Below are 113,774 nucleotides of genomic sequence, written 5' to 3' on the forward strand. Positions count from 1 at the left end.
AGAACGGCGGGACCCCGGCGCCGGGGAACCGGGACTGCTGCACGATCCGCCAGCTGCCGTAGCCGGTGTCGCGGCCGTGGTCGAACGGCGAGTTCACCGACAGCGCCAGCAGCGCGGGCAGCCACGGCCGCAGGTGGTTGACCACGGCGACGGCCGTCTCCCGGTCGGGCACGCCGACGTGGACGTGACAGCCGCAGGCCTCGTAGTCCGCGACCATGCCGCGGTAGAGGTCGTCGATCCGGCCGAACCGGCCGTCGTTGTCGCCGAGCGTCGCCGGTCCGGAGAGGACGGACGTGCCGGCCGCGGCGATCACCGTGTCGTGCAGCACCGCGGCCTCGTGCAGCAGGTGCCTGCCGCGCACGAGCTGCGTGCGAAGTCCTTGTGCGTCAAGGCAGATCCCGCTCGCGGCCTCGACCTGGGTGGCCCGCAGCTCGCGGTGCAGGGCGGCGCCGTCGGGCAGCGGGCGATGGCCGTCGAGCACGCGGGACGCGCGGGGAACGGTCGCGCCCGTGGCCGGGTCGAGCAGGAGGAACTCCTCCTCGACGCCGATGGTCAGTCCGGCACCGGGGGCAGCGCCTTGGTCGCCGGGCCCTGGATCACCGAGCCGTCCGTGCCGAACCGCGAACCGTGACATGGGCAGTCCCAGGTTTTCTCGGCGTTGTTGAAGGCGACCAGACAGCCCAGGTGGGTGCAGCGGGCGCTGACGCTGCGCAGGTTGCCGTCAGCGGCGCGGTAGGAGGCGACGAGCTGGGTGCCGCGCCGGGTGACCTTGCCCTCGCCGACGCTCGGCACGTCGCCCGGCGCCACCGCCGCCCGCAGGTGGTCGCCCACCAGGTGCAGGGTCACCTGGCTGTTGTTCTCGGCCAGCTTCAGCGAGGACCGCAGGTCGAACCGGTTCGGGTCGTACAGCCCGGCGTACGGGCTGCCCTCGCCCCGGATCTCCTTGTCCAGCAACAGGCCCGCCGCGGTGCCGCCGGTCATCCCCCACTGCCCGAACCCCGTGGCGACCCACAGGTGCCGGGTACCGGGGTGGTAGCGGCCGACGTACGGCACGGAGTCCAAAGTGGACATGTCGTGTGCGGACCAGCGATGGGTCACCTTGGTGACCCCGAAGTCGGCCGCGCCGGCCGCGAGCTTGCGGTAACGGGCCTCGACGTCGACGTGCTCACCGGTGCGGTAGTGCTCGCCACCGACGATCACCAGCCCGTCGTGGCCACGCACCGAGCGGTGGGTGTCCGCGTCCAGGTACATCCCGGGCGGCGCCTTGCCCTCGCCTGCCACCACGAGATCGCGCGTCGGTTCGAGCCGCGCGAAGAAGAGGCCGCGGTCGAGGACCGGGTAGTGCGTGGCGATCACGACGTCGGCGGCCCTGACCGTGCCGCCCCGCACGTGCACCGTCGGTGTCGGCCGCTCGTCGACGCGCTCCACCCCGGCCTGCTCGATGATGACGCCGCCGAGCCCTTCGAACGCCGCCGCCAGGCCCAGCAACCACTTGCGAGGGTGGAACTGCGCCTGCCCGGTGACCCGGACGGCCCCCTCGACGGGGAACGGCAGCTCGACGTCCTGCACGAAGCTCGCGGGCAGGCCGGCTTCCGCCGCCGCGTCGGCTTCGCTCTTCAGCTTGCCGAACTGGCCGCTCCTGGTCGTGTAGACGAAGCTGTCCTGCCGGGAGAAGTCGCAGTCGAGGTGCAGCCGCGCGGAGGTGCCCGCGATCCATTCGAGCGCTTCGAGCTGGCTCTGCGCGTACTGGCGGGCGGCGTCGGCGCCCTTGCGCGACTGGAGGGTGTCGTACTTGAGCGCGTGCTGGGCGCTGATCTTCGCGGTCGTGTGTCCCGAAACCCCGCTCGCGACCTCGGCAGCCTCGACCACGAGCACCGAGCGGCCCGCGTCGGCGAGCGCGTAGGCGCTCGTCAGGCCCGCGATCCCGGCGCCGACGACCACGACGTCGACGTCGGCGGGCAACGGCCGGTTGGCCCGCTCGGGCGCCGGTGCGGTGTCCACCCAGAGGGACAAGGGTGCGGGCAGCTGCATGGCACGGGAGTGCCCGTCCCAGGCCGGCCGAAACCTAGCGCCGGCTACCGGTGATGACGAGCCACGCGTCGCTGCGGCGGCCCGGTTCGTACACCGAGTCCAGCCGTTTCGCGGTGATGCCGGTGAGGCCGTTGTCGAGGGCCGCGGCCAGCACGTCGGCACCGCCGCCCGTGTAGTGCTGCGGCACCCGCCAGCTCTCCCCCTCCAGCCCGAGCTTGCGCAGCCGACGGCGACGGCGCGTGTACGGCTGGTCGAGCTGCGACCTGCCGTCCAGGTGCAGGACGTCGAACGGCAGGTACAGCACCGGGGTTCCGGCCAGCAGCCGCTTGACCTGCCTGGGCTCGGCCTGCGCCCGCCGCCGCAGCGCCGCCTGGCTCGGCTTGCCGCCCTCCAGCGCGATCAGCTCGCCGTCGAGCAGGACCTCGGTCGAGCCGAGCTGCTCGCCGAGCCCCCTCAGCTCCGGGTACAGCGGGGTGATCTCGTCGCCGTCGCCATCGCGGATGTCGACGCGGCCACCCTCCACCCGCACCTGCGCGCGTTCCCCCGCCCAGCGGAACTCGTAGCCCCAAACGTCGTCATCCTCGGGGAGATTTCCCTTACGGGGCAACATCGGCTGCACGAACCGGGGCAGCTCGGCGAAATCCTTGCGCTGCGGCGGGTCGAGCCGCCGCACGATCCAGTCCCGCTTCTCCTGCTCGGAACGGCGGTTCACGAACAGGTACCGGCCCCGCACGCGTGAGCCGTGCAACACGACCTCGACCTTGTGCTCACCCCAGTGCAGCGTCTCGTAGCGGCCACGGTCCCAGATCTTCATCAGCCCGCCGCCGTACTCACCGGCCGGGATCTCCCCCTCGAAAGTGGCGTACTCCAGCGGGTGGTCCTCCGTGTGCACGGCGAGCCTGGTGGTGTCCGGCAGCGGCGGCAATCCCTTCGGGACGGCCCAGGACACGAGCACGCCCGCACGCTCGAAACGCACGTCCCAGTGCAGGCGGCGGGCGTGGTGCTCCTGGATGACGAACGCGTCGTCGTCACCGCGCGGGAGCACGTCCTCGGCGGGCACCGGCTCCGGGGTCCGCTTCGGATCCCGCTTCCGCCGGTACTCGCTCAGATCGGCCACGAGAAGCACCCTACCGAAAACGCGAAGTGTTTATCTCTTCCGCGTCCAGGGGACCTGAAGGGGCGTGAGTGCAGAGGAGTATGCGGTGGAGACAAAGGACATTTTCGTCCTGGGGCTGGACGAAGCGAACCTGAGAACGTTGCGGCGGGTACCGGGAGCCGAGGGATATCGGTTCCACCCGCTGCTCACGGTCGCCGATATCCAGGAAGGAGAGATCCCGATCGCCGACCTGATCGAGAAGGCCAAGCGCGAGCTCGAAGACTTCGGCGGCGAGATCGACGCGATCGTCGGTTACTGGGACTTCCCGGTCACCTCGATGGTGCCGGTCCTGTGCCGCCGCTACGGCCTGCCGAGCCCGAACCTCGAGGGCGTGATCAAGGCCGAGCACAAGTACTGGAGCAGGCTGGAGCAGGCGAAGGTCATCGACAACTACCCGAAGTTCGCCCTCGTCGACCTCGACGGCGAGGCGGAGCCGCCGGCCGGGATGAACTTCCCGATGTGGCTCAAGCCGGTGAAGTCGTTCTCCTCGGAGCTGGCCTACCAGGCGAAGAACGAGCAGGAGTTCGCCGAGGCCGTGGCCAAGATCCGCGACGGCATCGGCCGGGTCGGCAAGCCGTTCCAGTACGTGCTCGACCACGCGCCGGAGCTGGACATGCCGCCCGAGGTGGCGGACGCGGGCGCGCTGGCGTGCCTCGCCGAGGAGTCGCTGACCGGGGAACAGGCCGCGACGGAGGGCTTCGTGTACGACGGCGAGGTCACCGTGAACGGGGTGCTGGACTCGATCAACTACCCGGACAGCTCGTCGTTCCTGCGGCACCAGCTTCCTTCGCAGCTGCCGGAACCGGTGGTGCGGAAGATGGTCGACGTGTCGAAGAAGGTCATCGAGCGGCTGGGCCTCGACAACTCCACGTTCTCCATCGAGTTCTTCGCCCGCCCGGACACCGGCGAGGTGAACGTGCTGGAGATCAACGCGCGGCACTCGCAGTCGCACGCGGAGATGTTCGAGTACGTCGACGGCGTCCCGAACCACCACTGCATGGTGCAGCTGGGCCTTGGCAAGAGGCCGGAGATGCCGCACGGGCAGGGCAAGTACAAGATCGGCTCGAAGTGGTACCACCGCCGGTTCACCGACGGCATCGTGCGGCGGCTGCCGACCGAGGCCGAGATCGACCAGCTGCAGCGCGAGATCCCCGGCGTTACGGTTGATCTCGTGCCCGCCGAGGGCCAGCGACTGTCCGAGATGGACGCGCAGGACAGCTACAGTTACGAGCTCGCCTTCGTCTACGTCGGCGCCGACAGCGAAGAGGAGATGAAGGAGAAGTACCAGCGCACCATCGACGCGCTGCACTTCGAGTTCGACGAGGTTTGAAGGTGACGTGGTTTGCGTGGTGGTGCGGGTAGCGGTGCAACCTGCGTGAATCCGCCGCTTCGAGACTACGAAGGAGGAATGGCCTATGCGCGCGGTCAGCTCCCTGCCGTACGAGATCACCGAGGACGAGCACGTCTGGATCACGGTCTCCGACGGCACCCGGCTCTCCGCGCGGATCTGGCGACCGCTCTGTTCCGACGACCAGCCGGTCCCCGGGATCCTCGAGTACATCCCCTACCGCAAGCGCGACCTGACCGCGGGCCGCGACTCGATCCACCACCCCTACCTCGCCGGGCACGGCTACGCCTGCGTCCGGGTCGACATCCGGGGCACCGGCGAGTCGGAGGGCGTGCTGGTCGACGAGTACCTGGAACAGGAGCAGCGTGACGCCGAGGACGTGCTGGAGTGGATCGCGGACCAGCCGTGGTGCGACGGCAAGACCGGGATGATGGGCATCTCCTGGGGCGGGTTCAACTCGCTGCAGGTCGCCGCGCGCAAGCCGCCGAGCCTGCGTGCGATCGTCATCTCCTCGTTCACCGACGACCGGTACTCCGACGACTTCCACTACATGGGCGGCTGCATGCTGTCGGACAACCTCGGCGAGGCGGGCACGATGTTCGCCTACAGCACGCTCCCGCCCGACCCGGCGCTCGTCGGCGACCGGTGGCGCGACATGTGGCAGGAGCGGATCGAGGCGTCCGGGCCGTGGGTCGACGAGTGGCTGCGCCACCAGCGCCGGGACGACTACTGGCGGCACGCGTCGGTGTGTGAGAACTACCACGACGTCCGGGTCCCGGTGCTCGCCTCCAGCGGCTGGGCGGACGGCTACTCCAACGCCGTCATGCGGCTGCTGGGCGGCCTGGACGTGCCGCGCAAGGGGCTGATCGGGCCGTGGTCGCACAAGTACCCGCACCTGGGCGAGCCGGGCCCGGCGATCGGCTACCTGCAGGAGGTCGTGCGCTGGTGGGACCACTGGCTCAAGGACGCCGACAACGACGTCATGGCCGGGCCGATGCTGCTGACCTGGATGCAGGACAGCGTGCCGCCGTCCACCTCGTACGAGGACCGGCCCGGCCGGTGGGTCGGCGAGCCGGCCTGGCCGTCGCCGCACGTCAAGCCGTCCACGCACTGCCTGGCCCCGCACCGGATCGCCCGGCCCGGCGAGGAGATCCCGAACGAAGGGCTCAGCGTCGAGTCACCGCTGTCGGTCGGCCAGTTCGCCGGGAAGTGGGCCTCCTACAACGCCCCGCCGGACCTGCCCTACGACCAGCGTGAGGAGGACGGCGGCTCGCTGGTGTTCGACACCGACGAGCTCACCGAGACGTGCGAGATCCTGGGCGCGCCCGTGGTGCGGCTGGAGGTGTGCGCGGACAAGCCGGTCGCGATGGTCGCCGCGCGGCTGTCGGACGTCGCGCCGGACGGGCGCGCGACCCGGGTGACCTATGGCCTGCTCAACCTCACCCACCGCGACGGCCACGACAACCCGCAGCCGCTGGAACCGGGGAAGCGGTACCAGGTCGAGCTCACCCTCAACGGGGTCGCGCAGTCGTTCCCGCCCGGGCACCGGATCCGGCTGTCGCTGTCGACCTCGTACTGGCCACTGGCCTGGCCGCCGCCGGAGGCCGCGCGGCTGACCGTGTTCACCGGCGCCAGCACACTGACCCTGCCGGTCCGGCCGGTCGGCGAGGCGGACGAGGTGGGCCCGCACGTGTTCGGCGAGCCCGAGGGGTCGCCGCCCATCTCGACCACCCAGGTGCAGCCGGGGGCGCAGCGCTGGCAGGTGACGCGTGACCTGGTCTCCTACGAGCAGTCGCTGGAGATCCTCAAGGACTCCGGCACCGAACGGTTCGACGACATCGACCTGGAGGTGTCGCGGCGGGCTTACGAGTGCTACACCTCGGTGGCCGACGACTTCGCGTCCCCGGCGGGCAAGACCGACTGGTCACTGACGTTCCGCCGAGGGGACTGGGAGGCGCGCACGGACACGCGGATCCTGCTGACGTGCACGGCGAAGGAGTTCGTGCTGCACGCGCAGCTGGACGCCTACGAGGGGCCGCACCGGGCGTTTTCGCGGAACTGGCGGCACACCTTCCCCCGTGACCAGGTGTGATCCCGGAGCAGTCCGGGTAGCCCTGCGAGCGTGAAGCCGAGCCTGCATGCCAGGACCATGATCGCCGCGATGCGCGTGACGCGGCGCAAGCAGACGTTCGCCGACGTCGCGAAGCTGCACTGGAGTCTCGAACCGAGGCAGCAGCCCGCGGACGCGGAGCCACCCGACTCGGTCCGGGAACAGGTGCTGGTCACCAAGCAGGAGATCGGCGATCGGCCGGTGTACACGCTGCGGCCGCGGCGGGGGTACTCGTCGCGGCACGTGCTGTACTTCCACGGCGGCGCCTACGTGCACCAGATCCAGAAGGACCACTGGTCCTTCCTGGCGCGGCTGGTCACGGAGACGGGCTGCACCGCGACCGCGCCCCTGTACCCGCTCGCGCCCACCAACCGCTATGACGACACCATCGCCGTGGTCAAGGCCGTCTACAAGGAGAAGCTCAGCGGCCTGCACAGCGACGACCAGATCCTGATGGGCGACTCCGCCGGCGGCGGGCTCGCGCTGGTGCTCGCGCAGTCGCTACGGGACGAGGGCAGCCCGCAACCGAAGGAGATCGTGCTGCTCTCGCCGTGGCTCGACATCACCATGAGCGACCCGGCGCAGCACGAGTACGACAAGCACGACCCGTACCTGGGCATTCCCGGCCTGCTGGAGGCGGGGCGGCTGTACGCGGGGGCGCTGGACCCGGCCGATCCCCTGGTCAGCCCGCTCACCGGTGATCTCACCGGGCTCGGGTCGCTGAGCGTGTTTATCGGCACCCGTGACGTCCTGCTGTCCGACGCCCGGCGCTTCCGGGCGAAGGCGGCCGCAGCGGGCGTTCCGGTGGAGTACTGGGAGTACGAGGACATGTTCCACGCCTGGATGATCGCGAGCCTCCCGGAGGCGAAGAAGGCTTCGGCGCGAATCGCGGACCTGATCGTCCGGGGAGGACGCAGGTGACTGTACCCACCGCTTCCCGGCTCGACACCCTGAAGGTCGCCGCGACCGTGCTGGGCCCGACGCTCGCGGGTGGCGTCATCAAGCGCCGTCCGAAGATGATGGGGCTGCTGGAGAAGATGCAGGCCGACACGAATGCCGTGCGGCTGATGCAGGACCTGCGGTCGCGTTACCGGGCGCCGCTGGTGGAACTGGCGGTGCCAGGGCGGTCGTTCGCGCTGGTGCTCTCGGCCGACGAGGTCGGGCGCGTGCTGGCGGAGTCGCCGGAGCCGTTCAGCCCGGCGAACCTGGAGAAGCGGGCGGCGCTGGAGAAGTTCCAGCCACACGGCGTGCTGATCTCGAAGGGGGGCGAGCGGGCGCGGCGCCGGGCGTTCAACGAAAAGGCGCTGGAGACGCCCCAGCCGCTGCACCACCTGACGCCGGTGGTGCAGGCGAAGATCCAGGAGGAGGTGGCCGCGCTGCCGGCCGCCGGGACACTGGACTGGGAGCAGTTCGCGGCGGTGTGGTGGCGCATCGTGCGGCGCGTGGTACTGGGCGACGGCGCGCGTGACGACAACACGACGACCGAGCTGCTGGACCGGTTGCGGCGGTCGTCGAACTGGGCTTACCTCACGCCGCGGCACAGCGGACTGCAGGAGCGGGTGCTGGCCCGGTTGCGGGGGCACCTGACGCGGGCCGAGGCGGGCAGCCTGGCCGAGGTGATCGCGCAGACGCCGCAGAGCGACGACGATGATCCGGCGAGCCAGGTGGGACACTGGCTGTTCGCCTTCGATGCGGCGGCCATGGTGAGCTTCCGGGCGCTGGCACTGCTGGCCACACATCCGCAGGCGCGGGAGCAGGCGCTCGCGGAGACGCCGCCGGACCTGCCCCACCTGCGGGCGAGCGTCCTCGACACGGTGCGCCTGTGGCCGACGACCCCGGCGATCCTGCGTGATATCACGAAGGAGATCGACGACCTGCCTGCCGGCACCGGGCTGCTGGTGTACACCCCCTTCTTCCATCGCGACGACCAGAACCTGCCATACGCGCACAGTTTCGTGCCGGAGATCTGGCTTGACGGGCGGGCACAGCAGAACCCGGCGCTGGTCCCGTTCAGCGCCGGCCCGGGCGAGTGCCCGGCACGGAACCTGGTGCTGATGGTGACGAGCGTGTTGCTGGCGGCGCTGCTGGAGAAGCGCGACTTCCTGTTGACCTCGGGGCAGAAGCTCGGGCCGGCGCACGCACTGCCGTCTACTTTGGACAACTTCGGCCTGACCTTCTCGGTACGACCACGCCGTTAGGCGCAGCCACCACCCGCCCATGGCGACCCGGCAACGGCCAGCCCCCCGCGAAGGCGAACCCGGCAACGGCAGCCAGGACTGGCCGCGCCCGGCCGCCCCCTCACGCCGCTACTCCCCCCACCACAACCGCAGGGCGTTCTCGCTCGCCACTGCCTCCCGCACCGACGGAGGCAAACCGCCGAGGAGGCGCTCCAGCGGTTTCATCCGCTGCGCCCAGTTCTCCGGCCGCCCGACCAGATCCGTGCCCAGCACGAAGCGGTCCGGGTGGCGGGTGATCAGTTCCGTCCACTCCGGCCGGGGCGAACCGTCGCCGCTGAGGACGAGGTCCAGCAGCTGCCACGACACGTCCGCGTGCAGCCGCGGGTGGCGCTCCAGCAGGTCGGCCAGCACCTCGTGCTGCCGCCGCGGCTCAACCCGCCGGGAAACGCCAGCGTGGCACCAGACGACCGTCGTCCCGGAGTGCCGCGAAAGCATCCGGTCGAGCTGCCCGACGTACTCGTGCTCGCCCGGCCGGCCGGGGGAGCTGCTGTCGTGGTGCACCGCGATCGGGCACTCCTGCCCGGCGGCGAACTCGAACACCGAGTCCAGCGCGGGATGCGCCGCCGACGGGTTCTCGCCGTGCGTGAGGTTCGTGAGGTCGTCGTGCCGCAGCATGACCTCGCCGATGCCGCGCCAGCAGTCGTGCCGCGACCAGACCAGCTCGATCTGGTCCATCGCCACTTGGTCGGTCGGGTCGAACCCGCACAGGGTCGCCGCGAACCGGCCCGCGGGCAGCTGGGCTGCCAGGCTCGCGACCAGCTCGTCGGTCAGCGAGAAGTAGTAGCACGGCGAGTTGCCGTCGAGGTAGTAGTGCGGCCGCCGCGGCTCGTTCGAGGGCCACTTCTTCTTCATGGGCAGCCCGAAGATCACCGCCCGGTCGACCCCGGCCGCCGTCATCCCGCGGACCAGCCCATCCGCGTCGGCCGGCTGCTGCAGGAAGTCGACCACGTGCACATGCGTATCGACGAACACAAGTCACAGCATGGCAGGCGCGGCCTTCAGATCGGCGACCAACGCGGCATACGCACTGTCGCGATCGGGCGCGCGCAGCACCGAGGACGGGTGCACCGTGGACAGTATCTGCTCCGGATGCCCGCCGAACTCCTCGGGGGCCTCGACCAAAGTGCCCCGGTGCTCGGTGACCTTGAACGAGGGCCCCATGAGCGCCGAGGCCGCGGTCGCCCCCAGCAGCACCACCAGCCGGGGCCGCACGGCGTTCAGCTCGGCCACGAGCCATGGACGGCACGCCACGATCTCGCCACGCGAGGGCTTCTTGTGGATGCGCTGCTTGCCGCGCTCGGAGCGGGTGAACTTGAAGTGCTTGACGGCGTTGGTCACGTAGACCTCGCCGCGGTCGATACCCGCCTCCACGAGCGCCCGGTCGAGCAGTTTGCCCGCCGGCCCGACGAAGGGCTCGCCCTCGCGGTCCTCGCGGTCGCCCGGCTGCTCCCCCAGCATCAGTACCTTGGCCCGCTTCGGCCCACCGCCGAACACGGTCTGCGTCGCGTCCTGGTAGAGGTCGCAGCCGCGGCACGAGCGGGACGCCTCCCGCAGCCGGGACAGCTCGGTGCTGTCCGGCACGAACTCGGAGGCGTCCCGCTTGACCCTTGTCCCCGCCATGACGTCAGCTCGGCCGCTGGACGTCACCACGCCACGAGCCGGTCTCGCCGCCTCGGTGCTCGATGAACTCCTTGAACCGGCGCATGTCGTTCTTGACCCGGCGGTCGAGCACGCCCAGCTTGTCGCCGACGTTCTCGGCGAAGCCCTCGGGGTCTATGTCCATCTGCGCGGTCACCCGCGTGGTCGAGTCGTTCAGCCGGTGGAAGGTGATGACACCGGCGTGGTTCGGCCCGCTGTCCGAGCGCCAGGCGACCCGCTCGTCGGGGTGCTGCTCGGTGATGGTCGCGTCGAACTCGCGGGTGGCGCCACCTACCTTGGTGACCCAGTGCAGGTGGGTGTCGTCGAGCTGGCGGATCTGCTCGACGCCCTCCATGAACTGCGGGAACGACTCGAACTGGGTCCACTGGTTGTACGCGGTGGTCACCGGGACGTCGACGTCGACGGTTTCGGTGATCGTGCTCATGTGCTGGCTCCCTTCTCGACTCCCCTTTCGGGTACCTCGTCGGGGCGCGTCTACACGTCGCCGGCGGGTCTGGCGAGTCTCGCGAGCATGGCGTCCAGGTGGGCGCGGGCGCGTTCGGGCTGGTCGTCGGGGTTCTGGACGACCGCGACGAGCCGGTCGGCGAGCTCGCGCAGCTTGATGTTGGCCCGCTGCGAGGTGTTGATGAGCAGGTCGAACGCCGCCGCCGAGCCGCAGCCGTAGGCGAACATGATCATGCCCTTCGCCTGCTCGATCGTGGCGCGGGACGCCATCGCCCGCTGCAGGCCCGCCGCCTCCCCCGCCAGCTCGGAGAGGTGCTCGGCCTCGCGCAGCCGGGCACTGGTGAGGTCGACGTAGTAGCCGTGGACGGCGGTCGGCACTTCGTTCTCGGTGTCGGCGTTTCCGACCACGACCACCGCGCGGGTGCCCTCGTCGGCGGCCGCGATCCGCTGCTGGCTGCCGAACGCCTCACCGCTGCGGCGGACCGCCTCGAAGAGCTCGACCAGGGCCGGGTGGTCCTTGGGGTGCCCGTGCTTGGCCAGCAGCTCCAGGCTCGGGGTGACCGAGCCTGGCTGATAGCCGTACATGAGGTAGATCTCCGAGGACCAGGACCAGGTGTCGGTGCGGAGGTCCCAGTGGTACATCCCGACCTGGTCGGCGCTCTGGCCTCCGGGCAGCGCGGACAGCGGATCCGGCTTGGTGGGCATGGGGAAGCGGCTCCTGTGCAAAAGCTCTGACTACACGGGTGCCACGCTGCTGGACAGTCCCAGGAAGCCAGATCATAGCCGGGAGATCGTCAGGCCCTGCCGCCCGTTCACCGGAAATCCACCCGTCCGCGCCGCGTCACGCCGAAGGCTGCAGCAGCACCTTGATCACGCCGTCCCGCTTCTGCTGGAACATCCGGTAGGCCTCGGGCGCGTCCTCGAGCGGCAGCCGGTGCGTGGCGAGGTCCTGCACGCCGAGCGGGTCGGCCTCGTCGCTGACCAGCGGCAGCACGTCGTCGAGCCAGTGCCGGACGTTCGCCTGGCCCATCCGCAGCTGGATCTGCTTGTCGAACAGGTCCATCATCGGCAGCGGGTCGATCATGCCGCCGTAGACGCCGGACAGCGAGATCGTGCCGCCGCGGCGGACCGTACGAATGGCCTGGTAGAGGACGCTGAGGCGGTCCAGACCAGCGGTCTCGGTCACCTTCGCCGCCAGCGGCTGGGGCAGCAGGTTCACCATCTGGTGCGCGAGCTTGCCGACGGGGGCGCCGTGCGCCTCCATCCCGACGGCGTCGATCACGGAGTCGGCGCCGCGCCCGGAGGTCAGCTCGGCGACCGCGCCGGAGATGTCCTTGTGCTCGCGCAGGTCGAAGGTCGTGACGCCGTAGCGCGCGGCCAGCGTCAGCCGCTCCGGCACCAGGTCGACGCCGATCACCTGGCCGGCGCCGCGCTGCCGGGCGATCCGGCAGGACATCTGCCCGATCGGGCCGAGCCCGAACACCACGACGCTCCCGCCGGGCGGGATCGCCGCGTACTCGACGGCCTGCCACGCGGTCGGCACCACGTCGGAGAGGTAGACGAACCGCTCGTCCGGCGCCCCCTCGGGCACCTTGATCGGGCCGTACTGGGCCTGCGGGACGCGCAGGTACTCGGCCTGGCCGCCCGGGACCTGGCCGTAGAGCTTGGTGTAGCCGAACAGCGCGCCGCCCTTGCCGTGCTCGGTGACCTGGGTGGTCTCGCACTGCGACTGCAGCCCCGAGGTGCACATGTAGCAGTGGCCGCAGGAGATGTTGAACGGCACGACCACGCGGTCGCCGGGCTTGAGGTCGCCCGCCTCGGGGCCGACCTCCTCGACGATGCCCATCGGCTCGTGCCCGAGGATGTCGCCCTCGTCGAGAAAGGCGCCGAGTACCTCGTACAAGTGCAGGTCCGAGCCGCAAATGCCGGTGGAGGTGACACGCACGATCGCATCGGTGGGCTCTTCGATCTTCGGATCGGGCACTGTGTCCACGCGGACATCTCGTTTCCCGTGCCAGGCAACCGCCTTCATCCCTTGTCCCTTCCCGTGTCGCGCTGCGTCACGGGAGGGGGTAACCGGGGCCGGGCCGGGCAAACCTACTCGTCGAGCCAGCCGTGCTCGTGGACCAGCTCGAGGACCGTCTTGCGCACGCGCAGCACCTGCTCGGCGGTGAGCGTCGGGGCGCCGGTCAGCAGGGCTTCGGTGAGCTCCTCGCGGAAGTCCAGGCCGGACGGCAGGTAGTCCTCGTCGATGGCGGGTCTGGCGTCGCGCACGATCCGCACGTTGGACGCCTTGGGCCCGCGCTCCCCATCCTCCACTGTGAACTCGACGATCGCGCCCGGCGCGATCAGCCGCTTGTCCACGTCGAGGTCGTTGACGTGCACGAAGACGTCTTCGCCACCGCTTTCCGGAGCCACGAAACCGTAGCCGCGCATCTCGTCGAACCGGACGACCTTACCCGTGACCACCAGTACTCCGCATCGAATCGAGGGCCGGGAACCGGCCCCACGCGATATCGCGCCAACGTACCGCTTTCCCCGCTCCGGGCACAACGGCGGTGTGAAGCGGTGGTCGCGCGGGTACGCCGGAAGCATGAAGCTGCTCTACAAGCCACTGAGCCTGATCATCAGCGCGCTCGGCGGGGTGCTCGCCGGCGCCGTGTTCAAGCAGTCGTGGAAGGCCATCAGCGGTGACGACGAGGCGCCGAAGGCGACCGCGACCGACCGGAAGATCCGCGACGTGCTGCTCGCGGCGGCCTTGCAGGGGGCCATTTTCGGCCTGGTGAAGGCGGCGGTGGACCGCGGCAGCGCGCAGGCGTTCGAGAAGGCGACGGGCGAGAAGCTCGAGGACTGACGCGGGCTACGGCACCGGTGGCAGGTGCGCGGCGTCGGGGAACATGGTCAGCGCCCGCAGGGCGGTGCCGAGTTCCGCGATGTCCGCCGGATCGGTGAGCGAACGGCCCAGCTCGTCGGTGATCCGCTTCAGCCGGTGCCGCACCGTGTTGGGATGGCAGTAGACGCGCTCGGCGATGAGCTTCGTCGAGCCGCGGCAGTCGAACCACGCGCGCAAGGTCATCAGCAGCACGTTGCGGTCCTCGCCCGGCAGCTCGAGGACCGGCCGCAGCACCTGATGAGCCAGCTGCGCGGCCGCCTCCGGGTCACTGGCGACGAGCCCGGCCAGCGGCGACTCGGTGAACTGGACGATGCCCGAGGTGCCCGGCATGAGACTCGACAGCGCCACCCGGGCGAGGTGCAGGGCGCGGGCGGTGTTGCCCAGCCCGGTGAACACCGGGCTCACCCCGATGCGCCCGGTGGCGTTTTCCTTCAGCAGCCCCATGACCGCGTCGGCCGCGTTACGCTCGCGCAGTGACACGACGCCGACCCGCAGCTCCGGGGTGAGCCGCCACGCGGAGGCGTACAGTCGCTCGCGGAGCAGGTTCTCCATACCCGGCAACGGTTCCTGACCCAGGCCCGGCGTCTCCGCGGCGACCACAAGGTAGGTTCCGTCGAGCGACAGGTCGAGCATCCGGGCGATGTCCCACAGGGTGCCCTCGGTCGCGGTGCCGCCGGCGAAGAGGGCTTCCACGAGCGCGAGCCGCTTCTCGTGCCGGGTGCGGGTGATCTCCGCGAGCGTCGTGCGATAGGCCTCGGTCAGAGTCTCGGTGTAGTCGTCGATGAGTGTCCACAGCGCACGGGTCGCCGCGATCAGCCCGGCGGTGTCGTCGTCGGACCCGGTCAGCTCGACGAACTGTTGCCACACCTCCGTGAAGCCGATGCGGAACGCGCGCAGCAACTCCGGCAGCGGTGCGCCCTGGTGGGCCCGCTCCTGCCCGGTGGCCGCGGCCTGTGAGAGGTCGGGCGTGCCGGGTTCCTCCAAGGCACGCAACAGGAAGCGGAGGTTCGCGTCGCAGGAGGACCACAGCTTCTCGTGCGACACGAAGCGCGCGTCCGCGTAGACCGGCATCTCCGCGATGATGTGCGCGAAGGTGTCCTCCGTCATCTCCGGCAGTCTCGCCCGCGCGGCTGCCGCAAGCCGGGCGACCGCCGGCTCCGCACCCGTGTATCGCATGCGTCATCCCGTTCGCTTCCGGGCCTCCCCGTCGAGCCCCTCGGAGGAGGAATCTAACCCGAAAACGCAGGTGTTGGCGCACTCACCACGAAGGCCTCCGCAACCGCGGAGGGACGTGGAAAGTTTCGCCGCAGATGCTGCGGTTTTGGTTTTTGGTCAGGAGCAGGCGACGTTCGGTGACCGAGGCCCCACCACCCACCCACGCCGAACCCACAACGCCCAGCCACCCACCACGGCGCCCCGGCAACGGCCAGCCACCCCGCGAAGGCGAACCCGGCAACGGCAGCCGAGAATGCCCGCGCCCAGCCCGCTCCCTAACCCCGATCCCCGCGTCCTTCAGCGGTCGGCACGCCGGGTCAAGGCATCTTTCCCGCCTTGACGCGGTGGGCAGACCGTTGAACACTCCGCGATCGGGGTGGGACGGGCGTTCACCAAACGTCCGGCGCGCAGCGCAGCCTTAAAGATCAAGAGAGTCCTCGCCGGACGGGCAGGCTCAAAGATGAGCCAGGAAAAGCCCCCTACGTCACCTTCTCGACGTGGTCGAGTGGGATGACCACCCATCTCTGGGGTTGGGCAAGCCCACCCCCGCCTGCTACATCTTCGCTTCCGCCGTCTTGATCGCCTCACGGATCCGGAAGTAGGTTCCGCAGCGGCAGATGTTGCGGATGTCGTCGAAGTCGGCGTCGGTCAGTTCCCTGCCCTCCGCCTTGGCCGCCTTGACCTTCGCGACCGCCGCCATGATCTGACCCGGCTGACAGTAACCGCACTGGGCGACGTCGTGGTCGAGCCACGCCTCCTGCATCGGGTGCAGGGTACCGGTCTGCTCGTCGGCCAGACCCTCGATCGTCGTGATCTCGTCGGTGGCCTTGATGTCCGACACAGGCACCGAGCACGGGTTGAACGCCTTGCCGTTGATGTGGCTCGTGCAGGCCTTGCACACGTTGAGACCACAACCGTACTTCGGCCCGGTCACGCCGAGCAGGTCCCGCAGCACCCACAGCAGCCGGACGTTGTCCTCGGTGTCGACGGTGACCTGTTTGCCGTTGAGCTGAAAACTGTGTTGAGGCACGGGGGTTCCTTAGGAGACGTAGGAAAGGCCGTCGACGGGCGAGTCCGGAATGGACGGAACACGCGGCAGTGGCTCGAAGCTCAGCGTGCCGTGGTTGATCGGGAAGCTGGTCGGCATCTTCCCGACCGCCCGGCCGTAGGCGCAGGCGACGGCGGCCAGCGACGCCGCCACGCCCAGCTCGCCCGCGCCACCCGGGTCGCCGTTCGCGGGCATCACGAACACCTGGGTGTCCGGCGGGGTGTTCCACTGTCGCGTGTAGAAGAAGTTGTCCCAGCTGCCTTCCAGCGGCAAACCCTTGTCGATGTGCAGGCTCTCGGTCAGCGCGAGGCCGATGCCGTCGTTGAGGCAGCCCAGCATCTGCGCCTCGAGCCCGCGCGGGTTGATCGGCAGCCCGGCGTCCACCGCCGCTACCGCCTTCGTCACGCGCGGCCCGGTGACGCCGTCGCGCACCTTGCGGTTGACGGTCGACGGCCGGCAGTCGATCTCGACCAGCACCGCACAGCAGCTCTTGTACTCGGCGTGGAAACCGATGCCCTGCGCCATGCCCGCGGGCATCTTGCGGCCCCACTGCCCGGCCTGCGCGACCTTGTCCAGCACCGCCCGGTAACGGTCGTTCTTGAAGAAGGAACGCCGGAACGCCAGCGGATCCTGCCCCATCTTCGCGGCCAGCTGGTCGACGATCAGCTCGCGCGCGCACACCACGTTCGGCGAGTAGACGTTGCGCATGCTGCCGGTGTGGAACTTGAGCGGCACCTCGTTGAGCAGCTGCGTGGTGACGCCGAAGTCGTAGGGCATCGCCTGGGACAGCTCGAACACCGTCTGCGAGAAGCCGATGTCGCCGACCGGCAGCTTCGCCGCCACAGCGGTGAGGATCTCGCCGAGACCGTGCCCGAAGTCGGTGGTGACACTGGTGTGCCGCTGCTCGTAGCTGACGACGTTGCCCAGCGCGTAGTTCACCCGCACCCGCGACAACGACATCGGGTGCGCGCGGCCGTGGCGGAAGTCGTCGGTGCGGTGCCACATGAGCTTGACCGGCTTGCCGATCTTCTTCGAGAACTCGGCGGCCTCCAGCGCCGCGTCGCCGAAGAGCTTGCGGCCGAACGAACCGCCGCCCTGCATCACGTGCACCTTGACCGCGGTGACCGGCATGCCGAGCATGGTCGCGATCTGTTCCTGGGTGGTGATCGGCGACTTGAGCCCGGCCCAGACCTCCGCACTGCCGGGCCGCACGTCGGCGACCGCGCAGTTGGTCTCCAGCGCGCTGTTCGAGGCGAAGGCGAAGGTGAACTCCGCGTCGACCGAGCTGGTCAGCACCGGCGGCACGGCCATCGGCAGCGTCGCGGCCTTCAGCTTCTTCAGCACGGTCGCGTCCGACTCCCCGTCGACACTGCCCGCGCCCCAGGCGACCTCGAGCGCGCGCACGGCGTCCATGCAGTGCGTCATGGTCTTCCCGCGCACCGCCACGCCGCTGGAGATCACGGCGACGTCGGTGATCCCGGGCATGGCCTTGACCTGGGCGAGGTTCTGCACCGACTTGACCGTGCCGTTGATCGTCGGCGGCCGGCACACCATGGCGGGCAGCGCGTTCGGGATCTGCAGGTCCATCGTGAACTGCTTCTTGCCGGTGACGGCGTCGTGCGCGTCGATCCGGTTCTGCGGGGTGCCGACGATCTTGAACGAGCCCGCGGCCTTCGGCTCCGCGGTGACCTGCTCGGTGCGGCTGCTCGCGGCGGCCTCGGCGAGCGAGCCGTACGAGGCGGTCTTGCCGGTCTTCGAGCTGATGACCCCGTCGCGGACGCTCAGGCTCGACGCGGACACCCCCCACTGGGCGGCCGCGGTGGCCAGCAGCCGGGCCCGCGCGATCGCCGAGGCGGTGCGCACCGGGTGGTACATCGAGCGCACCGAGTTCGAGCCACCGGTGAGCTGGTTGAACACCAGCTCCGGCCGGGCGTCGGCGAGGCTCACGTGGACCTTGCTCAACGGCATGTCCAGCTCCTCGGCGATCAGCATCGCGATCGTCGTGGTGATGCCCTGGCCCACCTCCGCACGCGGCAGCGCGAAGGACACCGTGTCGTCGCGGTTGAGCTGCAGCGCGATCAGGTTCGAGGTGGGCGAGGCGGCCAGCGTCAGCGCGTCGCCGAGGTCGAGCAGGTCGGCGGGCTCGGGCAGCGACGGGATGGCGGCGGACGCGGTCTCCGGGCTCGCCAGGTCCATCCCGATCCGCGCGGCCACCGCGAGGGTCGGGGCGGCCAGGAGGTAACCGAGGAACTTACGACGTTCGAGACCGGGTAGCGGCGATCGGCGTTGATCTGCCATCGACTGTCCTCTCGACAGAGGTGGGACCGGGTGGAGGCCGGCCGAGAGCACGCACGGTCACCGCGCGTCCTCGGGCTATGACCGCCGTCACGATAGAAACAGCTTGCCCGAGGGGTCAACGGCGCGTAGCCGCTCGGGTGAAGTTCTGTGACGAGATGACAGTGACGTGCCACAAAACTGTTACGCCGACACACCCGAACGTTGTACAAAGCTACGCCGATCGGCCCACGAAAAGGGCCCGGCGCGATGCGCCGGGCCCTTCCGAACGGGAGTCAGCTCGCGCCGTGCATGAGCACGCCGCGGATGTTCTTGCCGTCGCGCAGGTCCTGGTAGCCCTCGTTCACCTGCTCCAGCGTGTAACGACGGGTGACCAGCTCGTCGAGCTTGATCGCGCCCGCCTGGTACAGCCGCAGCAGCCGCACGATGTCGTACTGCGGGTTGGCCGAGCCGAACAGGGTGCCCTTGATGGTCTTCTCGAACAGCGTCATGACGCCGCCGGAGACGTGCACGGTGAGCTTCTCGGGGTTGGCCAGCCCGGTGATGACGACGGTGCCGCCCTTGCCGATCGTGTTGAAGGCCGAGGTCACGACCTCCTCCTCGACCGTGCCGACCGTGATCAGCGCCTGGTCGGCCATCTGGCCCCAGGTCAGCTCGCTGATCTTGGCCATCGCCTCGTCGGCGGTGGCGAACGCGTGCGTGGCACCGAGCTTCAGCGCCGTCTCGCGCTTGAACTCCACGGGGTCCACCACGACGACGTTGAGCGCGCCCGCGTGCGCCGCGCCCTGGACGGCGTTGATGCCGATCCCGCCGATGCCATAGACGACCACGGTGTCACCGGCACGCACGCCGCCGGCGTAGTTGGCTGTGCCCCAGCCGGTGGGCACGCCGCAGCCGACGAGCACGGCGGTCTCCAGCGGCAGCCATTCGTCGACCTTGACGACCGAGTGCTGGGAGATCGTGGCGCGCTCGGAGAACGTGCCGAGCATGCACATGCCGCCGTAGTCGGTGCCGCCGCGGTGGAAGCGGAACGTGCCGTCGGGCAGGCCGCCGTCGAGGATGGTGGCGCCCATGTCGCACAGGTTGGAGCGGCCGGTCGCGCAGTAGCGGCAGGTCCCGCAGTTGGGGATGAAGCTGCAGACCACGTGGTCGCCGGGCTTGACCTTGGTGACGCCGGGGCCGACGTCCTCGATCACGCCGGCGCCCTCGTGGCCGCCGACGATGGGGAACCTCGGCACCAGGTCGTTGTCGATCAGGTGCAGGTCCGAGTGGCACAGCCCGGCGGCCGTGTACTTGATCAGGACCTCACCCTCGCGAGGGCCGTCGAGCTCGAGCTCCTCGATCTCGAACGGCTTGTGCGGATCGTGCAGGACAGCGGCTTTCGTCTTCACGACGCGTTTCACCTCTTTGTGACGTGGGTCGCAGGCGCGGACGGCTTCATCATGACATCCGAGGCAAGCGTCCCGACAGCGTTAAGTAGACTTCCAACCCAGCGGAGCAAGGTTTCCCGGCCTTCCTCCGCGCTCGCGCCGGCCGGATCGCCGAGCACGCCGTTGGGGCTGACCGCGCGCACACCTCCTTCCCGTAGCGGGCCGATCAGTTCCGGCAAGGGCGTGGTGTTCCCGGCTTGGAGCCGGTCGAGCCGCACCGCGGCGGGCCGCAGGGCGAGCATCACGGACGTCTCGGTCCGCCCGGCGTGGCTGTCGTCGCTCGGCCCGCCGGGGCACCAGGCGCACACGTTCCTTCCCTCGTAACGAAGTTTCGCCACCGCACGGCGCAACGGCCCGGCGTTCCCGCCGTGTGCGCAGACGAGAACCACCCCGGCGAAACCATCAGCCGAGCGCACCAGCTCGACGAGGACCTGTTCCGTCGCTTCCTGCCCGATCGAGAGCGTGCCGGGAAAACCGGCGTGCTCACCGCTGGACCCGTAGGGCAGGGCGGGTGCGACCAGGACGTCCTCCCGCTGCCGCGCGAGCCGTTCGCACAGCGCCACCGCGATCTCGGTGTCGACGGTGAACGGCAGGTGGGGGCCGTGCTGCTCGGTGGCGCCCAGCGGCACCGCGAGCAGTCGCGGGGCGAGCTCGGTCCAGGTCGTGTCCTTCATTTTTTCCCTGGCCAGTTCGACAGATCCGGCACCAATGGCGCGACAGTACGTTCCTTCGCGCAGCCACGCCAGACCCCGGCGCCGTAGCTAAGATCGTCCGCGGTTCGGGCGAGCAACCACCGCACCGGGTCGAGCCCGGGCCGCACCCGCGCCCACTCCCGGAGGTGCCGCGACAACGCGAGCACGAGGACCAGCCGTCCGCGGCGGGTGGTGGCCAGCAAGGGCAACGCCACCGGCCCCCAGGTTCGGGTGAGCGCGTCCGCGAAGTACCGCCCGGCCCCGAGATGGCCCCGCACCGCGATCGCCAGGGCGTCCTTCGCCGGGACGCCCAGCGGTGCGAGCTTGCGCGGCAGCAACGCGGCCGTGCCGAGTGCGACAGCCACGCCGAGACCCGGCCGCCGCGCGGCCGCGAGCCCCCATGCCAGGGCCGTCCAGCCCGAGACCCGAAGGGGCGCCATCACCTTGCGCCCGTGCCTGCGGGCCAGCGGCGCGGCTGACGAGCCGTAGTCGAACCGTTGTCTCGCCCAGGCACGCCATGTCTTCCGGGGGGCGTGCAGCACTTCCGAATTCGGCTCGTACCGGACGCGGCCACGCAGCCGCCACACGAAGTCGACGTCCTCGCCGAAGCGCAGCGTCTCGTCGAAGCCGCCGGCGTCGCGTGCCGCCGCGGTGCGGACGACCAGTGCGGCGGTCGGCACATAGGTCACGCGCCCGTCCTGGCGGACCTGCGCCGGGGCATCGCCGAGGTCCAGCGCGGAACGGGCCCGCTCGTACACCTCGAGTGCGGAACGGCCTGGCACGCTGTGGATCCGCGGCGCGACGGCCACCGTCGACGGGTCCTCGAAATGCGGCAGGAGCGCGTCGAGCCAGCCCGGCTGGGGTTCGGTGTCCGCGTCGAGGAACGCGGTCAGTTCCGTGCTGACGTGCCGGAGCCCGGTGTTGCGTGCGGCGGCGGGGCCACGGGCGACCGGATGTCGTTCCGCGGCACCGGAAACCGGCCTGCGGGAGCCGTCGTCGATCACGATGTCGCATCGCGGCAGGGCTTGCGGGTCCCGCGCGGGCACGACGACGGTCACGTCCGCGCGTGTCAGACCGGCCTGCCCGTACCGGGGATGCGCGATACCCGCGTCGACGAGCTTGTCCGCGAGCGCGCGGTGCGCGGGCGTGTCCGCGACCTCCGCACCGTCGCGCCACTCCAGCACCAGGCGCGCACCGGTCTTCGACAGCCGCAGGACCCGCAGTGGCGCGCCGCCGATCAGCACCTGGCCGAGGACGCGCGTCCCCGGGTCGATGCCGAGCCACAGCTTCACGCGGTGAACCCTCCGTCGGCGTGCACCACCGTGCCGGTGATGGCGGAGGACTGCTCGCCGCACAGCCAGCAGACCGCGGCGGCCACCTCCTCGGGCTCCAGGAGCCGTTCGGCGAGCTGGTGCTGCGAGAACTCCTCGACGTCGCCGAGGCCGTAGAGGTCCGCGGTGGCGTCGAGCATCGCCGTGCGCGTCGAGCCCGGTGAGACGGCCGTGGCGGTCACCCCGGTGCCCCGCAGGTCGGTTGCCAGGCCCCGGATCAGGCCGACGACCGAGTGCTTCGCCGCGTTGTAGCCCGCGAGATGCCACAGCCCCTTGTGCCCGGCGGCGGAAGCGAGCGCGACGAACCGGCCAGAGCGTGGCTCCGGCCGCCGCAGCAACGCGGGCACTGCGGCGCGGGCGAGGTTGAAGACCCCGCGCACGCCGATGTCGAACAACGCGTCCCACTCGGCGTTCGTGGTCTCCCACAACGGCTTCCCGCCCGCCATCACCGCGGCGGCGGCGACCACCGCGTCCAGGCCGCCGAACTCGCTTTCCGCCCGCGCCACGGCCTCGGTCAGCGCCTCCTGCTCGCGGACATCGCCGACGACGCCGAGCACGCGGCCGGGCCACCGGTTCGCCAGGGCGGACAGTTCTTCCTTGCTTCCCAACGGGTAGCACAGACCTGGCAGGTCCGCGCAGAGGTCGACGGCGACGACCTGCCAGCCCTCGCCCGCGAGCTGGTCCACCACGGCCGCCCCGATCCCGCGGGCGGCCCCGGTCACCAGCGCCACGCGGCTCATGGCGCGTACCCGTGCCGGCGCAGGTAGTCGAGCAGCTCGCGCGCGGCATCCTCGGGCGTCGCCGGCCGCAGGACCTTCGGCGGGGTGCGCTCCACCAGCGCACCCGTGAGGGCGAGCATCCGCTGATGTGGCTCGGACCCGGGCGGCGGCGGCAGCGCCCGCGCCCGCGGCCGGTAGGGCTTGGCCGTCCCCGCCCGCAGGTAACGCATCGAACCGGCACGGGCGACCGGGATCTCGGCGGTTCGCGCGGCGATGGTCGCGGGCAGCGGCGCCCGCCGCAGCACGGTGTCGGCCGGCTCGACCGAGCACACCGCAGGCAGCCCGAAGGTCAGCCGTTCCCGGCGCCCGCCGTCGAGGCGGCGCACCGCGTGCAGCGCGCCGTCGGCGGCGGTCAGCTCGATGAGGCCGAGCGCCTGGCACGCGCCGAGGCGCTGGGCCAGGAAGGCCGGGGTGCTGCCGGTCCCGCGGTCGGCGGAGTGGTCCCCGCACACGACGACGTCCGGCCGGTCCTGCAGGCCGTCCAGCAGCAGCCGTGCGGTCTCGCTGCCGTCCTCGGCGACCGTCGCGGCCGGGCCCTCGACGCGCAGCGCGTCGTGCGCGCCGGCCGCGAGCGCCTCCCGCAGCATCTCGCCGGCTTCCGCGGGCCCCACGGTCACGGCCAGGCACCGCCCGCCGAAGGCCTCCGCGATGCGCAGTGCGTGCTCGAGCGCCGCGCGGTCGGCGGCGCCCGCCCCGCTGGTTCGCGCGTCCGAGTGCACCTCGCCGGTGAGCGGGTCCACGGTGGCACGCTGATCGCTCCAGCGCAGTGCGGCCACGACCAGCATCGCTATCCCCTCTTGAACACGACGCCGGCCCCACCGTCGGGGTAGCTCCAGCTGATCGCGCCCTCGCCGTCGCACACCTGGTAGCAGGTGCCGCATTCGAAGCACTGCTCGTAGTTGAACAGGATGCCGCCCTCGCTGGTGGGCACGAACAGGTCGGCCGGGCAGGCGTGCACGCACGCCTTGGTCGTGCACGAGCGGCAGACGTCGGTGTCGACGGTGATGTGCGGGCGCGGTGACACCCGGAACTCCACGGTCGACATGACGTCCTCGAACGCCGCCTCCTGGTAACGCCGATCGGTCATCGCAGACCTCGCATCCCTGTCCAGCCGTCGCGCACCAGATCCCGCCAGCGCACGCCGTTGTCCTTCGCACTGCGCCGCAGCAGCGTGCGCAGACCGGGCTTCGGCAGCGGATTGTCCACCTGGAAGAGCCCCTGCACCAGGTCGCACACCATGCCCGGGTAGTTCTGCTGCATCCGGTCCGAGAGCACCAGGCCCGGCAGGTCGCGCAGCTTGCGGTGGTCGGCCAGCACGAACGACCGCTCCAGCATCGTGCGGTACCCGGCGAGGCCCTGGCCGGACACGTCGCCTGCCTTCAGCGCCGCGGCGGCCGCCCGGCCCGCGTACATCCCGGCGCCGAGGGCGAAGTTCACGCCCTCCAGCCAGATCCCGGCCGCCAGGCACATCGCCGCCGCGTCCCCCGCGACCAGCATCCCGTCGCCGATCAGCTCGGGCATCGCGCGGTAGCCGCCCTCGGGGATCAGGTGCGCGGAGTACTCGATCTGCTCGCCGCCCTTGATCAGCGGCGCGATCGCGGGATGGCGCTTCAGCTCCGCGATCAGCTCCTCCGGCCTGGTCTTCGCCTTGCTCACCCCGGTCAGCCCGAGGACGACGCCGATGCTGACCGAGTCCAGGTTCGTGTAGAGGAAGCCGCCACCCGGGATGCCGCGGGTGCAGCCCAGCATCTCGATGTCCACACCGTCGCGGCCGCTCACGGCGAACCGCTCCTCGATCGCCTCGCGGGGCAGCGCGAGAGTCTGCTTGACGCCCAGGGTCAGGTGCTCGGCCTCGTGCCCGGTCCGGTACATCCCGGCTTCCTTGGCCAGGAACGAGTTCACCCCGTCACACGCGATGACGACACCGGCGGTCAGGTCGCCGTCCGGTCGGTCGGTGCGCACGCCGACGACCGCGCCGGCGTGGTCGCGCAGCAGGCCGGTGACCACAGTGGACGGTACAAGCACCGCTCCTGCCTCGACCGCCAGCTCGGCGAGCCACGAGTCGAGGTCGGCGCGATGCGCGGTGGCGCCGTTGTACGGCGGCTTGCCCCAGTCCTGGGTGCGGAAGTCGAGGGTGAGTGCCTGCGTCGGGGTCATCACCATGGTGGCGCGGCGGGTGACCCAGCGCTGCACGGGCATCCGCTCCCACCACCGCGGCACGAGCTCGTCGAGGATGCGGCCGTAGACCACGCCGCCGTAGACGTTCTTCGCCCCGGGGAACGGCCCGCGCTCGACCAGCGCGACCGAGTACCCGGCCCGCGCGACCTCCAGCGCGGCGGCCGAGCCCGCCGGGCCCGCGCCCACGACGACGACGTCGAAGGTCTTCGTCGTCTCATCGACCACAGTGGACACCGAGTCCGGGCCGGCGTGGGTCATCGCACCTCCAGCATTCGGGCCAGCTCGGCGAGCACGGCCTGCGCGTCGGCGACGATTCCCAGATCGGCCATCGCGGTCATGGGACAGGACGGATCGGTGTTGACGCTCACGACGTGCGCGGGATCGCCGAGACCACCGAGGTGTTGCGCGGCACCGGAAACGCCGAACGCGACGTACAGCTCGGGATGCACCACGACGCCCGTGGTGCCGATCTGCCGCTGGTAGCCGGTCCAGCCCGCGTCGGTCACCACGCGGGTCGCACCGAGGGAAGCCTCCATCGCGTTCGCGACCTTCTCCAGCAACCCGACCGCCGGGGCGCCGCCGAGCCCGGCGCCCGCGCCGAAGATCCTGGGCGCCTCGGCGAGATCGACGGTACCCGGCTCCGGGTCGAGCACCTCGACGACGGTCACGTCGGGAGCATCGGCCACCGGCAGTTCGAGTTCGTGCAGCGTCACCGACTCAGCGGGGTGACCGCCCCGGACGCCTGGTTGCAGCGTCGCGACGAACGGCCCGTCGGCGACGAGGTCGAGGCACACCCGGCCGTCCCAGCGCGCGACCTCCGCGCCCCGGTCGGTCACCCGGATCGCCCCGGCCAGCAGCGGCCGCCCCAGCTCCGCCGCCAGGCGTGGCGCGAGATCGCGGCCGTCGGGCGAGGCAGGCAGCAGGATCTGCTCCGCGTCGAGGACTTTCGCGAGCTGGCGAGCCCAGCGGCCGGGCGCGAACACGCCGTTCTCGCTCAGCCGGCCGGTGCTCAGCGACGGCAGCTCGCCCGCCGCCTCCTTGACACCGGTGCCGACGAGCACCGCGGCTCCGCCGGCCTCGGCGACGGTCTCGTCCGCCCCCAGCGGGAGCACCCCGTCGCGGACGACGATGACGGCGAGCTTCACAGCGCCACCCCCGCCCGATGGCCCTCGATGACGGCGGCGTGCGCCCGGCGCGGGGTCACGCAGTCACCGGCGCGGTGCACCGGGAAAGGCACGCCCTTGAGCTGCTGCCACAGCTCGTCCTCCGGCGCCTGGTGCGTCGCGCACACCACCCAGTCGCAGCGGACCTCGGTGGTGACGCCGGTGGTGTGCGTGAGCACCTGCAGCACGACACGACCGTCCTCTTCGGACGCGGCGAGCACGACCTCGTCGGTGTGCTGCCGGATGCCCTTGGCGTGCGCCCGGACGTTGAACGTCTCCATGTCGAGTGTCACGCCGAGGTCCTGGCCGACGACCATGCCCGAGGTGGACAGCCGCACGGCGCAGCCGCGGTCGGCGAGCAGTTCGGCGACCGACGTCGCCTGGTGGAAGCCGAGGTCGTCGAGCACGAACACCTCACCGTCGGGCACCGCCCGGCCCTCCAGCACGTCCCGCACGTCCACGACTCGTTCGAGCCCGCCCGCCCAGTACGGCGCCTGCGGCCTCGCACCGGTCGCGAGCACGACGGCGTCCGGCGACTCCGACCGCAGCAGCTCCGCGGTGGCCTCGGCGCCGGTCTTGATGTCCACGCCGTAGCGCTGGCATTCGGCGAGCAGGTTCCGTACGACGTCGAGGAACTCCGCGCGGCTCGGCACGCTCGCGGCCAGCGAAACCTGGCCGCCGGTGGTTTCGTTGCGCTCGAACAGCGTGACGTGGTGCCCGCGCTGCGCGGCTGTCGACGCGGCCTGCAGCCCGGCCGGGCCGCCGCCGACGACCAGCACCCGCTTCGGTCGCGGGCCCGGCATCGGCAGTGGGACGCTCTCCTTGCCCGTGCGCGGGTTCTCGATGCAGCCGAGCCACCGGTTGAGGCCCATCCGCCCGACGCACTCCTGGTTGCACGACAGGCAGGTCCGGATCTCCGTGGCGTGCCCGGCGCGGGCCTTCGCGACGAAGTCGGCGTCCGCGATCTGCCCGCGCACCACGCCGACGAGGTCGCAGTGGCCTTCGGCGAGCGCCCGCTCGGCCTGCACGGGGTCCTTGATCCGCCCCACCCCGATCACCGGCAGCCGGACGGCGTCGCGGATCGCGTTCGCGATGAACAGCGCGTATCCCGGCGGGATCGCCATCGACGCCTCGATCATGAACAGCGTCGAGGTGGCGACGCCGATCGAGGTGTTGATGTAGTCGACCTTTCCGGTCGCCTCGACGAGCTTCGCGACCTCGACCGCCTCGTCGATCGTCGTGCCGCCCTCGATCAGCTCGTCCCCGCACAGCCGAACGCCCAGCGCGCGCTCCGGGCCGATGGCCTCCCGGACCGCGCCGACGATCTCCAGCAGGAGCCGCGCCCGGTTCTCCAGCGAGCCGCCGTAGGCGTCGGTGCGCTTGTTGGTCGCGGGCGAGAGGAACCCGCGCACGATCGACGAGTGCGAGCACTGCAGCTCGACTCCGTCGAACCCGCCCTCGGCACAGTGCCCGGCGACCACGCCGTACCCGGCGACGACCTCGCCGATCTCGTGCTGGTCGATCGCCTTGGGCACCTCGCGGAACATGGGGTCGGGCACCGGCGACGGCGCCCACACCGGTAGCCGCGAGTACATCGACGACGCCTGGCCGCCGTTGTGGTTGAGCTGCGCGAGGATCGGCGTGCCGTGCGCGTGCACCGCGTCGGTGATGCGCCGGTAGCCGGGGATCACCGACCGCGAGAAGCCGTGGATGAGCTTCTCGTACGGCCAGTCCGTCCGGTGCGTCGAGTGTTCCTCGGTGATGATCAGGCCCGCGCCGCCGGCCGCGCGCGCCGCGTAGTACTCGGCGTGCTGCTCGCTCGGCAGCCCGTCCTGGGCGTAGTTCGTCAGGTGCGCGGAGAACACGATCCGGTTGCGCACCACGAGCGGCCCGACCCGCAGGGGCGAGAACAGGTACCGGTACCGTCCGCCGCTCATACCAGCGCCCTTTCCCGCACGACCGCCAGCGCCGCGCGCCGGCCGTCGAGGATCGCCTCGTGCACGGTCCGCGGCGCCACACAGTCCCCGGCCCGCACTGCGCCGGGCAGCGTGTCGGGCAGCCGGTGTCCACAGTGGACGAGGACCGCGCACGGCAGCTCGCGGCGCTCGGCGGTGAACACGTCCTCCAGCACCACGTGACCGGCGTGCACCTCGCGCAGGAGCGACCGTTTCGCCAGCGTCACGCCCGCCTGTTGCAGCCGGGTGTTCGCGTCGGCGAGGTCTCCGGTGAGCGCGAGCTGGGTGCCGATCACCTGGTCCTGGCTGATGATCGCGGTGGGCTTTCCTCCCGCCGCCAGCAGTTCCGCGACGCCTACGCCGACGAAGTCACCCACCGGGTCGGCCACCACGACCGGCCCGTCCGGGAGCTCGACCCCGTTCAGCAGGTCGACGACGTCCACCACAGTGCCACCGTGCACGGCGTAGTTCCTCGGCCCGGCAACGGATCCCGTCGCGACGATCGCACCGCCGGGCACGTCGGTGACCTCGGTGCCCGTCGAGACGTGCACGCCGAGCCGCCGGACTTCGCCCTCCAGCCAGTCGGCGAGCTTCGCCAGCCGCGCCCGGCCACCGACCTCGGCCGCGACCCGCAGCATGCCCCCGAGTCGCTCCGACCGTTCGCGCAGCTCGACGCGGTGCCCGCGCATCGCGAGCACGCGCGCGGCCTCCAGCCCGGCCGGGCCGCCGCCGATCACCAGCACCTCGCGTGGCTCGTCGGCGCCGTCCAGCGCCGGGTCTTCGGTCTCGTGCCCGCTGCGCGGTTCACCGATGCAGGCGACGATCGGGTTGCGGTTGTCCCGCACGCGGCACTTCTGGTTGGACAGCACGCACGGCCGCGGCGCGGCGCCCGCGCGGACCTTCGCGACCAGGTCCGGGTCGGCGATCTGCGCGCGGGTCATCTCGACCAGGCTCGCGACCCCGTCGTCGAGGGCCTGCTGCGCCTGCGCCGGGTCGACCACACTGCCCTGCAGCACGGTCAGCGTCCGGCCCTCGACGGCTTCGGTGATGCGGCGGCAGAGATCGAGGTTGAAGCCGGGCTCGGTGTGCAGGTCCGGGCGGGTGGCCGACCCGCTCATCGCGGAGCCGCGCACCGGCACGAGGTAGTCCACCGAGGCGGCGAGGTCGCCGGCGAGCACTGCCGCCTGTTCGGGGGTGAGCCCGGCCCACGGCGCCAGCTCGTCACACGACAGGCGCAGCCCGATGATCCGGTCGCCGACAGCCTCGCGCACGGCGCCCAGGACCTCGCGCAGCAGCATCGACTTGTCGCCACCGTAGGTGTCACCGCGCTGGTTCGTCAGTGCCGAGGCGAACTGCCGCAACAGGGAGTATTGACCTGCGTCGAGTTCCACACCATCCATTCCGGACTCGGCGGCCAGCTTCGCGGACTCGCGAAAACCCTCGACGAGGGCATGGATCTCGGCGTCCTCCAGCTCCATCGGCAGCTCACGGCTGGCCACGTCCGGCACGCGGGAAGGCGCCCAGAGCGCGGACTGGCCGAACGCCGACGAGCCCTGCGAACCGGCATGCCCGAGCCCGGCGAGTACCAGCGTGCCGTGCGGCCGGCATGAGTCCGCAATGGATGACCACCCCGGCCCGCACAGCGCTGCCAGCGGCGCCCGCTCGTACGGCCAGTCCGAATCGTGCACGCTCGCCGTCTCCGTGACGACGATGCCTGCCCCACCCGCGGCGCGGGCGGCGTAGTAGGCGACGTGCCGGTCCGAGAGCATCCGGCCGCGGCCGAGGTTCGTCTCGTGCGGTCCGAACAGCACCCGGCTCGGCGTGGTCCGGCCCGCGATCTCCGCCGGACCGGTCAGCGCACTCATCGCAGTCCGGCGAGTGGACTGGTGTCGCACGCGCGGTCCGGGCGGACGCCCTCGGGCGGTCCGAAGCCGATGCTCACCGGCACCTTGCGGCTCTTGCGGGTGGTCCGGTGCGAGTGGTCCACATCGGACCGCGGTGCGGCGCCGACCGTCTCCAGCGCGTGCTCGCCGTGGCCCTTGACGCACTCCGGGTCCGGGCCGTCGAGCGGCAGGCCGGTGAAGAACTTGGCCGCCATGCAGCCGCCCTGGCAGGAGTCGTAGGCCGAGCACGACGTGCACGCGCCCCCGGTCTGCGGGCCGCGCAGGCGCGTGAACAGCTCCGAGTCCGTCCAGACCTTCGCGAAACCACCCTCGTCACGGACGTTGCCGCCCAGGAACTCCTGGTGGATCGCGAACGGGCAGGCGTAGACGTCGCCCACCGGGTCGATCAGGCACACCACCCGCCCGGCTCCGCACAGGTTCAGACCCGGCAGCGGGTCCGAGCCGAGGGCGTTGAGGTGGAAGAACGAGTCGCCGGTGAGCACCTTCTCGCCGCGCGCGACGAGCCAGTCGTACAGCTGCAGCTGCTGCTCGGCGGTCGGGTGCAGCTCGTCCCACACGTCGGCGCCGCGTCCCGAGGGGCGCAGGCGGGTGATCCGCAGCTGCGCGCCGTAGGTGTCGGCGATCTCCGCGAACTGGTCCAGCTGCCCGACGTTCTGCCGGGTCATCACGACGCTGAGCTTGAAGTCGCGGAACCCGGCGTCACGCAGGTTCGTCATGGCGCGGATCGCCGTGTCGTACGAGCCCGGCCCGCGCACGGCGTCGTTGACCTCCGCGGTGGCCCCGTCGAGCGAGATCTGCACGTCCACGTAGTCGGTCGCGGCGAGCCAGCGGGCCCGCTCCGGCGTCAGCTTCACGCCGTTGGTGGAGAACTTCACCCCCACCTGGTGCGCGACCGCGTACTCGACCAGCTCCCAGAAGTCCGGCCGCACCGTGGGCTCGCCGCCGCCGATGTTCACGTAGAACACCTGCATGCGCTGCAGCTCGTCGATGACCGCCTTGCACTCCGCGGTGCTCAGCTCGCGCGGGTCACGGCGCCCGGAGGACGACAGGCAGTGCACGCACGAGAGGTTGCAGGCGTAGGTCAGTTCCCAGGTCAGGCAGATGGGCGAGTTGAGCCCTTCCTTGAAATGCTCGACGAGCTTCATCGCACGCCTTTCAGTCGCGTCGCTCGATGGTTCCGTTCCGCGCCAGCCCTTCGAGGGCTTTCAGGTAGGAGGGGCGCTGGTCGTCCGGCACGCCGGCCGCGACGAGGGTGCTGTGCACGTCGGGCTGCACCTCGAGCGCGCGCACCACCTCGACCAGCAGCTTCGTCTTCAGGAACGACAGCCTGCGGGTGCCGAAGTCGTAGGCCAGCGCACCGAAGGGCTCCGGCCGGAGCGCGACCCGCGGCGAGCACCGGTAGGCCTGGTCTGGCTCGAACACGAGCGTCAGTACACGCCGCACATGCCGTCGATGGAGACCTCTTCGACGAGCAGCTCTTCCTCCACCAGGGCCTCGTCGCGCGTCTGCGAAACCTGCTGAGCCTCGGACATGGGATGCTCCCTTCGTGACGGCCGCCTCGCTGCGGCCCGCATCACGGACAATAATGGCACCGAGTGCCGAATGGAAGAGTTCATGACCGATCAGGGGAGCCCGCGCGCCGGGCGCAGGCCGATCACCTCGCGTTCCGAGGTGGAGCACGCCGCGTTCGAGCTGTTCGCCCGCCAGGGCTTCGAGCGCACCACGGTCGAGGACATAGCGCAGGCCGCGGGCATCGGGCGCCGCACGTTCTTCCGCTACTTCCCCTCGAAGAACGACATCGCGTGGGGCGACTTCGACGGCGAGCTGCGCCGGATGCGCAAGCAGCTGGCCGAGTACCCGCCGGAGGTGCCGCTGATCGAGGCGATCCGCGAGGCGCTGGTCGACTTCAACCGGGTCGACCCGGACGAGGCGCCGTGGCACCGCCGCCGGATGGAGCTGATCCTGACCACCCCGGCCTTGCAGGCACACTCGACGCTGCGGTACGCCGCGTGGCGTCAGGTGCTCGCCGAGTTCGTCGCCGTGCGGCTCGATGTGACACCGGACTCCCTTGCGCCGCAAGCGATTGCGTACGCGACGCTGGGCGTGGCGCTGGCCGCGTACGAGCAGTGGCTGCGCAGCCCGCAGACCGAGCTGCACGACCTGCTCGCCGCGGGCGTGCGGGAGCTGAGCGCGGCCGTCGGCTGAGCCGCCCCATGGCGCGTGGCGTCGGCACTCTCTACGATCCCGGTGTGCTGCTCCCGCGTGGTTCCGAGGCCATCAGCCCGACCGGCCACTACACCGGGTACGTCTGGGTGCGCAACGGGCTGGCGCCGCAGGAGCTGGCGACCCCGGAAGGTCGGTTGTTCTTCCACGCGCTCGAACCGGTGATGCGGGTCAGCCGGCTGCTGGGGCGCCCCACCTTCGAGGGCATGCTGGTCGCCCGGCACCGGATGCTCGACCTGCTGCTCGCGGGCGCGATCGAGCGCGGCGAGATCGGGCAGGTGATCGAGATCGCGGCCGGCTTGTCCGCCCGCGGCTGGCGGTTCGTCCAGCGGTACGACGGCGTGACCTATGTGGAGGCCGATCTACCCCGAATGGCGGCTCGCAAGCAGCGGCTGCTGCAACGCCTCAGCGGTCCCGGCCCCCGCGTCACCACGATCGACGCCCTCGCTGACGACGGTCCCGACAGCATCGCCGCCGTCGCCGACACCCTCGACCCGGAGGTCGGCACCGCGATCGTGACCGAAGGGCTGCTGAACTACTTCGACCTAGAGGCGGTCACCGGCATGTGGCACCGCTTCGCCGAGGTGCTGCGCCGGTTCCCGACGGGCGCCTACTTCGCGGACGTCGTGCTGAGGCCGCAGGCGAATTCCATGGTCGAGAAGCTCGGCGCGGGCCTGCTGGCGGCCACCGTCCGAGGCCGGGTGCACCTGCATTTCGACACCGAGGCGGAGGTCGCCGCAGCCCTCGCCGAGGCAGCCTTCCCGGCGGCGGACGTCGTCCCGGCAGGCACGGACAACCCCGGGGCAAGGCTTGTGCACGTGATCGACGCCTGGACATAGGTCTGTAGCGCAGAGACACGGCCCACCCACGGCGACCCGGCAACGGCAGCCAAGAATGCCCGCGCCCAGCCCGCTCCCTAACCCCGATCCCCCGCTACTCGCCCTTCATCGCCGCGAGCAGTGTGCCCGGGCCCAGGTACCCCGCGCCCTCCGCGGCCACCCTGCCGCGCAGCTCACGGTCCGCCGTCACCACCGTCACGTGGTCCTCCGGACGGTCCGCCCGCAGACCACGCACCGTGTCCACGATCGCCGAGTCACCGTCCCTCGCCGCGGACACCACCTCGACGTCCGCCACCGGCTCGACGCCCCTCGCCTGGCCTTCGACCACCAGCACGATCCGGGGCCACCACGACCACTCCGGCCCGCCGGAAACCTCGAAGTCCGCGCCTCGCACGCCCTGGTGCACGAGACCCGCCAGCTGGTCCCGCAACCGGCCCGCGGCTCCGGCCCGGTCACGCCACCAGCCGTCCGGGCGCGAGCCGACGACGTTCGCGCCGTCGACGACCAGGACCAGCTCGCGCCCCAGCTCCGGATGCAGCACCGGCCAGGCCGACTCGAAGTCCCGGTGCAGCTCGTAGCCTGCCACCTCGCCCGGCGGCACCCAGCGCAGCTCGTCGCTCTCGGCGTTCATCACCTGCGCCTGCACCGGCCGCAGCGTCTGGGCGAGCACGGTCGTATACGTCCAGCCACCGTGGTCGACCGTCCACGACGACAACGGCCGCACGGAGTCACCGGGGATGCCGGCCTCCTCCTCGGCCTCCCGCGTCGCGGCCTGCCAAGCGTTCTCGTCGCTGTTCAGCGCTCCGCCCGGCAACGCCCACGTGCTGCCGTGGTGCGTCCACCAGGCCCGGCGCTGCAGCAGCACACCCCGCCCGGGATCGCTCAGCAACAGCCCGGCAGCACCGAAACGGCCCCAGTGCCGGTGCCCGCCAAGGCACTCGACGAACCCGTCACCGTCCATGGGTCCAGCTTGTCACACCGCTCAGCACGAAGCTTCGAGCGCGAGCGCGGCGGCACCCACCATCGCCGCGTCGTCCCCGAGGTGCGCGGTGCGGATGCGTGCCAGCGGCCGGTGCCTAGCACCGGTGATGGCGGCGGTGTAGTGCTCACGGGCCTCGTCCAGGAACAACGGCGCCGAGCCCGACACCCCGCCCGCGATCACCACGATCTCGGGGTCGAACACGTCCGCGACCAGCGCGAGCCCCTCCCCGAGCCACTTCGCCAGCTCCGCCAGCGCACGCTGCGCGATCGGGTCGCCGTCCCGCGCCGCGCCCGCCACCCGGCGGCCGGTGATCGAGCCGGGATCGTCGGACATCTCCCGCGCCAGCACGGTCGACTGCCCCGGATACCGCGCCAGCAGCTCGACGGCCGTCGCGGCCAGCGCCGTGCCGCTGCAGTACCGCTCCCAGCAGCCGTACTTCCCGCACGGGCAGGCCCGCCCGCCCGGCACGACCGTCAGGTGCCCAAGCTCCGGCGCCACACCGTAGGCACCGCGGTAGATCTCCCCGTCCAGCAGCAGCCCGGCACCGATCCCGGTGCCGATCGCGACCAGCGCGGCCACCCGCGCGCCGCGCGCCGCGCCGAACCGGTGCTCGCCCAGCGCCGCCGCGTTCGCGTCGTGCTCCAGGGTCACCGGCAGGTCGACCCGCTTCGCGATCCGGTCCGCGACCGGCGCCGCCCGCCACGCCAGATGCGGCGCGAACATCACCGTGCGCCGGTCGTTCGCGACGAACCCGGCGACCGCGAGCCCCACCGCGCTCACGTCGTCGTGCCGGTTGCGCAGCTCGTCGATCACCCCGGAGATGGCGTCCTCGAGGGCGTTCTCGTCAATCGGGGTGCCGACCCTGTCGGTGTCCAAAATGGACCCCTGCTCGTCCACCACCGCCGCGCGGACACTCGTGCCCCCGACGTCCAGCCCGATCGCGCGCACTCAGGACTCCTCGCCGCGCCACTGCACGGGAATGTGCTGCACCCTGGTGGAAGCGGGCTCGGGCTTCGGGTCCGGGGAGAACCCGGGCATGTGGAAGCCGTGCTCGGGATCCCAGCGGTCGGCCAGCACCGCCCGCAGCAGCGCGACGAGCTGGCCCAGCTGCTCGACCAGCCGCGCCGCGAACTCCGGGCGCTCCCCGCGGGCCACGGCGACGACCGCGCAGAGCGGGCACCAGCCGCAGTCGGCTGCCTCCCGCTCCGGCACGCCGTGCCCATTGGCCACTACCCCTTCGAGCCACGGCGCGGCCCGCTCGACGACCATCTCGACCAGCAGCCGGATCTCCTCGGCCAGGCTGGTGGCGTCGGCGTCCGTCATCAGTGCCTCCCGGCGTGGGTCAGCGACACGACCAGTCCGCGCGCGTCCGACGCGGCACCGGTGATGTGGCAGGGCCGCAGCACCTCCGGCAACGCGACGAGCCTGCGGAAGCCGTCGATGGTGATCGCCAGGTCGTCGTCCACCCTGGCGAGGTCCACCACGGCAGCCGGCCCGAGCGGCAGGGCGACCCGCAGCTCAAAGCCTTCGTCCACTTCGGACACCTGCAACAGCGGCGTGCGAGTGCTTTCGTCGGGCGACAACGGATCCGCGTCGCCGTAGAGCTCGCGCGAGATCTCCAGCAGAGCCGGCAGCCCGACCGGCTCGGTGGCCCGGTGCTCCACCTGGGCGAAGCCGGAGAGGCCGGAGCCCGCCAGCTCCGCGAGCACTTCGTCCTGCTGGCGCCGCCGCGTCCGCAACCACGACGCGGCCGCACCCCGCCAGACCCCGGGCGCGGGCATCAACCGGTTCACGATCACCCCGTCGACCCGGATTCCGCGCAGAGCAAGGGAACTGAGCGTCCGGCGGGCCTCGGCGACGACGACCCGTTCCGGGGTCAGCACCAGCCGCACCCCGGTCGCGGCGGGATCGGTGAGCAACGCGCGCAACGACTCCAGGTGCGCGGCGAGGCGCCGCACGGCCTCGACGGTGCCCCGTGGGCCCGCGAGCTTCACCTGCCACATCCTGTTGAGGTACCCCGAAACAGCCTCGGGAAGCGCGAGCAGCCGCAGCGTTTCCGCGGTCGGCCCGCAGTCGACGACGACGGTGTCCCAGCGGCCGGACTCGGCGAGCCGCTGCACCTCGGTGAGCGCGAGCAGCTCGTCCACGCCCGGTAGCACGGTCAGTTCCTCCGCGTCCAGGGCGTCGATTCCCGCCCCGGCGAGCGCGGACCTCAGCTTGCCGCGCAGCTCCTGCCACACGCCGTCGACCAGGCCACGCGAGTCGACCTGCGCGGCATGCAGGCAATGGTCCACTTCGGCCGGCTCACCGGTCAGCCGCTGGGCGAACGCGTCCCCGAGCGAGTGCGCGGGGTCGGTCGAGACCACCAGCGTCTTGTGGCTGCGTGCCGCCAGCCCGGCCGCGGTCGCCGCGGCGAGGGTCGTCTTCCCGACGCCCCCCTTGCCGGTGAACAGCAGCAGCCGCATGTCAGCCAGGGCCTCCGGCAGTGTTCTCCGCACTGCCCTCGACGCGTCGTTTCAGCTCCTTGAGCGCGGTGTCCATCACCATCTTCTCGGCCTTGCGGCGCAGCAGGCCGATCATCGGCAGCACCAGCTCGACCGACAGCGTGTACGTCACCTTCGTGCCGCCGGACGCGGTGGGCTCCAGCTGGTAGCGGCCGTCCTGGGCCTTCTGCATCTGGCCCTTCAGCAGGTGCCAGCTCACCGAGCGACCGTCGGGCGCCCAGTCGTACTCGAGGGTGTAGACGTCCTTGATCGGGCCGGCGTCGAGGGTCAGCCGGACCTGCTTGGGTTTGCCGTCGTCGTCGGTGGCGAGCACCTCGGTCTCCCGGACCTGCTTCGCCCACTCCGGATACGACCCGAAGTCCGCGATCACCGCCATGACCCGCTCGGGCGGCGCGTCGACCTCGATGGACTGCGTGGACTGGTCGGCCATGCGGAGAGGTTACCGGGAGGTCAGAACCGCAGCACGTACGGACGTTCGGTGACCTTGAAGTGCCCGACGTTGCGGCACTCGGTCCGGCCGGTCCGCAGCCGCGCCGACAGCGGCTGGTGCACGTGGCCGAACAGCGACCACCGCGGCTGCTGCGCGGCGATCAGCTCGGTCAGCGCGGCCGAGCCCATCTCGTGTCTGCGGGCGACCACGTCATAGGTGAGCTCGGGGAACGCGGGCGGCACGTGGGTGCACAGGACCTCGACGTCGGTCAGCTTGCCGACGGCCGCGTCGAACTCCTCGCGGGTGCGCAGGTAGGGCCGCCACACCGGGTTGGTCCGGCGCACGGTCGCGCCTTCGGGGAGGACGACGCCGCCGACGAAACCGAACCGCAACCCGCCGATCTCGGTGACCTCGCCGTCCACGACCGTCACACCGTTGCCGGCGAACTCCGACCACAGGTGCGGCGAGTCGACGTTGCCCGGGGTCGCGTAGGTCGGCGCGCTCATCGCGGCGAACAGCTCGGCGTACTGCGTGCGGATGGCCTCCTCGACCGCCGCGCCGGGGTCGTCGAGGGTGGCCCAGAGGGACCGGGAGAAGGCGACGGTCTCGTCCCGGGTGCCCTCACGGCGCAGCCGGGCGAAGGTCGAGACGTTGTCCGGGCCGAACAGCGTGCCGAGGATGCCCCTGTCGTGCTGGTGGTAGTCGACGAAGTCGAGAAGGTCACCCAGCACGACCAGCGCGTCGGCACCCTCACCCGCACGGGCGAGCGCCTCGGCGTTGCCATGCACGTCGGAGACGACATGAACCCGCATGATCCGAGGTTACTGCGGCGCACAGCGTGTCGATCAGGGGCGGTGGCCGGGCGACGGGTGCGCCTGTGGCGGGAGACCCGGCTCGCGTCCGTCCTCCAGGATCTCCTTCAGCTCCAGCGCGATCGCCTTCGCCGCGCGGGCCCGGCGGTCGAATTCGCGACGCAGATCACGCGGACGCAGCGTCCCCGTCGTGGGGGTCGCGCGGAGGAAGTAGTGCAGCACGGTGCCGTCGAGCATCGGCTCGAGCCACACCTCCATGGTGCCCACGAGCGCGCCCTTGACCGTCCACCGCAACCCCTCGTCGCCGCGGTCGGTGTAGACCTCCAGCTGCAGGTCAGGCCAGTATCGGCGCCAGGCGGCGGGGTCGGCGAAGGCGGCCTTGACGGTGCTCGGCGGCACTGCGAGAAAGGTCTCGTCGACCACGTCGAGGGCGGGCGGGGCGCCGTTCAGCGTGCTCACGGGGTCCAGAATGTCATGGTCGGCCGGCCTTGGTCGTAAGGTGGTACCGACGCTAAGTTGACTGGCGAGTAACACCCATGAGGCGGAGGTCCCCCGTGCGCGAGTACAGCGCCCCGGCAGCGAAGCCGGTAGCCGATGACGAGAACCTGGGCGACATCCTGTGGGCGAACGCCGAACGCTTCCCCGAGGCGGTCAGCTTCCGGCGCCAGGTCGACGGGTCGTGGCTGGACGTCACCGCCCGTGAGTTCGCCACGCAGGTGCTCGCCGTGGCCAAGGGCCTGATCGAGGCCGGCATCGAGCGTGGCGATCGGGTCGGGCTGATGTCCAAGACCCGGTACGAATGGACCCTGATCGACTTCGCGATCTGGGCGGCCGGCGGCGTCACCGTCCCCATCTACGACACCTCCTCCCCCGAGCAGGTGCACTGGATCCTGTCCGACTCGAGCGCCAAGGGCGTCTTCGTCGAGACCGACCAGCACCTCGCGGCGGTCGACGCGGTCCGCGACCGGCTCGGCGACCTGCAGTTCGTCTGGCAGATCGAGGGCACGCACGCGGGTGGCGCCGTCGCCGAGCTGACCACGTTGGGCGCGAAGGTCGCCGACGACGTGGTGCACGAGCGCCGCCGCGCGGTGAGCGCGAACGAGCTGGCCACGATCGTGTACACCTCCGGCACCACGGGCCGGCCCAAGGGCGTCGAGCTGAGCCACCGCAACCTGCTCGCCGAGATCCGCGCCGACATCGACGCGTTCCCGCAGCTGATGGAGCAGGGCAACTCCCTGCTGTGCTTCCTGCCGCTGGCGCACGTGCTGGCCCGCGCGATCGCCGTGACCGCGATCGCCGCCCGGGTCACCCTCGGCCACACGCCGGACGTGAAGAACCTGGTCGCCGACCTCGGCACGTTCCGCCCGACGTTCGTGGTGGCCGTGCCGCGCGTGTTCGAGAAGGTCTACAACTCGGCGAAGCAGAAGGCGCACGGCGACGGCAAGGGCAAGATCTTCGACCTCGCCGAGTCGGTCGCCGTGGAGTACAGCGAGGCACATGACCGCGGCCGCGCGAGCCTCGGCCTCAAGGCGAAGCACTTCGCGTTCGACAAGCTCGTCTACTCGAAGCTGCGTGCCGCGCTGGGCGGCCGCTGCATCGCGGCGGTCTCCGGTGGCGCGCCGCTGGGTGCGCGGCTGGCGCACTTCTTCCGCGGCATCGGGGTGCCGGTGTTCGAGGGCTACGGCCTCACCGAGACCTCCGCGGCGGCCAACGTGAACACGCAGTCGGCGTTCCGGGTGGGCACCGTGGGGCGGCCGGTCGCGGGCACCTCGGTCCGCATCGCCGACGACGGCGAGGTCCTGCTCAAGGGCGACGTGGTGTTCGACGCGTACTTCAACAACGAGGCCGCGACGAAGGAGTCGCTGGAGGAGGGCTGGTTCCACACCGGCGACCTCGGCGAACTCGACGAGGACGGGTTCCTCAAGATCACCGGGCGCAAGAAGGAGATCATCGTGACCGCGGGCGGCAAGAACGTCGCGCCGTCCGGGCTCGAGGACACGCTGCGCGCGAACCCGCTGATCAGCCAGGCGATGGTCGTCGGCGACCGGCGGCCGTTCATCGGCGTGCTGGTCACGATCGACGAGGAGTTCTTCCCGGCGTGGAAGTCCCAGCACGGCAAGCCCGCCTCGGCGACGGTGTCCGACCTCGCCGGCGACGCGGACCTGCGGGCCGAGATCCAGGCCGCGGTCGACGAGGCGAACAAGCAGGTCTCCCACGCGGAGGCGATCAAGAAGTTCGTCATCCTGGAGCAGGACTTCAGCGAGGCGACGGGCGAGATCACGCCGAGCCTCAAGCTCAAGCGCAACGTGGTGAGCAAGAACTACGCCACCACGATCGACGCCCTCTACCAGCGCTGACGCCGGGTCGCCCAGCCCTTCGCGGGGCCGGGCGACCATCGCTCACAACGCCGTCATGCTCGCGATTTTCCAGGCGCCGTCGACCTTGCGGGCGGTGACCGACAGGGCCGAGGACGCCGACGACTGCTGGTTCGACGTCGTGGTCAGGGTCTGCTGGTCGACGAACACCAGCAGGTGCGCGGTGTCGCCACGCAGGTCCGCCACGCCGATGGAACTGATCGACGTGGTGCGCACCAGCTTCTGCTCCGTCGCCTGCTGCTCGGCCGCCGCGTAGCCGGTCCGGTACTGGGCCACCGCCTCGTCGACGAGCACGCTCGCGGCCGCGCGTTCGGTGCGCGCCAGGTTGCCGTAGTCGTAGGAGAAGATCGCCTTCACGCCGGCGCCCACCTGGTCCGCGACCTCGGCCGTCGCGGCCTGATCGGCCACCGCCCGGTTCCCGCCGTGCACCGCGTCCGCGCGCAGGGCCGAGACCACCGCGAACCCCGCCGCCAGCACCACGACCGCCGTCAGCACGGCCAGCAGCGTGGCCTGCCGCCCGATGAGCGCACGCAGCCCGCCCGCCGCGCGAACCAGACCGGACTGGGCGGGAGGCTCGTCGCGAGGCCGGGGTGACGGCCGCGGTGCAGGACGGGGCGACGGGCTGGGCCGGGGCACCGGGCTGGGCCGGACCGCCGAGCCGCGTCCCGCCACCGTGCGCCGCCGCCCGGTCATGACGCCCTACCTTCTGTGGTGGGTGAGGTAGTCCGTTCGTAGGGTCGGTTCACCCAGGGGTGTCGGGTATGGCTTTCATGACGCTGCCCTCGATGGTTCAGGTGGCTTGGCCGCCTGGCACCCCACGACGACCCGGCCGCTGATTGGGATGTGCGAGTAGATCGCTGTGTAGGGCCATGCCGGCGAGGTCGTCTCCGGGAGGAAAATCCATCGAGTGTGCGGAGGTGACCGTGCCCCAGGTCTGGGCCGGTGTGGATGCCGGGAAAACTCATCACCACTGCGTGGTGATCGACACTGAAGGACAGCGGTTGATGTCGCGTCGGGTCCTCAACGACGAGACCGAGTTGCTGCGCCTGATCGCCGATGTCATCGCGCTTGGCACCGACAACGCGGTGACCTGGGCGGTGGACCTGGCCGACGGCGGGGCCGCTTTGCTGATCGGGCTGCTGGCAGCCCATGACCAGTGGCTGCTCTACATCCCCGGCCGCGCGGTCAACCGCGCAGCCAGTGGCTACCGGGGTGAGGGCAAGACCGACGCCCGCGACGCCGCGATCATCGCAGACCAGGCCCGGATGCGCCGCGACCTGCACCCGATCCGTCCTGGTGACGAGATCACCACCGAACTGAAGCTGCTCACCGGCCGCCGCACCGACCTCGTCCACGACCGCACCCGCACTATCAGCCGCCTGCGGGAACTGCTCACCAGCATCTTCCCCGGCCTGGAACGCGTCCTGGATGTCACCAACACCGGACCACTGGTCCTGCTCACCGGCTACCAGACCCCCGCCGCGCTGCGCCGGACCGGCCAGGCCCGGCTGGAGAGCTGGTTGGGCCACCGCAAGGTCCGAGGCGCCGCCGAACTGGCCGCCAAAGCAATCCAGGCCGCCCAAGGACAGCACACCACGTTGCCCGCCGAAGCGTTGACCGCTCAGCTCATCGCCACGCTGGCCGGGGAGGTGATGGCCCTCAACGAGCAGATCCGCGACACCGACAAGCTCATCGAGGGCCGGTTTCGCCGCCACCGCCACGCCGAGCTGATCACCAGCCTGCCCGGCATCGGCACCTTGCTCGGCGCGGAGTTCCTGGCCGCCACCGGCGGCGACCTGAGCGCCTTCACCAGCGCCGACCACCTGGCCGGCTTCGCCGGCCTGGCACCCGCACCCCGCGACTCCGGCCGCGTCCGCGGCAACCTGCACCGGCCCCAGCGCTATCACCGTGGCCTGCAACGGGTCTTCTACACCTCCGCGCTGATCAGCATCCAGTTCAGCCCCGAATCGCGTCGCTTCTACGACCGAAAACGCGCCGAAGGCAAACATCACACCCAAGCCGTCCTCGCGTTGGCCAGACGACGAGTCAACGTGCTGTGGGCACTCCTGCGCGACGGGCGCTACTACCAACCCGTACCGGTCACCGCCACCGCTTGACATCAGCATTAGGAAGCCGCCTGCACGGAGTCGACCTTCCAGCCCGAGTCGGTGCGGGTCAGCGAGGCGTTGAGCCGCGCACGCGAAGGCGCCGACGGCGAGCCGTTGGTGCTCAGCTGCACGTCCAGCACCACGAGCACCCGCGCTGTCCCGGCGTCCGGGTTCAGCTCCGCCACCGCGGCCTGGTTGACCCGCGCGCTCGCGACCGTCTTGCTCGCGGTCGCGCGGTCGAGCTGCAGTTGCCGGTCACCGCTGATCGTCTTGCCCAGCTGCCCCGTCGTGACCTGGATCCACCGGTCCACCGCGGGCCCGGGATCGTGGTAGTCGACGGTGTTGAGCGCCGTCAGCGCATCGCCCGCCGCGGCCAGCACGGTGTCACGATCCTGCCCGCGCGTCGCGGCGTCGTCGTGGGCGGCGCTCCACCACGACCAGCCGCACCACGCCGCGACCAGCACAGACACGGCGGCCAGCGCGCCCATGGCCACCATTCCCGGAGACTTCATCACGGCAATCCCAGCAGCTGCCCGATTCCCGTCGCACCCGGCCCCTGCACCAGGCCCAGCAGACCGGGCAACTGCGACTGCTGGGCGGGCTGCGCGGACTGGGCTGGCTGCTGTGACTGGACGGGCGTGACGGGCATGCCCGCGTACGGCGCGTTCTGCGCACCCCGGACGTCCGTGGGGCTGCCGGCCGGTTCGGCGCAGTAGGCCTGCGTGTTCGCCGGCGCGTCGCTGGTGTCGTTCGCCGGGCGTTGCTTCGTCGTCTCGTAGCCCTTGGTGCAGGAGTGCGGGTCGAAGAAGTTGAGCACCAGCCCCAGATGCCCTTCGCCGTTCGACGCGACCGACCGGGAGAACGCCGAAATGACCGGCAGGGCGACCAGCTGCTCCTCGATCGCGTCGGTACGCACCGCGGTGATCTGGACCGTCGTCAGCAGGTTCGCGATCAGCACCCCGAGATCCGTGCCGGACACCGACAGGATGTTGTCGACGTCGTCCGCCAGCTGCGGCGTCTCGTCGATGATCTTGCGCAGGTCCGGGTCGGACGTCTTGAGCTGGGTGGCGATCCGACGCAGCCCCGTCGCGAGCGAGGTGATGTTCTGCGCCTGGCGCTCCTGCGTGGCCAGCACGGTGCGCCCGTCGGAGAGCAGCTGCGTGGTCTGCGGCAGGTTCTCGGTCGCGGTCGAGGTGAACGACCCGGCGGTGTCCAGCAGCTGCTGCAGGTCCGGGCCGCTGCCGGCGAACGCGTCGTAGGTCTCGTTCACCACGGTCTGCAGTGACGACGGGTCCACACTGGACACGAACTTGTCCAGATTGGTCAGCACGGTGTCCGGCGACACGGGCAGCGCGGTCCTGTCGCGCTGGATGACCGACCCGTCGTGCAGGTACGGCCCGGTCTCGTGGCTCGGGCGCAGGTCGACGTACTGCTCGCCGACGGCGGAGCGGTCGGCGACGACGGCCTGGGTGTCGGCCGGGATGGACGGCGAGCCCGAATCGATGTCCAGGTCCACCGCGACGCCCTGGTCGTCCAGCCGCATCCCCACGACCCTGCCGACGGACACGCCGCGGTAGGTGACCTCGGCGTTGACGAAGATGCCGCCGGAGTCGGCCAGCTGCGCGGTCACGACATAGCCGCGCGGGCCGAACAACCGGTCCAGCCCCGCGTACTTGCCGCCCGCGTAGCCGACGGAGAGCACCGCGATGAGCCCGAACGCGAGCAGCTTCACCCAGTGCCGCCGGGTGAACATCAGTGCCCACCTCCCAGCAACGTGCCCAGCAGGTTCCCCAGCACGCCCCCATCCGACGGCGTGGCCGGCGTCGACGTCTGCGGCTGCTGCTGGGACAACGGCAGCGGCGGCGCGGAGCCGCCGCCGAGCTGGATGCCGCCGGCGGGCGTGGAGATCTGCACCCGTCCGGCGTTCTCGACGTTCTGCAGGATCCCGCTCAGGTCCAGGTCCAGCCGCGCCCGCACGTTCGCGTAGTCGCCCTTGACCACGTCGCCCGCGACGTCCGGCAACGGGTAGGTGGGCAGGATCTTCAGCGCTGTCGGCAGGTTCTGCCCCGCCTCGGCGAGCTTCTGCAGGGTGGGCGTGAGCGCCTTGAGGTTGTCGATCAGCTGGTCCTTGCTCTTGTCGACCGTGTCGACGGCGACCCCGGACAGGGTGTCCAGCGACTGCAGCATCCCCACCAGCTGGTCCCGCTGCTGGGTCACCACCTGCAGCCCGGGCGCGAGGTTGTCCAGCGCGTTGGTCAGGTTCGTGGTCTGCCCGGCGAGCGTGCTGGACAACCGGTTCAGCCCGTCGATCGCGCGAGTGATCTCGCCCTTCTGGCCGTCCAGCTCCGTGGCCAGCTGGTCCACTCTGGACAGCAGGGCGCGGATCTCGGCCTCGTTGCCGGTCAGCGCCTTGTTCAGCTCGCGGGTGATGTCGGCCAGCTGGTTCACGCCGCCGCCGTTGAGCAGCAACGACAAGGCGCCGAGGACCTCTTCGACCTCGGGGTTGCGGTTGGTGCGCGACAACGGGATCACCGCGTTGTCGCTCAGCGTGCCGGTGGCGTCCTGGCCGGTCGGCTCGCGCAGTTCGACGAACTTCTCCCCCAGCAGGCTCGACTGGCGCAGGTCGGCATAGGAGTTTGCGGGCAGCTTCACGTCGCCGTTGACGCGCATGCTCACCAGCGCCGACCGCGTGTCCGGGGCAAGCTCGATCTTGTCGACCCGGCCGACGGCGACGTCGTTGACCTTCACGCTCGCCTGCGGCACGAGGTCCAGCACATCCGCGAACTGGGCGGTGACGCGGTAGGGATGGTCGCCGAGGTCGGGGCCACCGGGCAGCGGCGTGCTGTAGAGCCCGGAGAACCCGCCGGTCCCGCAGCCGCCCAGCAACAGCGCCACGACCAGGATGCCCAAGAGCCGCTTCATGAGCCGTCCCCCGGAATGGAGACGAGCGGCAGCAACGGCAGCGGCGGGACCTTGCCGCTGGACATGTCCGCCATCAGCTGCGGGATCGACGGGAGCTTCGCGACACCGTCGACGACGGGCTGGATCGCCTGGCACAGGTTGGACACCACGTCCGGCAGCCCCACCGGGGTGGACGCCTCGAGCACCCGGCACAGCGTGGTCACCAGCGGGTTGGTGAACTCGTTGGCGTTGTAGCGGATCGCGATGCTGCCCGAGGCCGCGTCGTAGGAGTTGATGAAGTTCGTCATGCCCGTCGGCGCCACGTCCAGCACCTCGGCCAGTGCCGAGCGCTGGTCCACGAGCACCTTGCTCACGCTCGCCAGCTTGTCCACATTGGACGTCAGCAGGTCGCGGTTCTCCTCGACGAACTGCTGGACGTCACCGAGCGAGTTCGCGAGCGACGACAGTGCCCGGCCGACGTCGTCGGAGTCGTCGGCCAGAAAGCCCGTCACGTCGGCCACCCGCGAGTAGAACTGGTTGAGCTGGTTGTCGCTGTCGGCCAGTGTCGTGGTGAACGACTGCAGGTTCCGCACCGTCGCGAACAGGTCGCCCTTCGAGTCGTCCAGGGTCCTGGAGAGGTTGGCCAGCTCGGTGACGGTGTCGTTGATGTTCTTGCCGTTGCCGTCGAGGTTCTTGGCCGCGGTGTCCAGCAGGTTCGACAGCGCGCCGCCCGCGTTGGCGCCGTTCGGGCCGAGGCTCGTGGAGAGCTTGTCGAGGCTGCCGTACAGGTCGTCGATCTCCATCGGCGTGGCGGTGTGGTCCTTCGGGATCACCCTGCCCGACGCCAGCACCGGGCCGCTGTCGTAGGCGGGGGTCAGCTGCACGTACCGGTCGCTCACCAGCGACGGCGCGACGACGACCGCGCCGGCGTCCGACGGGATCTGCACCCCCGGATCGACCCGCATGTCCACGCGCACGACGTCGCCCTGCGGCGTCACGTCGGTGATCTCGCCCACCTTCACGCCCAGCACCCGCACCGACGAGCCCGAGTACAGCCCGACGGTCTTGTCGAACAACGCCGACACCCGGGTGCCGCCGGAGTCGCGGAACGCCAGCCACAGCCCGGCGGTGACGACCAGCGCGAGCACGCACGCGGCCGCGACCCAGCGGTAGACCTGCTGTCCGGTTCTGCTGTCGATGCTCATCGGCCGCCCACCCCCTGGTCCGGCGCGGAGATCGGCGGGGTGCAGCCCTCCGGGTTCACCGACACCGCACCCGCCTTGATCACCGGCGGGAACAGGCCGCAGATGTAGCCCTCGAACCAGCGCCCGTTGCCGGTCGCGTTGGCCCCCACCCGGGAGAACGGCGCGAGCAGCGCGAGGCTGCGGCCGAGGTTGTCCTGGTTGCGCTGCAGGATGTCGGTGACGTCGCCGAGCTTCTCCAGCGTCGGCCGCAGCTGCGCCCGGTTGTCGGCGACGAGACCGCTCAGCTGCGCCGAGAGGTCCTGGGTGCCCTTGAGCAGCGCGCTGATCGCGTCCCGGCGTTGCTGCAGCATGGTCAGCAGCAGGTTGCCGTCGTCGATGACCTGCTGCAGCTGCGCATCGCGGTCGGCGAGCGTCTTCGAGACCTGACTGGTGTTGCTCAGCAGGTTCGCCAGCTCCTGGTCCCGTGACGACACCGTCTTCGACAGCGCGGAAAGGCCGTTGAGGGTGTCCTGCAACGGTTTCGGGGTGTCCTTGAGCGCGGCCGCCACGGCGTCGAAGCTCTGCGCGAGCTGCTGGGTGTTGATGTCCCCGACCGTGTTCGACAGCTGCTGGAACGCGTCCTGCAGCTGGAACGGCGTGGTCGTGCGCTCGACCGGGATCGGCTCGTCCGGGTCCTGCGCCTGACCGCCCTTCGGCACCAGCGCGAGGTACTTGTCGCCCAGCAGCGTCTTGATCTCGATCGAGGCGGTGGTGGCGTTGCCCACCTTCGTGCCGGAGACCTTGAACTTCACGAGCACCTTCTTGCCCGCCAGCGCCACCGAGCTGACCTGGCCGACCTTGACGCCCGCGACCTGGACCTCGTTGTCGGGCACCAGCCCGCCGGACTCGGCGAAGTAGGCCTCGTACGTCGTCCCGGAGCTGAGCAGCGGCAGCTCGTCGGAGAAGTAGGCGACCACGCTGACGAGCACGATGAGCACGAGGGCCACCGCGCCGACGCCGGCCTGGTTGCGATCGCGGAGACGTTTCACGACGGCTTGCACCTCTCCGGCGTCTCGGTGTCCGGGATGGGCAGGAACGGCAGGGTGATGTCCAGCGAGGAGATGCCGATGGTGCCGGACAGGCCGCAGAGGTAGTAGTTGTACCAGCCGCCGTAGCTCAGGGTCCGGGTGAACTTGTCGAGGTTGCCCGGCATCTTCTGCAGCAGTTCGTCCAGCAGCTGCCCGGAGTCCGACAGGGTGTTCGAGAGCACGCCGAGGTTCGCGATGTCGTCCTTGACCGCGGGGCGCGCGTCGCGCAGCAGCCCGGCGGTGACGTCGGTCAGGTCCCCGAGCGCGGACACCGCGTCGCCGATCGGCTGGCGCTGCTGGGCCAGGCCGGTGACCAGCTGCTGGGTCTGGTCGATCAGGTTCGACAGCTGCGGCCCGTGCTGGTTCACCGTGGCGAGCACGGTGTCGAGGTTGTCGATGACCTGCCCGATCACCTTGTCCTTGTCGGCGATCGCGGAGGTCACCGACGCGGTGTGCGTCAGCAGGCTCTCGATCGTGCCGCCCTCGCCCTGGAACACCTGGATGATCTCGTAGGACAGCTGGTTGACCTGCTGTGGGTCCAGCGCCTGGAACAGCGGTTTGAACCCGTTGAACAGCACCGTCAGGTTGAGTGCGGGCTGGGTCCGCTCGGGCGGGATCAGCCCGCCCACCGACAGCTGGCCGCCACCGTCCACTGTGGTCCCGAGCGAGAGGTAGCGCTGGCCGACGAGGTTGCGGTACTTGACGGTGGCGGTGACCGCGGCGGGCAGGTGGTAGGCCGAGGAGATCGAGAAGTGCACGTCGGCGAGGAAGTTCGAGCTGCCGTCGCCCTCGCTCACCACGTTGATCTTGTCGACCTGCCCGACCTTGACGCCGACGATGCGCACGTCGTCGCCCTCGTGCAGACCGGACGCGTCGGTGAAGCGCGCGGTGTAGTCGGAGGTGACGCCGAAGTTCGTGTTCGCGATGGTGGCGCCGAGGATCCCGGTGAGCACGACGGTGACCACGGCGAAGACCGAGATCTTGATCAGCGGCGCGAGCAGGCCTCTCACTGGACGTCCACCTCCGCCCCGCGGTAGAGCGGCCCGACGAGCAGGCTCGCCCAGTCCGGCACCTGCTCGGGCGTGGTGTCCAGCTCCGGCGCCAGCAGCGTGCCGATCAGCTGCTGCTCGGCCGGGGAGTTCGCGACCGAGCCCGTGGTGCCGGAGCCACCCTGGATGATCCCGTTGCTCGGCAGCGGCGTGTTCTCCCCCGGCGGCACGGCGGGATGGCTCGACCCGTCCTGCAGCGGGCCGCCCGGCGGGTACTGCGGCCACCGTCCCGGCGGCACCACCTGCGGGTAGCAGCGCGGCCCGCGCTTGTCGGTGTACTTCGGCTCGTCCACGCCCGGCAGGTACTTGGTGCGGTCGGCGATGAACCGGATGGTCACGTGGTTCATCTGGTCGGTGCCGTAGCCGAACGCCTCGTACGCGCGCGGGACCGAATCGGCGAACTGCTGGAGCATGCAGGGGTACTCGGGCGCGTACTTCGCCAGGACGTCCAAGGTGGACTGCGCGGTGGTGGTCAGCCGGATGATGTTGTTCTCGTTGACCTCCAGGAAGCTCGTCAGGTCCCCGGACACGTTGCTCACCGACTGGAACACCTGCGAGAGCTGCTGTTGCTTGTCCACCAGCGTCTTGCTGGTCGTGGTGAGGTCCGACAGCGCCTGCAGGAAGTCCGGTGCGGCCTGGTTGTAGACGTCGGTCACGTTCGCGAAGCTGGAGATGTCGGCCTTGATGTCGGGCAGCGAGGGGTTCAGCCTGCCGAGGTAGTCCGACAGCTGGTCCAGCGTCTGCCCCAGCTGCTGCCCGCGGCCCTGCAAGGCCGTGGACACCGCGCTCAGGGTCGCCGAAAGCTTCTGCGGCTGCACCGCCTGCAGCAGCGGCATCACGTCGTCGAGCACCTGCTCCAGCTCGATCGCCGAGCTGCTGCGATCCTGCGGGATCACGGCACCGGCCTCGAGGTGCCCGGGGGCGGGCCGCGCGGGCATCTGCAGGGCGACGTAGCGTTCGCCGAACAGGGTCTTGGGCAGCAGCCGGGCGGACACGTTCGCCGGGATCTGCCCGATCTTGTCCGGGTCCAGCGCCAGCTCCACCGCCGCGTGGTCGCCCAGGGAGTTGACCGAGCGGACCTCGCCGACCTCCACGCCGCGGATCTTGACGTCCGAGCCGGCGCCGAGCTGGTTGCCGACGTGGTCGGTCTCCAGCTGCACCAGCGAAACCGGCGTGAACTCCTTCTTGTAGATCGCGACCGTGGTGACGAAGAACAACGCGCACACCACGAGGAAGACCAGCCCGAGCAGCTGGTGGCCGAGCCTGCGCCGCAGGATCGAGGCGTTCATCCCGAGATCCTGACTGTCGTGGTCGCACCCCAGATGGCCAGGCTCAGGAAGAAGTCGAGCAGCGAGATGAGGACGATCGAGGTGCGCACCGCGCGCCCCACGGCGACGCCGACGCCGGCAGGCCCGCCCGAGGCGGTGTAGCCGTAGTAGCAGTGGGACAGGATCACGATCGCGCTGAAGAAGATCACCTTCAGGAATGACCAGAGCACGTCCTCGGGCGGCAGGAACAGGTTGAAGTAGTGGTCGTAGGTGCCGGCGGACTGCCCGTAGAGCCAGACGGTGATCTGCCGGGAGGCCAGATAGGACGACAGCAGTCCGATCGCGTACAGCGGGACCACCGCGGCGATGCCCGCGAGCACCCGGGTGGTGACGAGGTAGGGCATGCTCGGCACTGCCATCACCTCGAGCGCGTCGATCTCCTCCGAGATCCGCATCGCGCCCAGCTGCGCGGTGAACCCGCAGCCGACGGTCGCCGAGAGCGCGAGACCGGCCGCGAGCGGCGCGACCTCGCGGGTGTTGAAGTAGGCCGAGATGAACCCGGTGAGCGCGGCGGTGCCCAGCTGGTTGAGCGCCGCGTAGCCCTGCATGCCGACGATGAGCCCGGTGAACATCGTCATGCCGATCATCACGCCGAGCGTGCCGCCGATCACGGCGAGCCCGCCGGTGCCGAAGCACACCTCGGTCAGCAGCCGCGCCGTCTCCTTGAAGTAGCGGCGCAGCGTGCGCGGCGACCAGGCCAGCGCGCGGGCGTAGAACGACAGCTGCTCGCCGAAGCCCTCGAAGATCGCACCGGGGCGCGCGATCAGCTCCAGCGTCCGGTCCGGGTGCTCGTCGACCTCCAGTGGCTGTGCCGTCATCACAACGCCTTCGGCGGCACGACCCGCAGGTAGACGGCCGTGAGCACCACGTTGATCAGGAACAGCAGGAGGAACGTGATCACGACCGCCTGGTTGACCGCGTCCCCGACGCCCTTCGGCCCGGCGGCGGGGTGCAGCCCGCGGTAGGCGGCCACGACCCCGGCCACGAACCCGTACAGCAGCGCCTTGATCTCGCTGATGTAGAGGTCCGGCAGCTGCGCGAGCGCGTTGAAGCTGGCCAGGTACGCACCGGGGGTGCCGCCCTGCATGACGACGTTGAAGAAGTAACCGCCGAGCACGCCGACCACGCTGACCAGGCCGTTGAGCAGGATCGACACGACCATCGCGGCGAGCACCCTCGGCACGATCAGCCGCTGGATCGGGTTGACCCCGAGCACCTCCATGGCGTCGATCTCTTCGCGGATCTTGCGTGCCCCGATGTCCGCGCAGACCGCGCTGCCCCCGGCGCCCGCGACGAGCAGGGCGGTGATCAGCGGCGACGCCTGCTGCACGATCGCGAGCGCGCTCGCGGCACCGGTGAACGACTGCGCCCCGATCTGCTCGGTGAGCGAGCCCAGCTGCAGCGCGATCACCGCGCCGAACGGGATCGCCACGAGCGCGGTCGGCAGGATCGTGACGCTGGCGAAGAACCAGCACTGCTGGATCCACTCGCGGAACTGGAAGGGCCGCCGCGGGATCGCGCAGAGCACCTCCCAGCCGAGCGTGGCCAGCCTGCCGACCTGTGCGAGCGCGGCGGTGCCCGGAACGCCGACCGTGCCACTGCGCGAACCCATCACACCTCCGCCGACCCTAGCCTCGTTGCCCTGAGTCTTGCTCACCATGTGCGCCCGCTTTTCGTTAGCGGTGTTCACGTGATCAAATCGACGGCCTCCAGGTGTTGTCGATCACCCACCCGCCACCCCTCGAGGAGGCGCTTCGCGCCGCGGTCACAGCTTCAACGCGTGTGTCGCGGTCGCGCCACCGTCGGCGACGAACTCGGCGCCCGTACTGTACGAGCTTTCGTCGCTGGCGAGGAAAACCACCAGGTTCGCGATCTCGACCGGCTGCCCGACCCGGCCCAGTGCGACCTTCTTGCCCACCCAGGAAGTGTCGATCTCGGCGCCCCCCGCGGCGTCGGAGACCATTTTCGTGTCGATCATCCCCGGATGGACGGAATTGACCCGGATGCCTTTCGGTCCCAGTTCCAGCGCGGCCACCTTCGTCATTCCGCGAATCGCGAACTTGCTCGCGGTATAGGCGACCAGGAACGGCATTCCGGCCAGTCCTTCCACTGAGGACACGTTGACGATCGAGCCGGTACCGGCCCGGGACATGGGTTCAACGACCGAGCGCATCCCGAGAAACGCACCGATCTGGTTCACCCTGATCACGCGCTCGTAGTCCGCGAGCGTGGTCTTGGCGAGCTCGGAGAAATGCAGGATGCCGGCGTTGTTGACCAGCACCGTCAGGCTGCCGAACTCGTCCACCGCCCGGTCCACCGCCGCGCTCCAGTCGTCCTCGCTGCTCACGTCGAGATGCTGGTACAGCGCGCCGAGCTCGTCGGCGAGCGCCTTGCCCTCGTCGTCGAGGACGTCGGCGATCACGACCTTCGCGCCCTCTTCGGTGAACCGCCGCGCGGCCGCCGCGCCCTGTCCGCGCGCCGCCCCGGTGAGCAGCGCGACCTTCCCGGCCAGCCTGCCCATCTACATCATCTCGTCGGTCAGTGGCAGGTACACGGACTTGAGCTCGGTGAACGCCTCGATCGAGGACAACCCGCCCTCGCGGCCGAGCCCCGACTGTTTGAACCCGCCGAACGGCAGATGTGGTTCGATCTGGAACCCGTTGACGCCGATCGTGCCGGCCCGCAGCTTGCGCGCGACCCGGAACGCGCGCTGGGCGTCCGCGCTGAACACGCTCGCACCCAGGCCGTACTCGGTGTCGTTCGCGAGCCGGATCGCCTCCTCCTCGTCGGAGAACGGGACGACGGCGAGCACCGGGCCGAAGATCTCCTCCTGCGCGATGGTCGCGTCGTTGGTCACGTCGGCGAAGATCGTGGGGGCGACGAAGTTGCCGTCCGCCAGTTCGCCGCCGAGGCGTTCGCCGCCGGTGACCAGTCGCGCGCCCTCCTGGACGCCCTTCTCGATGTAGCCGAGCACGCGCTCCAGCTGACGCTCGTTGATCAGCGGGCAGGAGAGCACGCCCGGGTCGAACGGGTCGCCGTAGGTGATCGCGGCCGCCATGCCCTGCGCGGCGGCGATGAACTCGTCATACACCTCGCGGTGCACGAGCGCGCGGGTGTTGGCCACGCAGGCCTGACCGGACAGCCCCATGGTGACCGCGCCGATCGTCGTCGCGGCCGCGAGGCCGACGTTGGGCGCGTCGGCGAACACCAGCGCCGGGCTCTTGCCGCCCAGCTCCAGCGAGACGCGTTTGAGGGTGCCCGCCGAGGCCTCGACGATCCGTTTGCCGATCGCGCGGCTACCGGTGAAGCTGATCTTGTCGACGTCCTTGTGCGTGATCAGCGCTTCGCCGACCGGGTCGCCGGGACCGGTCACCACGTTCAGCGTGCCCGGCGGCAGCCCGGCGTCGGCCAGCAGCTCGACCATGCGCAGCACGGTGAACGTGCAGTACTCCGACGGCTTGAGCACGACCGTGCAGCCCGCCCCGAGCGCCGGGGCGACCTTCTGCGCGAACAGCAGGAAGGGCGCGTTCCACGGCAGGATCGCGGCGACGACGCCGACCGGCTCGCGGAAGGTCATCGCGAGGTGGTCGCCGCCCTGGTACGGCGGCAGGGTCTGGCCGCCGAGCTTGTCGATCCAGCCGGCGTGGTGGTCGAACACGTCGGCCGCGGCCTCGACCGAGGTCGCGTAGATGTTCTCGCTGAACGACAACGGCACCGAGTTGTCCAGCGCCTGCAAGGCACGCAGCTCGGCGGCGTGCTCGCGCAGGAGGTCGCCGTAGCGGTGCAGGACCTTGATCCGCGTGCCGGCCCGCGCGTTGGACCACGCCCCCGAGTCGAAGGCCCGGCGCGCGGCCCCGACCGCGGCGTCCACGTCGCCCGCGGTCGCGACGGCGAACTCGCCGATGGCCTCGCCCGTCGCCGGGTGGTGGTGCGTCCAGGTGGCCCCGCCCGCACCCGGCCCCCACTGCCCGTCGACGAGCAGCTGACCCGCCTTGAGACCGACGGATTCGCGATGCGGTTGCACGGTGAGCGTCATAGCAACTCCTGACTGGCGAACATCTGCTCGCGGCCGCTGAAGTAACCGGGCAATGCGGACAGTTCGGCGAGGTCCCAGGTCTGTTCGAGCGTGGGCGGGCGCACGAGCGCGACCTTTCCGCCGTGCACGACGAAGACCTGGCCGGTGATCTCGTCGGCCTCGGGCGAGGCGAGGAACGCGACGAACGGCGCCACGTGTTCCACGGACAACGGATCGTCCCCTTCGGGCGCTTCGCCGAAGACGTTCTCGGTCATCCCGGTGCGCGCCCGCGGGCAGATCGCGTTCGCCCGCACGCCGTAGCGCGCGCAGCCGCGAGCGGTCGCGACGGTGAGGGCGGCGATCCCGGCCTTGGCCGCGGCGTAGTTGGGCTGTCCCGCGGAGCCGAAGAGGAAGGCTTCGGACGCGGTGTTGACGATCCGCGCGTACACCGGTTTCCCTTCCACTTTGGATTGTTGCCGCCAGTGCGCGGTGGCGTTGCGGGACAACAGGAAGTGCCCACGCAGGTGCACCCGCAGGACGGTGTCCCACTCCTCGTCGGACATCGAGAAGAGCATCCGGTCCCGCAGCACGCCGGCGTTGTTCACCACCACGTGCAGCCCGCCGAAGTGCTCCAGCGCGGCCGCCAGCAGCGCGTCCGCGGTCTCCCGCTCGCCGACGTCACCCTTGACCAGGAGCGCCTTGCCGCCCGCGGCCTCGATCTCGGCCACGACGTCGGTGTCGGCCACGTCGTTCACCACGACAGCCGCGCCACCGCGGGCCAGCGCCAGCGCCTCCGCGCGGCCCAGCCCGGCCCCGGCACCCGTGACGATGGCGACCCTGTCCACCCGGCAGCCTCCTCGCTGGCACGGCAAGCCAGGGATCGGCCCGCCTCTCACCGCACAGACTAGAATCTGTTCTCGTATTGAGCAAGCACCAATTAATCCCGGATGAACAGGGCATTCCGTGGACAAGCGGCCACAGCTTGAGTAACACGTTCTACTTCTTCCTGAGGTACCTCCGGCTGCTTGACGAGCAACTCGTCCTCGTCGTCCAGCTCGAACACGGCGGGCGCGAACGCGGCACACAGCTCGTTCGCCTCGCACAGGTCGCGGTCGACGTCGACGCGCATGGCTTCCTCCTGTCCGGAACAGCTGGTAGAACTAGAACAGGTTCTAGACTAGCGCCGCGCCCGGTTCGCCACCAGGAACGAGCGGGACGCGGTGGAGGTGACGCATGCGGATCGACTACACGGCCGAGCAGCAGAACCTGCGTGACGAGCTGCGCTCGTACTTCGCCGGGCTGATGACGCCGGAACGGCGCGACGCGCTCGCCGGCGAGGGCGGGGAGTACGGGGACGGCTTGGTGTACAAGGAGATCGTGCGCGAACTGGGCCGCGACGGCTGGCTCGCGATCGGCTGGCCCACCGAGTACGGCGGGCAGGCCCGGCCGATGATCGACCAGCTCGTCTTCACCGACGAGGCGGCCGTCGCCGGGGTGCCCGTGCCGTTCCTGACGGTCAACACCATCGGGCCCACGATCATGCGGTTCGGCACCGAGGAGCAGAAGGCGTTCTACCTGCCGCGCATCGCCGCGGGCGAGCTGCACTTCTCGATCGGGTACTCCGAGCCCGAGGCCGGCACCGACCTGGCCTCGCTGCGCACCCGCGCCGTGCGCGACGGCGACGAGTACGTGATCAACGGGCAGAAGATGTGGACGAGCCTGATCGAGTACGCCGACTACATATGGCTGGCCGTGCGTACCGACCCCGACGCCCGCAAGCACAAGGGCCTGAGCATCGTCATCGTGCCGACCACGGCCGACGGCTTCTCCTGGACGAAGGTGCGCACCGTCGCCGGCCCGGGCACCAGCGCCACCTACTACGACGGCGTGCGGGTGCCGGTGAGCGCGCGCGTCGCCGAGGAGAACGCCGGCTGGCCGCTGATCACCAACCAGCTCAACCACGAGCGCGTCGCGCTGACCTCGGCCGCGCCCGTGCAGTCCGCGCTGCGCGAGGTGCGGCGGTGGGCGCAGGAGACCAAGCAGCCCGACGGCAGCCGCGTCATCGACGCCGAGTGGGTGCGCCTGCACCTGGCCCGCGTGCACGCCCACGCCGAGTACCTCAAGCTGCGGAACTGGCGTATCGCGACCACGCCCGCCCTCAGCCCGGCCGAGGCCTCGGCGACGAAGGTGTTCGGCACGGAGCTGGCGATCGAGGCGTACCGGCTGCTGATGGAGATCCTCGGGGCGGGAGCCGTCGTCCGCGAGGGTTCGCCGGGTGCGGTGCTGCGCGGGCGGATCGAGCGGGCGCACCGGTCCGCCCTGATCCTCACCTTCGGCGGCGGTACGAACGAGGTCCAGCGCGACCTGATCGCCGCGACCGCGCTCACCCTGCCCGTCAGCCGCTAGGAGGAAGCCATGGATTTCACGGTGAGCGAGGCACAACAGGAGCTGGCGGGACTGACCAGGCGCATCCTGGCCGACCGGGTCGCGCCGGAACCACACGGCGAAGGCGGGTTCGACCCGGCGCTGTGGCGGGAGCTGGTCAAGGCCGGGCTCGTCGACGCCGACCTCGGCCTGCTCGAGCAGTGCACCGTGCTGACCGAGATCGGCCGTGCGGTCGCACCGGTCCCGTACCTGCCGTCGGTGACGATGGCCGCGGCCGCGATCTTCGCCTTCGGCACGCCCGAACAGATCGAGCGCTGGGCCATGCCCGCGGTCCGGGGTGAGCGCGTACTCGCGGTCGCGTTGCCGGACGTCGGGTCCGCCGGCGGGTTCACCGTGGAGAACGGCCGGATCTCGGGCGCGCAGACCGCGGTGCCGTTCGGTGCGTTCGCCGACGGGTTCCTGATCCCCGCCGACAGCGGCGTGTACCTCGTCGACAGCGCGGACGTGCGGCCCCAGCGCGTCATCGACCACGCGGACGCCGCGCTGGTGCAGCTGACCGACGTGCCCGGCGAACTGCTGGGCACTGGTGTCGACGAGTGGTTGCGGCTGCGCGGGACCGTCGGGCTGTGCGCGGTGCAGCTGGGCGTGCTGGAGAGCGCGCTGCACCGGACCGCCGAGTACGCCAAGGAACGCCGGCAGTTCGACCATCCGCTGGCCGGTTTCCAGGCGGTCCGGCAACGGCTCGCGGACGCCTACATCGATGTCGAAGCCGTACGCCTGACGATGTGGCAGGCGGGCTGGCGGCTGTCCGAGGGCCTGCCCGCGGCGGAAGAGGTCGCGACGGCCAAGTACTGGGCCGCCGAAGCCGGGCACCGGGTCGCCCACACCGCGGTGCACCTGCACGGCGGTGTGGGCATCGACGTCGAACATCCGGTGCACCGGTACTTCGCGGCCGCCAAGCGGATCGAGTTCACCCTCGGCGGCGCCACGGCGCACCTGCGGGCGCTCGGCGAGCTGCTGGCCGCCGAACCGGCATGACCCTCACCGACCTGCTGCTCGCCCGCGCCGCGGACCCGCGGCCGGGGGTCCGGTTCGAGGACGAGTGTCACACGTGGGCCGAGCACGTGCGGGAGTGCGCCGGGCAGGCCGCGTCGCTGCGGCGGATGCTGCGCCCGGACGCGCCGCCGCACGTCGGGATCCTCGCGGACAACGTGCCCGCGTTCTCGTCCCTGCTCGGCGGTTGCGCGCTGTCCGGATCGGTGCTGGTGGGCCTGAACCCGACCCGCCGCGGCGAGGCGCTGGCCCGCGATGTGCGGCTGTCGGACTGCCAGTTCGTGTTCGCCGAGCCGCGGTACGCCCCGCTGCTCGCCGGGCTCGACGTGCCGGTGCATCCGCTCGGGAACCCCGAACCCGCGCCGCTGGAGCCGGTTCCCGTCTCGCCGGACGACCTGCTGATGCTGATCTTCACCTCGGGCACCAGCGGTGACCCGAAGGCGGTGCGCTGCACGCACGAGAAGATCGCCTATCCCGGCCGGATGCTCGCCTCGCGCTTCGGACTGTCCTCTTCGGACACCGTGTACGTGTCGATGCCGATGTTCCACTCCAACGCGATCATGGCGGGCTGGGCGGTCGGCCTCGCCGCGGGCGCGACGATCGCGCTGCGGCGGAGGTTCTCCGCGTCCGGTTTCCTCCCCGACGTCCGGAAGTTCGGCGCGACGTACGCGAACTACGTCGGCAAGCCGCTGTCGTACGTGGTCGCGACACCGCCGAAGCCCGACGACGCGGACAACCCGCTGCGGCTCGTCTACGGCAACGAAGGCGCCGAAGCGGACCTCGCCGAGTTCGGCCGGCGGTTCGGCTGTCACGTCGTCGACGCCTTCGGCTCGACGGAAGGCGGCATCGGGTTCTCCCGCACGCCCGATTCGCCGCCCGGCTCGCTCGGCCGTCCCGCCGAAGGCGTCCGCATCGTCGACCCGGAGACCGGAAAGCCCTGTCCGCCACACCAGGTCGGCGAACTGGTCAACACCACCGGGCCCGGCGCGTTCGCGGGCTACTACCGCAACCCCGAGGCCGACGCGGAACGGATGCGCGAGGGCAGGTACCACACCGGCGACCTCGCATACGCCGACGAGGACGGGTTCTACTACTTCGCCGGACGCCTGGGCGACTGGTTGCGCGTCGACGGCGAGAACCTCGGCACGGCACCGATCGAGCGCGTCCTTTTGCGGCATCCGAGCGTGGCCGAAGCGGCCGTATACGGGGTGCCCGACCCGGTCACCGGCGACCAGGTGATGGCCGCGCTCGTCCTCTCCGGCCCACTCGATCCGGCCGGTTTCGGCGAGTTCCTCGCCCACCAGCCCGACCTCGGGCCGAAACAGCTGCCACGCCACGTGCGAATTGCCGACGAACTACCGCGCACATCCACGTACAAGGTGGTCAAACGGAAGTTGGCGGGCGAGGGTACGCACTGCTCCGATCCGGTATGGTTCCGCGCCGGGGCGAAAACTTCCTACGAACTCCTCGTCCGGCCCCTAGCCTGACGCTCATGCGCAGAGCCGTCGCCGCACTGTTCGCCCTCCTGCTCGCCTCCGTGTTCCTCGCGCCCGCGGCCGAGGCCGCCCCGGGCAAGCTGACCGCGAGCGACTTCCGGTTGAGGGAAAGCGCTTACAACCCGGTGATCAGCAAGCTCGACGGGATACTCGGCACCGTGCCGGTCTCCGCGGTGCTCGACAGCGCCAACCGCACCGGCGTGTCGTGCAACCCCGGCGCGACGCACCAGGCGGCTGCGTTCTGCTGGAACTCCGGCGACAACGACACCACCGACTGGTACCCGCAGGGCATCAGCACCACCGCCGACGCCTACGACAACGGCCAGTACGAGGGCCGCACCGCGCTGTTCACCAGCTGGTACTACGCCGGGACCGGCACGAACAAGGGCGTTCGCGTGTCCTTTGTGGACTACTCGACGCCGAGCACGCCGCAGTACCGGCACGTCCTGCTCGTCGAGCCGTACACGAACTCCGCGGGACAGCCCGACTACCGGCCGGTCGCGATCCACGCCGGCGGCATCTTCACCTACGGCTACTACCTCTACGTCGCCGACACCTCCGGCGGCTTCCGCACGTTCGACCTGCGGCACATCTGGTCGGTGAAGACCGGCGACAACACGAAGATCGGCCGCCAGTCCGACGGCAGCTACCAGGCCTTCGACTACGCGTACGTGCTGCCGCAGGCGCAGACTTTCACCGACTCGACCACGAACGGCCTTGCCCAGCTGCGGTTCTCGGCCGCGTCGCTGGACCGCACGAGCACGCCGGACAGCGTGGTCGTGCCGGAGTACAACACCGACGGCACCGGCACCCGCGTGGTCCGGTTCCCGATCGACTACACCGACCGCAAGTTCGCCGAGTCGTCCGACGGCTACACGCACGCGACCGAGGCGTACCAGGTCAACATCCCGAGCATGCAGGGCGCGACGGCGATCAACGGCACCTTCTACGTCTCCGCGAGCGCCGGCTCGGGCACCCGCGGCTCGCTGTGGACCTTCACGTCGTCGTCGGGGCCCACCAAGCACGCGACGGTGTTCCCCATCGGCAACGAGGACCTGTCCTACCGCGGGCCGCAGAACCAGCTGTGGACGCTGAGCGAGTACCCGGGCTCCCGCTACGTCGTCGCGGTCACTCCGTCGTCGTTCTAGCGCACCCGCCGGACGCGCTTCGCTCGGCTTGCCTAGTCCACGGCATTGATCGGGCGCAGCCGCCGTGGCCCGGTGTCCGGGCGCGCGGGCGGCGGGCCGAGCACGATGCGGGCGTTGGCGACGAAGGCGCCCTCGGGCGAGGCCATCACGGGGTCGAGGCTGAGCCCCCGCACCTCGGGGTTGTCCTCGGCGAGAGCGGCCACGCGCAGCACCATGTCCTGCAGCGCGGCCAGGTCCGCGGGCTCGTCGCCGCGGTAACCGGTCAGCAGCGGCGCGCTCTTCGGCTCGCGGACCAGCGTGGCGGCGTCGACGTCGGTCAGCGGCACGGCCCGGTACGCGCGGTCCCCCAGCAGCGTGCTGACCAGGCCCGAGAGCCCGAAGGACACCAGCGTGCCGAACGACGGGTCGTCCTGCAGGCCGATGAAGCACGAGATGCCCTTGGGCGTCATCTTCTGCACGTACATCTCGTCCTCGTGCGAGACCTCGCGCAGATCGTGGTAGCCGCGCCGGACGGCGTCCTCCGACCCGAGGTCCAGCCGCACCCCGGCGAGGTCCGGGCGGCCGCGCAACCGCTCGTCGACGGCCTTGACCGCGACCGGGTAGCCGATCTCCTCCGCCGCGGCGACGGCCGCGTCGGCACTTCCGACGACCTGGAACTGCACGACGTCGATGCCGTAGCACCCCAGCAGCCGCACGATGTCGTGGTCTTCGAGCACGATGTTCTTCTCGCCGCCGCCTTCGAGGAGCTCGCGCACGATCTGTTGTGCCGCTTCGGCGTGCACGCGCGCCGGCCGGATGAGCTGCCCCTGCGGGCGCTGTCGCCAGGCGGCGTAGCGGACCGCCTTCGCGAGCGCGCTGACCGCGCGTTCCGGACTCGCGAAAGACGGGATCGAGCCGTGGCCGGGCGAGCCGTCATCCCCGCCGACCGCGAGCTCCGCGGGCACCCCCTCGACGGCGAGGAACGTCGAGACGATCGGTTTGTGCTGGCCGAGCCCCTGCACGACGTCGCGCAGCGCACGGGCGTACGCGGTGCCGGGCGTGGCGATGGGCGGCACGAACACGGCGACGAGCGCATCCGTCTCCGGCGAGGTCAGGGCCTCCCGCACAGCGGCGGCGAACTCCTCGGGCCCGGCCTGCGGGCCGACGTCCACCGGTTCGAACGCGAGCCGCAGCCCCTGGGCGCGAGCGGTGTCGGCGGCCAGCAGCCCGATGGCGCTGGAGTTCCCGACGATGCCGACCCTCGGTCCGGCAGGCAGCGGCTGGTGCGCGAACACGAGCGCGGTGTCGAACAGCTGCGCCAGGTTCTCCACCCGCACGACTCCGGCCTGCTCGAACAGCGCCTGCACGCTCGCTTCGTCCACCTCCGTGGAGTTCGCGGCCAGCTGCGGGCGAACCGCGTGCCGCCCCGACTTCACCGCCACGATCGGCTTGCTGCGGCCCAGCCGCCGGGCGAGGCGGGCGAACTTGCGTGGGTTGCCGAACGATTCCAGGTACAGCAGCACGAGGTCGGTCGCGGGGTCGGTCTCCCAGTACTGGAGCAGGTCGTTGCCGGAGACGTCGGCGCGGTTACCGGCCGAGACGAACGTCGAGAGGCCGAGGCCGCGTGACTCGGCGTCGGCGAGGATCGCGGTGCCCAGCGCGCCGGACTGGCAGAAGAACCCGGCGCGGCCGCGGGCGGGCAGGCGTGGCGCGAGGGTCGCGTTGAGCCGGACGGCCTGGTCGGTGTTGAGCACGCCGAGCGCGTTCGGCCCGACCACCCGCATGCCGTGCGCCCTGGCCTCGCCGACCAGGCGCAGCTCGGCGTGCAGGCCGTGCGGGCCGGCCTCGGCGAACCCGGCGGTGACGATCAGCAGGGTCTTCACGCCCTTGGCGAGCGCGCCGTCGAGGACGGACTCGACCTGGTCGGCGGGCACGGCGACGACGGCGAGATCGACGGGGTCGGGGATCTCGAGCACGGACTTGTAGGCGCGAACGCCGCGGACCGAGCGGTGCTCGGGGTTGACGGGGTAGACGGTGCCGGCGAAGTCGGCCGCCAGGAGGTTCGACAGGACGACGTAACCGACCTTGGTGGGGTCGGTGCTGGCGCCGATGACCGCGACCGAGCGGGGGTGCAGGAGGTTGTGCACGCTGCGTGCCTCGGCGGCCTGCTCCCGCGCCCGCGCGACGGCGAGTGACTCCTCGGTGGACGCGACGTCGAATTCGAGGTGCAGCACGCCTTCCTCGATGGCGCGGCTGACCTGGTAACCGGCGTCGCGGAAGACACGCACCATGGCGGAGTTCTCGGCGAGTACCTCGGCGACGAAGCGGCGCAACCCGGACTCCGACGCCGCGGCGGCCAGGTGCTCCAGCAGGATCGAGCCGAGGCCGCGGCCCTGATGGGAGTCGTCGACGACGAAGGCCACTTCGGCGGACGGCCCGTGGCCCAGCCGCTCATACCGCCCGACGGCGACGATGTCGTCGCCCAGCAAGGCGATGAATGCGACCCGGTCGTGGTGGTCGACGACGGTGAAGCGCTCGAGGTCGCGCTGCGGGATGCGGGGGTAGGCGCCGAAGTAGCGGAGGTAGCGGGTGCGCTCGGAAAGGCGGCCGTGGAAGGCGACGAGCCGCTCGGCGTCGCCCGGCACGATGGGCCGCAAGTGGACGACGCCCCCGTCGGACAGCACGACGTCGGCCTCCCACTTGCGCGGGTAGTCGTACGGATCGCGCGGGCCGCCCTTGGCCGTGTCGTCGTCGGTGCTCATTGCCGTCTGCCACCCACTTCGCCGATGCTCATCGCCCTCTACCCCTCATTCCGTCCTGCTCGACGTTGCCGGAAACCCGCCATGCCTCGCGGCGCCGGCGGGTGCGCCCGCCCGCGGCCGCGTGTCATCCCGGGCCCTGCTTGCGGAGGCGCTGAGTGAGGCCAGGTTGCCACGCCGCGGCAGCTCTGCCGAGTCGGCGAGTCGCCGGTCGCTGACTCGCCGGTCGCTCGCTGCCCGGGCCGCCGCCCCGCCACCCGCGGACTCGCCGGTCGCTCGTTGCCCTGCCCGCGGACTCGCCACCACGACGATCGGTCGCTGCTTCCCCGCCGACCCGCCACCCACGGACTTCGCCACCCCGCCAACTCACGCCAGCCACCGCGCCAATCGGCGGGCGCCCGCCCGTCGACTCGCCACCGCACCAGCTCACGCGGGCCACCGCGCCAGTTGCTCGCTGCCGCCCAGCCGACCCGCCATCCACGGACTCGCCACCGCTCCAGTCGGTCGCTGGCTGCCCGCACCGCCCCAGCCGCCCCAACAAGTCGCCATCGCGCCAGTCGGCCGCCGCACTCCCCGCCACTCGGCCACGCCGACCCAGCTCACACCAGCCACCCCGCCACTCGGCGGCCGCCCGCCCCGCCACTCGGCCACGCCGACCCAGCTCACACCAGCCACCGCGCCACTCGGCGGCCGCCCGATCAGCCGCCCCGCCGCCCACGGACTCCACCGCGCCGGTCGGCCGCTGGCTGTCCCGCCACTTGGCCACGCCGCCCCAGTTCACAGCAGCGGCCGCGCCGATCGCCACCGCGACCTCGCCGGGTCGCCGGCCATCCCCGGCCGTCCCGGTCCACCACCCCACTTCGCCGCCACCCCAGCCAGCGTGGTCTCCACCGGGTCGGCGCAGCCGCCGGGACCGCCTCGTGCAGTCCGGGCCAGGCGCGCGGGTGCCCATCGTCAGTCCCTCGGGTCGTCCGGGTCCAGGCCGTGCAGGGGGAACACCGCCCGGCGCGTGTCGCGGATCGCGATGTCCACCGGGTCGTCGTCGCCGTCGCCCCAGGGGCGGTAGGCGGTGTCGGCGCCGTCGGACATCTCCGTCGGGAGCTCCGCACGCGGCGCGGCCTTGCGCACCATGTCCGCCCACCCTGGCGGGATCGGCGTCTCCGGCTTCACGTCGCGGTCGAGAACGGTCGCCAGCAGATGCGTCCACGACCGCGGCACCACGCGGATCAGCTGGTACCCGCCACCACCGACGGCGAGCCACTTGCCGCCCGCGTAGCGCTCCGCGAGCTCGCGCAGGGCCGTGTAGATCGTGCGGTGCCCGTCGACCGAGAGCGACAGGTCCGCCAGCGGGTCCTCCTCGTGCGAGTCGACACCGCATTGGGTGACCAGCAGCTGCGGCTCGAACGCCTCGACCAGCGACGGCACCACCGCGTGGAAGGCCCGCAGCCAACCCGGGTCATGCGTGCGGGGCGGGAGCGGGATGTTCACCGCCGTGCCGTCGGCGGCGCCGTTCCCGGTCTCCGAGGAGTAGCCGGTGCCGGGCCAGAGCGTGAAGGGGTGCTGATGCAGTGAGACGGTGAGCACCCTCGGGTCGTCGTAGAAGGCGGCCTGCACGCCGTCCCCGTGGTGGACGTCGGTGTCGATGTACGCGATCCGTTCGAACCCGTGGTCGAGCAGCCAGGAGATCGCGACTGCGCAGTCGTTGTACACGCAGAAGCCGGCGGCGTGGTCGCGCATCGCGTGATGCAGGCCTCCGGCGATGTTCACCGCGCGGCGCGCCTCCCCTTCGGCGATCTTGCGCGCGCCGAGCAACGTCGAGCCGACGACCAGGGCCGACGCGTCGTGCATGCCACTGAACACGGGGTTGTCGGAGGTGCCCAGGCCGTGGCCGACGTCCCAGCCCGCCATGGGCGCCTGTTTGACCGCTTCGAGGTACTCGCCGGCGTGAATGCGCAGCAACTCGGTGTCGCTCGCGGGCTCCGGGACTAGCAGGGGTACACCCTCGAGAACACCCAGTTCGGTGGCGAGCCGGATGGTCAGCTGCAGCCGTACGGGGTTGAACGGATGTTCGCCGCCGAGGTCGTAGCCGAGCAGTGCGGGGTCCCAGACGACGGCGGGCTGCTCCATGCAGCCCGATGGTAGCCGGGGTCAGCCGCGTTTTCGCGGCCCGATCACCCCGGCTGACTGTCGGTGCCAGCGACTACCATGGATTCCTGCGGACGAAGGGGACATCGTGAACGATCTCATCGACACCACAGAGATGTACTTGAAAACCATCTTCGAGCTTGAAGAAGAGGGTGTCGTGCCGCTCCGCGCCCGCATTGCCGAGCGACTGGAGCAGAGCGGGCCGACGGTGAGCCAGACCGTGGCCCGCATGGAGCGGGACGGCCTGGTGCGTGTCGCCGACGACAGGCATCTGCAGCTGACCGACCACGGTCGCGAGCTGGCCACGGCCGTCATGCGCAAGCACCGGCTGGCCGAGCGCCTGCTGCTCGACGTCATCGGGCTCGAGTGGGAGCAGGTGCACACCGAGGCGTGCCACTGGGAGCACGTGATGAGCGAGGCGGTGGAGCGCAAGCTGATCAAGCTGCTGGACCACCCGACCACGTCCCCGTACGGCAACCCCATCCCGGGTCTGGACAAGCTGGACCACGCGAGCCAGCCGGCCCCGCCGGCGGAGGCCGACCTCATCCGGCTGGACGAGTTCGCCCGGACAGGTGGCGGCTCGGTGGAGATCCGGCGGATCGCCGAGCACGTCCAGCTGGACGAGAAGCTGATGGTGGATCTCAAGCAGGCGGGCGTCGTGCCCGGCCGGACGGTGAAGGTCGGCCGCGCGGCGGGCGGCGGCACGGTCGAGGTGACCGGCGAGATGGCGGCCGTGCAGGTGCCGATGTCGGTGCTGCACGCGGTGCTGGCGCAGGCTCGCTGAGCGGCTCGTTCTGGGGGTGGCCTTCGCGCTGACGGGCGCTAGGCGCGGCGCTTACGCACGCTCGCTGAGCGGCGGTTCGCGCCGACGTCGCCGCGCGCAGCGCTGGCGCACGCCCGCTGAGCGGCTGGTTCTGGGGGGTGGCGTTGGCGCTGACGTCGCTGCACGCGGTGCTTGTGCGAGCTCGCTGAGCGGCTCGTTCTGAGGGGTGGCCTTCGCGCTGACGGCGCTGCGCGCGGCGCTTGCGGCTCGTCGAACGGCTGGTTCTGGGGGGTGGCGTTGGCCGCACTCGCTGGCGCCGTGTCGTAGAGGTTCACGAGGGCTTGCCGTGGCCCGTCGAATGTCCGCGATGCGATTGTTCCGGCCCGTGACCAGGGGCTTACTAGCTATGGAAGCGCATGGCGCCGGAGTGGATCGCGGACGTGTTCAGCTGAGGGTGCGGGTGTGTTGGCAGCCGGGGCCGGCTTGAGAACCCGTTCGAGCACTCGATTTGCGATGGGGAAGCGGCAGTCTGCGGTCGCCACACGGTCCGGCTTCGCGAGGCGAGAGGATTCCGGCACACTGGGTAGGCGGTCCCGGCGGGACGGGACCGCGGGAACCCGAACCTCGCGGCAGGGCGAGCCAGGGTTCCGGTGGAAAACGGGAGTGTGAGCTCCTGGCAGTGGTGGGGACAGGCGTCCCGGCAGAAATGGGTGAGGGTTGAACGAGAGGCAGAGCCGGGGAGCCGCGGGGTTCCAGGCACACGTAGCAGCCGCCGAGGCGTTCCGTTCGGTGCACGACCGGGCGCCCGCCGGCGTGTGGTCCGCACCGGGACGGGTCAACCTGATCGGCGAGCACACCGACTACAACGACGGCTTCGTCCTGCCCTTCGCCCTCCCGCACCGGCTCGCCGCAGCCGCGTCGCCGCGTGACGACCAGGTGCTGACGGTTGCGACGCTCGGCTCCGACGGGCGCATCCAGCAGGCCGACCCCGTCGAGATCCCGTCACTGAAGCCAGGTTCCGTCGAGGGCTGGGCCGCCTACCCCGCCGGGGTCGCGTGGGTGCTGCGCGACCAGGGCATCGACCGCGGTGCAGACGTCGTGCTGGCCGGCGACGTGCCGACCGGCGCGGGACTGTCCTCCTCTCATGCGCTCGAGTGCGCGGTGTCGCTCTCCCTGCTCGGCCTGCACGGGCAGGAGCTCGACCAGCCCGGCACGCCGGACCGGATGCAGATCGCACGCTGGGTGCAGCGCTCCGAGAACGACTTCGTCGGGGCGCCGACCGGCCTGCTCGACCAGACCGCGTCCCTGTGCTGCACCGAGTCGCACGTGTTGTTCCTCGACGTGCGTTCGGGCGAGACCGAGCAGGTGCCGTTCGACACCGCCGCTGTCGGGCTGCGCATCGTCGTCATCGACACCCGAACGAAGCATTCGCACAGCGAGTCCGGCTACGGCGACCGCCGCCGCGGCACCGAGCGTGCGGCCGACCTGCTCGGCATCAAGGCGCTGCGGGATGTTCCGATGGCCGACCTGGACGCCACGCTCGGCCGCCTGCCCGCCGAACTGGCACCGCTGGTGCGGCACGTCGTGACCGAAAACCAGCGAGTGCTCGACGTGGTCGATCTGCTGCACGCCGGCCGGCTCGAGGACATCGGCCCGTCCCTGGACGCCTCGCACACCAGCATGCGTGACGACTACCGAATCTCCACGGTCGAGTTGGACACCGCGGTCGAAGCCGCCCGCGAAGCCGGTGCCCTCGGCGCACGCATGACCGGCGGCGGCTTCGGCGGTTCGGCGATCGCCCTGGTGCCCGAGTCGAAGGTCGACGCCGTCGAGGCCGGAGTCACGGCGGCTTACGAACGCGAGGGCTGGCGTGCCCCGCGCACGTTCGTCGCGGTGCCGTCCGCCGGGGCGGGACGCGACGTCTGACGCGCTGTTCGTGCGGGAGTGCATCCTGTGCGGGGCTCACAGCTCGGTGGTCCACACTGGGCGCCACCACCACCTCCTTCAGCAGTCTCCGAGAAAGGCTCCCGACAACTCATGGCCCTCAAACTGATCGTCACCGGCGGCGCCGGGTACGTCGGCAGCGTCTGCACGGCCAAGCTCCTGGAAGCCGGGCACGAGGTCGTCGTGGTGGACGACCTGTCGACCGGTCACGCCGACGCTGTGCCGGACGGCGCCCGGCTCGTCGAGGGCGACGCCGCGGACGCGACGGCGTCGCTGCTCGGCGAGGGTTTTGACGGCGTGCTGCACTTCGCCGCCAAGTCGCTCGTGGGCGAGTCCATGAGCGACCCCGGGAAGTACTGGCACGGCAACGTAGTCACCGCCATCCGGCTGCTCGACGCGATGCGCGAGCACGGCACGCCGCGACTGGTGTTCTCCTCCACCGCCGCGACCTACGGTGAGCCCGAGAGCTCCCCGATCCGCGAAACCGCGCCCACACGTCCGACCAACACCTACGGCGCGTCGAAGCTGGCGATCGACCACGCCATCACCAGCTACGCCCGAGCGCACGGCCTGGCCGCGGTGAGCCTGCGGTACTTCAATGTCGCAGGCGCATATGGCCAGTACGGCGAGCGGCACACGACCGAGACCCACCTGATCCCGCTCGTCCTGCAGGTCGCCACCGGCGACCGGGAGCAGGTGCAGATCTTCGGCGAGGACTACCCCACCGAGGACGGCACCGCGGTGCGTGACTACATCCACGTCGCCGACCTGGCCGACGCGCACCTGCTCGCACTGCAGCACGCCGCCGCCGGTGAGCACCGCATCTACAACCTCGGCAACGGCACCGGCTTCTCCGTGCGGCAGGTGATCGAGACCTGTCGCCAGGTGACCGGCCACGAGATTCCGGCAGCCGTCGCGCCCCGCCGCGCAGGCGATCCCGCCGTGCTGGTCGCCGCGAGCGATCGCGCCCGCGAGGACCTCGGCTGGAAGCCCGAACGCGCGGACCTGCACGGAATCGTCAGTGACGCCTGGCGGTTCACTCAGCAGCGGCGCGCGGCCTGAGTGTTCCGGCCGGCTCAGCTGTTTGCCCGGGAACCCGTCGCGGGCGGCCGGGAAGCGGCGGGCTGCGCCGCGTGGCCGGTCTTGGGCGCTGCCCGGTTTAGGCCGGTCTTGTCGAGGGTCGCTGGCTGTCCCTACGGGGAGTGGCGACCCACTGCCCAGTGGCGTGCCTTCGGCGCTGCTCGATTCATGCGGGTCTCGCCGAGGACACTTCCGCGGTTGACGGGCGGGTAGGAAACGTTGCCCATCGGCGGGACCGCACTGGAGTGAACCCAACGGTGGTGTACTCGGAGACGCCGCAGACGGGGCTGATCGCGGCCCGAGCGTGGCGGAAACGTCCGCGGGACGCCCATCGCTGCCGACCGGGAGCGGCCGGGAAGCGGCGGGCTGCGCCGCGTGGCCGGTCTTGGGCGCTGCCCGGTTTAGGCCGGTCTTGTCGAGGGTCGCTGGCTGTCCCTACGGGGAGTGGCGACCCACTGCCCAGTGGCGTGCCTTCGGCGCTGCTCGATTCATGCGGGTCTCGCCGAGGACACTTCCGCGGTTGACGGGCGGGTAGGAAACGTTGCCCATCGGCGGGACCGCTCGAACTGAACCGGACGGCGGTGTACTCGGAGACGCCGCAGACGGGGCTGATCGCGGCCGGAGGTGGCGGAAACGTCCGGGAGAATGCTCGTCGCGTCGGGATCGGCGAGGCATTCACCGGGCGCTCCGCCGCCGAGGGCCGTCTGGCCCAGGCCGGTTAGGGCGAAGGACCACCGTCTCCAGCTGACAGAGGTCTGCGGGAGTGCTTCGCGTCGATGCTCACGACGTAGCTCGCGGAGTGTCCGGCGGGCAGAGGGCTCCCAGGTGGTCGGTCTCGGCAAGAGCGGTGAGGCGATCGGGCGGGAAGGCTGTCCTGAGGCAGCGCGAGAGCAGTCCGGCGAGGACGTTCGCCGGATTGGCCTCCAGGGCGTTGTCCGCGGCGATGCCGGCCAGGGCGCCTTCACCGCGGAGGTACGCCGAGTACGTCAGCAGCACCGCCGGCTCGGTTCGTTCGGGGGCTGGAGTGCGCCGGACCAGCTCCAGCCACAGACGTTCCGCCTGGCGGCTCGCGTAGGGGACGGTGGCCAGGGCCAGGCAGGCATCTCGGACCGCGGTGTTGGACAACGCCAGGGCCAGGTCGACGACCTCCTTGTCCGAAAAGGACAAATCGCCTCGGCGAACACGGCCGAGCGCGGAGCGGACGAGCGCCAGGCCGTGGTCCCGCCGGCGCTCCGCGGTGACGGAGGGGTCCAGCGCATCAACGGCCGCATTCATCAGCTCGGCACGGCGTCGCACCGCCGCCTCATCGTCCGGGGCGAGCTGGTCGGCCAACTCCTCGCGGCTGTCGAACGTGACGTGCCCGCTCGCTGCGAAAACCGCGGCCGTGACGGTGCTGTTCTCATCGGGCAACACGCCTTCGCAATCTTTCTCGAGATAGCAATGCCAAGGTGCGCCTGCGCGGATTTCCGAAGCCCAGGTGGCGTGCTGCACCTTCGGACCCAGTACGGCAAAGGCCGCGCACAAGAGCTCGACGAGCCTTCGGTGCGGTGGCGTTGTCGGCGGTGGCTGCGATGGATGTCGGCCGACGACGACGATGTTGACTGCCCTCACCGCACTGTCGGCGAAGATTTCCATCAGGGCCTGCACTATGTCCGGCTCGTGTTCGGCCGCGGGCAGGTCCAGGCGCACCGCCGGGCACACCTGGCCGCCGTCGGGACCGCCGAGCCCGAGCACGACGAGCGAATCCGCGGGCCGGAAGCCCAGCAGTGGAGGCAGGGAGGCGATCAACTGTGCAGGTTCGCGGACGCTGACGCCGGTCCTGCCGTCGGCGAGGATTTTCGTGGTGGTGGTCACGACTCCACGATGGCGGATGGCGGGGCGGTGGTGGGAAAAAGTTGGTTCGGGTGTGGACAACCGGGGTGGTGTGGACAAGTTGTGCACATGCGGGCGCGGTGTTGGGCGGGAGGTGGCGAATTGGAGCGTGTTGGGCGACAGCTCGGGGCTTGGACGGGGTGGGGTGGCGCTGGAGCGGAGGCCGCGGGGTGGCGGATGCGCGGGTGGGATCTGCGGGCGTGGGATACGTGGCGGCGCGGGACGCGTGAGAGGCGCGAAGCGCGAGGCGCCCGGACACGCGAGCGCGGGTGGGATCTGCGGACGTGCGATGCGCGTCAGTGCCGGAGGCGTGAGGCGTGAGAGGGGCGAGGCGCCCAGACACGCGAGCGCGGGACGGGCCGAGCTCCGGAGGGGCGGAGGGCTGGGTCTGCCCGCAGGGTCGATCGCCGGACGAGACCGGAGGCCCGCGGAGCATGAGCCCCCTCTTGTCCACATCGGACGTGACAGGGTTCGACGACGCCGCTGCAGGGGTTCGAGGTGGTGGAATCCCCGACGGAGCCGCCCCGCGGCCAGGTCGCCGTGGCGACAACCCGGGCCCGGCCACAGCAGGCCCCGCCACAGCAGCACAGGCCCCGCCACACCAGAGCAGGGCCCGGCCACAGCAGGGCCCGACCACACCACAGCCCCGCCACAGCAGGGCCCGACCACACCACAGCAGGGCACGGCCACACCACAGCCCCGCCACAGCAGGGCCCGACCGAAAGGACGCCGGCACCAAAGACCGCGATCCGCACCAAACCCCTCCACCCACGGGTTGAGACCCGGATCAACCCGGAAGCCACCTGCGCACTGACGCGCCCCGGCGCGAGGGAGCAGAAGCTGGACGGGAACCGAAAGGAGAACCGGGATGGATCCCGTCGAGGTCCTGCTCTACCTAGTCATCGCCGCCCTGGTCATCTGGCGCGTGGTGTTCCGGCAGCTGCGCGGCAGCACCATCACGGTGCGCGGGCTGATCATCATCCCGGGCATCCTGCTGGTGCTCGGGCTCGAGAACTGCGCCCGCGCGCTACCCAAGGCCACCGGCGGCGAGATCGCCCTCCTCGCGGTCGACCTCGCGGTGCTGCTCGTCCTCGGCGTCGCCCGCGCCGCGAGCGCCCACCTCGACGTCCGCGACGGGTACGCGTTCCAGAAGGGCACCACCCTGACCCTCGTGCTCTGGCTGGTGACGATCGCGATCCGCATCGGGTTCGGTGTCGCCGGTGCGCGGACGGGGCTCGCGGGGCCACTCACGTCCTCGTCGGTCCTGCTCTCGATGGGCCTGAGCATCGGGGTGCAGAACGTCCTCGTCTACAGCCGGGCACGCCGCCGCGAGCTGCCGATCGCGACGAGCAGGTCCACCGTCGCCCGGGGTTGAGGCATTCTGAACGGCATGACGCTGGACATCCGGCGAACACGGGTCTCGCTGGCGCTCGACTCGATGCGCTGGCTGCTCGTGCTGATCCCGCTGGTCAGCTTGTCACCCCAGTTCACCCGGTGGACCTGGCCGGTGGCGGTGGTGGCGCTGGCCGGGTCGCTGCCGATGATGTGGCTGCCGACGCGCCCCGGCTGGCTGCTGCCCGGTGGCCTGATCGTCCTCGCCACCGCGAGCGGAATCCTGTGGGTGCTGCATCCGGCCAGCCTGATCTCGGTGGTCGTGTTCACCACGATCTTCTACGCGGCACGCTTCCTGCCGCTGCGGGCCGCGCTCGTGATCGGCGTCGTGATGGCCGCCGCCATGACGGCCCAGTTCCTGCGCTACCACGTGAGCCTGCGCAGCGCCCTGCTCGACTTCTCGATGACCGCCGTCGTGATCCTGCTCGGGCTCGTCCGGCGCGGGCGGGCCGCGAGGCTGGAACAGACCGAGCTCGCCCTCGCCCGGGCACGCACCGCAGCCGAGGAGCACGCCGTCGCCGCGGCGCTCGCCGAACGGGCACGGATCGCGCGGGAGCTGCACGACGTGCTCGCCCACTCGCTGTCCGGGCTCGCCCTGAACCTGCAGGGTGCCCGCCTGATGCTGGTGCGGGACGGCGCGAGCCCGGAAGCGCTCGCGCAGATCGAGCGTGCGCAGCAGCTCGCGGGCGACGGGCTGGCCGAGGCACGCAAGGCGGTCGCCGCGCTGCGCGAGGACCCGGTCCCGCTGGAGCGGGCGATCGACGACCTGCTCGCGGGCTACCGGCTCGACACGAGGGCGGCCGCGGAGCTGACCGTGCGGGGCGAACCCCGCCCGGTCGACGCGGCGACCGGCACGACCCTGCTGCGGGCCGTGCAGGAGGCGCTGTCCAACAGCCGCAAGCACGCACCGGGCGCCCGCGTGCAGGTCGAACTGGTCTACTCGGCCGACGAGGTCGAGGTCACCGTGCTCGACCACCAGGGCAGGCGGCCGACGCCGGGCGCGGTGCCGGGCTACGGTTTGCGCGGGATGCGCGAACGCGCCGAACTGCTCGGCGGGCGGCTCGCGACGGGCCCGGGGGAGGACGGATGGCGGGTACAGCTGACGGTGCCGGCGTGAAGCCGCTGCGCGTGGTCCTCGCCGACGACCAGGCGGTCGTCCGCGAGGGCCTGGTGACGCTGCTCGGCCTACTGCCGGAGGTCGACGTCGTGGGGGCCGCGGCCGACGGGATGGAGGCGGTCGAACTGGTCGCCGAGCACGAACCGGACGTGCTGCTGGTGGATCTGCGGATGCCGCGCTGCGACGGGGTGGAGGCGACGGCGCGGGTGCGCGCGGAACACCCCGGCACCGAGGTGGTGGTCCTGACCACCTACGCCGACGACGAGTCCCTGCTGTCCGCGTTGCGCGCCGGGGCGCGGGGCTACCTGACGAAGGACGCCGACGCGGAGTCGATCGCGCGGGCACTGCGCTCGGCCGCGAACGGGATGTCCACTGTGGATTCCGAGCTGCAGCGGCGGCTCGTCGAGGCCGCGAGCCGGGCACAGGCGCCGCGCACCCGCGAGGTCGAAGGCCTCACCGCGCGTGAGATCGAGGTCCTCCGGCTGATCGCGGGTGGACTGTCCAACACGGAGATCTCCCGCACGCTCGTCATCAGCGAGGCAACGGTGAAGACGCACGTCAACCACCTGTTCGCGAAGGCGGGGCTGCGGGACCGGGCGCAGGCAGTGGCCTTCGCGTACCGGACCGGACTGGTGCAGCATTAATCGAATCTTTACCGCGACGTGCTCGATCGGGCAATAGACGGCACCCTTGCTGGGATGATGCTCTGGCGAGTCGTCTCACAACCTGTTCCGGTGACCACCACCGTCACCACGACCACGCCCCCGCCGGAACCGTCGTTCGACCCGGCCGCCCTCGCCCGATCGGTCGGTGGCGCGGTCAACCGCGTCGGCGGACGGTGGCCTCGCTCGGCGCGGACGAATCGTTCTACACCGCCTCCCTGGTCAAGCTGCTGATCGCGCTCGACGCCCTGCACACCGGTGGCTGGCACGCGCCGAGCGCACGCCTGGACGCGAGCCTCACCGAGATGATCTCGGCCAGTCACGACGGGGTCGCCGATGCCCTGTGGGACTCGGGTGGCCGCTCCGCCATCGTCACCGTCTACAGGTCCCTCACCCAGCAGGTGCCGCCCGAGGCGAGCGGCCCCATCCTCGACGCGCTGGCCGCCGCGACCAATCCCGCCGCGGACGGCTTCCCGCAGTACTTCGGCATCCCCGACGGCCTGCCGGGCGGGCCCTGGGCGGCCAAGCAGGGCTGGATGAAGATCCGGCGTGCGGTCGTGCTGAACACGAGCGGGCTGGTCGCCTCGAGGTACGTCGTGGTGCTGCTGGCGGAGTTTCCGCTGAGCACGAGCCACGGGCGGGCACGGGCGGCGCTCACCGCCGGTGCGGCCGCCGTGGCACCCGGGCTCGCGTCCTAGACTGCTCAGCCGTGTCCGATCAACCCAAGCTGCGGCGCCGGGTCGCCGATGCCGCGGAAGCCGTGCTGCGCAAGCAGAAGTACGTCGCGCCGGTGGACGTACTCGTGGGGCTGCGGTGGCTGAAGCCGGCCGGTGTCGAGGACTGGCGGCTCGGCCGTCGGGGTCCGCTGCTGGACGCCCTGCCCGTGGACGGCGTGAAGGTGCTCACCGCGTTCGAGCACCTGCACGACTGGGCCCGCGAGCGGGGACTGCGGCCGAGCGAGGCCGTGTACCTGGCGGGCACGCGGGACAGGCGACCGCTCGTGTTCGCGGAAGACGAGGCGCTGCAACGGGTTTTCCGCACGCACTGGGTCTCCCCGGAGTTGTCGGACAAGCAGCGCGAAAAGCTCGAAGCCCGGCAGAACCAGGCGCCGGACCTGGTCGTGCTCTCCCCGCACACCGACTGGACGTGCACCGGCTGTGGTATCCGGTCCGCCGCGGGCGAGTTCCAGTACCCCGAGGACGACCGGCCGCTCTGCCTGTCGTGCGCGGACTTCGACCATCTGGTGTTCCTGCCCTCGGGCAACGCCGCGCTGTCACGGCGCGCGAAGAAGGAGAGCACGCTCGCCGTGCTCGTGACCCGCTTCAACAAACGCCGGAAACGCTATGAGCGGCAAGGAATCCTGGTCGAGGAGGCCGCGCTCGAACGGGCGGAGGGCCAATGCCTCGCCGACGAGGACGTGCGGGCCCGCCGGCGGGAACGGGACGCGGTGCGCCGCGCCGCACAGGACGTCGAGTTCCAGGCCGCGATGGCCGGTGAGATCCGCCGGCTGTTCCCCGGCTGTGGTGCCGAACGCGCGCAGGCCATCGCCGAGCACGCCGGCACCCGGGGCAGCGGCCGGGTCGGCCGGTCCGCGGCGGGCCGCGCGCTCGACGACGAGGCGGTGCGGCTCGCCGTGGTCGCCTCGATCCGACACGAGGACACGGACTACGACGCGATGCTCATGGCCGGGGTGCCCCGGGCGGAGGCACGCGACCGGATCCGGCCGGGCATCGACCGGGTGCTGGCGCGGTGGGAGCGCGGCTAGGTCTGTTTCCCAAGCGGCGGCCGCCTGCCCACGCCGGCAGGCGAACGTGGTCGCTAGCCGTGCGCGATGTAGGCCTGGAGCTGCTCTTGGCTGGTCTCGAGCTCCTCCATCCGGGTCTTCACCACGTCACCGATGCTGACGATGCCGGCCAGCCTGCCCCCGTCGAGCACGGGGACGTGCCGGACGCGGCGCTGGGTCATCAGCACGCTCAGGTCGTCCACCGAGTCCCGCGGTGTGCAGGTGGCGACGACGGTGGTCATGATCTCCGAGACCGGGCACGACAGCAGCGCTTCCCCGCGTTCGTGCAGCTTCCGCACGACATCCCGCTCGGAGACGATGCCCGCGACGCCATCCGGGCCGAGCACGGGCATGGCGCCGATGTTGTGCTCGGCGAGCCCGGCCAGCAGCTCTCTGACCGTGGTCTCCGGAGAGACGGTGGCCACCGACGTGCCCTTGTTGCGCAAGACGTCCGCGATCCTCATCCGGCACCTCCCGGTCGTGATCTGGTTCACATCAGGTTAGGGGGCATCGCTCGATCACGAAAGCCACGATCCGGGCGAACCACCGCGGGTGACGTTCCCGATCCGGGCACTTTCCGTGCCCGAACGGCGGTAATCGGACCGGCACTGTAAACGCTCCTCCCCTGGCAGACTGGTCGCATGGCTGACGAAGACCCGTTTCTGTGGCTCGAGGACGTGACCGGCGAAGCGGCACTGGGGTGGGTGCGTGCCCGCAATGCGGAGACCCTGGAAGAGATCACCGGTGGCGAGCGGTTCGAGCGGTTGCGCAAGGAGATCCGCGAGGTACTCGACGCCGACGACCGGATCCCCTACATCCGCAGGCGCGGCGAATACTTCTACAACTTCTGGCAGGACGCCGCCAACCCACGCGGGCTGTGGCGGCGCACCACACTGGAGGAATACCGCAAGGACCGTCCCAACTGGGAGGTTCTGCTCGACGTCGACGCGCTGGCCGAGGCCGAAGGCGAGAACTGGGTCTGGCAGGGCGCGACCGTGCTGCGCCCCGGCTTCCGTCTCGGGCTGGTCGAGCTGTCGCGTGGCGGCGCGGACGCGACAGTGGTCCGCGAGTTCGACCTCGACCGGCGCGCATTCGTCGAGGACGGCTTCGAGCTGCCCGAAGCCAAGAGCCGGGTCGGCTGGATCAACGAGGACCTCATCTACGTCGGCACCGATTTCGGCGAGGGATCGCTGACCACATCGGGATATCCGCGGGTCATCAAGGAATGGCGCCGAGGCACTCCGCTGTCGGCGGCGAGCACGGTCTACGAAGGCAAGCTCGAGGACGTTTCGGCGTTCGCCTACCACGACGCCACCCCGGGTTTCGAACGCGATTTCGTCGGCAGCTCACCGGATTTCTACCGGGTCGAGAAATTCCTTCGCACCGAGGACGAGCTGGTGCGCATCGACGTGCCCGAGGACTCGCAGACGACGGTGCACCGCGAGTGGCTGCTCATCCGCACCCGCTCGCCGTGGACGGTCAACGGCCGCGACTACGACGCCGGCACCCTGCTCGCCGCCCCCTTCGACGACTACCTCGCGGGCTCACGCGAGCTGACGGTGCTGTTCGAGCCGGACGTCCGCACCTCGCTCGAGGCGTACGACTGGACGCGGAACCACCTCGTGCTCACGACGCTGTCCGACGTGCGCACCCAACTGCACGTGCTGACCCCGGCCGAGGGCTGGCGCCGGGAGCCGATGCCGGCGGGCCCCGAGCTGGGCATCGCGCAGGTCCTCGACACCGATCCGGACACCAGCGACGAGTACCTGCTGGGCACCAGCGGTTTCACCGAACCGCCGACGTTGAGATACGGCCATCTCGGCGAAGAGACCGAGGTACTGAAGCAGTCCCCGGCGCGGTTCGACGCCGAGGGCGTGACCGTCGACCAGTACTTCGCGACCTCGCCCGACGGGACGCAGATCCCGTACTTCGTGGTGCGGCCGCAGGCGGCAGGCGGGCCGACGATGCTCACCGGCTACGGCGGCTTCGAGGTTTCGCGGCTGCCGGACTACAGCGGTGTCCTCGGCCGCGGCTGGCTCGCCCGCGGCGGGACGTACGTGCTCGCGAACATCCGCGGTGGCGGCGAGTACGGCCCGTCGTGGCACACCCGGGCGATGAAGGAGAACCGGTACCTGGTGTACGAGGACTTCGCCGCCGTGGCGAGGGATCTGGTCGACCGTGGGATCACGACGCGGGAGAAGCTCGGCACGCACGGCGGCAGCAACGGCGGGTTGTTGATGGGCGTCATGCTCACCCGGTACCCGGAACTGTTCGGCGCGATCGTGTGCCAGGTCCCGCTGCTGGACATGCGCCGCTACCACCTGCTGCTCGCGGGCGCGTCCTGGATGGCCGAGTACGGCGACCCGGACGACCCGGCGCAGTGGGACTACATCGGGAAGTACTCCCCGTACCAGAACGTCCACAGTGGACGCGACTACCCGCCCACGCTGTTCATGACGTCCACCCGGGACGACCGGGTGCACCCGGCGCACGCGCGCAAGATGGTCGCGAAGATGCGCGAGCTGGGTTACGGCGTGCGCTACCACGAGAACATCGAGGGCGGGCACGGCGCGGCCGCGGACAACGAGCAGCTGGCGCAGAAGTGGGCGCTGCTGTTCGAGTTCCTGTGGTCGCAGCTCGAGTACTAGCTGCCACGCTCGGCCAGGTACCGCTCGAAGGTGACCTTGCCGACGGCGTGCTCCGGGGCGAGGTTGGCGCCGGCCCGGAACGCGCGCGCCGCCTTGCCCGGCAAGGAGACCGGCACGACGGGACGGCTCCGGCCCACGGCGGCGAGGTAAGCCCTGGCCAGCTCGGCGGAGTCGCGGACCTCGGGGCCGCCCATGTCCGGCACCCGGCCGGCGGGTTGTCCCAGCGCGAGCTCGACCAGCCGGTCGGCGACCTCACGGACGTCGACCGGCTGGAACCGGCCCTTGAGGGTGAAGGTGACGGGCAGCCGTAGCTGGGCCTTGGTGAAACCGAGGACGAGGTCGTGGAACTGGGTGGCCCGCAGGATCGTCCACGGCAGGCCGGAACCTTCGATGAGCCGTTCGGTCTCGAGCTTCGCCTTGTAGTAGAAGAAGGGGATCTTGTCGATCCCGACGATCGAGATGTAGACCAGGTGCGCGCCGCGGGTGGTCTCGATGAGCTTCCGCGTGGCGGCGACGTCTCCCCCGCCCGTGCTGTTGCTGGCGCAGTGCACGATCGTGTCCACGCCCTCGGTGGCTTCGGCGATACCGGCGCCGGTCTTGAGGTCGCCGGTGCGCCAGGCGTAGGGCGTACGGGCGGGCGCGGGCCTGCGGCTGAGCACCCGCACCGCACGGCCGTCGCCCAGCAGCCGCTCGGCCACGACGCTGCCGAGCGTGCCGGTGCCGCCCGTGACCAGGATCGTCTCGCTCACTGCTGCTCCTTCTGCCGGTGGTTTCCACGTTCCCGCATGAAGGACGAGACGGCGAGTGAGAAGGTGACAAGCGAAAGGGCCGGAAGCCGCCGAGACGACTTCCGGCCCTTTCGGTGGCCGATCAGCTGCAGCCGGAGGTGGCGCCGCAGCCCTCGCAGGCGTAGCAGGAGCCCGCGGGACGCATCTTCGTGCCGCAGGTCATGCACAGCGGCGCGTCATTCGCCTTGCCGAGGTGCAGGTCCATCAGCTCGGCGGTGCTGTGCGCCACCTCGGTTTCCACCCCTCGGCTCGACTCGACGGTGCTGCGCAGCTCCTCGAGGTCCACGCTCTCCGGCTCCGCCGCGGGGGCGTTGCCGTAGTCCGACGCCTCGACCTGGGCGGTGCGCTCCTCGGCGGTGAAGATGCCCAGCTGCGCCCGCTTCTCGTACGGCAGGTAGTCCAGCGCGAGCCGCCGGAACAGGTAGTCCAGCACGCTGGTGGCGATCCGGATGTCCGGGTCGTCGGTCATGCCGGCCGGCTCGAAGCGCAGGTTGGAGAACTTCGAGACGTAGAACTCCAGGGGGATCCCGTACTGCAGGCCCACCGAGATCGACATCGAGAAGGCGTCCATCACGCCGGCCAGGGTCGAACCCTGCTTGCCGAGCTTGACGAAGATCTCGCCGAGGCCGTCGTCCGGGTAGGAACCCGCGTGCAGGTAGCCCTCGGCGCCACCGACGGTGAACGACAGGGTCTGGCTCGGGCGCTTCTTGGGCAGGCGCTTGCGCACCGGCTTGTACTCGACGACCTTCTCCGGCTCCGGGGTCGCCGCCTTCGCGTCCTTCTTCCCGCTGGACAGCGGCTGGCCGACCTTGCAGTTGTCGCGGTAGATCGCGAGCGCCTTCAGGCCGAGCTTCCAGCCCTCGTAGTAGATCTCCTCGACCTCCTCGACGGTCGCCGACTCCGGCATGTTGACCGTCTTCGAGATCGCGCCCGAGATGAACGGCTGCACCGCGGCCATCATCCGCACGTGGCCGATCGGCTTGATCGAACGCTCGCCGATCGCGCAGTCGAACACCTCGTAGTGCTCCGGCCGCAGCCCGGGGGCGTCCACGACGTGGCCGTGCTGGGCGATGTACTCGACGATCGCCTCGACCTGCTCGTCCTGGTAGCCCAGCGCCTTCAGCGCCCGCGGCACGGTCTGGTTGACGATCTGCATGGAGCCGCCGCCGACCAGCTTCTTGAACTTGACCAGCGAGAAGTCCGGCTCGATGCCGGTGGTGTCGCAGTCCATCATGAAGCCGATGGTGCCGGTGGGGGCGAGCACACTGGCCTGCGCGTTGCGCCAGCCGTTCTTCACGCCGATCTCGATGCCGCGCTGCCATTCCCGCGTCGCAAGGTCGCGCACCGCGACGTCGTTGGCGTGCATCGTGCGGATCGCGTCGTTGGCGCCCGCGTGCTTGCGCATGACGCGCTGGTGCGCCTCGGCGTTGCGGGCATAGCCCTCGTACGCACCGACGACACCGGCGAGCTCCGCCGAGCGACGGTAGGAGGTGCCGGTCATCAGCGAGGTGATCGCCGCCGCCAGGGCGCGGCCGCCGTCGGAGTCGTACGCGTGGCCGGTGGCCATCAGCAGCGCGCCGAGGTTGGCGTAGCCGATGCCCAGCTGGCGGAACTTGCGGGTGGTGTCGCCGATCGCCTCGGTCGGGAAGTCCGCGAAGCAGATCGAGATGTCCATCGCGGTGATGACGAACTCGACGGCCTTGACGAACAGCTGCGCGTCGAAGGTGCCGTCGCCGGAGAGGAACTTCAGCAGGTTCAGCGACGCGAGGTTGCAGCTGGAGTTGTCCAGGTGCATGTACTCGCTGCACGGGTTGGACGCGGTGATCCGGCCCGACTCGGGGCAGGTGTGCCAGTCGTTGATCGTGTCGTCGTACTGCACGCCCGGGTCGGCGCAGTCCCACGCCGCCTGCGCCATCGAGCGGAACAGCTTCTTGGCGTCGACGTGCTCGATCACCTCGCCGGTGAGCCGGGCACGCAGGCCGAACTCGCTCTTCGCCTCGACCGAGCGCATGAACTCGTCGCTGACGCGGACCGAGTTGTTGGCGTTCTGGTACTGCACCGAGTGGATGTCGGCACCGGAGAGGTCCATGTCGAACCCGGCGTCGCGCAGGACCTTGATCTTCTCTTCCTCGCGCGCCTTGGTGGTGATGAACTCCTCGATGTCGGGGTGGTCGACGTCGAGCACGACCATCTTCGCCGCGCGGCGGGTGGCGCCGCCGGACTTGATGGTGCCCGCGGACGCGTCGGCGCCGCGCATGAAGGAGACCGGGCCGGAGGCGGTGCCGCCGGAGGAGAGCAGCTCCTTGGAGGAGCGGATGCGGGAGAGGTTCAGCCCGGCGCCGGAGCCGCCCTTGAAGATCAGGCCCTCTTCCTTGTACCAGTTGAGGATCGAGTCCATGTTGTCGTCGACCGCCAGGATGAAGCAGGCGCTGACCTGCTGCTTGGAGGTCGTGCCGACGTTGAACCAGACCGGGGAGTTGAAGCTGAACACCTGGTGCAGCAGCATCCAGGTCAGCTCGTGCTCGAAGACCTCGGCGTCGACGCCGGTGGCGAAGTAGCCGTTGTCCGTGCCCGCCTTGACGTAGGTCTTCACGACCCGGTCGATGAGCTGCTTGAGGCTGCGCTCGCGCTGCGGGCTGCCCACCGCGCCGCGGAAGTACTTGCTGGTGACGATGTTGGTCGCGTTGACCGACCAGAACTCGGGGAACTCGACCCCACGCTGCTCGAAGTTGATCGAACCGTCGCGCCAGTTGGTCATCACGACGTCGCGCTTTTCCCAGTTCACCTCGTCGTAGGGGTGCACGCCCTCGGTGGTGAACACGCGCTCGACGGTGAGCCCGCGCTTGCCCCTCTTCGCGCTTTTACTGCCTGTCGCCACGGTCTCCGTCATGGACTTGTCCCTCTCCCGCCGGCCGAGTATCACTCGCCGTCCGCGCTCCTGTCGCCGTCCTGCGGCGCTGCCGAATCCGCCATGGCCGCACGTAGGTCCGCGATCTCCTTCTCGAAGTCCTCCACGGACGAGAAGGAGCGGTAGACGCTGGCGAACCGGAGGTACGCGACCTCGTCGAGCTCACGGAGCGGACCGAGGATCGCGAGGCCCACCTCGTGACTCGGGATCTCCGCGACACCAGCCGAGCGGATCGACTCCTCGACCCGCTGTGCGAGTTGCTGCAGGGCGTCGTCGTCGACCGGCCTGCCCTGGCAGGCCCGGCGCACGCCCCGGACCACCTTGTCCCTGCTGAACTGCTCGGTGACCCCGGACCGCTTGACGACGGCGAGCACCATCGTCTCCGAGGTGGTGAACCGGCGCCCGCATGCCGAGCACGACCTGCGGCGGCGGATCGCCTGTCCTTCGTCCACCTCACGGGAGTCGACGACCCGGGAATCGGCATGGCGGCAGAACGGGCACCGCACGACCGATCACCTTTCCTTTCACGTCTGTTCCCCCGGCTATCCGCGCCCTCCGGCCCGCCACGCAACGGCCCGGTCCAGGCGATGACCTGGTGATCAACTTGTGGATATCCGGTGGGTGAACACCGACCAGCTGTGGACAACTCGTGTTTCAGTCTACCCCAACTTGTGGACCAACTACAGCCATGTAACTACTAGATATAGCGGTCGACCTTAGATCGCGCATCAGCGGGGCGCAAGCGACCCGGCCGGGTGAAGCGCGTGTCGCGCGGCACTTCTCGGCGGAAGGTCACCGGCCCGCGCCGAGCGGCTGGGCGTCCACGGGAACGGTGAGCGGCAGACCGGGCACGACGGTGGCGTCCCCGAAGTTGTTGAGCTGCTTGATCCGGGCCACGACCGCGTCGGCGTCCGAGGCCGGCGCGTAGTGGTGCGCGACGTCCCACAACGTCTCCCCGCTGCCGACCGTGACCGTGGCGGTCCGCTCGGGCACGGCGGCCGACATCCCGTCGGCAAAAACACCCAGACCGGTGACGAACAGACCCGCCGCGACCGCGATCGCCGCGAGCCACGGCCAGCGCGGCACGACCCGCCGCGGCGTGCAGGCGGGCACGGCGCTCCGGCCGCGGCCCGCCACGACACGGGCACGCGTCGGCGGCCGGCGCGTCTCGCCTGCCCGTCGCGGCCGGACCGGCAGCTGCGGCCCAGTCCTGCTCTCGGCGGCATTCCCGGCGGCCGGGCTTCCATCCAGCAGTACCGACATCGCGAACCTCCTCGCGGCTTCTGACCTGGCCCGGCGGGCGTCAGGTCGAACACTCGTTCTATCGAACCTCTGCGCGAATGTGTACCACCAGGGTCTGACAAAATCGAGAGACACCCGGCGTGTCGCTCGAACAGTTGTTTGATGTTCCCGGTCCGGTGCACTACCGTGGGTGACCAGGACAAGGCGAAACGCGCCGGTCGCTCTGAACTCTGCGGCCCGGCAGGTACGAAGTGAGCAACGCGGCTGGGAGGCGGCACCATGACAGACACCGACGAGACTGCGGACATTCCCCGCAGGCCGGGCGGCCGGTTCGGCGACGTCCACCCGCTCCCCGATCCCGAGGACGTGGAGGAGGGGCTGAGCCCGCGGCAGCAGCAGGTGCTGGAGGTCATCCGCGCCTGGGTCGACCGCTTCGGCTACCCGCCCAGCGTGCGCGAGATCGGTGAGGCCGTCGGCCTCACCTCGACGTCGTCGGTGTCGCACCAGCTGCGCACCCTGCAGCGCAAGGGCTACCTGCGCCGCGACGCCAACCGGCCTCGTGCCGTCGGCGTGCTCACCGCCGCGGCCGAGCACGCCGCGCGGATCGGGCGTACCGAGAGTGACATGCCGAAGCCGGCGTACGTGCCGGTGGTCGGCCGGATCGCCGCCGGCGGGCCGGTGCTCGCCGAGCAGTCCATCGAGGACGTGTTCCCGCTGCCGAAGGACATCGTCGGCGAGGGCGAGGTGTTCCTGCTGAAGGTCACCGGTGACTCGATGATCGAGGCGGCCATCACCGACGGCGACTGGGTCGCGGTGCGCCAGCAGCCGACCGCCAACAACGGGGAGATCGTCGCCGCGATGATCGACGGCGAGGCGACGGTGAAGACGTTCAAGCGCAAGAGCGGGCACGTGTGGCTGATGCCGCACAACGAGGCCTACGAGCCCATCAACGGTGACGACGCCAGCATCCTCGGCAAGGTCGTGGCCGTGCTGCGCCGGTTGTAGCGAGTGGACGGCGGGCCCGGACTCCAGGTCCGGGCCCGGGTACCCCTCGAGGCGCCGGTTACTTGCGCGAGAACCGGCGACGGAGCTTGGTCAGCGCGAACAGGCCGCCGGCCGCGATGCAGACCGCCAGCACCAGCGCCGGGGCGCCCCCCATGCCGGACGAACCGCCCGCGCCGGTGCCCGTCTCGCCACCCGCGGCGGCCGGAGTGCGGTCGTTCGTAGCGGGTTTGGCCATGGACGTCGCGTCCTTCACGGCTCGGATCGGTTGCCTGGTGCCCTCCCCGCCGGACAGCAACGTGCCGTCGGGCTCGAACGCCAGCGCTTCGCCCTGCTGCTCGTCCGGCAGTGGCACCCGCACCGGGTCGCGCTTCAGGGCCGCGGACACGTCGCCGTCGGGCGCGGAGTACAGGTAGGCGTCGGTATAGGTGCGCAGGGCGACCACGGTGCCGTCCGCACTGGTCGCCGCGCCCGTCACGAGCACGGACCCGAAGCCGGCCACCGGACCGCCCGGGGTGTTCGTGGGTTTGAACTCGAGCGTGCCGACCTTCTCCAGCGGAGTCGGGCCGGGGCTCTTGAGCGCCGAGACGGGCCGGTAGATCCCGGAGTCGCCGAATGGCGTCTTGGTCACCAGGTACGGCGTGCCATGACGGTCCAGCAGCAACGCCTCCACGTCGTGCTGGCCGTCGGGATAGGTGAGCCGGTACAGCGTCGCCTTGCCCTGGGGCGTCAGGGCGACCAGGGCCACCGTCTCGCGCTTCTTGTCGTTGTCACCGGTGTCCGACAGCCAGAGCGTGCCATCGGCGGCGCGCGCCAGGTCCTCCACGTCGTACGGGTCCAGCGAGTTGGTGATCACCCGCTGCACCGCGCAGTCGCGTCCCAGCACGAACACCTGGATCTTGCTGCCGCCGTCGTTGATCGCGTACCAGCGCTGCCCGTCGCTGACCAGGCCGGACAGCTCGGTGATCCGCTTGTCCGAAACCGTGCACACCGAGGCCGGTGCCTGCGCCGCCGCGGCCGGAGCCGCGGACAGCGCGAGGACGAACGAGAACACGGCGAGCACGGCACCCCAGCGCAAGGTCACCGCGCCGACGTTACCGAGATCAGGCCCGCGAACCGTCCACGACATACGACTCCAGCGCGGAAGCCAGGTCCGGGCGGACCCGGGCGCACAGCCGCGTGCCCTCGGGCAGGTGCTCCTCGGCGAGGACCTCACCGTCGTCGTGCACGCGTGCGACGAGCTCGCCACGGGTGTACGGGACCAGCGCCTCGACGGTGACCTCCGCCCGCGGCAACCGCTCGGCGACCGTCTCGACCAGCTCGGCCACACCCGCACCCGTACGGGCGGAGACCACCACGGCGTCGGGCAGCAGGTGGCGCAGGCGGACCAGGGACAGCTCGTCCGCGGCGTCGGCCTTGTTGATCACGATCAGCTCGGGCGGCAACGGCTCGGACCGGCGCTCGTTGATCTCCGCGAGCACTTCGCGCACCGCGTTGACCTGCTCCTCGGGCGCCGGGTCGGACCCGTCCACCACGTGCAGCAGCAGGTCGGCGTCCGCCGCCTCGTCCAGCGTCGAGCGGAACGCGTCGACCAGCTGGTGCGGCAGGTGCCGCACGAACCCGACGGTGTCGGTCAGCGTGTACGTGCGCCCGTCCGGCGTGGCGCTGCGCCGCGTGGTCGGGTCGAGGGTGGCGAACAACGCGTTCTCGACGAGCACGCCCGCGCCGGTGATGGCGTTGAGCAGGCTCGACTTCCCGGCGTTGGTGTAGCCGACGATCGCGACGCTCGGGACCTCGTTGGCGACCCGGCGGCCGCGCTTGGTCACCCGGATCGTGTCCATCGCGGCGATCTCGCGGCGCAGCTTGGCCACCCGCTTGTTGATCCGCCGCCGGTCGGTCTCCAGCTTCGTCTCACCGGGACCACGCAGGCCCACGCCGCCGTTCGCGCCACCGGCACGGCCACCGGCCTGCCGGGACAGCGACTCGCCCCAGCCGCGCAGCCGCGGGATGAGGTACTGCAGCTGGGCCAGCTCGACCTGCGCCTTGCCCTCCTTGGAGCGCGCGTGCTGGGCGAAGATGTCCAGGATCAGCGCCGTCCGGTCGATCACCTTGACCTTGAGCTTGGCCTCCAGCTGACGCAGCTGGCCCGGCGAGAGCTCGCCGTCGCAGATCACCGTGTCGGCGCCGGTCGCAATGACGACGTCGGACAGCTCGCGAACCTTGCCCGAGCCGATGTAGGTGGCCGGGTCCGGCTTGTCACGGCGCTGCACAAGACCCTCCAGCACCTCCGAGCCCGCCGTCTCGGCCAGCAGGGCCAGCTCGGCCAGCGAGGCCTCGGACTGGGCCGCGGTGCCTTCGGTCCACACGCCGACCAACACCACCCGTTCCAGGCGAAGCTGCCGGTACTCGACCTCGGTGATGTCCGCCAGCTCGGTGGACAGTCCGGCGACGCGCCGCAATGAGGCGCGTGCCTCCAGGTCCAGCTCACCGGTCGACGGGTCTTCGAGGAAGTTGCTGTGTGTCAGTTCTGTCATCGTCCTTCCATGGTCCCACGATTCGTGGGAGAAACCGAGCGCATTACCGGCTCGGGTAAGTCGCGATGTAGATCGCGGTACGGTCGCCGCCGCCGGTCTCGGACCGGGCCTTGAACTCCTCGAGCAGGGCGTGGAGCCTGTCTTCGAACTCCGTCCGGTCCGCCGGCGAGACCTGCACGACCAGCCGCGTCTGGCGCAGCTCGGCCGACGGTACCTCGGCGATCTCGCCGAGGTACGCCTCGAGCATGGCCTGTCCGACCTGCTCGTGCAGGCCGACCTCGTCGAGGTACCAGGACAGCCCTGTCGACAGGTAAGGAATCTCTTTCGCTCCCCGGTTGCCGCGCCGAGCCGGCTGAGGAGCCAGAAAACCCGTGTCGACCAGCTTGCGCACGTGGTGCAGCACCGTCGCCGGGTCACGACCCAGACGCTCGGCCAGCTCCTTGTTGGTCAACGCGTCCGCATAGGTCAACCGGATGATGCGCAGCCGTATTCCGGAGGCGAGCGCGTTGGCCTCGGCCTCGGTCGCTTCCCGTCGCGTATGGGGCACCCCCCGAGTGTAGGGATAAGTGATTGACTCTTTCCAATCACTTGCGCGAAGCTTGCCGCATGCGGCGCGACACACTGTGGTTCCACCCGGACTTCCGGCGGCTGTGGGCGGGCGACACGATCAGCCAGGCGGGCAACTTCGTCGGCCAGGCCGTGATCCCGCTGCTCGCGGCGACCGTGCTGGCCGCGACCCCGTTCCAGATGGGCCTGCTCACCGCCGCCGAGAACGCCGCGTTCCTGCTCATCGGGCTGCCCGCCGGGGTGTGGGTCGACCGGATGCGGCGTCGGCCGCTGATGCTGCGGGCCGACTTCGCCCGCGCCGCACTCCTGCTGACCGTGCCGATCGCCTGGTGGGCGGGCGTGCTCACGCTGGCGCAGCTGATCGTCGTCGCGCTGCTCGTCAGCGTCGGCACCGTGTTCTTCGACGTCGCCTACCAGTCGTACCTGCCGTCGCTGGCCGGGCGGGAACACCTGCTCGAAGGCAACGCGAAGCTGCAGGCCAGCCAGTCGACGGCACAGGTCGTCGGGCCCGGCCTCGGCGGCGGCCTCGCCCAGCTCGCGGGCGCGGCGAACGCGGTGCTGGCGACCGGCCTCGGCTACCTCGCGTCGGGGCTGTTCCTGTTGCGCATCAAGACCGTCGAGCCGGAGCCGGAACCGCACAACGGCATCCCGCTGCACACCCGGATCGCCGAGGGGATGCGGTTCGTCTTCCACAACCCCACCCTGCGGCCGATCACGCTGTGCACGGCGACGGCGAACCTGGGGAACACGGTCTTCCAGGCGATGCTGATCCTGTTCCTCACCCGCGACCTCGGCCTCGGCGCGGCCGCCGTCGGCGCGCTGCTGACCACGATGGGGATCGGCGGGGTGCTCGGCGCGCTCACCGCGGGCTGGTGGACCCGGCGCATCGGCCAGGCCCGCGCGATCTGGCTCGTCCCGCTCCTGACCTGGCCGTTCCAGGTGCTGGTCCCGCTCGCCGCGCCGGGCCGGCGGGTCGGGCTCGTGGCGGTGGGGATGACGGTGATGACCTTCGGGGTGATCGTCTACAACGTCGCACAGGTCAGCTACCGCCAGGCCATCTGCCCGGACCGGCTGCTCGGCCGGATGAACGCGACCGTGCGGTTCGTGGTGTGGGGCACGATGCCGGTCGGCGGCCTCATCGGCGGCGGGCTCGGCGAATGGCTCGGCGTGCGCGGCACGCTGTGGGCCGGCTGCGCCGGGCTGGCCGTGCCCACCGCGTTGCTGGTGTTCTCACCGCTGCGCCGGATGCGGGACGTGCCGAAGGAGGCCGTCTACTCCTGAGCGGCCCACCACTCGTCGACCAGCTCGCCGCGCGCCACGAACTCCGCGGGGCCGGTCAGGGTGGACTCGCCGCGCTTCATGGTGACCGTGACCCTGCCGCCAGGAACATCCACAGTGGACTCACCGGTGTCGGTGCCCGCCAGGTGCAGCGCGGCGGCGACCGCGGCGACGGTGCCCGTACCGCAGGAGCGGGTCTCGCCGACCCCGCGCTCGTAGACCCGCATGCGCAACGCGCCTTCGCCCAACGGGTTGACGAACTCCAGGTTCACGCCCTCGGGAAAGAAGTCCTCGTCGTAGCGCGGCTCCTCGCGCAGGTCCAGCTCCGCGACGTCACCGTCCACAACGGACACCAGGTGCGGGTTGCCCACGTTCACCGCGACCCCGGAGAAGTCCCGGCCGTCGACGATCGCCACGGACGCCCCGGTGACCGAGGCGGGCCCCATGTGCACGGTGACCGTGCCGTCCGGGTGCACCACCACGGGCTTGTCCCCGGCCCGGCTGCCCACGAGGAACTCCGGCCCCTCGGCCAGCCCCCGCTCGGCCAGGTAACGCGCGAACACGCGCATCCCGTTGCCGCACATCTCCGCGACCGACCCGTCGGCGTTGCGGTAGTCCATGAACCACTCGCCCTCGGATGGCAGCCCGAGCGCGGTGGACCGGACCACTCGCAGCACGCCGTCGGCACCGAGCCCGCGCCGGCGGTCGCACAGCGCGGCGACCCGGCCCGGCGTCAACTCCAGCCGGCCGTCCGGGTCGGGCAGCAGCACGAAGTCGTTCTGTGTGCCATGCCCTTTGAGAAACTCGATCGCCACTGGATCAGCTTACTGGGCAGCCACCGACAGCACTCGCGCGGCCAAGTCGGAATCCGTAGCCGGGAACCACCGGATCCTGGCGTCCCGGCGGAACCAGGATCGTTGTCTGCGAACGAATCGGCGCGTCGCCTGTTTCGTGGCCGCCACGGCGGCCGCGAAGTCGCCGTCACCGTCGAGCGCGGCCAGCACCTGCTGGTACCCCAGCGCCCGCGAAGCGGTCTTTCCCTCGCGCAGGCCACGCTCGGCGAGCGCACGCACCTCGTCGACGAGCCCGGCCGCGAACATGCGCTCGACGCGCAGTTCGACCCGTTCGTCGAGTTCCGGGGCCTCACGATCGATTCCGATGAGCACCGCGGCGTACCGCGGCGGCCCCGGCACGGGCATGTTGGCCGAGAACGGTTCGCCGGTGAGCTCGATGACCTCCAGCGCGCGGACGATCCGGCGGGCGTTGGACGGCAGGATCGCCGCGGCCGCGTCGGGGTCGAGGCGCGCGAGCCGTTCGTGCATCGCCGCCGCCCCCGCTTCGGCCGCTTCCGCCTCCAGGCGGGCGCGGACGGCGGGGTCGGTGCCCGGGAAACGCAGGTCGTCGAGCACCGCCTGCACGTACAGGCCCGAGCCGCCGACCAGCACCGGTACCTTGCCCTCGCCGAGCAGGCGTTCGACGACCGCCCTGGCGTCGCGCTGGTAGGCGGCGACCGACGCCGTCTCCGTCACGTCGAGCACGTCGAGCAGGTGGTGCGGGACGCCGCGGCGTTCCTCTTCGGTCACCTTCGCGGTCCCGATGTCCATCCCGCGGTAGAGCTGCATGGCATCGGCGTTGACGACCTCGCCGCCCAGCTCCTCGGCGAGGCGGATCGCGAGGTCCGACTTCCCGGTCGCGGTGGGCCCGACGACGGCGATCGGCCTCATCGCCGGAGTTCCCAGACCGCGACGTGGTAGCCGACGCCGAAGGGCGCCGCGGAGTACAGGAGTTCCGCACGCCAGTCGCCGCCCGCGCCGGCGAGCACCTGCCACGGCACCCGGCCACCCGCACCGAGCTCCTCGGCCAGCATGGGGTCGAGCTCCAGCAGCGCCTGGGTGTCGGCCTTGGCCAGGGCTTTCGCGACCGCGTCGTCGAACGCGGGCGCGCGCACGTCCTCGCCGCCGGGGGCGCCGGGACCGTGCCGGTTCGAGCCGTCGCCGAGGATCAGCAGGTCACCGGTCAGCTGCTTGCCCAAACGGGCACAATCCGCCGGTGCCGTGCTTCCGGCGACCAGGCGCACCTCGACCGACTCGGCGCCCGCCTGCTCGCGCAGCCACCCGGCGACCAGGGCGGGCAGCGGCAGCGTCCGCCGGACGCCGTTCGCGGAGAGCCGAACGCGCTCGTCGACCCCGTAGCCGCGGAAGCTGCCGGCCGCATCGGGACCGATGACCTGGTCTTCCGGATGCGCGCCGACGGCCGTCCAGACCGGGCCGAGCCTGCCCGCGGCGGCCACGCAGGCCTCGCGCAGGGCGGCCAGCTCGGGGTTGGGTCCAGGGGAGAGCCGCGGTACCAGCAACGGGGGGTGTGGCACCACGACGGCACGCGTGATCACACTGGTCGAGGTTACCGGGCGGGTGCGATAACACTGCTCCCACAGCCGACCACAGTAGAATCACCCGCTCCGACCACCGCACCGAGTACCACAAGCCGTGCTGAACTGCTTGAATGCGGCGTGGGGGTCGAAGCGCTCCCCCGCACGACCCGGCCCCACCTCGGTGGGGCGCCCGCCCACGAGGCGGGCCCGACAGGCGATAAGGAGCCTGCGATGGCCGACGAGATCACGCCCGGCGCACCCGCGCCGCACAAGATGCCGCTCCCGCACGCGCCGGCAGGCCAGGACCGGCCGGTTCCCCCGGCCGAGCCGAACCCGTCCCGCTGGGGCCGGGTGGACGACGAGGGCAACGTCTACGTTCGGACCGCGGACGGCGAACGCGCGGTGGGCGTCTGGCAGGCGGGCACACCCGACGAGGGCTTGCTGCACTACGCGCGGCGCTTCGACGACCTGCGCACCGAGGTCGAGCTGCTGGCGACCCGGTTGAGCTCGGGCGCGGGCGACCCGAAGCAGGCGCTGACGACCGCGACCCAGCTGCGCGGCGGGCTGGCCGAGGCCGCCGTGGTCGGCGACCTCGCGGCGCTCGGCAGCCGGCTGGACCGCATCGTCGAGAAGGCCGAGGGCGCGCTCGCGAACGCGAAGCAGGAGCGCGAGGTGGCGCGGTCGGCCGCGATCGGGCGCAAGCAGGCGCTGGCCGAGGAGGCCGAGCAGATCGCCGCGGAGTCCACCCAGTGGAAGGTCGCAGGCGACCGGTTGCGCGCGATCCTCGACGAGTGGAAGACGATCAAGGGCGTCGACCGCAAGACCGACGACGAGTTGTGGAAGCGCTTCTCGAAGGCGCGCGAGGCGTTCAACCGCCGTCGCGGGTCGCACTTCGCGGAGCTGGACAAGCAGCGTGCGGTGGCGAAGTCGCGCAAGGAGGAGCTGATCGGGGAGGCCGAGTCGCTCGTCGACTCGGACGACTGGGGCCCGACGGCCGGGCGGTACAAGGACCTGATGGCCGAGTGGAAGGCCGCCGGCCGCGCGCCGAAGGAGACCGACGACGCGCTGTGGCAGCGCTTCCGGGCGGCACAGGACAAGTTCTTCGCGCGCCGCTCCGCGGTGTTCTCCGAGCGGGACGCGGAGTTCGCCACGAACGCGACGCAGAAGGAAGAGCTGCTGACCGAGGCGGAGAAGATCGACCCGGCGGCGAACCTGGACGCCGCGAAGGCGCACCTGCGCCGGATCCAGGAGCAGTGGGACGAGATCGGCAAGGTGCCGCGGGAACGGATCCGGGAGCTGGACGGTCGGCTCAAGGCGGTGCAGGACCGGATCCGGGAGGTCGAGGACAACCGCTGGCGGCGCACCGATCCGGAGGCACAGGCGAGGGTCGAGCAGTTCCGCGAGCGGGTGCACCAGTTCGAGACACAGGCCGAAAAGGCCCGCGCCGCGGGCGACGACCGCCGTGCGAAGAAGGCCGAAGAGCAGGCCGCCCAGTGGCGGGAGTGGATGGAAGCCGCGGAGCGCGCCGTCGCGGACCGCTGACCGGTCTCGGGCGGTGACCGGGTGACGCCCCCCGGTAGGGCATGTCCAGGGGCAGCCGCAGCTTCGCGGCGGCCTCCTGGTCGTGGCCGAACGGCGTCCTGAGCAGGGCGGGCCGCCTGGTCCGAAGGACAGGACAGCTGGCCCAACCACCCCGGAAGGCACCCCGCGCCGCCGCCGGGGCAGCGGCGCGGGGCGGCGCTAACGGACGGGCGTCCCGAGATGGGTCTCCGCAGTGGCCTGGATCGGTAGCTCCACACCGGCGGCCTGCCCGTCGAGGCGCTGCGGGCCGTGAACCGGCCCTCGCAGGGCCGCGGCGAGCCGCTCGGCGGTCGGCTCCTCGTCGCACATGAAGGACGGTGAGCCGTTGCCGGCATGCATCGCGGCCAGCAGCTCGGCCTCGGTGTCCACCAGCACGACGCTGTCCACCGGGCCGAACGGCTCCGCCTGGTGCAGCGGCGACGTCGCCGGCGCCTTCAGGATCGCGATCGGCGCGAAGTACGCCGCCGTGTCCTGGTCCGGCACGAACCGACCCTCGTCGAGGGAGCCGCGGTGCAACAGCACCGCGCCCTGACCGAGCGCATCATCGACTATGTCGTGCAGTTCCTGCACCCTGCCATCGTTGACCATCGGCCCGAAATCCAGCTCGGGCAACGGATCGGCCGGATCCGCGACAGCCAGCGGATGGCCGAAGCGCAGGTCTCGCACCGCGGGCAGGTACGCGGCGAGAAAGTCGTCGAACAGGGAACGCTGCACCACGAACCGCTGCCTGTCTTGCCCGAGCGACGCTCGAACGCGAGGGGTCAGCTTAGGCCAGTCGCTGAATCCCCAGACACCCCAGCAACTCACGCCATGTTGGTCCAAATAGGACGTCCGGCCGAGCATAGGTGAGGTCGACAGCTCCGCCTCGCCGCCGCTCACCAATGTCACCGGTACCCCGTGCCGGGCGGCGAGCGACGTGGCCAGTGTCAGGCAGTTCACTCCCCCCTCGGCCGGCGCGTTCGCGATCGCCGCGTTGCCCGTCAGCGCCTGCACGAGCATCGCGTGCATCAGCACGCCCATCGGATGCCGCCAGCTCGCGAGATTGCCGACCGGTCCCCGCAGTGGGTCACACGGCTCGAGCATGTGCTCGGCGTACCAACGGACTCCCTCGACGCAGCCGTCCACATCGGACCGCGCCGCCTGCCACGTCCTGCCGGTCTCCCACACCAGCAGCAATGCCAGCAGCTCACCATGCTCGGCGAAGTCGTCGAGCGCGGCGAGCACCCGGGCCTTTCGCTCGGGCAGGGACGCGAACGACCAGGTGCGATGTTCGTTCAGGCTCGCCCGCACCGCACGCTTCACGTCGATCGGCGCCAGCGGCGCCGGCCCCGTGAGCACGGTGCCGTCGATCGGTGACCTCAGCTCGCCCGGTGTGCCTTCCAGGCGCCGGCGACCGCCCCAGAAGTTGAGCAGCCTGCCCTCGCCGAACGCATCCGGCGCCACGGACCAGCATCGGCTGTAAACGCTTTCCCACTCGGTTCCCGGCTTGACGAAAAGGCTCATACCGCCTCCTTCAGCACCTGCTCGTTCAGCAGTCCGGCCAGTGCGTTGACCACGCGCAGGGTCGGCACCGGCGCACCCGTCAGATCGGCCAGCTCCACCACGGCGGCCAGAATGGCGTCGAGCTCGAGCGGCTTGCCCTTTTCCAGGTCCTGCAACGTGGACGTCTTGTGCTCGCCGGTCCGCTCGGCGCCCGCCAGGCGCCGGTCGATGGACACGTCGGGATGCACGCCGAGCCGGGCGGCGACGTCCAGCGTCTCCCGCATCATCCGCACGACCACCGACCGCGTGCCGGGGTGCTTGCAGATGCCCAGCATGGTCGCGCGGGTGAGTGCGCTGATCGGGTTGAACGCGATGTTGCCCATCAGCTTGATCCAGATGTCGCGGCGCAGGTCCGGCTCCACAGGGCACTTGAGCCCGCCGGCGACCATCGCGTCCGCGAACTCGCGGCAGCGCGCGGAGATCGAGCCGTCCGGCTCGCCGATCGAGAGCCGGGTGCCTTCGAGATGACGGATCTCGCCGGGAGCCGAGATCTCCGTCGCCGCGTAGACGACGCAACCGATCGCCCGGTGCATCGGCAGCACGGCGGTGACCGCGCCGTCCGGGTCCACCGTTTCGACGCGGCGGCCCTGGTAGGGGCCGGACAGCCCGTGGAAGTACCACCACGGGATGCCGTTCTGCGCGGCGATGACGGAGGTCCGCTCGTGCAGCAGCGGCTCGATCAACGGCCCGCAGGTGGCGTAGGAGTTGGCCTTCAGGCCGAGGAACACGTGGTCGACCGGGCCGACCTCGGCCGGGTCGTCGGTCGCGTGCGGGTGGGCGGTGAAATCGCCCCGGTCACTCAGGACCCGCACGCCGGATTCGCGGATGGCCTTCAGATGAGGACCGCGGGCGATGAGATGCACTTCAGCACCCGCCCGGTGGAGGCTTGCGCCGACATACGCGCCGATGGCGCCGGCACCGAGAACAGCGACTTTCACGGTGTCTCCTCAATGTTGCGTCACCATTGTATGCAGTATACGGTATGAGCTGTTCTGGTCAATGGCTTCGAAGCTCTGGACAAGCGCGGCGATCGAGGGTCACCATGACTCCATATCGTATGCAGTATTCGGTAGCCACAAAGTTGTGAGGAGATGGCGCATGTCAGGCGAACCCGGGTTGATCTCCGGCGGGCATCTCGTGGCGAAAGCACTGAAGGCGGAGGGCGTCGAGGTCGTCTTCACCCTGTGCGGCGGCCACATCATCGACATCTACGACGGCTGCGTGGACGAGGGCATCGATGTGATCGACGTCCGCCACGAGCAGGTGGCGGCCCACGCCGCCGACGGTTACGCGCGCGTCACCGGCAAACCCGGCTGCGCCGTCGTCACGGCGGGCCCCGGCACCACCGACGCGGTGACCGGCGTCGCGAACGCGCTGCGCGCGGAGAGTCCCATGCTGCTCATCGGCGGCCAGGGCGCGCTCAGCCAGCACAAGATGGGGTCGCTGCAGGACCTGCCGCACGTCGACATGATGTCGCCGATCACCAAGTTCGCCGCGACCGTGCCGTCCACGGAACGCGCCGCGGACCTGGTCTCGATGGCGTTCCGCGAGTGCTACCACGGCGCACCGGGGCCGTCGTTCCTGGAGATCCCGCGCGACGTGCTGGACGCGAAGGTGCCGATCGAGAAGGCCCGCGTGCCGAAGGCAGGCGGCTACCGCGCCTCCACCCGCACCGCGGGCGACCCGGAGGCGATCGAGCGGCTGGCGGACCTCGTCGTGCACGCGGAGAAGCCGTGCGTCCTGCTGGGCAGCCAGGTGTGGACCTGCCGCGCGACCGACGCGGCGATCGAGTTCGTGCGCGAGCTGAACGTGCCGGCCTTCATGAACGGCTCCGGACGCGGGACGCTGGCCCCCGGCGACCCGCACCACCTGCAGCTGGCCCGCCGCTACGCGTTCCAGAACGCCGACCTGATCATCATCGTCGGCACGCCGTTCGACTTCCGGATGGGCTACGGCAAGCGGCTCTCCCCCGACGCGACGGTCGTGCAGATCGACCTCGACTACCGCACGGTGGGCAAGAACCGCGACGTCGACCTCGGCATCGTCGGTGACGCGGGGCTCGTGCTCTCGTCGGTCACCCAGGCCGCGTCCGGTCGCATCGACAACGGTGCCACCGGTCGCAAGGAGTGGCTGGAGGAGCTGCGCACGGTGGAGACGCAGGCGTACGAGAAGCGCCTGCCGCGTCAGCATTCCGACGCCAACCCGATCGACCCGTACCGGCTGGTCCACGAGATCAACGAGTTCCTCACCCCGGACTCGATCTACGTCGGCGACGGCGGCGACATCGTCACCTTCTCCGGCCAGGTGGTGCAGCCGAAGGCGCCGGGGCACTGGATGGACCCGGGTCCGCTGGGCACCCTCGGCGTCGGCGTGCCGTTCGTGCTCGCCGCGAAGTACGCCCGGCCCGACCAGGAGGTGGTGGCGCTGTTCGGCGACGGCGCGTTCAGCCTCACCGGCTGGGACTTCGAGACGCTGGTGCGGTTCAACCTGCCGTTCGTCGGCATCGTCGGCAACAACTCGTCGATGAACCAGATCCGCTACGGCCAGATCCAGAAGTACGGCGACGACCGCGGCCGGGTCGGCAACACGCTCGGCGACGTGCCCTACAGCGAGTTCGCCAAGATGCTCGGCGGCTACGGCGAAGAGGTGCGCGACCCCGCCGACATCCAGCCCGCGTTGCAACGCGCCCGCGAGTCGGGGAAGCCGTCACTGATCAACGTGTGGGTGGACCCGGACGTGTACGCGCCGGGGACCATGAACCAGACCATGTACAAGTAAGGGGAAACGTCATGGGAAAGGCACTCGAGGGCGTGCGCGTCCTGGACATGACGCATGTCCAATCAGGACCGTCCTGCACCCAGATCCTGGCCTGGCTCGGCGCCGACGTGGTGAAGCTGGAGGCGCCCGGCGGGGACATCACGCGCAAGCAGCTGCGGGATCTGCCCGATGTGGACAGTCTCTACTTCACGATGCTCAACTGCAACAAGCGCAGCATCACGCTCAACATGAAGAGCGAGGAGGGCAAGCGGATCTTCACCGACCTGCTGCCCCGCTTCGACATCCTCGCGGAGAACTTCGGGCCCGGTGCGATCGACCGGATGGGCTTCACCTGGGACCGGCTGCAGGAGATCAACCCGCGGCTGATCTTCGCCTCCATCAAGGGTTTCGGCGACGGCCCGTACACGCATTTCAAGGCGTACGAGGTGGTCGCGCAGGCGATGGGCGGGTCGATGAGCACGACCGGCTTCGCGGACGGGCCGCCGCTGGCGACCGGGGCGCAGATCGGCGACTCGGGCACCGGGATCCACACGGTGGCGGGCATCCTCGCCGCGTTGTACCAGCGGGAGCACACCGGCCGCGGGCAGCGGGTCACCGTCGCGATGCAGCACGCCGTGCTGAACCTGGCCCGCGTCAAGCTGCGTGACCAGCAGCGGCTGACCCACGGGCCGCTCAAGGAGTACCCGAACAAGGAGTTCGGCGACACCGTGCCGCGGTCGGGCAACGCCTCGGGCGGCGGCCAGCCGGGCTGGGCGGTCAAATGCGCGCCGGGCGGCCCGAACGACTACATCTACGTCATCGTCCAGCCCGTCGGCTGGGAGCCGATCACGAAGCTGATCGGCCGTCCCGAGCTGGCCGAGGACCCCGAGTGGTCGACGCCGGAGGCACGGCTGAACAAGCTCGACAAGATGTTCCAGCTGATCGAGGACTGGAGCATCGACCACGGCAAGTGGGAGGTGCTGGCGAAGCTCAACGCGCAGAACATCCCCTGCGGGCCGATCCTGTCCACCAAGGAGATCATCGAGGACGAGTCGCTGGCGGCCAACGACATGGTCGTGAAGGTCGAGCACCCGGAGCGCGGTCAGTTCAGCACGGTCGGCTGCCCGATCAAGCTGTCCGACTCTCCGGTCGACGTCGAGCGGTCCCCGTTGCTGGGCGAGCACAACGAAGAGGTCTACGCGCGCGAGCTCGGCCTTGGCGAGCAGCTCGCGGGACTCAAGGCCAAGGGAGTCATCTGATGGACCAGAGCATCGTGCGCGAGATCCTGGACAAGGTCCGCGCCGAGGGCCGGGACTCGCTCACCGCACCGGAGGGCAAGCAGATCTGCGACGCCTACGGCATTCCCACCCCGCGCGAGGGCCTCGCCACGACCGCGGACGAGGCCGCCGCGCTCGCCGGGGAGATCGGCGGCCCGGTCGCGTGCAAGATCGTCTCGCCGGACATCCTGCACAAGACCGAGGCCGGTGGCGTGCTCGTGGGCGTGCAGGGCGCGGACGCGGTCCGCGAGGCGTTCGACAAGATCATCGCGAATGCCAAGGCGCACAACGCCTCCGCGAGCATCACCGGCATCCAGGTACAGCAGATGCTCAGTGGTGGCCAGGAGGTCATCGTCGGCGCGACCACCGAACCGACGTTCGGCAAGGTCGTCGCGTTCGGTCTCGGCGGCGTGCTCGTCGAGGTGCTCAAGGACGTGACGTTCCGCCTGGCGCCGCTCGACCGCGCCGCGGCGAGGTCGATGATCGACGGGATCAAGGCGGCGGAGGTGCTGCGCGGGGTCCGGGGCGCGGAGGGGGTGGACCGCGACGCGCTCGCCGACGTCATCCAGAAGGTGTCCACTTTGGTCACCGACTTCCCGGAGATCCGCGAGTTCGACCTGAACCCGGTGTTCGCCACCGCGGACGGGGCCTGCGCGGCGGACGTGCGGATCCTGGTCGAGACGGGTGAGGTGAGCGAGCCGGTCCGGCCGTCGCGCGAAGAGATCCTGCGGGTGATGAACCGGCTGATGAACCCGCGGTCGGTCGCGGTCATCGGGGCGTCCGACGCCGAGGGCAAGATCGGCAACTCGGTGATGAAGAACCTCATCAACGGCGGCTACGCGGGCGAGATCTACCCGATCAACCCGAAGGCCGACGAGATAATGGGGCGCAAGGCGTACGCCGCAATCGGGGACATCCCGGGCGAGGTGGACGTCGCGGTGTTCGCGATCCCGGCGAAGTTCGTGGCGGCCGCGCTCACCGAATGCGGCGAGAAGGGCGTCCCGGCGGCGGTGCTCATCCCGTCCGGGTTCGCCGAGACCGGCAACCAGGAGCTGCAGGACGAGATCGTCGAGATCGGCAAGCGGTACGGCGTGCGGATGCTGGGGCCAAACATCTACGGCTACTACTACACGCCGCGGAACCTGTGCGCCACGTTCTGCACCCCGTACGACGTGCGGGGCGGGGTCGCGCTGACTTCGCAGAGCGGCGGGATCGGCATGGCGATCCTCGGGTTCAGCCGGACCACGAAGATGGGCGTGTCGGCCATCGTCGGCCTCGGTAACAAGTCCGATGTGGACGAGGACGACCTGCTGACGTTCTTCGAGGAGGACGCCAACACCCAGTGCGTCGCGATGCACCTGGAGGATCTCAAGGACGGGCGCGCGTTCGTCTCCGCGGCGCAGCGGATCACGAAGAAGAAGCCCGTCGTGGTGCTCAAGGCCGGTCGCACGGACATGGGCGCGCGGGCCGCGGGCTCCCATACCGGCGCGCTCGCCGGTGACGACAAGGTGTACGACGACATCCTGCGCCAAGCGGGCGTGGTGCGGGCACCGGGCCTGAACGAGATGCTCGAGTACGCGCGGTCGCTGCCACTGATGCCGACGCCCAAGGGCGAGAACATCGTGATCATCACCGGCGCCGGTGGCTCGGGTGTGCTGCTCTCGGATGCCTGTGTCGACAACGGACTGTCCCTGATGGACATCCCGCCGGACCTCGACGAGGCGTTCCGGCGGTTCATCCCGCCATTCGGCGCCGCGGGCAACCCGATCGACATCACCGGTGGCGAGCCGCCGTCCACCTACGAGGCCACGATCCGGCTGGGGTTGGAGGACCCGCGGATCCACGCGCTCATCCTGGGTTACTGGCACACGATCGTCACCCCGCCGATGGTCTTCGCCGAGCTGACCGCACGGGTGGTCGAGGAGTACCGGGCGAAGGGCATCGACAAGCCGGTGGTGGCTTCACTGGCCGGTGACACCGAGGTCGAGAAGGCGTGCGAGTACCTGTTCGACCACAAGGTGATCGCCTACCCGTACACGACGGAACGCCCGGTTGCCGTGCTGGGCGCGAAGTACCGGTGGGCGCGGGCGGCGGGCCTGTTGTAGGAACACGAGCACTGCAGTCCGGCCGGTGACGAAAGAAATCGTCACCGGCCGGACAGTTCTGTCAGGAGCTGTTTGACGGGCTGGGTTCGAGCCCTGCCGTCCGAGGGTCAGGCGCGCGGGGTGCGGCGGCGCCGGGTGTGCAGGGCGACGGGCTCCTCGGCCGGCTTGTTCTGCCGCTCTTCGAGGTAGGACTGGCGGGTGCGGCCGGTGTGCTCGCGCATGATCTGGGCGGCCTTGTCGGCGTCCCCGCGCTCGATGGCGTCGATCAGCCTCGCGTGTTCCTGCCAGGACTTCTTGCCGCGCTGACGGGCGATGGGCGTGTAGTACCAGCGGACGCGGCGGTCCACCTGCATGACGAAGTCGAGCAGCACCTGGTTGCCCGACAGCTCCGTCACCGCGCGGTGCAGCTCGGCGTTCGCGGCGACCATGCCGTCGATGTCGTCGGAGGCCAGGGCCGCTTCGCCGGCCGCGCAGATCTGGCGCAGGCGCCCGACGCTCGCGTCGTCGGCGTGCTCGGCGGCGAGGCGGGCGGACTCGCTCTCCAGGATGGACCGGACCGCCAGCAGCTGGTCCACCTCGGTGTCGGCCGGGGCGTGCACGAAGGCGCCGTAGCCAGGGCGCAGGTCCACCCAGCCCTCGGAGTTCAGCAGCTGCAGCGCTTCCCGGATCGGCTGGCGGGAGACGCCGAGCATCTCGGCCAGCTCGCTTTCCACGAGGTGCTGGCCGGGAGCCAGCTGGCGGGAGATGATCAGCTCCTGCATCGCCTGGTACACGCGTTCGCGCAACGGCACGGGTCGATCGATCCGGCGCGCCGCCATGTCCTGCGGCAACTCACTCGGCGGCATGCGAACTCCCAGCATTTGGTCGACTGACTACAGCATACAATGGACCGTTCTCCTCTATCGCGTGAGCTGGAGCACTACGGCACGAAACCGTCTTTTCGAGGCGGCGCAACGGAGGGCGCTCTTGAGGAGGTGGGTTCCCGTTCCGGGCGCGGCCGAACGTCGGCGATCGTGTGCGGCCATGGGCGGGTGGCGCGGAATGGAGCCGGAGCGCCGCGGACCGCCACGGGGCGGAGCGACCCAAGCCCCGGTGGACGCCGCCGAGTCGACCCGGCCCGAGCCGCCGATGGGCGCCACGGGCCGGCCCCTTCCATGCCGCCCAATGAGCGCCGGAGCTGAGTCTCCGAGGTACCGGTGACCGCCCCCGAGCCGAAGCAGTCCATCCGGCCCAAAGCGCCGACAAGCGCCACCGAACCAACCCTCCGGAGCCAGCCGCAGACCGCCACCGAGCCCCCGCCACCGGCACCACACAAGCCGTCCACCTGCACAAACCCCTTCCACTCATACTGCATACAGTCTACAATATCCGTATGGACCTCTACGAGTTTCAGGCGAAGGATCTCTTCGCCGCCCATGGTGTGCCGGTTTTGCCCGGTGCCGTTGCGAGTACCCCGGAAGAAGCGCAGGCTGCTGCCGAGAGGATCGGTGGTCAGGTTGTGGTGAAGGCTCAGGTGAAGACTGGGGGTCGGGGTAAGGCTGGTGGTGTGAAGCTGGCCAAGGATCCGGTCGAGGCGAGGGAGAAGGCGGATGCCATCCTCGGGTTGGACATCAAGGGCCATATCACGCGCCGTGTGTTGGTGACCGAGGCGTCCGATATTGCGGAGGAGTATTACTTTTCCTTCCTGCTGGACCGCACGAACCGCACCTTCCTGGCGATGGCCTCGGCCGAGGGGGGTATGGAGATCGAGCAGTTGGCTGTGGAGCGGCCGGACGCGCTCGCGAAGGTCCCGGTCGACCCGATCGCGGGGGTGGATAAGGCGAAGGCGTTGGAGATCCTGACCGAGGGCCGCTTCCCCGGGGTGATCAAGGAGCGGGCCGCGGACGCGGTGGTGAAGCTGTGGGAGACCTTCGTCGCCGAGGACGCCACTCTGGTGGAGGTCAACCCGCTGGTCCGCGATCCGCAGGACAGGATCGTCGCCCTGGATGGCAAGGTCACCCTGGATGAGAACGCTTCCTTCCGCCACCCGGGGCACGAGGAGTTGGTGGACAAGCAGGCCGAGGACCCGTTGGAGGCCAAGGCCAAGGCGAAGGACCTCAACTATGTCAAGCTCGACGGTGAGGTCGGCATCATCGGTAACGGTGCCGGGCTGGTGATGTCCACTCTGGATGTGGTCGCCTACGCCGGGGAGCGCCATGGTGGGGTGAAGCCGGCGAACTTCCTCGACATCGGTGGCGGTGCGTCGGCGGAGGTGATGGCCGCGGGGCTGGACGTCATCCTCAACGACCCGGCCGTGAAGAGCGTGTTCGTGAACGTGTTCGGCGGTATCACCGCTTGTGACGCGGTCGCGACCGGCATTGTGGAGGCGTTGAAGATCCTGGGTGACGAGGCCACCAAACCGTTGGTCGTCCGGCTCGATGGCAACAACGTCGACGAAGGCCGCCGGATCCTCAACGACGCCAACCACCCGCTGGTCACCCAGGTGGACACCATGGACAACGCGGCGGACAAGGCTGCCGAGCTCGCGGCGGCAGGAGCGTAAGACAATGTCGATTTTCCTTGACTCCCACAGCAAGATCATCGTGCAGGGCATCACCGGGTCCGAGGGCACCAAACACGCGACCAAGATGCTGCAGGCCGGGGCGAACATCGTCGGCGGGGTGAACGCCCGCAAGGCCGGGCAGACCGTCACCATCGCCGGTAAGGACCTCACCGTGTTCGGCACGGTCGAGGAAGCCATCAAGGAGACCGGCGCCGACGTGTCGGTCATTTTCGTGCCGCCGAAGTTCGCCAAGGACGCCGTGATCGAGGCCATCGACGCCGAGATCCCGCTGGCCGTGGTGATCACCGAGGGCATCCCGGTGCACGACTCCGCCTACTTCTGGGCGCACGCCGTGGCGAAGGGCAACACCACCCGCATCATCGGCCCGAACTGCCCCGGCGTCATCTCCCCCGGCAAGTCCAACGCCGGCATCATCCCAGCCGACATCACCGGCCCCGGCAAGATCGGCCTGGTGTCCAAGTCCGGCACCCTGACCTACCAGATGATGTACGAACTACGTGACATCGGGTTCTCCACCGCGGTCGGGATCGGCGGGGACCCGGTCATCGGCACCACCCACATCGACGCCCTCGAAGCCTTCCAGAACGACCCCGACACCGAGGTCATCGTCATGATCGGCGAGATCGGCGGCGACGCCGAAGAACGCGCCGCCACCTACATCAACCAGAACGTGACCAAACCCGTCGTCGGATACGTCGCGGGCTTCACCGCCCCCGAAGGCAAAACCATGGGCCACGCCGGCGCCATCGTCTCCGGCTCCGCCGGCACCGCCCAAGCCAAAAAAGAAGCCCTCGAAGCCGCAGGCGTCAAAGTCGGCAAAACACCCTCCGAAACCGCCGACCTCGCCCGCAAGGCCATTCAGGTGTAGAGGTCGCGCAGCAACGCCGCTTCGGCGGTGTGGTGGATGAACTCATCCACGATGTGCAGAGCGAAGGACCGCCGGGTCGCGTGACCGTAGCGCCCGGCGGTCTTTCCTATGGGCGAGGCCAGCGACTCCTCGGTCACCGACGAGAGATGGCCGCGCCAAGTCGCGTACGCCTCCTCCACCGATGCGAGAGCCGTTGTGGCGTCGACGACTTCGCGCACCGGGTTCGGCGACGGGGCGAGGCCGAGCCACCGGGCGTTGCGCTCCTCGCGGAGAGTGTCGGCGATATGCGTCAGCCGCCACCGCAACGTGACCCGGTCGTCCGCGCCGGGCTGCCAACGCCATTCTTCGTCGGTCAACCCGTCCATCCGCGTCCGGAAACGCTGCCAGCAGTAGTCGAACAGCTCGAGGATGTCGTCGCGCGAGGACTTCACATCCGCCAGAGTGCCAGAACCGGCCGCCCGGGCTGGCGCAACGAGGCCAGCAGCGCGGCGGCGGCGATGCCCAGCACCGCGGTCACCACGAAGCCGGTGGCACCGACGTACGCGGCGAGCAGCACGCCGATCAGTCCGCCCGCGGCCTTCGCCCCGTAGAAGAGCCCGAAGTTCGGCAGTCCGAGCCGCTCACCGAAATGTCCTTCGACGACACCCGGCAGCAGCGCGTAACACGCCCCGCACGCAGCGCCGGCGAGACAGGCACCGAAGACCACGAGCGAGCCCACCACCAGCAACTGCGCCAGTCCGCCGGCCGCCAGCGCTCCACAAAGGACGGTTTGGCGGCCGAACCGCGCGCCCGCCCAGCCGGCCCCCGCCCGGGCGACCCCGCTCGCGCCCGCGAACAACGCCGCCGCCAGGATCCCCTTGAACGCCGCCAGATAGGCGATGTCGAACAAGGAGATCGCCGCGGCACAGGAAACCGCGAAGTACAGCTGACGCGAAGCCGGGCAGCGCACGACCTCCGCGATGGAGTACTGCCGGATCGGCGGACGGTTGCGGCGCAGGCTCGGGTTGACCGTCTTGTCCAGCGCCCACCGCTGCGGGTCGACGTGCTGGGGCCACCAGTCCTCCGGCGGGTTGCGCAGCACGAGTGCGCTCGCCCCGGCCAGCACCACCACGACGATGGCCGCGGCCCCGAAGCCGAGCAGCAGGAACGGAAGCGCGCCGTAGGCGAAGGCACCTGTCACCAAGGCGACTCGCGACGACCGCTCGGGATACCAGCGGGTCACGACTCGTACGCAGGTGCCGTAGACGAGTCCGGCGCCGAGACCGCCGAGTACCGCGTGGCTGACGAGCACCACCACGAAATCGCCGGACCCGGCCAGCGCGACGAACCCGGACGCGCACAGCACGGCGCCCACCAGCAGCGTGGCGGCCGGGGTGAACCGCGCCCGCGCCGCCGGATAGACGCTCGCGCTCTGGCAGACCGTCCACAGCGCGAGGACCCAGCATCCCTGCTGCCAGGTCCAGCCCCGGTCCGCCACGATCGCGGGCAGCAGTGCGCCGTACCCGTACTGCCCGGCACCGGCCGCGAGCATCGCGGCCCAGGTCGCGCCGAGCATCCAGGCCCGAGGCCTGCCGAGCAGGGCCCGGTCGCTCTCGCCGATCCGGTAGCGCCTGCCGTAGAAGTCGCGAATCACTCCGGCTTTCTGCATACAGTATGTAGTATGCCCTTCGGGTCACTTCTCGGTCGCGGCCAGGACTCGAAAGGGTGTACCGACCGACTACTTGGTCGGTACGCTCGGTCGATGACCGAGGTCGACAAAGCGATAGCGACACTCCCCCTCCCCGCGAAGGTCCGCCTGCTGACGGGCGCGGCGCTGTTCAGCCTCCATCCCGAACCCGAGATCGGCCTGGCCGCGCTGGTGCTGTCCGACGGGCCCACCGGCGTCCGCGGCACCGAGTTCACCGGCGGCCGGATCGCCTGCCTGCTGCCGAACGCCACCCTGCTCGCGCAGCACTGGGACCCCGCGACCGCGGCGGAGGTCGGCGCCCTGCTGGCCGACGAGGCCGCGGCGCAGGGCGTGCACGTGGTGCTCGGCCCGACGATCAACCTCCACCGCAGCCCGCTCGGTGGCCGGCTGTTCGAGGCGTTCAGCGAGGACCCGCTGCTGACCGGCGCGCTCGCCGTCGCGTACGTCAAAGGCCTGCAGGACAAGGGCGTCGCGGCGACGCCGAAGCATTTCCTGGCGAACGAGTCCGAGACCGAACGAACGAGTGTCAGCTCCGTGGTCGACGAGCGCACGCTGCGCGAGGTGTACCTGCTGCCGTTCGAGATGGCGGTGCACGACGCGGGTCCGTGGGCGGTCATGGCCTCCTACAACCGGATCAACGGCGTCACCGCGACCGAGCACGAGCAGCTGATCGAGGGCCTGCTCAAGGGCGAATGGGCCTACGACGGCCTGGTGATGTCCGACTGGTTCGCCACCACCTCCACCGCCGCCAGCGCGAACGGCGGGCTGGACCTCGTCATGCCGGGGCCGGACGGGCCGTGGGGCGGCGAGCTGGTGGCGGCGGTCGAGGCCGGCGAGGTCTCCGAGTCCACTGTGGACGAGCACCTGCGCAGGCTGCTCCGGCTGGCCGACCGGGTCGGCGCCTTCGGCCCGCCCCAGGTTCCGGACGGCTTGCCCGCGCCCGACAGCCCGCAGCGGCGCGAGCAGCTGCGGCGGATGGCGGCCAGGGGCATGACGGTGCTGGTCAACCGCGACTCGACGCTTCCCCTTGCCGGCCAGGGAAAGGTGGTCGTCATCGGCCGCCACGCGATCGAGACCATCGGGCAGGGCGGGGGTTCCGCTCGAGTCCGGCCCCCGCACATCGTCGGTATCGGTGATGCGCTGCGCGAGGCGCTGGGCGCGACGGTCGTCGACGGCGTCGAAGTGCGGGCCGAGCCACTGCCCGCGGCGCCCGGAGTGCTGCGCGACCCGGTGACCGGCGGCTTCGGCATGCGGGTGACAGCGCGGGACGGGTCCGGCGTGGTGCTCGAATCCCGGCTCATCGACACGTCCGAGGTCAGCGCGGGCGACGGCGGCTGGCTCGACGGCGCCGCGACCATCGAACTGGCCGCCGAGATCGTGTCGCCGCACCCCATGGAGATCGGGCTGCGCGGCACCGGTGAGTGGACCTTCGAGGCCGGAGACCGGCAGGAGACGGTCCGGCTCGAGGAGCCGAAGGCGCTCGGCGGCAGCGTGCTGCATCCGCCGAGCTGGACGATCGATGGCCGACTGGAGCCTGGCGCGCGGGTGCGCGCGGTGACGGCGGCCCAACCCGGAATGCGCACGCTCGGCCTGATCGCGCGGCTCTCACCGAGGCCCGACACCGACGGGATCAGCGAAGCGACCGAAGCCGCGCGTGGCGCGGACCTCGCCGTGGTCGTCGTCGGGCTGACGCAGGAGCAGGAGACGGAAGGCGCGGACAAGAGCACGCTCGCGTTGCCGGGCGCGCAGGACGCGCTCGTCAGCGCCGTCGCCGCCGCGGCGAGGCGGACGGTCGTCGTGGTGAACGCGGCGACACCGGTACTCATGCCGTGGCTCGACGAGGTCGGCGCGGTGCTGTGGGCGGGCCTGCCCGGTCAGGAGGCCGGGGACGCCGTCGCCGCGGCGCTCACCGGCGAGATCGAACCGGCCGGGCGGCTCGTCACGACGTTTCCCGAACGGGATGGAGAAGGTCCGGCCTGGTCGACCACACCGGTCGAGGGCGAGCTCGCCTACACCGAAGGCACGGCGGTCGGCTACCGCGGCTGGACGACCGAGCCGTTGTTCTGGTTCGGGCACGGCCTCGGCTATACGGACTGGAGTTACGGCGACGCCCGGCGTGTCGAGGACGACGGCGTGGTGCGATCGGTCCGCGTGGAGGTCACCAACGTCGGCGCCCGTACCGGGCGTGAGGTCGTGCAGGTCTACCTTCGACCGGAAGGCGAGCCGGTGCGGCTCATCGGCTGGGCCGGGGTGGATCTCGACCCGGGCGCGCGAGCCGAGGTCGAGGTTTCCTGCGACCCGCGGGTGCAACGCGTGTGGGACAACGGTTCCTGGCGGCCGCTGACCGGTGCGGTGCTGATCGCCCGCGGGCTCGGCGACGTCCGCGTCACGGCCTGAGAGGAGCGCGATCATGGCGAGATCCCGGGGTGAGCTGTCCGGTGAGGCGTCCCGCGCGAAGGCCGTGCAGGCGGCGGTCGAGTTGTTCGCGACGTCCGGCTACCAGGGGACTTCGATCGCGCGGGTGGCGGAGAAGACCGGGCTGTCGCAGTCCGGTCTGCTCCACCACTTCCCCAGCAAGACCGCGCTGCTCTCGGCGGTGCTGGCCGAGCGGGACGCCGAGGACAGCAAGTTCGTTGCCGGCCAAGGTGAACCGGTCGGGTGGAGCGCCTTCGACGCGCTGACCGCGCTCGTCGCCCGCAACGCCGCTCGACCGCAGCTGGTGGGCCTGTTCGTGCGGGTGACCGCGGAGGGCACCGAGCCGGGACATCCCGCGCACGAGTGGGTCCGGGAGCACTACGCGGGCATCGAGCGCTTCCTGACCGAGGCCGTGCGCGCCGGTCAGGAGAGCGGCGAGATCCGCGCCGACGCACCGGTCGGCACCCTCGTCCACACGACGATCGCGGTGCTCGACGGTCTGCAGCAGCAGTGGCTGCTGGACCCGGAGCGGATCTCGATGACCGACGAGTTCCGCGCGTACGTGGACCTGCTGCGAGCGCGGTGGGGTTAGAGCCGCGGGCCGCCGGTCCAGCGCGTGCTGGATCAGGTGGGGGGCGGTGGCTGATCTCCCGGGACTCGAACAGCCGCTCCAGCTCGGCGCCCACCGCGAGCAGCTCGCGGCGCGGGCACCGGTCGGGCGGGTTTTGCCACGCCGTGCCACGGCCCGGTCGGCGTGAAACTGAACCGGATCCGGACTTGCCACACCGCCGCGGCTCGGTCGGCGTGGAACTGGACCGGATCCAGACTTGCCGGGCCGCCGTGCCACGGCCCGGTCGGCGTGAAACTGAACCGAATCCGGACTTGCCGGGCGGTCGCGGGCTCGGGTGGCCTGGCGGCGACACTGCCACCGCCGGTGGCGTGCGCGGGGTCAGGCGCGGGAGAAGGCGGTGCGCATCCAGTTGCCGGCCAGCAGGATGATCGCGATCAACGCGATGATCATGCCGATGCCGGGCCCGCCGCCGACGGCGTTGTTCGCGCCCGAGGACTGTTGCGACCACACGGCCAGCAGGCCGTCCACCGAGGAGAACCAGCCGCCGATCGCGCACACCCACGTCAGCCACCAGCGCCGGGTGCCGAGCGCGAGCACCGAGCACAGCACGCCGATCACGGTCGAGGTGGCAGCGAACAGCTGCGGGATCGCGCCGCCCTGGCCGAACAGCACCTGCCAGCCGACGTGGTCGCCCACCCACGGCAGGATCTGCCCCACGATCAGCACGAACACCAGCACCGAGATGACGAATCCCCGCCGCCCCAGTTCGACGGTGCGGGACACCTTCTTGCCGATCGCGTCGACGTCCGCACCCAGCCGGTCGACGTCGGTCTCGTTCTCGTTCATGCCTCGCACCCACTCGTCACCGGCAGCGCCGCGGGGGCACCGAACGACGGCAGCCCCAGGCTGACCCCGTCGGTTTTCGGCCGCAGCCCGGCCTCCACGTTGTCACCCGCCCGCGTGCGCCGGTGGGTCAGCACCTCCCCATCGGCGACCAGATGGTGCGGGGCGCCGTAGGTGATCACGGTCTCGACGATGTCGCCGGGACGCACCTCGCGATCCACCGCCGAACCTGCCGGGGTGAAGTGCACGAGCCTGCCGTCGCGGGCACGGCCGCTCATCCGGTGGGTCTCGGCGTCCTTGCGGCCCTCACCCGTCGCGACGAGCAGCTCGACCTTGTGCCCGACGAGCTTCTTGTTCTCCTGCCAGGCGATGTCGTTCTGCAGCTCGACCAGCCGGTCGTAGCGTTCCTGCACGACCTGCTTCGGCAGCTGCCCCGGCATGTCCGCCGCGGGAGTGCCCGGCCGCTTCGAGTACTGGAACGTGAACGCGCTGGAGAACCGCGCCTGCCGCACGACGTCGAGCGTCGCCTGGAAGTCCTCCTCGGTCTCGCCGGGGAAGCCGATGATGATGTCGGTGGTGATGGCAGCGTCGGGCATCGCCGCGCGCACCTTGTCCAGAATGGACAGATAGCGGCTCGACCGGTACGACCGGCGCATCTCCTTCAGCACGCGGTCCGAACCCGACTGCAACGGCATGTGCAGCTGGTGGCACACGTTCGGGGTCTCGGCCATCGCGTCGATCACGTCGTCGGTGAACGCGGCCGGGTGCGGCGAGGTGAACCGGACGCGCTCCAGCCCGTCGATCCCGCCGGTGGCCCGCAGCAGCTTCGAGAACGCCTGCCGGTCGCCGAACTCGACGCCGTAGGAGTTGACGTTCTGGCCGAGCAGCGTCACCTCGAGCACGCCCTCGGCGACGAGCGCCTCGACCTCGGCGAGCACCTCGCCCGGCCGGCGGTCGCGCTCCTTCCCGCGCAGGGAGGGCACGATGCAGAACGTGCACGTGTTGTTGCAGCCCACCGAGACCGACACCCAGCCCGAATAGGCCGAGTCGCGCCGGGCGGGCAGCGTCGAGGGGAACGTCTCGAGCGACTCGAGGATCTCCACCTCCGCCTCGGCGTTGTGCCGGGCGCGCTCGAGCAGCACCGGCAGCGAGCCGAGGTTGTGCGTGCCGAACACGACGTCGACCCACGGCGCCCGCTTGACGATCTCGCCGCGGTCCTTCTGCGCGAGGCAGCCCCCGACGGCGATTTGCATGTCCGGGTTCGCGTCCTTCGCCGGGCGCAGGTGCCCGAGGGTGCCGTACAGCTTGTTGTCGGCGTTCTCCCGCACGGCGCAGGTGTTGAACACGACGAGGTCCGGCGCGCCACCCTCGGCGGCCGGCAGGTAGCCCGCTTCCTCCAGCTGCCCGGCGAGGCGCTCGGAGTCATGCACGTTCATCTGACAGCCGAACGTGCGTATTTGGTAGGTTTTGCCGACCTCTGTCGTACTCATCGCCTACCAGGGTAAACCTGGTCCGTTCCGGCGCTCACAGCCCCGGACGCAGGCGCGCGAGGCTCCCCCACCGCACGACTGGCGGCGGCCATTTGACACCACGCCCACCTCACACGGCACGCCACACAACCACGCTCGACCACTGCGATCGCGCGGCCCGGCCACACCCGGCCCACGCGGCGCGACCACGCCCACGCCCACGGGACACCACACGCACAACCGCGCCCGGCCAGCGGCGCGACCGCACCACCAGCCGCAACCGCGCCCAGCGCAAACGCGCCTGAGTTACCCGCGCACGACCCGCGCCTTGCCAGCGCGCGACCGCACCCAACCAGCCGCAGCCGCGCCTGGGTTCACCCGCGCACGACCGCGCCAGCGGCAGCCGCGCCTGGGTTCACCCGCGCCCACCAGCCGCAACCGGCCCTGCCGCAGCCGCGCACCACCCACCCGGGCCGACCCGACCACACCGGAGCGCAGCAGTCACAGGCCCAGGTGTACCCGCAGCGCCTGGTCCAGCTTCGCCATCACCGACGCAGGCACCTGCCCCGTCTTGCGTCCGATCCGCTCCACCGCCACCGACCGCACCTGCTCGGCCTGCGCCTTGGAGTCGACCTTCAGTCCGCACTCCTCTGCCCGAAGGAGCACCTGGAACGGGTACACCCGCGTCACGTTCGTGGTCACCGGCACGACCGTGACCACGCCCCGTCCGAGGCGGGAAGCGGCCCCGTTGGCCCCGTCGTTGCTGACGATCACCGCCGGACGCGTCTTGCTGGACTCGGCGCCACGCACCGGCTCCAGGTCGACGAGCCGGATCTCGGCACGGCGCATCAGCGGACCGCCAGGCCGTCACCAGTCGTGGCATCCCACAGCTCGCCCTCCTCCACCTCCCATTCCTCCCACGCGGCCTGATAGGCGTTCTCGAGCTGCGACGCGCGCAGCAACTCGATCGCACGGTGGAGCACTGCCGACCTGGACCCCGCCTGCGTTCGTGCCGCGTACTCGTCCAGGAAGGCGACGTCTTCCTCACCCAGACTGACACTCAGCTTCATACCCATCATGCTACCCCCTTTGCTACTCTGATGCTACCCGGAGGCTGAGGGCACGAAAGGTGCACTCGTGGCTAAAGTGCTTCCGGGCGCCTAGATGACGCCTAGGTTGCTTTTAGTCCGATTTGCGGGCGCCTGCCGCCGCTTCGGTGTTAGATCGCCGGATGGGCCGGGGTGCATGGAGGGATCGATGACCACAGCGACGTCAGCGCCGCCGATGATCAGGGCGACCGGCGTGAACAAGTTCTTCGGCGACCTGCACGTGCTGAAGGAAATCAACCTGGAGGTGCCACGCGGTCAGGTCGTCGTGGTGCTCGGCCCCTCCGGTTCCGGCAAGTCGACGCTGTGCCGCGCCATCAACCGCCTCGAGCCGATCAACTCGGGCGAGATCGCGGTGGACGGCGAGCCGCTGCCCGCCGAGGGCAAGGCGCTCGCGGCGCTGCGGGCCGATGTCGGCATGGTTTTCCAGTCGTTCAACCTGTTCGCGCACAAGAGCATCGTGGACAACGTGATGCTGGCGCCGCAGAAGGTCCGCAAGATCCCCGCGGCCGAGGCCCGCAAGAACGCGATGGAACTGCTCGAGCGGGTCGGCATCACCAACCAGGCCGACAAGTTCCCGGCGCAGCTGTCCGGCGGGCAGCAGCAGCGCGCCGCGATCGCCCGCGCGCTCGCGATGAAGCCGAAGGTGATGCTCTTCGACGAGCCCACCTCGGCGCTGGACCCGGAGATGGTCCAGGAGGTGCTCGACACCATGACCGGACTGGCCAAGGACGGCATGACGATGCTCGTGGTCACCCACGAGATGGGCTTCGCCCGCCGCGCCGCGCACCGGGTGGTGTTCATGTCCGACGGCGAGATCGTCGAGGACGCGAAGCCGGACGAGTTCTTCACCCAGCCGAAGTCCGATCGGGCGAAGGACTTCCTCGGCAAGATCCTGACTCACTAAGGAAGTCCGCGGCGCGAACCCGCGTCGTGCAGCAGAAGGAAACAGGGGAGTTCCCATGAAAATCCGCACCCTGGCAGCAGGGCTGCTGGTCGGCGCGCTCGCGCTGACCGCATGCGGTAAGGAGGGCACGCCCTCCACCGGTACCGGGGATACGGGCAACGCCGCGGCGGCGCCGAGCTACACGGTGGCGCAGAACGTCGACGTGGCAGGGTCGCCGACCTTCGCCAAGATCAAGAGCAAGGGCGGCCTGACCATCGGGGTCAAGGACGACCAGCCCGGTCTCGGCCAGAAGGACCCGACGACGGGCAAGTACTCCGGGTTCGACATCGAGATCGCCAAGCTCATCGCGGCGGGCCTCGGCTACGACGAAAGCAAGATCACCTACAAGACGGTCGACTCGAGCGCCCGCGAGGCCGCCATCGCCAACGGCGACGTCGACTACTACGTCGGGACGTACACGATCACCGACAAGCGCAAGCAGCAGGTCTCCTTCGCGGGCCCGTACTTCCAGGCCGGCCAGGGTCTGCTGGTGCGCAAGGACGACAACTCGATCACCGGCAAGGACACGCTCAAGGGCAAGAAGGTCTGCTCGGTGACCGGCTCCACCCCGATCCAGCGCGTGCGCGACCAGCAGCTGACCGAACCGGGCAACATCGTCGAGTTCCAGAAGTACTCGCAGTGCGTGGAAAAGCTGGCCACCAAGGAGGTCGACGCCGTCACCACCGACGACGCGATCCTCAAGGGCTTCGCCGCGCAGGACCCGGACACCCTGAAGGTCGTCGGCGAGCCGTTCTCGCAGGAGCCCTACGGCGTCGGCCTGAACAAGGACGACTCGGCGCTGCGCAACAAGATCGACGACCTGCTGCAGGCCTCGCTCGACGACGGCACGTGGCAGAAGATCTACGACAGCACCCTCGGCAAGTCCGGTTCCACCGCGACCAAGCCGACCATCCAGCGGTACTGAGCGTCGCTCTCGGGACCGGTGGGCGTCTCCAGCGCCCACCGGTCCCGTTTTTCCACCCGTAATCCCTCCACACCTGCCGCGGGGAAGGCTCGATGGACGTCCTGCTCGACAACTTGGACCTCTACGGTCCGTTCTTCCTCACCACGATCAAGCTGTTCGTGCTCGCCGCCATTGCGAGCCTGGTCTTCGGCACCTTCCTCGCGATGCTGCGGGTCAGCCCGGTGCCGGTCTTCCGCGCGGTCGGAACCACCTACGTGACCCTGCTGCGCAACACGCCGCTGACGCTGGTCTTCGTGTTCCTCGTGTTCGCCTACCCGCTGCTGGAGATCCTCGAGCTGAGCTACTTCACCGCGGCGGTGGTCGCGTTGACGCTCTACACCTCGGCGTTCATCTGCGAGGTGGTCCGGTCCGGGATCAACACCGTGCCGGTCGGCCAGGCCGAAGCCGCTCGCGCGCTGGGCCTGACCTTCACGCAGGTGCTCGGCTCGATCGTGCTG

104 protein-coding genes (2 of these 104 cut by a window edge) are annotated in these 113,774 nt (G+C 70.6%); 35 read left to right on the forward strand and 69 right to left on the reverse strand.

Features of this window, described 5'->3' with window-relative positions; genetic code table 11:
* The 3 genes in view from LWP59_RS29585 to LWP59_RS29595 are tightly spaced (at most 34 nt apart) and all read right to left on the reverse strand, a layout consistent with a single transcriptional unit that may run on beyond the window.
* On the reverse strand, positions 1–634 hold the 5' portion of the coding sequence (locus LWP59_RS29585) for a carboxylate-amine ligase (protein WP_144641626.1). It extends 518 nt beyond the left edge of the window; the window shows 634 of its 1,152 coding nt (coding positions 1–634); its start codon is at positions 632–634; its stop codon lies beyond the left edge, outside the window.
* Positions 553–2,031 carry an FAD-dependent oxidoreductase gene (locus LWP59_RS29590; protein ID WP_229857579.1) on the reverse strand — a complete coding sequence of 493 codons (1,479 nt, stop codon included), beginning with the start codon at positions 2,029–2,031 and terminating at the stop codon, positions 553–555. Before LWP59_RS29590 ends, LWP59_RS29585 begins: the two co-directional genes overlap by 82 nt.
* Positions 2,032–2,065: 34 nt before the next feature.
* Entirely contained in the window at positions 2,066–3,148 is a 1,083-nt protein-coding gene (locus LWP59_RS29595) for a DNA polymerase ligase N-terminal domain-containing protein (protein WP_144641623.1), read from the reverse strand.
* Positions 3,149–3,233: 85 nt separating this feature from the next.
* Between LWP59_RS29595 and LWP59_RS29600 the strand changes: the two genes are divergently transcribed.
* From LWP59_RS29600 to LWP59_RS29615, 4 genes are all read left to right on the forward strand, one after another.
* The gene (locus tag LWP59_RS29600) at positions 3,234–4,517 is read left to right on the forward strand and encodes an ATP-grasp domain-containing protein (RefSeq protein ID WP_144641621.1); all 1,284 of its coding nucleotides are present in this window, start codon (positions 3,234–3,236) and stop codon (positions 4,515–4,517) included.
* A gap of 85 nt (positions 4,518–4,602) precedes the next feature.
* Positions 4,603–6,627, forward strand: coding sequence for a CocE/NonD family hydrolase (locus LWP59_RS29605; RefSeq protein ID WP_144641618.1), 2,025 nt, complete (start codon positions 4,603–4,605; stop codon positions 6,625–6,627).
* A 30-nt stretch (positions 6,628–6,657) separates the two neighbouring features.
* Positions 6,658–7,566, forward strand: coding sequence for an alpha/beta hydrolase (locus LWP59_RS29610; protein ID WP_229857577.1), 909 nt, complete (start codon positions 6,658–6,660; stop codon positions 7,564–7,566).
* On the forward strand, positions 7,563–8,843 hold the full coding sequence (locus LWP59_RS29615; RefSeq protein WP_229857575.1) for a cytochrome P450: 1,281 nt from the start codon (positions 7,563–7,565) through the stop codon (positions 8,841–8,843). Before LWP59_RS29610 ends, LWP59_RS29615 begins: the two co-directional genes overlap by 4 nt.
* A gap of 108 nt (positions 8,844–8,951) precedes the next feature.
* On the opposite strand, the gene LWP59_RS29620 is transcribed toward LWP59_RS29615, so the two are convergent.
* From LWP59_RS29620 to LWP59_RS29645, 6 genes are all read right to left on the reverse strand, one after another.
* Positions 8,952–9,854, reverse strand: coding sequence for an amidohydrolase family protein (locus tag LWP59_RS29620; protein ID WP_222425612.1), 903 nt, complete (start codon positions 9,852–9,854; stop codon positions 8,952–8,954).
* Between the two features lie 3 nt (positions 9,855–9,857).
* Entirely contained in the window at positions 9,858–10,502 is a 645-nt protein-coding gene (locus LWP59_RS29625) for a UdgX family uracil-DNA binding protein (protein WP_144641616.1), read from the reverse strand.
* Between the two features lie 4 nt (positions 10,503–10,506).
* Positions 10,507–10,965: an SRPBCC family protein gene (locus tag LWP59_RS29630; protein ID WP_144641613.1), complete on the reverse strand. Its 459-nt coding sequence runs from the start codon at positions 10,963–10,965 to the stop codon at positions 10,507–10,509.
* Positions 10,966–11,015: 50 nt separating this feature from the next.
* Positions 11,016–11,690 (reverse strand): ANTAR domain-containing protein, encoded by a 675-nt coding sequence (locus LWP59_RS29635; protein WP_144641610.1) that lies wholly within the window; start codon positions 11,688–11,690, stop codon positions 11,016–11,018.
* Positions 11,691–11,826: 136 nt separating this feature from the next.
* Positions 11,827–13,017: a zinc-dependent alcohol dehydrogenase gene (locus LWP59_RS29640; protein ID WP_144641607.1), complete on the reverse strand. Its 1,191-nt coding sequence runs from the start codon at positions 13,015–13,017 to the stop codon at positions 11,827–11,829.
* Between the two features lie 65 nt (positions 13,018–13,082).
* On the reverse strand, positions 13,083–13,454 hold the full coding sequence (locus tag LWP59_RS29645; RefSeq protein ID WP_144641604.1) for a cold-shock protein: 372 nt from the start codon (positions 13,452–13,454) through the stop codon (positions 13,083–13,085).
* 124 nt (positions 13,455–13,578) lie between these two features.
* Here LWP59_RS29645 and LWP59_RS29650 point away from each other — a divergent pair, with 124 nt between their 5' ends.
* A complete protein-coding gene (locus LWP59_RS29650) occupies positions 13,579–13,839 on the forward strand; it encodes a DUF4235 domain-containing protein (protein ID WP_144641601.1) in 261 nt (86 codons plus the stop codon).
* A gap of 6 nt (positions 13,840–13,845) precedes the next feature.
* Here LWP59_RS29650 and LWP59_RS29655 read toward each other — a convergent pair whose 3' ends face one another.
* The 16 genes from LWP59_RS29655 to mftA all read right to left on the reverse strand — a co-directional run bounded on the left by LWP59_RS29655 (position 13,846) and on the right by mftA (position 31,400).
* On the reverse strand, positions 13,846–15,054 hold the full coding sequence (locus tag LWP59_RS29655) for a PucR family transcriptional regulator (RefSeq protein ID WP_144641599.1): 1,209 nt from the start codon (positions 15,052–15,054) through the stop codon (positions 13,846–13,848).
* A 592-nt stretch (positions 15,055–15,646) separates the two neighbouring features.
* On the reverse strand, positions 15,647–16,123 hold the full coding sequence (locus tag LWP59_RS29660; protein WP_144641596.1) for a (2Fe-2S)-binding protein: 477 nt from the start codon (positions 16,121–16,123) through the stop codon (positions 15,647–15,649).
* 9 nt (positions 16,124–16,132) lie between these two features.
* Positions 16,133–18,439 carry a molybdopterin cofactor-binding domain-containing protein gene (locus LWP59_RS29665; protein WP_144641593.1) on the reverse strand — a complete coding sequence of 769 codons (2,307 nt, stop codon included), beginning with the start codon at positions 18,437–18,439 and terminating at the stop codon, positions 16,133–16,135.
* A 272-nt stretch (positions 18,440–18,711) separates the two neighbouring features.
* Positions 18,712–19,827 (reverse strand): NDMA-dependent alcohol dehydrogenase, encoded by a 1,116-nt coding sequence (locus tag LWP59_RS29670; protein ID WP_144641590.1) that lies wholly within the window; start codon positions 19,825–19,827, stop codon positions 18,712–18,714.
* An 8-nt stretch (positions 19,828–19,835) separates the two neighbouring features.
* Entirely contained in the window at positions 19,836–20,540 is a 705-nt protein-coding gene (gene mftE / locus LWP59_RS29675; RefSeq protein WP_144641587.1) for a mycofactocin biosynthesis peptidyl-dipeptidase MftE, read from the reverse strand.
* The gene (gene mftF / locus LWP59_RS29680) at positions 20,537–21,850 is read right to left on the reverse strand and encodes a mycofactocin biosynthesis glycosyltransferase MftF (protein WP_229857571.1); all 1,314 of its coding nucleotides are present in this window, start codon (positions 21,848–21,850) and stop codon (positions 20,537–20,539) included. The genes mftE and mftF overlap by 4 nt, the downstream gene beginning before the upstream one ends.
* The gene (locus LWP59_RS29685; RefSeq protein ID WP_144641584.1) at positions 21,847–22,629 is read right to left on the reverse strand and encodes a mycofactocin-coupled SDR family oxidoreductase; all 783 of its coding nucleotides are present in this window, start codon (positions 22,627–22,629) and stop codon (positions 21,847–21,849) included. The genes mftF and LWP59_RS29685 overlap by 4 nt, the downstream gene beginning before the upstream one ends.
* Positions 22,626–23,453: a mycofactocin-associated electron transfer flavoprotein beta subunit gene (locus tag LWP59_RS29690; protein ID WP_186383351.1), complete on the reverse strand. Its 828-nt coding sequence runs from the start codon at positions 23,451–23,453 to the stop codon at positions 22,626–22,628. The genes LWP59_RS29685 and LWP59_RS29690 overlap by 4 nt, the downstream gene beginning before the upstream one ends.
* Positions 23,454–23,455: 2 nt before the next feature.
* A complete protein-coding gene (locus LWP59_RS29695) occupies positions 23,456–23,755 on the reverse strand; it encodes a ferredoxin family protein (RefSeq protein ID WP_144641578.1) in 300 nt (99 codons plus the stop codon).
* Entirely contained in the window at positions 23,752–25,104 is a 1,353-nt protein-coding gene (locus tag LWP59_RS29700) for an FAD-dependent oxidoreductase (protein ID WP_144641575.1), read from the reverse strand. The genes LWP59_RS29695 and LWP59_RS29700 overlap by 4 nt, the downstream gene beginning before the upstream one ends.
* Positions 25,101–25,991 carry a mycofactocin-associated electron transfer flavoprotein alpha subunit gene (locus tag LWP59_RS29705; protein ID WP_144641572.1) on the reverse strand — a complete coding sequence of 297 codons (891 nt, stop codon included), beginning with the start codon at positions 25,989–25,991 and terminating at the stop codon, positions 25,101–25,103. The genes LWP59_RS29700 and LWP59_RS29705 overlap by 4 nt, the downstream gene beginning before the upstream one ends.
* Complete coding sequence (locus tag LWP59_RS29710) at positions 25,988–27,946, reverse strand: mycofactocin system FadH/OYE family oxidoreductase 2 (RefSeq protein WP_144641569.1); 1,959 nt, start codon at positions 27,944–27,946, stop codon at positions 25,988–25,990. The genes LWP59_RS29705 and LWP59_RS29710 overlap by 4 nt, the downstream gene beginning before the upstream one ends.
* Positions 27,943–29,829 carry a mycofactocin system FadH/OYE family oxidoreductase 1 gene (locus tag LWP59_RS29715; protein ID WP_144641566.1) on the reverse strand — a complete coding sequence of 629 codons (1,887 nt, stop codon included), beginning with the start codon at positions 29,827–29,829 and terminating at the stop codon, positions 27,943–27,945. The genes LWP59_RS29710 and LWP59_RS29715 overlap by 4 nt, the downstream gene beginning before the upstream one ends.
* The gene (mftC, locus tag LWP59_RS29720) at positions 29,826–31,013 is read right to left on the reverse strand and encodes a mycofactocin radical SAM maturase (protein ID WP_144641563.1); all 1,188 of its coding nucleotides are present in this window, start codon (positions 31,011–31,013) and stop codon (positions 29,826–29,828) included. The genes LWP59_RS29715 and mftC overlap by 4 nt, the downstream gene beginning before the upstream one ends.
* A gap of 10 nt (positions 31,014–31,023) precedes the next feature.
* Entirely contained in the window at positions 31,024–31,311 is a 288-nt protein-coding gene (mftB, locus tag LWP59_RS29725) for a mycofactocin biosynthesis chaperone MftB (RefSeq protein WP_144641560.1), read from the reverse strand.
* A complete protein-coding gene (gene mftA / locus LWP59_RS29730; protein WP_144641557.1) occupies positions 31,296–31,400 on the reverse strand; it encodes a mycofactocin precursor MftA in 105 nt (34 codons plus the stop codon). The genes mftB and mftA overlap by 16 nt, the downstream gene beginning before the upstream one ends.
* Before the next feature lie 82 nt (positions 31,401–31,482).
* Between mftA and mftR the strand changes: the two genes are divergently transcribed.
* Together mftR and LWP59_RS29740 are read left to right on the forward strand one after the other, a co-directional pair.
* On the forward strand, positions 31,483–32,073 hold the full coding sequence (gene mftR / locus LWP59_RS29735) for a mycofactocin system transcriptional regulator (protein WP_144641553.1): 591 nt from the start codon (positions 31,483–31,485) through the stop codon (positions 32,071–32,073).
* Between the two features lie 44 nt (positions 32,074–32,117).
* The gene (locus LWP59_RS29740; RefSeq protein ID WP_186383350.1) at positions 32,118–32,930 is read left to right on the forward strand and encodes a class I SAM-dependent methyltransferase; all 813 of its coding nucleotides are present in this window, start codon (positions 32,118–32,120) and stop codon (positions 32,928–32,930) included.
* 94 nt (positions 32,931–33,024) lie between these two features.
* Here the strand turns inward: LWP59_RS29740 and LWP59_RS29745 are convergent, their stop codons facing one another.
* The 7 genes from LWP59_RS29745 to LWP59_RS29775 are packed head-to-tail and all read right to left on the reverse strand — an operon-like array spanning position 33,025 to position 38,108.
* Complete coding sequence (locus tag LWP59_RS29745) at positions 33,025–33,891, reverse strand: NUDIX domain-containing protein (protein WP_144641547.1); 867 nt, start codon at positions 33,889–33,891, stop codon at positions 33,025–33,027.
* A gap of 21 nt (positions 33,892–33,912) precedes the next feature.
* The gene (locus LWP59_RS29750; protein ID WP_144641693.1) at positions 33,913–34,845 is read right to left on the reverse strand and encodes an ROK family protein; all 933 of its coding nucleotides are present in this window, start codon (positions 34,843–34,845) and stop codon (positions 33,913–33,915) included.
* A gap of 15 nt (positions 34,846–34,860) precedes the next feature.
* Positions 34,861–35,235: a hypothetical protein gene (locus LWP59_RS29755; protein WP_144641544.1), complete on the reverse strand. Its 375-nt coding sequence runs from the start codon at positions 35,233–35,235 to the stop codon at positions 34,861–34,863.
* On the reverse strand, positions 35,235–36,377 hold the full coding sequence (locus tag LWP59_RS29760; RefSeq protein ID WP_144641541.1) for an ArsA family ATPase: 1,143 nt from the start codon (positions 36,375–36,377) through the stop codon (positions 35,235–35,237). The genes LWP59_RS29755 and LWP59_RS29760 overlap by 1 nt, the downstream gene beginning before the upstream one ends.
* 1 nt (position 36,378) lies before the next feature.
* Complete coding sequence (locus tag LWP59_RS29765) at positions 36,379–36,846, reverse strand: SRPBCC family protein (RefSeq protein ID WP_144641538.1); 468 nt, start codon at positions 36,844–36,846, stop codon at positions 36,379–36,381.
* A gap of 20 nt (positions 36,847–36,866) precedes the next feature.
* The gene (locus LWP59_RS29770; protein ID WP_144641535.1) at positions 36,867–37,658 is read right to left on the reverse strand and encodes a metallophosphoesterase family protein; all 792 of its coding nucleotides are present in this window, start codon (positions 37,656–37,658) and stop codon (positions 36,867–36,869) included.
* Between the two features lie 33 nt (positions 37,659–37,691).
* Entirely contained in the window at positions 37,692–38,108 is a 417-nt protein-coding gene (locus tag LWP59_RS29775) for a polyketide cyclase / dehydrase and lipid transport (protein ID WP_144641692.1), read from the reverse strand.
* 104 nt (positions 38,109–38,212) lie between these two features.
* Here LWP59_RS29775 and LWP59_RS29780 point away from each other — a divergent pair, with 104 nt between their 5' ends.
* Entirely contained in the window at positions 38,213–40,015 is a 1,803-nt protein-coding gene (locus LWP59_RS29780) for an AMP-dependent synthetase/ligase (RefSeq protein ID WP_144641532.1), read from the forward strand.
* Positions 40,016–40,057: 42 nt separating this feature from the next.
* Here LWP59_RS29780 and LWP59_RS29785 read toward each other — a convergent pair whose 3' ends face one another.
* Complete coding sequence (locus LWP59_RS29785; RefSeq protein WP_144641529.1) at positions 40,058–40,726, reverse strand: nuclear transport factor 2 family protein; 669 nt, start codon at positions 40,724–40,726, stop codon at positions 40,058–40,060.
* Positions 40,727–40,902: 176 nt separating this feature from the next.
* On the opposite strand from LWP59_RS29785, the gene LWP59_RS29790 reads away from it, so the two are divergent.
* Positions 40,903–42,150, forward strand: coding sequence for an IS110 family RNA-guided transposase (locus LWP59_RS29790; RefSeq protein WP_407653125.1), 1,248 nt, complete (start codon positions 40,903–40,905; stop codon positions 42,148–42,150).
* Between the two features lie 8 nt (positions 42,151–42,158).
* Here the strand turns inward: LWP59_RS29790 and LWP59_RS29795 are convergent, their stop codons facing one another.
* From LWP59_RS29795 to LWP59_RS29855, 13 genes are all read right to left on the reverse strand, one after another.
* Positions 42,159–42,653, reverse strand: coding sequence for a hypothetical protein (locus LWP59_RS29795; RefSeq protein ID WP_144644880.1), 495 nt, complete (start codon positions 42,651–42,653; stop codon positions 42,159–42,161).
* Positions 42,653–43,894, reverse strand: a complete 1,242-nt coding sequence (locus tag LWP59_RS29800) for an MCE family protein (RefSeq protein ID WP_144644883.1) — start codon at positions 43,892–43,894, stop codon at positions 42,653–42,655. The genes LWP59_RS29795 and LWP59_RS29800 overlap by 1 nt, the downstream gene beginning before the upstream one ends.
* A complete protein-coding gene (locus LWP59_RS29805; RefSeq protein ID WP_144644885.1) occupies positions 43,894–45,063 on the reverse strand; it encodes an MCE family protein in 1,170 nt (389 codons plus the stop codon). Before LWP59_RS29805 ends, LWP59_RS29800 begins: the two co-directional genes overlap by 1 nt.
* Positions 45,060–46,247: an MCE family protein gene (locus LWP59_RS29810; protein ID WP_144644887.1), complete on the reverse strand. Its 1,188-nt coding sequence runs from the start codon at positions 46,245–46,247 to the stop codon at positions 45,060–45,062. Before LWP59_RS29810 ends, LWP59_RS29805 begins: the two co-directional genes overlap by 4 nt.
* Positions 46,244–47,275 (reverse strand): MCE family protein, encoded by a 1,032-nt coding sequence (locus LWP59_RS29815; protein ID WP_144644889.1) that lies wholly within the window; start codon positions 47,273–47,275, stop codon positions 46,244–46,246. The genes LWP59_RS29810 and LWP59_RS29815 overlap by 4 nt, the downstream gene beginning before the upstream one ends.
* Positions 47,272–48,324, reverse strand: a complete 1,053-nt coding sequence (locus tag LWP59_RS29820; protein WP_229858475.1) for an MCE family protein — start codon at positions 48,322–48,324, stop codon at positions 47,272–47,274. The genes LWP59_RS29815 and LWP59_RS29820 overlap by 4 nt, the downstream gene beginning before the upstream one ends.
* On the reverse strand, positions 48,321–49,652 hold the full coding sequence (locus LWP59_RS29825; protein ID WP_144644891.1) for an MCE family protein: 1,332 nt from the start codon (positions 49,650–49,652) through the stop codon (positions 48,321–48,323). Before LWP59_RS29825 ends, LWP59_RS29820 begins: the two co-directional genes overlap by 4 nt.
* Positions 49,649–50,509: an MlaE family ABC transporter permease gene (locus LWP59_RS29830; protein ID WP_186383590.1), complete on the reverse strand. Its 861-nt coding sequence runs from the start codon at positions 50,507–50,509 to the stop codon at positions 49,649–49,651. The genes LWP59_RS29825 and LWP59_RS29830 overlap by 4 nt, the downstream gene beginning before the upstream one ends.
* Positions 50,509–51,303, reverse strand: coding sequence for an MlaE family ABC transporter permease (locus LWP59_RS29835; RefSeq protein ID WP_144644895.1), 795 nt, complete (start codon positions 51,301–51,303; stop codon positions 50,509–50,511). The genes LWP59_RS29830 and LWP59_RS29835 overlap by 1 nt, the downstream gene beginning before the upstream one ends.
* Before the next feature lie 153 nt (positions 51,304–51,456).
* Entirely contained in the window at positions 51,457–52,212 is a 756-nt protein-coding gene (locus tag LWP59_RS29840) for a glucose 1-dehydrogenase (RefSeq protein WP_144644897.1), read from the reverse strand.
* A complete protein-coding gene (locus tag LWP59_RS29845; RefSeq protein ID WP_144644899.1) occupies positions 52,213–53,727 on the reverse strand; it encodes an aldehyde dehydrogenase family protein in 1,515 nt (504 codons plus the stop codon).
* Positions 53,724–54,551, reverse strand: a complete 828-nt coding sequence (locus LWP59_RS29850; RefSeq protein WP_144644901.1) for an SDR family NAD(P)-dependent oxidoreductase — start codon at positions 54,549–54,551, stop codon at positions 53,724–53,726. Before LWP59_RS29850 ends, LWP59_RS29845 begins: the two co-directional genes overlap by 4 nt.
* A gap of 92 nt (positions 54,552–54,643) precedes the next feature.
* The gene (locus tag LWP59_RS29855) at positions 54,644–54,835 is read right to left on the reverse strand and encodes a ferredoxin (RefSeq protein WP_144644903.1); all 192 of its coding nucleotides are present in this window, start codon (positions 54,833–54,835) and stop codon (positions 54,644–54,646) included.
* Between the two features lie 104 nt (positions 54,836–54,939).
* Between LWP59_RS29855 and LWP59_RS29860 the strand changes: the two genes are divergently transcribed.
* Genes LWP59_RS29860 through LWP59_RS29875 form a run of 4 tightly spaced genes read left to right on the forward strand, consistent with a single transcriptional unit; the run spans position 54,940 to position 59,788 of the window.
* Positions 54,940–56,112 carry an acyl-CoA dehydrogenase family protein gene (locus LWP59_RS29860; RefSeq protein ID WP_144644905.1) on the forward strand — a complete coding sequence of 391 codons (1,173 nt, stop codon included), beginning with the start codon at positions 54,940–54,942 and terminating at the stop codon, positions 56,110–56,112.
* 9 nt (positions 56,113–56,121) lie between these two features.
* Positions 56,122–57,129: an acyl-CoA dehydrogenase family protein gene (locus LWP59_RS29865; RefSeq protein ID WP_144644907.1), complete on the forward strand. Its 1,008-nt coding sequence runs from the start codon at positions 56,122–56,124 to the stop codon at positions 57,127–57,129.
* Positions 57,126–58,631 (forward strand): long-chain-fatty-acid--CoA ligase, encoded by a 1,506-nt coding sequence (locus LWP59_RS29870; RefSeq protein WP_144644909.1) that lies wholly within the window; start codon positions 57,126–57,128, stop codon positions 58,629–58,631. Before LWP59_RS29865 ends, LWP59_RS29870 begins: the two co-directional genes overlap by 4 nt.
* 5 nt (positions 58,632–58,636) lie before the next feature.
* Positions 58,637–59,788 carry a hypothetical protein gene (locus LWP59_RS29875; protein ID WP_144644911.1) on the forward strand — a complete coding sequence of 384 codons (1,152 nt, stop codon included), beginning with the start codon at positions 58,637–58,639 and terminating at the stop codon, positions 59,786–59,788.
* A 32-nt stretch (positions 59,789–59,820) separates the two neighbouring features.
* On the opposite strand, the gene LWP59_RS29880 is transcribed toward LWP59_RS29875, so the two are convergent.
* Positions 59,821–62,529: a bifunctional acetate--CoA ligase family protein/GNAT family N-acetyltransferase gene (locus LWP59_RS29880; protein WP_144644913.1), complete on the reverse strand. Its 2,709-nt coding sequence runs from the start codon at positions 62,527–62,529 to the stop codon at positions 59,821–59,823.
* 951 nt (positions 62,530–63,480) lie between these two features.
* Positions 63,481–64,653 carry an acetoin utilization protein AcuC gene (locus tag LWP59_RS29885; protein ID WP_144646141.1) on the reverse strand — a complete coding sequence of 391 codons (1,173 nt, stop codon included), beginning with the start codon at positions 64,651–64,653 and terminating at the stop codon, positions 63,481–63,483.
* 106 nt (positions 64,654–64,759) lie between these two features.
* Here LWP59_RS29885 and LWP59_RS29890 point away from each other — a divergent pair, with 106 nt between their 5' ends.
* The 3 genes from LWP59_RS29890 (at position 64,760) to galE (ending at position 68,440) form a co-directional block, all read left to right on the forward strand.
* Positions 64,760–65,455 carry a metal-dependent transcriptional regulator gene (locus LWP59_RS29890; protein ID WP_186383653.1) on the forward strand — a complete coding sequence of 232 codons (696 nt, stop codon included), beginning with the start codon at positions 64,760–64,762 and terminating at the stop codon, positions 65,453–65,455.
* A gap of 696 nt (positions 65,456–66,151) precedes the next feature.
* Positions 66,152–67,360, forward strand: a complete 1,209-nt coding sequence (galK, locus tag LWP59_RS29895) for a galactokinase (protein ID WP_144646137.1) — start codon at positions 66,152–66,154, stop codon at positions 67,358–67,360.
* A 111-nt stretch (positions 67,361–67,471) separates the two neighbouring features.
* Entirely contained in the window at positions 67,472–68,440 is a 969-nt protein-coding gene (galE, locus tag LWP59_RS29900; RefSeq protein WP_144646135.1) for a UDP-glucose 4-epimerase GalE, read from the forward strand.
* A 798-nt stretch (positions 68,441–69,238) separates the two neighbouring features.
* Here the strand turns inward: galE and LWP59_RS29905 are convergent.
* Complete coding sequence (locus LWP59_RS29905; RefSeq protein WP_186383652.1) at positions 69,239–70,312, reverse strand: DUF4192 domain-containing protein; 1,074 nt, start codon at positions 70,310–70,312, stop codon at positions 69,239–69,241.
* A gap of 886 nt (positions 70,313–71,198) precedes the next feature.
* On the opposite strand from LWP59_RS29905, the gene LWP59_RS29910 reads away from it, so the two are divergent.
* The 5 genes from LWP59_RS29910 to LWP59_RS29930 all read left to right on the forward strand — a co-directional run bounded on the left by LWP59_RS29910 (position 71,199) and on the right by LWP59_RS29930 (position 75,266).
* Entirely contained in the window at positions 71,199–71,705 is a 507-nt protein-coding gene (locus LWP59_RS29910; protein ID WP_144643750.1) for a DUF1453 family protein, read from the forward strand.
* A gap of 15 nt (positions 71,706–71,720) precedes the next feature.
* Positions 71,721–72,839 (forward strand): sensor histidine kinase, encoded by a 1,119-nt coding sequence (locus LWP59_RS29915; RefSeq protein ID WP_229858472.1) that lies wholly within the window; start codon positions 71,721–71,723, stop codon positions 72,837–72,839.
* Positions 72,809–73,483: a response regulator gene (locus LWP59_RS29920; RefSeq protein WP_144643751.1), complete on the forward strand. Its 675-nt coding sequence runs from the start codon at positions 72,809–72,811 to the stop codon at positions 73,481–73,483. The genes LWP59_RS29915 and LWP59_RS29920 overlap by 31 nt, the downstream gene beginning before the upstream one ends.
* A gap of 194 nt (positions 73,484–73,677) precedes the next feature.
* Positions 73,678–74,199, forward strand: a complete 522-nt coding sequence (locus LWP59_RS29925; protein WP_144643752.1) for a hypothetical protein — start codon at positions 73,678–73,680, stop codon at positions 74,197–74,199.
* An 11-nt stretch (positions 74,200–74,210) separates the two neighbouring features.
* Entirely contained in the window at positions 74,211–75,266 is a 1,056-nt protein-coding gene (locus LWP59_RS29930; protein ID WP_144643753.1) for a DUF2293 domain-containing protein, read from the forward strand.
* Positions 75,267–75,319: 53 nt separating this feature from the next.
* Here the strand turns inward: LWP59_RS29930 and LWP59_RS29935 are convergent, their stop codons facing one another.
* Positions 75,320–75,748 (reverse strand): CBS domain-containing protein, encoded by a 429-nt coding sequence (locus tag LWP59_RS29935; protein ID WP_144643754.1) that lies wholly within the window; start codon positions 75,746–75,748, stop codon positions 75,320–75,322.
* Positions 75,749–75,925: 177 nt separating this feature from the next.
* Between LWP59_RS29935 and LWP59_RS29940 the strand changes: the two genes are divergently transcribed.
* A complete protein-coding gene (locus tag LWP59_RS29940; protein ID WP_144643755.1) occupies positions 75,926–77,932 on the forward strand; it encodes a prolyl oligopeptidase family serine peptidase in 2,007 nt (668 codons plus the stop codon).
* Here LWP59_RS29940 and LWP59_RS29945 read toward each other — a convergent pair.
* From LWP59_RS29945 to LWP59_RS29960, 4 genes are all read right to left on the reverse strand, one after another.
* Positions 77,929–78,681 (reverse strand): SDR family oxidoreductase, encoded by a 753-nt coding sequence (locus tag LWP59_RS29945; protein ID WP_144643756.1) that lies wholly within the window; start codon positions 78,679–78,681, stop codon positions 77,929–77,931. The genes LWP59_RS29940 and LWP59_RS29945 overlap by 4 nt on opposite strands.
* 121 nt (positions 78,682–78,802) lie before the next feature.
* Positions 78,803–81,610: a vitamin B12-dependent ribonucleotide reductase gene (locus tag LWP59_RS29950; protein WP_144643757.1), complete on the reverse strand. Its 2,808-nt coding sequence runs from the start codon at positions 81,608–81,610 to the stop codon at positions 78,803–78,805.
* Between the two features lie 29 nt (positions 81,611–81,639).
* The gene (nrdR, locus tag LWP59_RS29955; protein WP_144643758.1) at positions 81,640–82,134 is read right to left on the reverse strand and encodes a transcriptional regulator NrdR; all 495 of its coding nucleotides are present in this window, start codon (positions 82,132–82,134) and stop codon (positions 81,640–81,642) included.
* A 286-nt stretch (positions 82,135–82,420) separates the two neighbouring features.
* On the reverse strand, positions 82,421–82,891 hold the full coding sequence (locus LWP59_RS29960) for a LysM peptidoglycan-binding domain-containing protein (protein ID WP_229858469.1): 471 nt from the start codon (positions 82,889–82,891) through the stop codon (positions 82,421–82,423).
* Between the two features lie 258 nt (positions 82,892–83,149).
* Here LWP59_RS29960 and lexA point away from each other — a divergent pair, with 258 nt between their 5' ends.
* The gene (lexA, locus tag LWP59_RS29965) at positions 83,150–83,875 is read left to right on the forward strand and encodes a transcriptional repressor LexA (protein WP_144643759.1); all 726 of its coding nucleotides are present in this window, start codon (positions 83,150–83,152) and stop codon (positions 83,873–83,875) included.
* 58 nt (positions 83,876–83,933) lie between these two features.
* Here the strand turns inward: lexA and LWP59_RS29970 are convergent, their stop codons facing one another.
* From LWP59_RS29970 to LWP59_RS29980, 3 genes are read right to left on the reverse strand one after another with little or no spacing between them, the layout of a single operon-like run.
* Entirely contained in the window at positions 83,934–84,956 is a 1,023-nt protein-coding gene (locus tag LWP59_RS29970; protein ID WP_373300032.1) for an SdiA-regulated/phytase-like domain-containing protein, read from the reverse strand.
* 19 nt (positions 84,957–84,975) lie between these two features.
* On the reverse strand, positions 84,976–86,406 hold the full coding sequence (gene hflX / locus LWP59_RS29975) for a GTPase HflX (RefSeq protein ID WP_144643760.1): 1,431 nt from the start codon (positions 86,404–86,406) through the stop codon (positions 84,976–84,978).
* A gap of 43 nt (positions 86,407–86,449) precedes the next feature.
* Positions 86,450–86,953 carry an ArsR/SmtB family transcription factor gene (locus tag LWP59_RS29980; protein WP_144643761.1) on the reverse strand — a complete coding sequence of 168 codons (504 nt, stop codon included), beginning with the start codon at positions 86,951–86,953 and terminating at the stop codon, positions 86,450–86,452.
* 59 nt (positions 86,954–87,012) lie between these two features.
* Between LWP59_RS29980 and LWP59_RS29985 the strand changes: the two genes are divergently transcribed.
* Complete coding sequence (locus tag LWP59_RS29985) at positions 87,013–88,254, forward strand: MFS transporter (RefSeq protein ID WP_144643762.1); 1,242 nt, start codon at positions 87,013–87,015, stop codon at positions 88,252–88,254.
* Here the strand turns inward: LWP59_RS29985 and dapF are convergent.
* Genes dapF through LWP59_RS30000 form a run of 3 tightly spaced genes read right to left on the reverse strand, consistent with a single transcriptional unit; the run spans position 88,245 to position 90,640 of the window.
* The gene (gene dapF / locus LWP59_RS29990; protein WP_144643763.1) at positions 88,245–89,066 is read right to left on the reverse strand and encodes a diaminopimelate epimerase; all 822 of its coding nucleotides are present in this window, start codon (positions 89,064–89,066) and stop codon (positions 88,245–88,247) included. The two genes, LWP59_RS29985 and dapF, sit on opposite strands and share 10 nt — an antisense overlap.
* A gap of 9 nt (positions 89,067–89,075) precedes the next feature.
* The gene (gene miaA / locus LWP59_RS29995; protein WP_186383533.1) at positions 89,076–89,975 is read right to left on the reverse strand and encodes a tRNA (adenosine(37)-N6)-dimethylallyltransferase MiaA; all 900 of its coding nucleotides are present in this window, start codon (positions 89,973–89,975) and stop codon (positions 89,076–89,078) included.
* Positions 89,972–90,640 (reverse strand): class III extradiol dioxygenase subunit B-like domain-containing protein, encoded by a 669-nt coding sequence (locus LWP59_RS30000; protein ID WP_144643764.1) that lies wholly within the window; start codon positions 90,638–90,640, stop codon positions 89,972–89,974. Before LWP59_RS30000 ends, miaA begins: the two co-directional genes overlap by 4 nt.
* Before the next feature lie 213 nt (positions 90,641–90,853).
* On the opposite strand from LWP59_RS30000, the gene LWP59_RS30005 reads away from it, so the two are divergent.
* Complete coding sequence (locus tag LWP59_RS30005) at positions 90,854–92,164, forward strand: DUF349 domain-containing protein (protein ID WP_144643765.1); 1,311 nt, start codon at positions 90,854–90,856, stop codon at positions 92,162–92,164.
* A 198-nt stretch (positions 92,165–92,362) separates the two neighbouring features.
* On the opposite strand, the gene LWP59_RS30010 is transcribed toward LWP59_RS30005, so the two are convergent.
* Together LWP59_RS30010 and LWP59_RS30015 are read right to left on the reverse strand one after the other, a co-directional pair.
* Positions 92,363–93,706, reverse strand: a complete 1,344-nt coding sequence (locus LWP59_RS30010) for an aldehyde dehydrogenase family protein (RefSeq protein WP_144643766.1) — start codon at positions 93,704–93,706, stop codon at positions 92,363–92,365.
* Positions 93,703–94,683, reverse strand: coding sequence for a 2-dehydropantoate 2-reductase (locus tag LWP59_RS30015; protein ID WP_144643767.1), 981 nt, complete (start codon positions 94,681–94,683; stop codon positions 93,703–93,705). Before LWP59_RS30015 ends, LWP59_RS30010 begins: the two co-directional genes overlap by 4 nt.
* 160 nt (positions 94,684–94,843) lie before the next feature.
* On the opposite strand from LWP59_RS30015, the gene LWP59_RS30020 reads away from it, so the two are divergent.
* Genes LWP59_RS30020 through LWP59_RS30030 form a run of 3 tightly spaced genes read left to right on the forward strand, consistent with a single transcriptional unit; the run spans position 94,844 to position 99,884 of the window.
* Entirely contained in the window at positions 94,844–96,523 is a 1,680-nt protein-coding gene (locus LWP59_RS30020; RefSeq protein ID WP_144643768.1) for a thiamine pyrophosphate-binding protein, read from the forward strand.
* Between the two features lie 11 nt (positions 96,524–96,534).
* On the forward strand, positions 96,535–97,761 hold the full coding sequence (frc, locus tag LWP59_RS30025; protein WP_144643769.1) for a formyl-CoA transferase: 1,227 nt from the start codon (positions 96,535–96,537) through the stop codon (positions 97,759–97,761).
* Positions 97,761–99,884: an acetate--CoA ligase family protein gene (locus LWP59_RS30030; protein WP_186383534.1), complete on the forward strand. Its 2,124-nt coding sequence runs from the start codon at positions 97,761–97,763 to the stop codon at positions 99,882–99,884. The genes frc and LWP59_RS30030 overlap by 1 nt, the downstream gene beginning before the upstream one ends.
* Positions 99,885–99,991: 107 nt before the next feature.
* Here LWP59_RS30030 and LWP59_RS30035 read toward each other — a convergent pair whose 3' ends face one another.
* Positions 99,992–100,729, reverse strand: coding sequence for a GntR family transcriptional regulator (locus LWP59_RS30035; RefSeq protein WP_144643770.1), 738 nt, complete (start codon positions 100,727–100,729; stop codon positions 99,992–99,994).
* A gap of 527 nt (positions 100,730–101,256) precedes the next feature.
* Between LWP59_RS30035 and sucC the strand changes: the two genes are divergently transcribed.
* Positions 101,257–102,426, forward strand: a complete 1,170-nt coding sequence (gene sucC, locus LWP59_RS30040) for an ADP-forming succinate--CoA ligase subunit beta (RefSeq protein ID WP_233921945.1) — start codon at positions 101,257–101,259, stop codon at positions 102,424–102,426.
* Between the two features lie 4 nt (positions 102,427–102,430).
* Entirely contained in the window at positions 102,431–103,315 is an 885-nt protein-coding gene (gene sucD / locus LWP59_RS30045; protein WP_233921946.1) for a succinate--CoA ligase subunit alpha, read from the forward strand.
* Here the strand turns inward: sucD and LWP59_RS30050 are convergent.
* Together LWP59_RS30050 and LWP59_RS30055 are read right to left on the reverse strand one after the other, a co-directional pair.
* Positions 103,306–103,746, reverse strand: coding sequence for a DinB family protein (locus LWP59_RS30050; protein ID WP_191334962.1), 441 nt, complete (start codon positions 103,744–103,746; stop codon positions 103,306–103,308). The genes sucD and LWP59_RS30050 overlap by 10 nt on opposite strands.
* Complete coding sequence (locus LWP59_RS30055) at positions 103,743–104,963, reverse strand: MFS transporter (protein WP_191334961.1); 1,221 nt, start codon at positions 104,961–104,963, stop codon at positions 103,743–103,745. Before LWP59_RS30055 ends, LWP59_RS30050 begins: the two co-directional genes overlap by 4 nt.
* Before the next feature lie 93 nt (positions 104,964–105,056).
* Between LWP59_RS30055 and LWP59_RS30060 the strand changes: the two genes are divergently transcribed.
* A complete protein-coding gene (locus tag LWP59_RS30060) occupies positions 105,057–107,399 on the forward strand; it encodes a glycoside hydrolase family 3 protein (RefSeq protein ID WP_144640485.1) in 2,343 nt (780 codons plus the stop codon).
* Between the two features lie 13 nt (positions 107,400–107,412).
* Entirely contained in the window at positions 107,413–108,009 is a 597-nt protein-coding gene (locus tag LWP59_RS30065) for a TetR/AcrR family transcriptional regulator (protein ID WP_144640486.1), read from the forward strand.
* Between the two features lie 357 nt (positions 108,010–108,366).
* Here the strand turns inward: LWP59_RS30065 and LWP59_RS30070 are convergent, their stop codons facing one another.
* The 4 genes from LWP59_RS30070 to LWP59_RS30085 all read right to left on the reverse strand — a co-directional run bounded on the left by LWP59_RS30070 (position 108,367) and on the right by LWP59_RS30085 (position 111,370).
* Complete coding sequence (locus LWP59_RS30070) at positions 108,367–108,834, reverse strand: Rv2732c family membrane protein (RefSeq protein WP_144640489.1); 468 nt, start codon at positions 108,832–108,834, stop codon at positions 108,367–108,369.
* Positions 108,831–110,321 carry a tRNA (N6-isopentenyl adenosine(37)-C2)-methylthiotransferase MiaB gene (gene miaB, locus LWP59_RS30075; RefSeq protein ID WP_144640492.1) on the reverse strand — a complete coding sequence of 497 codons (1,491 nt, stop codon included), beginning with the start codon at positions 110,319–110,321 and terminating at the stop codon, positions 108,831–108,833. The genes LWP59_RS30070 and miaB overlap by 4 nt, the downstream gene beginning before the upstream one ends.
* 480 nt (positions 110,322–110,801) lie before the next feature.
* Positions 110,802–111,149 carry a type II toxin-antitoxin system PemK/MazF family toxin gene (locus LWP59_RS30080; RefSeq protein WP_144640495.1) on the reverse strand — a complete coding sequence of 116 codons (348 nt, stop codon included), beginning with the start codon at positions 111,147–111,149 and terminating at the stop codon, positions 110,802–110,804.
* Positions 111,149–111,370, reverse strand: coding sequence for a ribbon-helix-helix protein, CopG family (locus LWP59_RS30085; RefSeq protein WP_144640498.1), 222 nt, complete (start codon positions 111,368–111,370; stop codon positions 111,149–111,151). The genes LWP59_RS30080 and LWP59_RS30085 overlap by 1 nt, the downstream gene beginning before the upstream one ends.
* 214 nt (positions 111,371–111,584) lie before the next feature.
* Between LWP59_RS30085 and LWP59_RS30090 the strand changes: the two genes are divergently transcribed.
* The 3 genes from LWP59_RS30090 to LWP59_RS30100 form a co-directional block, all read left to right on the forward strand.
* Complete coding sequence (locus LWP59_RS30090) at positions 111,585–112,313, forward strand: amino acid ABC transporter ATP-binding protein (RefSeq protein ID WP_186383316.1); 729 nt, start codon at positions 111,585–111,587, stop codon at positions 112,311–112,313.
* 55 nt (positions 112,314–112,368) lie between these two features.
* Complete coding sequence (locus LWP59_RS30095) at positions 112,369–113,277, forward strand: glutamate ABC transporter substrate-binding protein (RefSeq protein ID WP_144640505.1); 909 nt, start codon at positions 112,369–112,371, stop codon at positions 113,275–113,277.
* Positions 113,278–113,369: 92 nt separating this feature from the next.
* Positions 113,370–113,774: the 5' portion of an amino acid ABC transporter permease gene (locus LWP59_RS30100; RefSeq protein WP_144640507.1), read on the forward strand. Its footprint extends 243 nt past the window's final position; the window shows 405 of its 648 coding nt (coding positions 1–405); the start codon lies at positions 113,370–113,372; the stop codon falls past the right edge of the window.

Origin of the sequence: Amycolatopsis acidiphila (assembly GCF_021391495.1) — a bacterium.
GTDB classification, from domain to species: domain Bacteria; phylum Actinomycetota; class Actinomycetes; order Mycobacteriales; family Pseudonocardiaceae; genus Amycolatopsis_E; species Amycolatopsis_E acidiphila.

Excerpts from the sequence above, each read along its gene's own strand:
- LWP59_RS29915 (WP_229858472.1), top strand. The coding sequence starts at position 71,721 with ATGACGCTGGACATCCGGCGAACACGGGTCTCGCTGGCGCTCGACTCG.
- LWP59_RS29960 (WP_229858469.1), bottom strand. The coding sequence starts at position 82,891 with ATGTCGGTACTGCTGGATGGAAGCCCGGCCGCCGGGAATGCCGCCGAG.
- miaA (WP_186383533.1), bottom strand. The coding sequence starts at position 89,975 with ATGAGGCCGATCGCCGTCGTCGGGCCCACCGCGACCGGGAAGTCGGAC.
- frc (WP_144643769.1), top strand. The coding sequence starts at position 96,535 with ATGGGAAAGGCACTCGAGGGCGTGCGCGTCCTGGACATGACGCATGTC.
- LWP59_RS29590 (WP_229857579.1), bottom strand. The coding sequence starts at position 2,031 with ATGCAGCTGCCCGCACCCTTGTCCCTCTGGGTGGACACCGCACCGGCG.
- LWP59_RS29855 (WP_144644903.1), bottom strand. The coding sequence starts at position 54,835 with ATGCGCGTCGACGTCGACCGCGACCTGTGCGAGGCGAACGAGCTGTGT.
- mftA (WP_144641557.1), bottom strand. The coding sequence starts at position 31,400 with ATGTCCGAGGCTCAGCAGGTTTCGCAGACGCGCGACGAGGCCCTGGTG.
- LWP59_RS29870 (WP_144644909.1), top strand. The coding sequence starts at position 57,126 with ATGACCCTCACCGACCTGCTGCTCGCCCGCGCCGCGGACCCGCGGCCG.
- LWP59_RS29860 (WP_144644905.1), top strand. The coding sequence starts at position 54,940 with ATGCGGATCGACTACACGGCCGAGCAGCAGAACCTGCGTGACGAGCTG.
- LWP59_RS29745 (WP_144641547.1), bottom strand. The coding sequence starts at position 33,891 with ATGGACGGTGACGGGTTCGTCGAGTGCCTTGGCGGGCACCGGCACTGG.
- LWP59_RS29795 (WP_144644880.1), bottom strand. The coding sequence starts at position 42,653 with ATGAAGTCTCCGGGAATGGTGGCCATGGGCGCGCTGGCCGCCGTGTCT.
- LWP59_RS29920 (WP_144643751.1), top strand. The coding sequence starts at position 72,809 with ATGGCGGGTACAGCTGACGGTGCCGGCGTGAAGCCGCTGCGCGTGGTC.
- LWP59_RS29715 (WP_144641566.1), bottom strand. The coding sequence starts at position 29,829 with ATGAGTGCGCTGACCGGTCCGGCGGAGATCGCGGGCCGGACCACGCCG.
- LWP59_RS29605 (WP_144641618.1), top strand. The coding sequence starts at position 4,603 with ATGCGCGCGGTCAGCTCCCTGCCGTACGAGATCACCGAGGACGAGCAC.
- LWP59_RS30095 (WP_144640505.1), top strand. The coding sequence starts at position 112,369 with ATGAAAATCCGCACCCTGGCAGCAGGGCTGCTGGTCGGCGCGCTCGCG.
- LWP59_RS29950 (WP_144643757.1), bottom strand. The coding sequence starts at position 81,610 with ATGACGGAGACCGTGGCGACAGGCAGTAAAAGCGCGAAGAGGGGCAAG.
- LWP59_RS29785 (WP_144641529.1), bottom strand. The coding sequence starts at position 40,726 with ATGACCGGGCGGCGGCGCACGGTGGCGGGACGCGGCTCGGCGGTCCGG.
- LWP59_RS29635 (WP_144641610.1), bottom strand. The coding sequence starts at position 11,690 with ATGCCCACCAAGCCGGATCCGCTGTCCGCGCTGCCCGGAGGCCAGAGC.
- LWP59_RS29830 (WP_186383590.1), bottom strand. The coding sequence starts at position 50,509 with ATGACGGCACAGCCACTGGAGGTCGACGAGCACCCGGACCGGACGCTG.
- LWP59_RS30020 (WP_144643768.1), top strand. The coding sequence starts at position 94,844 with ATGTCAGGCGAACCCGGGTTGATCTCCGGCGGGCATCTCGTGGCGAAA.
- LWP59_RS30065 (WP_144640486.1), top strand. The coding sequence starts at position 107,413 with ATGGCGAGATCCCGGGGTGAGCTGTCCGGTGAGGCGTCCCGCGCGAAG.
- LWP59_RS29650 (WP_144641601.1), top strand. The coding sequence starts at position 13,579 with ATGAAGCTGCTCTACAAGCCACTGAGCCTGATCATCAGCGCGCTCGGC.
- LWP59_RS30085 (WP_144640498.1), bottom strand. The coding sequence starts at position 111,370 with ATGAAGCTGAGTGTCAGTCTGGGTGAGGAAGACGTCGCCTTCCTGGAC.
- LWP59_RS30010 (WP_144643766.1), bottom strand. The coding sequence starts at position 93,706 with ATGAGCCTTTTCGTCAAGCCGGGAACCGAGTGGGAAAGCGTTTACAGC.
- mftE (WP_144641587.1), bottom strand. The coding sequence starts at position 20,540 with ATGAAGGACACGACCTGGACCGAGCTCGCCCCGCGACTGCTCGCGGTG.
- LWP59_RS29655 (WP_144641599.1), bottom strand. The coding sequence starts at position 15,054 with ATGCGATACACGGGTGCGGAGCCGGCGGTCGCCCGGCTTGCGGCAGCC.
- LWP59_RS29840 (WP_144644897.1), bottom strand. The coding sequence starts at position 52,212 with ATGGGCAGGCTGGCCGGGAAGGTCGCGCTGCTCACCGGGGCGGCGCGC.
- LWP59_RS29770 (WP_144641535.1), bottom strand. The coding sequence starts at position 37,658 with ATGCGGGTTCATGTCGTCTCCGACGTGCATGGCAACGCCGAGGCGCTC.
- LWP59_RS29625 (WP_144641616.1), bottom strand. The coding sequence starts at position 10,502 with ATGGCGGGGACAAGGGTCAAGCGGGACGCCTCCGAGTTCGTGCCGGAC.
- LWP59_RS29910 (WP_144643750.1), top strand. The coding sequence starts at position 71,199 with ATGGATCCCGTCGAGGTCCTGCTCTACCTAGTCATCGCCGCCCTGGTC.
- LWP59_RS29835 (WP_144644895.1), bottom strand. The coding sequence starts at position 51,303 with ATGGGTTCGCGCAGTGGCACGGTCGGCGTTCCGGGCACCGCCGCGCTC.
- LWP59_RS30070 (WP_144640489.1), bottom strand. The coding sequence starts at position 108,834 with ATGAACGAGAACGAGACCGACGTCGACCGGCTGGGTGCGGACGTCGAC.
- LWP59_RS29695 (WP_144641578.1), bottom strand. The coding sequence starts at position 23,755 with ATGACCGATCGGCGTTACCAGGAGGCGGCGTTCGAGGACGTCATGTCG.
- hflX (WP_144643760.1), bottom strand. The coding sequence starts at position 86,406 with ATGACAGAACTGACACACAGCAACTTCCTCGAAGACCCGTCGACCGGT.
- miaB (WP_144640492.1), bottom strand. The coding sequence starts at position 110,321 with ATGAGTACGACAGAGGTCGGCAAAACCTACCAAATACGCACGTTCGGC.
- LWP59_RS30030 (WP_186383534.1), top strand. The coding sequence starts at position 97,761 with ATGGACCAGAGCATCGTGCGCGAGATCCTGGACAAGGTCCGCGCCGAG.
- LWP59_RS30090 (WP_186383316.1), top strand. The coding sequence starts at position 111,585 with ATGATCAGGGCGACCGGCGTGAACAAGTTCTTCGGCGACCTGCACGTG.
- LWP59_RS29805 (WP_144644885.1), bottom strand. The coding sequence starts at position 45,063 with ATGAAGCGGCTCTTGGGCATCCTGGTCGTGGCGCTGTTGCTGGGCGGC.
- LWP59_RS29755 (WP_144641544.1), bottom strand. The coding sequence starts at position 35,235 with ATGACGGACGCCGACGCCACCAGCCTGGCCGAGGAGATCCGGCTGCTG.
- galE (WP_144646135.1), top strand. The coding sequence starts at position 67,472 with ATGGCCCTCAAACTGATCGTCACCGGCGGCGCCGGGTACGTCGGCAGC.
- LWP59_RS29825 (WP_144644891.1), bottom strand. The coding sequence starts at position 49,652 with ATGAACGCCTCGATCCTGCGGCGCAGGCTCGGCCACCAGCTGCTCGGG.
- sucD (WP_233921946.1), top strand. The coding sequence starts at position 102,431 with ATGTCGATTTTCCTTGACTCCCACAGCAAGATCATCGTGCAGGGCATC.
- LWP59_RS29765 (WP_144641538.1), bottom strand. The coding sequence starts at position 36,846 with ATGGCCGACCAGTCCACGCAGTCCATCGAGGTCGACGCGCCGCCCGAG.
- LWP59_RS29800 (WP_144644883.1), bottom strand. The coding sequence starts at position 43,894 with ATGTTCACCCGGCGGCACTGGGTGAAGCTGCTCGCGTTCGGGCTCATC.
- mftC (WP_144641563.1), bottom strand. The coding sequence starts at position 31,013 with ATGAAGCTCGTCGAGCATTTCAAGGAAGGGCTCAACTCGCCCATCTGC.
- LWP59_RS30080 (WP_144640495.1), bottom strand. The coding sequence starts at position 111,149 with ATGCGCCGTGCCGAGATCCGGCTCGTCGACCTGGAGCCGGTGCGTGGC.
- LWP59_RS29710 (WP_144641569.1), bottom strand. The coding sequence starts at position 27,946 with ATGAGCGGCGGACGGTACCGGTACCTGTTCTCGCCCCTGCGGGTCGGG.
- LWP59_RS29760 (WP_144641541.1), bottom strand. The coding sequence starts at position 36,377 with ATGCGGCTGCTGCTGTTCACCGGCAAGGGGGGCGTCGGGAAGACGACC.
- lexA (WP_144643759.1), top strand. The coding sequence starts at position 83,150 with ATGACAGACACCGACGAGACTGCGGACATTCCCCGCAGGCCGGGCGGC.
- LWP59_RS29640 (WP_144641607.1), bottom strand. The coding sequence starts at position 13,017 with ATGAAGGCGGTTGCCTGGCACGGGAAACGAGATGTCCGCGTGGACACA.
- LWP59_RS29985 (WP_144643762.1), top strand. The coding sequence starts at position 87,013 with ATGCGGCGCGACACACTGTGGTTCCACCCGGACTTCCGGCGGCTGTGG.
- LWP59_RS30055 (WP_191334961.1), bottom strand. The coding sequence starts at position 104,963 with ATGCAGAAAGCCGGAGTGATTCGCGACTTCTACGGCAGGCGCTACCGG.
- LWP59_RS29880 (WP_144644913.1), bottom strand. The coding sequence starts at position 62,529 with ATGAGCACCGACGACGACACGGCCAAGGGCGGCCCGCGCGATCCGTAC.
- LWP59_RS29865 (WP_144644907.1), top strand. The coding sequence starts at position 56,122 with ATGGATTTCACGGTGAGCGAGGCACAACAGGAGCTGGCGGGACTGACC.
- LWP59_RS30005 (WP_144643765.1), top strand. The coding sequence starts at position 90,854 with ATGGCCGACGAGATCACGCCCGGCGCACCCGCGCCGCACAAGATGCCG.
- LWP59_RS29790 (WP_407653125.1), top strand. The coding sequence starts at position 40,903 with ATGCCGGCGAGGTCGTCTCCGGGAGGAAAATCCATCGAGTGTGCGGAG.
- LWP59_RS29935 (WP_144643754.1), bottom strand. The coding sequence starts at position 75,748 with ATGAGGATCGCGGACGTCTTGCGCAACAAGGGCACGTCGGTGGCCACC.
- LWP59_RS29940 (WP_144643755.1), top strand. The coding sequence starts at position 75,926 with ATGGCTGACGAAGACCCGTTTCTGTGGCTCGAGGACGTGACCGGCGAA.
- LWP59_RS29685 (WP_144641584.1), bottom strand. The coding sequence starts at position 22,629 with ATGAGCCGCGTGGCGCTGGTGACCGGGGCCGCCCGCGGGATCGGGGCG.
- LWP59_RS29875 (WP_144644911.1), top strand. The coding sequence starts at position 58,637 with ATGCGCAGAGCCGTCGCCGCACTGTTCGCCCTCCTGCTCGCCTCCGTG.
- LWP59_RS29810 (WP_144644887.1), bottom strand. The coding sequence starts at position 46,247 with ATGAGCATCGACAGCAGAACCGGACAGCAGGTCTACCGCTGGGTCGCG.
- LWP59_RS30060 (WP_144640485.1), top strand. The coding sequence starts at position 105,057 with ATGACCGAGGTCGACAAAGCGATAGCGACACTCCCCCTCCCCGCGAAG.
- LWP59_RS29665 (WP_144641593.1), bottom strand. The coding sequence starts at position 18,439 with ATGGCAGATCAACGCCGATCGCCGCTACCCGGTCTCGAACGTCGTAAG.
- sucC (WP_233921945.1), top strand. The coding sequence starts at position 101,257 with ATGGACCTCTACGAGTTTCAGGCGAAGGATCTCTTCGCCGCCCATGGT.
- LWP59_RS29690 (WP_186383351.1), bottom strand. The coding sequence starts at position 23,453 with ATGCTGGTCGTGGCCGCACTGCGCTGGAGCGATCAGCGTGCCACCGTG.
- LWP59_RS29885 (WP_144646141.1), bottom strand. The coding sequence starts at position 64,653 with ATGGAGCAGCCCGCCGTCGTCTGGGACCCCGCACTGCTCGGCTACGAC.
- mftR (WP_144641553.1), top strand. The coding sequence starts at position 31,483 with ATGACCGATCAGGGGAGCCCGCGCGCCGGGCGCAGGCCGATCACCTCG.
- LWP59_RS29845 (WP_144644899.1), bottom strand. The coding sequence starts at position 53,727 with ATGACGCTCACCGTGCAACCGCATCGCGAATCCGTCGGTCTCAAGGCG.
- LWP59_RS29630 (WP_144641613.1), bottom strand. The coding sequence starts at position 10,965 with ATGAGCACGATCACCGAAACCGTCGACGTCGACGTCCCGGTGACCACC.
- LWP59_RS30035 (WP_144643770.1), bottom strand. The coding sequence starts at position 100,729 with ATGCCGCCGAGTGAGTTGCCGCAGGACATGGCGGCGCGCCGGATCGAT.
- LWP59_RS29700 (WP_144641575.1), bottom strand. The coding sequence starts at position 25,104 with ATGACCCACGCCGGCCCGGACTCGGTGTCCACTGTGGTCGATGAGACG.